Origin of the sequence: Psychrobacter sp. UBA3068, assembly GCF_002366815.1 — a bacterium.
GTDB lineage: Bacteria > Pseudomonadota > Gammaproteobacteria > Pseudomonadales > Moraxellaceae > Psychrobacter > Psychrobacter namhaensis.
Window position 1 is genome coordinate 58,045 of record NZ_DFBY01000027.1, and the last position, 115,343, is coordinate 173,387.

General features: G+C 45.2%; 102 protein-coding genes, 1 tRNA gene and 1 pseudogene (2 of these 104 only partly in view). 57 read left to right on the top strand and 47 right to left on the bottom strand.

The genetic code is table 11. The features are described 5' to 3' along the window. The 4 genes from B2P60_RS06970 to B2P60_RS06985 form a co-directional block, all read left to right on the top strand. Nucleotides 1–109, top strand: the 3' portion of a protein-coding gene (locus B2P60_RS06970; RefSeq protein WP_198333811.1) for a UPF0149 family protein. 449 nt of this gene lie to the left of the window's left edge; the window shows 109 of its 558 coding nt (coding positions 450–558); its start codon lies off the left edge, out of view; its stop codon occupies nt 107–109. A 106-nt stretch (nt 110–215) separates the two neighbouring features. Further along, a complete protein-coding gene (locus B2P60_RS06975; RefSeq protein WP_193006733.1) occupies nt 216–647 on the top strand; it encodes a YbjQ family protein in 432 nt (143 codons plus the stop codon). A gap of 48 nt (nt 648–695) precedes the next feature. Continuing rightward, nucleotides 696–1,202 (top strand): YbjQ family protein, encoded by a 507-nt coding sequence (locus tag B2P60_RS06980; protein ID WP_193006734.1) that lies wholly within the window; start codon nt 696–698, stop codon nt 1,200–1,202. Nucleotides 1,203–1,538: 336 nt separating this feature from the next. Next, nucleotides 1,539–2,462, top strand: coding sequence for a bile acid:sodium symporter family protein (locus B2P60_RS06985; protein WP_193006735.1), 924 nt, complete (start codon nt 1,539–1,541; stop codon nt 2,460–2,462). A 159-nt stretch (nt 2,463–2,621) separates the two neighbouring features. Here B2P60_RS06985 and B2P60_RS06990 read toward each other — a convergent pair whose 3' ends face one another. Further along, nucleotides 2,622–3,767 carry a formate/nitrite transporter family protein gene (locus tag B2P60_RS06990; protein ID WP_286740214.1) on the bottom strand — a complete coding sequence of 382 codons (1,146 nt, stop codon included), beginning with the start codon at nt 3,765–3,767 and terminating at the stop codon, nt 2,622–2,624. A gap of 278 nt (nt 3,768–4,045) precedes the next feature. Here B2P60_RS06990 and B2P60_RS06995 point away from each other — a divergent pair, with 278 nt between their 5' ends. The 4 genes from B2P60_RS06995 to B2P60_RS07010 all read left to right on the top strand — a co-directional run bounded on the left by B2P60_RS06995 (nt 4,046) and on the right by B2P60_RS07010 (nt 10,078). Beyond that, complete coding sequence (locus B2P60_RS06995; protein ID WP_286740215.1) at nt 4,046–7,006, top strand: valine--tRNA ligase; 2,961 nt, start codon at nt 4,046–4,048, stop codon at nt 7,004–7,006. 170 nt (nt 7,007–7,176) lie between these two features. Beyond that, nucleotides 7,177–8,871, top strand: a complete 1,695-nt coding sequence (locus B2P60_RS07000; protein ID WP_286740218.1) for a hypothetical protein — start codon at nt 7,177–7,179, stop codon at nt 8,869–8,871. A gap of 329 nt (nt 8,872–9,200) precedes the next feature. Beyond that, nucleotides 9,201–9,623, top strand: a complete 423-nt coding sequence (locus B2P60_RS07005; protein WP_286740219.1) for a YbaN family protein — start codon at nt 9,201–9,203, stop codon at nt 9,621–9,623. A gap of 245 nt (nt 9,624–9,868) precedes the next feature. Continuing rightward, a complete protein-coding gene (locus tag B2P60_RS07010; protein ID WP_010201661.1) occupies nt 9,869–10,078 on the top strand; it encodes a cold-shock protein in 210 nt (69 codons plus the stop codon). Nucleotides 10,079–10,262: 184 nt separating this feature from the next. On the opposite strand, the gene B2P60_RS07015 is transcribed toward B2P60_RS07010, so the two are convergent. After that, nucleotides 10,263–11,354 (bottom strand): YeiH family protein, encoded by a 1,092-nt coding sequence (locus tag B2P60_RS07015; protein WP_286740226.1) that lies wholly within the window; start codon nt 11,352–11,354, stop codon nt 10,263–10,265. A gap of 155 nt (nt 11,355–11,509) precedes the next feature. On the opposite strand from B2P60_RS07015, the gene B2P60_RS07020 reads away from it, so the two are divergent. Next, entirely contained in the window at nt 11,510–12,445 is a 936-nt protein-coding gene (locus tag B2P60_RS07020) for a LysR substrate-binding domain-containing protein (protein WP_198333818.1), read from the top strand. 206 nt (nt 12,446–12,651) lie between these two features. On the opposite strand, the gene B2P60_RS07025 is transcribed toward B2P60_RS07020, so the two are convergent. Then, entirely contained in the window at nt 12,652–13,113 is a 462-nt protein-coding gene (locus B2P60_RS07025) for a universal stress protein (protein WP_193005233.1), read from the bottom strand. A 445-nt stretch (nt 13,114–13,558) separates the two neighbouring features. On the opposite strand from B2P60_RS07025, the gene B2P60_RS07030 reads away from it, so the two are divergent. Next, a complete protein-coding gene (locus tag B2P60_RS07030) occupies nt 13,559–16,600 on the top strand; it encodes an insulinase family protein (RefSeq protein ID WP_286740228.1) in 3,042 nt (1,013 codons plus the stop codon). Between the two features lie 109 nt (nt 16,601–16,709). Here the strand turns inward: B2P60_RS07030 and B2P60_RS07035 are convergent, their stop codons facing one another. Together B2P60_RS07035 and B2P60_RS07040 are read right to left on the bottom strand one after the other, a co-directional pair. Further along, entirely contained in the window at nt 16,710–18,038 is a 1,329-nt protein-coding gene (locus tag B2P60_RS07035) for a serine hydrolase domain-containing protein (RefSeq protein WP_286740230.1), read from the bottom strand. A gap of 144 nt (nt 18,039–18,182) precedes the next feature. Continuing rightward, the gene (locus B2P60_RS07040; RefSeq protein ID WP_193005236.1) at nt 18,183–18,746 is read right to left on the bottom strand and encodes an NUDIX hydrolase; all 564 of its coding nucleotides are present in this window, start codon (nt 18,744–18,746) and stop codon (nt 18,183–18,185) included. 526 nt (nt 18,747–19,272) lie between these two features. Between B2P60_RS07040 and B2P60_RS07045 the strand changes: the two genes are divergently transcribed. Then, nucleotides 19,273–20,010 carry an NUDIX hydrolase gene (locus tag B2P60_RS07045; protein WP_198333821.1) on the top strand — a complete coding sequence of 246 codons (738 nt, stop codon included), beginning with the start codon at nt 19,273–19,275 and terminating at the stop codon, nt 20,008–20,010. Nucleotides 20,011–20,286: 276 nt separating this feature from the next. Here the strand turns inward: B2P60_RS07045 and B2P60_RS07050 are convergent, their stop codons facing one another. Together B2P60_RS07050 and nhaA are read right to left on the bottom strand one after the other, a co-directional pair. After that, a complete protein-coding gene (locus B2P60_RS07050; RefSeq protein ID WP_286740231.1) occupies nt 20,287–21,630 on the bottom strand; it encodes an oxygenase MpaB family protein in 1,344 nt (447 codons plus the stop codon). 120 nt (nt 21,631–21,750) lie between these two features. Further along, entirely contained in the window at nt 21,751–22,953 is a 1,203-nt protein-coding gene (gene nhaA / locus B2P60_RS07055) for a Na+/H+ antiporter NhaA (RefSeq protein WP_286740232.1), read from the bottom strand. Nucleotides 22,954–23,405: 452 nt separating this feature from the next. Here nhaA and B2P60_RS07060 point away from each other — a divergent pair, with 452 nt between their 5' ends. Beyond that, entirely contained in the window at nt 23,406–24,161 is a 756-nt protein-coding gene (locus B2P60_RS07060; RefSeq protein ID WP_286740233.1) for a TSUP family transporter, read from the top strand. A 93-nt stretch (nt 24,162–24,254) separates the two neighbouring features. Here the strand turns inward: B2P60_RS07060 and B2P60_RS07065 are convergent, their stop codons facing one another. From B2P60_RS07065 to radC, 3 genes are all read right to left on the bottom strand, one after another. Beyond that, nucleotides 24,255–25,631, bottom strand: coding sequence for a dicarboxylate/amino acid:cation symporter (locus B2P60_RS07065; protein WP_286740234.1), 1,377 nt, complete (start codon nt 25,629–25,631; stop codon nt 24,255–24,257). 424 nt (nt 25,632–26,055) lie between these two features. Further along, on the bottom strand, nt 26,056–28,995 hold the full coding sequence (locus B2P60_RS07070) for an acyl-CoA dehydrogenase (protein ID WP_286740235.1): 2,940 nt from the start codon (nt 28,993–28,995) through the stop codon (nt 26,056–26,058). Nucleotides 28,996–29,306: 311 nt separating this feature from the next. Further along, nucleotides 29,307–29,990, bottom strand: a complete 684-nt coding sequence (gene radC / locus B2P60_RS07075; protein WP_230710160.1) for a RadC family protein — start codon at nt 29,988–29,990, stop codon at nt 29,307–29,309. Between the two features lie 128 nt (nt 29,991–30,118). Between radC and coaBC the strand changes: the two genes are divergently transcribed. Together coaBC and B2P60_RS07085 are read left to right on the top strand one after the other, a co-directional pair. Beyond that, nucleotides 30,119–31,510 carry a bifunctional phosphopantothenoylcysteine decarboxylase/phosphopantothenate--cysteine ligase CoaBC gene (gene coaBC, locus B2P60_RS07080; protein ID WP_286740236.1) on the top strand — a complete coding sequence of 464 codons (1,392 nt, stop codon included), beginning with the start codon at nt 30,119–30,121 and terminating at the stop codon, nt 31,508–31,510. A gap of 48 nt (nt 31,511–31,558) precedes the next feature. Then, nucleotides 31,559–32,344, top strand: a complete 786-nt coding sequence (locus B2P60_RS07085; RefSeq protein WP_286740238.1) for a sulfite exporter TauE/SafE family protein — start codon at nt 31,559–31,561, stop codon at nt 32,342–32,344. A gap of 27 nt (nt 32,345–32,371) precedes the next feature. Here B2P60_RS07085 and B2P60_RS07090 read toward each other — a convergent pair whose 3' ends face one another. The 4 genes from B2P60_RS07090 to B2P60_RS07105 all read right to left on the bottom strand — a co-directional run bounded on the left by B2P60_RS07090 (nt 32,372) and on the right by B2P60_RS07105 (nt 35,635). Next, nucleotides 32,372–32,578 carry a DUF2905 domain-containing protein gene (locus B2P60_RS07090; protein WP_286740241.1) on the bottom strand — a complete coding sequence of 69 codons (207 nt, stop codon included), beginning with the start codon at nt 32,576–32,578 and terminating at the stop codon, nt 32,372–32,374. Nucleotides 32,579–32,632: 54 nt separating this feature from the next. Further along, nucleotides 32,633–33,550, bottom strand: coding sequence for a histone deacetylase family protein (locus B2P60_RS07095; RefSeq protein ID WP_286740242.1), 918 nt, complete (start codon nt 33,548–33,550; stop codon nt 32,633–32,635). A 115-nt stretch (nt 33,551–33,665) separates the two neighbouring features. Further along, nucleotides 33,666–34,481 (bottom strand): YbjN domain-containing protein, encoded by an 816-nt coding sequence (locus tag B2P60_RS07100; protein ID WP_286740243.1) that lies wholly within the window; start codon nt 34,479–34,481, stop codon nt 33,666–33,668. 56 nt (nt 34,482–34,537) lie between these two features. Beyond that, nucleotides 34,538–35,635 (bottom strand): hypothetical protein, encoded by a 1,098-nt coding sequence (locus B2P60_RS07105; RefSeq protein WP_286740244.1) that lies wholly within the window; start codon nt 35,633–35,635, stop codon nt 34,538–34,540. Between the two features lie 133 nt (nt 35,636–35,768). On the opposite strand from B2P60_RS07105, the gene ccmA reads away from it, so the two are divergent. The 5 genes from ccmA (at nt 35,769) to ccmE (ending at nt 39,165) form a co-directional block, all read left to right on the top strand. Continuing rightward, nucleotides 35,769–36,398 carry a heme ABC exporter ATP-binding protein CcmA gene (ccmA, locus tag B2P60_RS07110; RefSeq protein ID WP_286740245.1) on the top strand — a complete coding sequence of 210 codons (630 nt, stop codon included), beginning with the start codon at nt 35,769–35,771 and terminating at the stop codon, nt 36,396–36,398. A gap of 60 nt (nt 36,399–36,458) precedes the next feature. Beyond that, nucleotides 36,459–37,196 carry a heme exporter protein CcmB gene (locus tag B2P60_RS07115; RefSeq protein WP_286740247.1) on the top strand — a complete coding sequence of 246 codons (738 nt, stop codon included), beginning with the start codon at nt 36,459–36,461 and terminating at the stop codon, nt 37,194–37,196. Nucleotides 37,197–37,395: 199 nt separating this feature from the next. Beyond that, on the top strand, nt 37,396–38,184 hold the full coding sequence (ccmC, locus tag B2P60_RS07120) for a heme ABC transporter permease CcmC (protein ID WP_198333832.1): 789 nt from the start codon (nt 37,396–37,398) through the stop codon (nt 38,182–38,184). A gap of 16 nt (nt 38,185–38,200) precedes the next feature. Then, nucleotides 38,201–38,422, top strand: coding sequence for a heme exporter protein CcmD (ccmD, locus tag B2P60_RS07125; protein ID WP_193005252.1), 222 nt, complete (start codon nt 38,201–38,203; stop codon nt 38,420–38,422). A gap of 242 nt (nt 38,423–38,664) precedes the next feature. Beyond that, the gene (gene ccmE / locus B2P60_RS07130) at nt 38,665–39,165 is read left to right on the top strand and encodes a cytochrome c maturation protein CcmE (protein WP_193005253.1); all 501 of its coding nucleotides are present in this window, start codon (nt 38,665–38,667) and stop codon (nt 39,163–39,165) included. 81 nt (nt 39,166–39,246) lie between these two features. Here the strand turns inward: ccmE and B2P60_RS07135 are convergent, their stop codons facing one another. The 7 genes from B2P60_RS07135 to B2P60_RS07165 form a co-directional block, all read right to left on the bottom strand. Beyond that, on the bottom strand, nt 39,247–40,095 hold the full coding sequence (locus tag B2P60_RS07135; protein ID WP_286740253.1) for an aldo/keto reductase: 849 nt from the start codon (nt 40,093–40,095) through the stop codon (nt 39,247–39,249). Between the two features lie 481 nt (nt 40,096–40,576). After that, the gene (locus B2P60_RS07140) at nt 40,577–41,530 is read right to left on the bottom strand and encodes a MetQ/NlpA family ABC transporter substrate-binding protein (protein WP_193005255.1); all 954 of its coding nucleotides are present in this window, start codon (nt 41,528–41,530) and stop codon (nt 40,577–40,579) included. 230 nt (nt 41,531–41,760) lie between these two features. Further along, nucleotides 41,761–42,447, bottom strand: a complete 687-nt coding sequence (locus tag B2P60_RS07145; RefSeq protein ID WP_193005256.1) for a methionine ABC transporter permease — start codon at nt 42,445–42,447, stop codon at nt 41,761–41,763. A gap of 19 nt (nt 42,448–42,466) precedes the next feature. Beyond that, nucleotides 42,467–43,237, bottom strand: coding sequence for a methionine ABC transporter ATP-binding protein (locus B2P60_RS07150; RefSeq protein ID WP_286740258.1), 771 nt, complete (start codon nt 43,235–43,237; stop codon nt 42,467–42,469). Between the two features lie 363 nt (nt 43,238–43,600). Then, on the bottom strand, nt 43,601–45,799 hold the full coding sequence (locus B2P60_RS07155) for a sensor histidine kinase (protein ID WP_286740260.1): 2,199 nt from the start codon (nt 45,797–45,799) through the stop codon (nt 43,601–43,603). Nucleotides 45,800–45,876: 77 nt separating this feature from the next. Beyond that, nucleotides 45,877–46,599 carry a response regulator transcription factor gene (locus B2P60_RS07160; protein ID WP_058025471.1) on the bottom strand — a complete coding sequence of 241 codons (723 nt, stop codon included), beginning with the start codon at nt 46,597–46,599 and terminating at the stop codon, nt 45,877–45,879. A 299-nt stretch (nt 46,600–46,898) separates the two neighbouring features. Beyond that, the gene (locus B2P60_RS07165; RefSeq protein WP_286740261.1) at nt 46,899–48,188 is read right to left on the bottom strand and encodes an efflux RND transporter periplasmic adaptor subunit; all 1,290 of its coding nucleotides are present in this window, start codon (nt 48,186–48,188) and stop codon (nt 46,899–46,901) included. A gap of 675 nt (nt 48,189–48,863) precedes the next feature. On the opposite strand from B2P60_RS07165, the gene pilG reads away from it, so the two are divergent. From pilG to B2P60_RS07210, 9 genes and pseudogenes are all read left to right on the top strand, one after another. Then, nucleotides 48,864–49,241, top strand: coding sequence for a twitching motility response regulator PilG (pilG, locus tag B2P60_RS07170; RefSeq protein WP_045453505.1), 378 nt, complete (start codon nt 48,864–48,866; stop codon nt 49,239–49,241). A 247-nt stretch (nt 49,242–49,488) separates the two neighbouring features. Continuing rightward, nucleotides 49,489–49,851 (top strand): response regulator, encoded by a 363-nt coding sequence (locus B2P60_RS07175; protein WP_193005260.1) that lies wholly within the window; start codon nt 49,489–49,491, stop codon nt 49,849–49,851. Between the two features lie 3 nt (nt 49,852–49,854). After that, entirely contained in the window at nt 49,855–50,385 is a 531-nt protein-coding gene (locus tag B2P60_RS07180) for a chemotaxis protein CheW (protein WP_193005261.1), read from the top strand. A 519-nt stretch (nt 50,386–50,904) separates the two neighbouring features. After that, a pseudogene (locus B2P60_RS07185) lies at nt 50,905–51,978 on the top strand (methyl-accepting chemotaxis protein); the annotation flags it as partial. A gap of 113 nt (nt 51,979–52,091) precedes the next feature. Next, nucleotides 52,092–53,051 carry a CheR family methyltransferase gene (locus B2P60_RS07190; protein WP_286740264.1) on the top strand — a complete coding sequence of 320 codons (960 nt, stop codon included), beginning with the start codon at nt 52,092–52,094 and terminating at the stop codon, nt 53,049–53,051. A 30-nt stretch (nt 53,052–53,081) separates the two neighbouring features. After that, complete coding sequence (locus B2P60_RS07195; RefSeq protein ID WP_286740265.1) at nt 53,082–60,014, top strand: Hpt domain-containing protein; 6,933 nt, start codon at nt 53,082–53,084, stop codon at nt 60,012–60,014. Further along, entirely contained in the window at nt 60,004–61,008 is a 1,005-nt protein-coding gene (locus tag B2P60_RS07200; protein ID WP_286740267.1) for a chemotaxis protein CheB, read from the top strand. Before B2P60_RS07195 ends, B2P60_RS07200 begins: the two co-directional genes overlap by 11 nt. Nucleotides 61,009–61,025: 17 nt before the next feature. Continuing rightward, complete coding sequence (locus B2P60_RS07205; RefSeq protein WP_198333841.1) at nt 61,026–61,541, top strand: hypothetical protein; 516 nt, start codon at nt 61,026–61,028, stop codon at nt 61,539–61,541. A 127-nt stretch (nt 61,542–61,668) separates the two neighbouring features. Next, nucleotides 61,669–62,196, top strand: a complete 528-nt coding sequence (locus B2P60_RS07210) for a cytochrome b (protein WP_198333842.1) — start codon at nt 61,669–61,671, stop codon at nt 62,194–62,196. 107 nt (nt 62,197–62,303) lie between these two features. Here B2P60_RS07210 and minE read toward each other — a convergent pair whose 3' ends face one another. The 5 genes from minE to B2P60_RS07235 form a co-directional block, all read right to left on the bottom strand. Continuing rightward, nucleotides 62,304–62,594, bottom strand: coding sequence for a cell division topological specificity factor MinE (gene minE, locus B2P60_RS07215; RefSeq protein WP_193005267.1), 291 nt, complete (start codon nt 62,592–62,594; stop codon nt 62,304–62,306). A gap of 2 nt (nt 62,595–62,596) precedes the next feature. Next, entirely contained in the window at nt 62,597–63,409 is an 813-nt protein-coding gene (gene minD, locus B2P60_RS07220) for a septum site-determining protein MinD (RefSeq protein ID WP_193005268.1), read from the bottom strand. 405 nt (nt 63,410–63,814) lie between these two features. After that, entirely contained in the window at nt 63,815–64,639 is an 825-nt protein-coding gene (gene minC, locus B2P60_RS07225) for a septum site-determining protein MinC (protein ID WP_286740269.1), read from the bottom strand. A gap of 137 nt (nt 64,640–64,776) precedes the next feature. After that, the gene (locus tag B2P60_RS07230) at nt 64,777–65,871 is read right to left on the bottom strand and encodes a hypothetical protein (RefSeq protein WP_286740270.1); all 1,095 of its coding nucleotides are present in this window, start codon (nt 65,869–65,871) and stop codon (nt 64,777–64,779) included. A 202-nt stretch (nt 65,872–66,073) separates the two neighbouring features. Continuing rightward, complete coding sequence (locus tag B2P60_RS07235) at nt 66,074–67,027, bottom strand: acyltransferase (protein WP_286740272.1); 954 nt, start codon at nt 67,025–67,027, stop codon at nt 66,074–66,076. Nucleotides 67,028–67,552: 525 nt separating this feature from the next. Between B2P60_RS07235 and B2P60_RS07240 the strand changes: the two genes are divergently transcribed. From B2P60_RS07240 to B2P60_RS07270, 7 genes are all read left to right on the top strand, one after another. After that, a complete protein-coding gene (locus B2P60_RS07240; protein ID WP_286740273.1) occupies nt 67,553–68,209 on the top strand; it encodes an OmpA family protein in 657 nt (218 codons plus the stop codon). Between the two features lie 399 nt (nt 68,210–68,608). Further along, the gene (locus B2P60_RS07245; protein WP_286740274.1) at nt 68,609–70,069 is read left to right on the top strand and encodes an imelysin family protein; all 1,461 of its coding nucleotides are present in this window, start codon (nt 68,609–68,611) and stop codon (nt 70,067–70,069) included. A gap of 261 nt (nt 70,070–70,330) precedes the next feature. Continuing rightward, entirely contained in the window at nt 70,331–71,983 is a 1,653-nt protein-coding gene (locus B2P60_RS07250) for a di-heme oxidoredictase family protein (protein ID WP_286740275.1), read from the top strand. Between the two features lie 41 nt (nt 71,984–72,024). Continuing rightward, a complete protein-coding gene (locus tag B2P60_RS07255) occupies nt 72,025–73,176 on the top strand; it encodes an imelysin family protein (protein WP_286740276.1) in 1,152 nt (383 codons plus the stop codon). Between the two features lie 3 nt (nt 73,177–73,179). After that, nucleotides 73,180–74,730 (top strand): DUF1513 domain-containing protein, encoded by a 1,551-nt coding sequence (locus B2P60_RS07260; protein ID WP_286740277.1) that lies wholly within the window; start codon nt 73,180–73,182, stop codon nt 74,728–74,730. 2 nt (nt 74,731–74,732) lie between these two features. Further along, nucleotides 74,733–75,401 (top strand): M48 family metallopeptidase, encoded by a 669-nt coding sequence (locus B2P60_RS07265; RefSeq protein ID WP_286740279.1) that lies wholly within the window; start codon nt 74,733–74,735, stop codon nt 75,399–75,401. A 108-nt stretch (nt 75,402–75,509) separates the two neighbouring features. After that, the gene (locus tag B2P60_RS07270) at nt 75,510–76,115 is read left to right on the top strand and encodes a methyltransferase domain-containing protein (protein ID WP_286740281.1); all 606 of its coding nucleotides are present in this window, start codon (nt 75,510–75,512) and stop codon (nt 76,113–76,115) included. Here B2P60_RS07270 and B2P60_RS07275 read toward each other — a convergent pair. Together B2P60_RS07275 and B2P60_RS07280 are read right to left on the bottom strand one after the other, a co-directional pair. Beyond that, nucleotides 76,093–76,764 carry a hypothetical protein gene (locus B2P60_RS07275; RefSeq protein ID WP_286740283.1) on the bottom strand — a complete coding sequence of 224 codons (672 nt, stop codon included), beginning with the start codon at nt 76,762–76,764 and terminating at the stop codon, nt 76,093–76,095. The two genes, B2P60_RS07270 and B2P60_RS07275, sit on opposite strands and share 23 nt — an antisense overlap. Nucleotides 76,765–76,806: 42 nt before the next feature. Then, nucleotides 76,807–77,715, bottom strand: a complete 909-nt coding sequence (locus B2P60_RS07280; protein ID WP_286740285.1) for a hydrogen peroxide-inducible genes activator — start codon at nt 77,713–77,715, stop codon at nt 76,807–76,809. Nucleotides 77,716–78,018: 303 nt separating this feature from the next. Between B2P60_RS07280 and ahpC the strand changes: the two genes are divergently transcribed. After that, a complete protein-coding gene (gene ahpC / locus B2P60_RS07285) occupies nt 78,019–78,585 on the top strand; it encodes an alkyl hydroperoxide reductase subunit C (RefSeq protein WP_193005281.1) in 567 nt (188 codons plus the stop codon). A 504-nt stretch (nt 78,586–79,089) separates the two neighbouring features. Continuing rightward, the gene (locus B2P60_RS07290; RefSeq protein ID WP_286740288.1) at nt 79,090–79,959 is read left to right on the top strand and encodes a glucose 1-dehydrogenase; all 870 of its coding nucleotides are present in this window, start codon (nt 79,090–79,092) and stop codon (nt 79,957–79,959) included. 148 nt (nt 79,960–80,107) lie between these two features. Here the strand turns inward: B2P60_RS07290 and B2P60_RS07295 are convergent, their stop codons facing one another. Continuing rightward, a complete protein-coding gene (locus B2P60_RS07295; RefSeq protein WP_193005283.1) occupies nt 80,108–80,356 on the bottom strand; it encodes a YdcH family protein in 249 nt (82 codons plus the stop codon). Between the two features lie 478 nt (nt 80,357–80,834). On the opposite strand from B2P60_RS07295, the gene ahpF reads away from it, so the two are divergent. Further along, nucleotides 80,835–82,415 (top strand): alkyl hydroperoxide reductase subunit F, encoded by a 1,581-nt coding sequence (gene ahpF / locus B2P60_RS07300; protein WP_286740290.1) that lies wholly within the window; start codon nt 80,835–80,837, stop codon nt 82,413–82,415. 83 nt (nt 82,416–82,498) lie between these two features. Here ahpF and B2P60_RS07305 read toward each other — a convergent pair whose 3' ends face one another. The 5 genes from B2P60_RS07305 to B2P60_RS07325 form a co-directional block, all read right to left on the bottom strand. After that, a complete protein-coding gene (locus B2P60_RS07305) occupies nt 82,499–83,245 on the bottom strand; it encodes a glutathione S-transferase family protein (protein ID WP_193005285.1) in 747 nt (248 codons plus the stop codon). A 141-nt stretch (nt 83,246–83,386) separates the two neighbouring features. Continuing rightward, nucleotides 83,387–83,719 carry a TIGR01244 family sulfur transferase gene (locus tag B2P60_RS07310; RefSeq protein ID WP_193005286.1) on the bottom strand — a complete coding sequence of 111 codons (333 nt, stop codon included), beginning with the start codon at nt 83,717–83,719 and terminating at the stop codon, nt 83,387–83,389. Nucleotides 83,720–83,851: 132 nt separating this feature from the next. After that, entirely contained in the window at nt 83,852–84,178 is a 327-nt protein-coding gene (locus tag B2P60_RS07315; RefSeq protein WP_193005287.1) for a beta-lactamase hydrolase domain-containing protein, read from the bottom strand. Nucleotides 84,179–84,364: 186 nt separating this feature from the next. Next, nucleotides 84,365–86,074, bottom strand: a complete 1,710-nt coding sequence (locus tag B2P60_RS07320) for a SulP family inorganic anion transporter (protein ID WP_193005288.1) — start codon at nt 86,072–86,074, stop codon at nt 84,365–84,367. Between the two features lie 57 nt (nt 86,075–86,131). Further along, nucleotides 86,132–86,470: an ArsR/SmtB family transcription factor gene (locus B2P60_RS07325; protein ID WP_414706632.1), complete on the bottom strand. Its 339-nt coding sequence runs from the start codon at nt 86,468–86,470 to the stop codon at nt 86,132–86,134. 301 nt (nt 86,471–86,771) lie between these two features. On the opposite strand from B2P60_RS07325, the gene B2P60_RS07330 reads away from it, so the two are divergent. From B2P60_RS07330 to trxC, 4 genes are all read left to right on the top strand, one after another. Further along, a complete protein-coding gene (locus B2P60_RS07330) occupies nt 86,772–87,644 on the top strand; it encodes an MBL fold metallo-hydrolase (protein WP_286740295.1) in 873 nt (290 codons plus the stop codon). Between the two features lie 60 nt (nt 87,645–87,704). Beyond that, nucleotides 87,705–87,887, top strand: a complete 183-nt coding sequence (locus B2P60_RS07335; RefSeq protein ID WP_286740297.1) for a YgaP family membrane protein — start codon at nt 87,705–87,707, stop codon at nt 87,885–87,887. 24 nt (nt 87,888–87,911) lie between these two features. Continuing rightward, the gene (locus B2P60_RS07340) at nt 87,912–88,532 is read left to right on the top strand and encodes a class I SAM-dependent methyltransferase (RefSeq protein WP_286740298.1); all 621 of its coding nucleotides are present in this window, start codon (nt 87,912–87,914) and stop codon (nt 88,530–88,532) included. A gap of 132 nt (nt 88,533–88,664) precedes the next feature. After that, nucleotides 88,665–89,102, top strand: a complete 438-nt coding sequence (gene trxC, locus B2P60_RS07345; RefSeq protein ID WP_286740300.1) for a thioredoxin TrxC — start codon at nt 88,665–88,667, stop codon at nt 89,100–89,102. 111 nt (nt 89,103–89,213) lie between these two features. Here trxC and B2P60_RS07350 read toward each other — a convergent pair whose 3' ends face one another. The 4 genes from B2P60_RS07350 to B2P60_RS07365 form a co-directional block, all read right to left on the bottom strand. Next, on the bottom strand, nt 89,214–89,615 hold the full coding sequence (locus tag B2P60_RS07350; protein ID WP_286740301.1) for a hypothetical protein: 402 nt from the start codon (nt 89,613–89,615) through the stop codon (nt 89,214–89,216). A 135-nt stretch (nt 89,616–89,750) separates the two neighbouring features. Beyond that, the gene (locus tag B2P60_RS07355) at nt 89,751–90,110 is read right to left on the bottom strand and encodes a SirB2 family protein (protein WP_193005294.1); all 360 of its coding nucleotides are present in this window, start codon (nt 90,108–90,110) and stop codon (nt 89,751–89,753) included. Nucleotides 90,111–90,198: 88 nt separating this feature from the next. After that, entirely contained in the window at nt 90,199–90,522 is a 324-nt protein-coding gene (locus tag B2P60_RS07360) for a BolA family protein (protein WP_193005295.1), read from the bottom strand. Between the two features lie 227 nt (nt 90,523–90,749). Beyond that, a complete protein-coding gene (locus B2P60_RS07365) occupies nt 90,750–91,562 on the bottom strand; it encodes a M48 family metallopeptidase (RefSeq protein WP_193005296.1) in 813 nt (270 codons plus the stop codon). A 431-nt stretch (nt 91,563–91,993) separates the two neighbouring features. On the opposite strand from B2P60_RS07365, the gene B2P60_RS07370 reads away from it, so the two are divergent. Further along, nucleotides 91,994–92,068: transfer RNA gene (locus tag B2P60_RS07370), tRNA-Gly, on the top strand. Between the two features lie 94 nt (nt 92,069–92,162). Here the strand turns inward: B2P60_RS07370 and B2P60_RS07375 are convergent. The 3 genes from B2P60_RS07375 to B2P60_RS07385 form a co-directional block, all read right to left on the bottom strand. Continuing rightward, nucleotides 92,163–92,966 carry an SDR family NAD(P)-dependent oxidoreductase gene (locus tag B2P60_RS07375; RefSeq protein WP_198333861.1) on the bottom strand — a complete coding sequence of 268 codons (804 nt, stop codon included), beginning with the start codon at nt 92,964–92,966 and terminating at the stop codon, nt 92,163–92,165. Then, nucleotides 92,966–94,093 (bottom strand): hypothetical protein, encoded by a 1,128-nt coding sequence (locus B2P60_RS07380; RefSeq protein ID WP_286740303.1) that lies wholly within the window; start codon nt 94,091–94,093, stop codon nt 92,966–92,968. Before B2P60_RS07380 ends, B2P60_RS07375 begins: the two co-directional genes overlap by 1 nt. A 108-nt stretch (nt 94,094–94,201) precedes the next feature. After that, a complete protein-coding gene (locus tag B2P60_RS07385) occupies nt 94,202–95,107 on the bottom strand; it encodes a LysR family transcriptional regulator (protein WP_286740305.1) in 906 nt (301 codons plus the stop codon). A gap of 135 nt (nt 95,108–95,242) precedes the next feature. Between B2P60_RS07385 and B2P60_RS07390 the strand changes: the two genes are divergently transcribed. From B2P60_RS07390 to B2P60_RS07415, 6 genes are all read left to right on the top strand, one after another. Next, nucleotides 95,243–95,644 carry a DoxX family protein gene (locus tag B2P60_RS07390; RefSeq protein WP_286740307.1) on the top strand — a complete coding sequence of 134 codons (402 nt, stop codon included), beginning with the start codon at nt 95,243–95,245 and terminating at the stop codon, nt 95,642–95,644. Nucleotides 95,645–95,679: 35 nt separating this feature from the next. Then, nucleotides 95,680–96,234, top strand: a complete 555-nt coding sequence (locus B2P60_RS07395) for an NAD(P)H-dependent oxidoreductase (protein ID WP_286740309.1) — start codon at nt 95,680–95,682, stop codon at nt 96,232–96,234. After that, complete coding sequence (locus B2P60_RS07400; RefSeq protein ID WP_226949405.1) at nt 96,197–97,003, top strand: YoaK family protein; 807 nt, start codon at nt 96,197–96,199, stop codon at nt 97,001–97,003. Before B2P60_RS07395 ends, B2P60_RS07400 begins: the two co-directional genes overlap by 38 nt. A 230-nt stretch (nt 97,004–97,233) precedes the next feature. Then, the gene (locus B2P60_RS07405; protein ID WP_286740311.1) at nt 97,234–97,947 is read left to right on the top strand and encodes a pirin family protein; all 714 of its coding nucleotides are present in this window, start codon (nt 97,234–97,236) and stop codon (nt 97,945–97,947) included. Nucleotides 97,948–98,111: 164 nt separating this feature from the next. After that, nucleotides 98,112–99,050, top strand: coding sequence for a pirin family protein (locus tag B2P60_RS07410; RefSeq protein ID WP_286740313.1), 939 nt, complete (start codon nt 98,112–98,114; stop codon nt 99,048–99,050). A 207-nt stretch (nt 99,051–99,257) separates the two neighbouring features. Continuing rightward, a complete protein-coding gene (locus tag B2P60_RS07415; protein ID WP_193005303.1) occupies nt 99,258–99,869 on the top strand; it encodes a nitroreductase family protein in 612 nt (203 codons plus the stop codon). A 190-nt stretch (nt 99,870–100,059) separates the two neighbouring features. Here B2P60_RS07415 and B2P60_RS07420 read toward each other — a convergent pair whose 3' ends face one another. From B2P60_RS07420 to nadR, 3 genes are all read right to left on the bottom strand, one after another. Continuing rightward, on the bottom strand, nt 100,060–100,506 hold the full coding sequence (locus B2P60_RS07420; RefSeq protein ID WP_193005304.1) for a DUF962 domain-containing protein: 447 nt from the start codon (nt 100,504–100,506) through the stop codon (nt 100,060–100,062). 207 nt (nt 100,507–100,713) lie between these two features. Further along, nucleotides 100,714–101,445: a nicotinamide riboside transporter PnuC gene (pnuC, locus tag B2P60_RS07425; protein ID WP_193005305.1), complete on the bottom strand. Its 732-nt coding sequence runs from the start codon at nt 101,443–101,445 to the stop codon at nt 100,714–100,716. A 62-nt stretch (nt 101,446–101,507) separates the two neighbouring features. Continuing rightward, a complete protein-coding gene (nadR, locus tag B2P60_RS07430; protein WP_286740334.1) occupies nt 101,508–102,602 on the bottom strand; it encodes a multifunctional transcriptional regulator/nicotinamide-nucleotide adenylyltransferase/ribosylnicotinamide kinase NadR in 1,095 nt (364 codons plus the stop codon). A 539-nt stretch (nt 102,603–103,141) separates the two neighbouring features. Here nadR and B2P60_RS07435 point away from each other — a divergent pair. The 4 genes from B2P60_RS07435 to B2P60_RS07450 all read left to right on the top strand — a co-directional run bounded on the left by B2P60_RS07435 (nt 103,142) and on the right by B2P60_RS07450 (nt 107,356). Beyond that, nucleotides 103,142–103,354: a PspC domain-containing protein gene (locus B2P60_RS07435; protein WP_286740317.1), complete on the top strand. Its 213-nt coding sequence runs from the start codon at nt 103,142–103,144 to the stop codon at nt 103,352–103,354. Nucleotides 103,355–103,843: 489 nt separating this feature from the next. After that, nucleotides 103,844–104,845, top strand: coding sequence for a glycine--tRNA ligase subunit alpha (gene glyQ, locus B2P60_RS07440; RefSeq protein ID WP_286740336.1), 1,002 nt, complete (start codon nt 103,844–103,846; stop codon nt 104,843–104,845). A 9-nt stretch (nt 104,846–104,854) separates the two neighbouring features. Continuing rightward, a complete protein-coding gene (glyS, locus tag B2P60_RS07445) occupies nt 104,855–106,948 on the top strand; it encodes a glycine--tRNA ligase subunit beta (protein ID WP_286740319.1) in 2,094 nt (697 codons plus the stop codon). A gap of 111 nt (nt 106,949–107,059) precedes the next feature. Further along, nucleotides 107,060–107,356 carry a hypothetical protein gene (locus B2P60_RS07450; protein WP_404815009.1) on the top strand — a complete coding sequence of 99 codons (297 nt, stop codon included), beginning with the start codon at nt 107,060–107,062 and terminating at the stop codon, nt 107,354–107,356. Between the two features lie 135 nt (nt 107,357–107,491). Here the strand turns inward: B2P60_RS07450 and B2P60_RS07455 are convergent, their stop codons facing one another. Continuing rightward, on the bottom strand, nt 107,492–107,908 hold the full coding sequence (locus B2P60_RS07455; RefSeq protein ID WP_286740322.1) for a cell division protein ZapA: 417 nt from the start codon (nt 107,906–107,908) through the stop codon (nt 107,492–107,494). Between the two features lie 106 nt (nt 107,909–108,014). After that, nucleotides 108,015–108,455: a hypothetical protein gene (locus B2P60_RS07460; protein ID WP_193005310.1), complete on the bottom strand. Its 441-nt coding sequence runs from the start codon at nt 108,453–108,455 to the stop codon at nt 108,015–108,017. 212 nt (nt 108,456–108,667) lie between these two features. Here B2P60_RS07460 and B2P60_RS07465 point away from each other — a divergent pair, with 212 nt between their 5' ends. The 3 genes from B2P60_RS07465 to B2P60_RS07475 all read left to right on the top strand — a co-directional run bounded on the left by B2P60_RS07465 (nt 108,668) and on the right by B2P60_RS07475 (nt 111,420). Next, a complete protein-coding gene (locus B2P60_RS07465; RefSeq protein WP_193005311.1) occupies nt 108,668–109,321 on the top strand; it encodes a UPF0149 family protein in 654 nt (217 codons plus the stop codon). A gap of 64 nt (nt 109,322–109,385) precedes the next feature. Then, complete coding sequence (gene argE, locus B2P60_RS07470) at nt 109,386–110,606, top strand: acetylornithine deacetylase (protein WP_286740325.1); 1,221 nt, start codon at nt 109,386–109,388, stop codon at nt 110,604–110,606. 85 nt (nt 110,607–110,691) lie between these two features. Then, a complete protein-coding gene (locus B2P60_RS07475; RefSeq protein WP_193005313.1) occupies nt 110,692–111,420 on the top strand; it encodes a LysE family translocator in 729 nt (242 codons plus the stop codon). A gap of 160 nt (nt 111,421–111,580) precedes the next feature. On the opposite strand, the gene miaB is transcribed toward B2P60_RS07475, so the two are convergent. Next, entirely contained in the window at nt 111,581–113,077 is a 1,497-nt protein-coding gene (gene miaB, locus B2P60_RS07480) for a tRNA (N6-isopentenyl adenosine(37)-C2)-methylthiotransferase MiaB (protein WP_286740327.1), read from the bottom strand. A 347-nt stretch (nt 113,078–113,424) separates the two neighbouring features. On the opposite strand from miaB, the gene B2P60_RS07485 reads away from it, so the two are divergent. After that, nucleotides 113,425–115,343 carry the 5' portion of a lytic transglycosylase domain-containing protein gene (locus B2P60_RS07485; protein ID WP_286740329.1) on the top strand. 202 nt of this gene lie beyond the right edge of the window, so the window shows 1,919 of its 2,121 coding nt (coding positions 1–1,919); its start codon is at nt 113,425–113,427; its stop codon lies beyond the right edge, outside the window.

Consider the following 115,343-nt stretch of genomic DNA (forward strand, 5'->3'; position numbering starts at 1 on the left):
TCCAGAGCTGGCTGAGATGCGTCGCGATGAAGATAAACTGGTGCAAATGGCCAATAGTATCGAAGGCAACTTAACTGAGCTGTTTTTATTGTTCCATACCAATGATTAGTATCTTTTACAGTAGCACTGATTTCTAGTCGCTGTTTGGTTGACTATTGTCTATGCTGCTAGATACTCACTGAATAATCCTATTAAGTCACCGATAAGGTCGTACTATGACTGTGCAACTCTCTAACCTCGAGCACTTGCCTAACTATCAGATCACCGAGCGCCTCGATGTGGTGTACGGTAGTACCGTGCGCTCAAAGCATGTCGGCAAAGACTTGTTTGCTGGCTTAAAAAACATCGTCGGCGGTGAGTTGACGGCTTATACCGAGCTGTTAGAAGAGTCGCGCCAAGAGGCGATAGACCGTATGATTATTAAGGCCGAAGCGTTGGGTGCGGATGCCATCGTTGGTCTGCGTTTTTCGACATCTAGCATCGCTCAGGGTGCCTCTGAGTTGTTTGTCTACGGTACCGCTGTCAAAGCCGTGCCTATGTCACAGCAATCCTATCAAAATCCGCCAAATGATGGTCAACAGCCCACCATGCAAAATCCAGCACCTGTGCCGACGGATGATTTGCCACGTTTCAATCCTTTTGGTTAATGAACCGAGCTTCAAAGCATTGATGCTTTTTACGATAAGAGACGTGCCATGAATAACTCCCTCACTCAAATGCTCATCAACTATGCGCCGTTTATTTTATTGTTCGCCGCTGGTTGGTTTTTTGGGTCGCGTCATGAGCGTCAGCATTTAGCGCAGCTGCGTGTTGCAGAGCAAGCGCTTGGTGATATTGTGGTGTCAAGCGAGCGTTTTTATCGTCCCACACTTGCCGCTCATAGTGAGGGCGAGTTGGTACTGGGCAGCGTGGTCATCGGCCAAGATTACTTTAAAATGATTGTCGCGCGCGTGCTCAGTCTGTTTGGTAAAAACCTGACCACCTACGAGACGTTACTAGATCGTGCCCGCCGAGAGGCTATCGTACGTATGCGTACTGATGCCAAAGCCAAAGGTTATAACCATATTTATGGTTTACGCCTTGAGGTCACCAATGTCAATCAATTGGGCAGCATGGTAGAAGCCATTGCTTATGGGACGGCGGTTATCAGTAGCGACACAGCCAGTAGTACGACAACGGTCCCTCCTCATCTCACTACCTAGAACCCTGGCTATCTAAACTGCCTATCCCCGCTTATGTTATCCATTGTGAAAGATCCTTTCTTTATTTGACTGATGAGTAGTTGAATAAAGCAAATAATAGACTTTGACAGCGATATACTTACTTTTCTTGTACTCGTGTTTTTAGGATACGTATAGAGACGTCTCGTCTGAAAATAATACAGTATGAAAAACTCGATGGTATGAGAGACGAGTTGTACGAAAACGCTAATGACGTCGATGGCTTTTATCCAAACTATCAGCAGGATTGGCTGGTAGCCCATCACGGCATTGTCATAAACCGACCCAAAAGCGGGTCTTATCTACATGGATGTAGTTATGGAAGGTCTTGAGATAGTCACGTTAGTAAATTCAGTCGTCATTCCCATTTCTCTATTTTTTATCATGATGGGTATGGGGTTGAGTCTTGTTGTGAACGACTTCAAACGCGTTCTAAAGTTTCCCACAGCGGTTGGTATAGGTCTCACCAATCAGCTAATCATGTTACCGATCATTGGGTTTTTGTTAGCCAACATTATGCCGTTGTCGCCAGAGTATGCAGTAGGGGTGATGCTTCTTGTTCTGTGCCCAGGCGGCACAACCTCCAATTTGTTCACGTATTTGGCCAAAGGCGATGTTGCGCTGTCGGTTACCATGACGGCTATTGCTAGTGTCATTACGGTCTTTACGATTCCTGTGGTGCTCAGTTACTCCTTGATTCATTTTATGGGGGCAGGTAGTGAGTTTCAGTTACCAGTCGTAAAAACCATGCTTACCTTGATATTATTGACCATCGTGCCGATCTGTATTGGCATGATTATCAAGCGCTTTGCTCCTAAAGTCGCTGAAAAGTCACAAGTGTATGTGTCAAGATTTGGTGTGGTGTTTTTGGCGTTTTTGGTTTTGTTTTTAGTTTATGTCCAACGAGATATCATTGTTGGCTCCTTTATCGAGGTAGGGCCAGTATCCTTGTTACTAAATGTCTCAACCATGGCGCTGGGTTATTACACCAGTAAGTGGTTCGGATTGAATTTGGCACAAAGAACTTCTGTGACGCTAGAAGTGGGACTGCAAAACAGCACCTTGTCTATATTTATGGCGTTGACGCTATTGTCCAGCTACCCAATGTCGGTCACGCCTGCTATTTACACGTTAATCATGTTCCTGACGGCTGGCATTTTAGTCAGAGTGTTTAGTGCTAAATATAATAAGCGGAAGAGGTCTGAAGTAGAGAGTAGCGTTTTGGCCGCACGTCGACTTTAGATAAAGCTGGCATATACTTAGCGTAATTACCGCGATTGGTCGAGCCGTCATCTTGACCCGCCACATTGCCCCATAATAAGTTTATAACGTCTAAACTTGTTATGGGCGATAAGTGCTTCTATGGTCAGGGACTTTGGACGTCATAACCTCAATCAAACCCTAAGGCCGTCGGCCGTGTACGTGGGTTCTGGCGTCCGCTCTGTCATTGGCGGTTTGTTCTTTTACTTTTTCGACGTCAAATAAGAAGGTGCGGTTTTTGAGTACCGCGACAAACACCACGCCACCTATCGTATTACCGACCAATATCACTGCTAAAAACAGCAAATAGCGCCATAAGCTAACCGTGTTGCCATATAACAGGGCTGAAAATATCTCGATGTTACCAATGATACTGTGGTGCAGACCCAAAAACCCAATACTGCCAGTGATAACAGTGACTAAGACGATGCGGCTTAGGGTGTCGCGTGCTGAGGTCACAAGCCATGCGGTGACGCCCATCATCCAACCGGCCAATATGGCACTGCCAAATATGACCCACCATCGAAACCCCAAAATGTGCTCGGCATAAGCGTCAATATCACTCGCGCTAAACAGCTGCATATTTAAGCCCAAGCCAATCATCAAAGCGGCAAATAAACAACCGCCAACGACGTTACCCGCGATAACAATGCCCCAAAGACGTAGCAGCTTGTTTAAGGGTTCGATGCCATTGAGGACAGGTAGGCTCAAAAGAGAGGTTTGTTCGGTAAACAGTAGCGACTGACCAATCACCACAATGATAAAACCGATGGGATAAAGGAGCGAGGCAATCACAAGCGCGTAGTGATTGGGCAGCACGCCACTGAGTAGAGCAAAAGCGGATAAAATCATAAAAAAACTGATGCCAATCTCTAAGCCTGCGGTCAAGGCACTGGTAAATAGTGATCCCAGCGAGCGCCCAAAAGTTTTTTTGGCGTCCATTGCCTGCTCAACCAATATACTGGCATGGCTTTTTGCTTGACTCAAATTGTCATCGTGGGCGACCTTTTTGATGGTTTCTTTGTCTTCTTTGCTGATCTTTTCAGAGAAATCCTCATCTTCTAAATGCTCAGTGGCTTCGGTGTCTTCTAGAACGTCGGTATCATCTAGAGCACCAGCATCACTATCGCTTTTATCCCTGTCCTCTTTATCCCTATAATCGAAATCAGATTTATCTTGTGGTATCACGTCAGCGTTATACTCATGATTGCTAGCATCGTCAATGGCGTGCTTGTCGTCGACACTGTCAGTCTGAGAGTGGGTTTTATGCTCGGTATCTTGGGGCACGGTCAGCTCGCTGTTTATCAGATAATGCTGTTAGTAGAAAGACATCCACTATATTCTATAGCGTGACTCACATTTTATAGCATGGCGATGACTTATTTTGTTGAGCGTTCAGTCGATTGGGGTTGTTAATTGTTTAATGCCGCTTTGTCACGCTGATAAATTGCCATAGCATCTAACAAAATCTGGCTATCTGCGTTAAAATCACGGTATTAATTATTTCGCCTATTATGCAAATTTTTGTTTGACCCCATTCATTATTAACAAAAGACAATTTTACTATGAGCACTCCTAATACCAAGGCCAACCTGACCCAATCCATTCAAGCTGCCTTAAGCCAACTTGAGCACGCTTACAATCCTGCGGAGATCGAGGCCGGCATGTATCAAGGCTGGGAAGAAAGCGGTTATTTTAAGCCAAGCTTTGATAAAGACGAGTCGTTCTCTATCGCGCTGCCACCACCGAACGTCACAGGCTCGCTGCATATGGGTCATGGGTTCAATAATGCCATCATGGATGCGCTCACGCGTTATCACCGCATGGATGGCGACAATACCCTCTGGCAGCCGGGTACGGATCATGCGGGTATTGCCACGCAAATGGTCGTGGAGCGTCGCCTTGAAGCGCAAGGGTTAAAACGCCGTGATATGACACGCGAAGATTTCATCGATAAAGTGTGGGAGTGGAAAGAAGAGTCGGGCGGCAATATCACGAGCCAAATTCGTCGTTTGGGCAGCTCAGTTGATTGGTCGCGTGAGCGCTTTACCATGGATGATGGTCTGTCCAATGCGGTAAAAGAAGTGTTCGTACGTCTGTTCGATGATGGTTTGATTTATCGTGGTAAGCGCCTCGTGAACTGGGACCCAAAATTCCAAACAGCGCTGTCTGATCTAGAAGTCGAAAACCACGATGAAAAAGGCAACTTATGGCATTTCCGCTATCATTTCACGGATAAAGACATCACCACTCAAGATGGCAAAAACTATCTGGTGGTCGCGACCACGCGTCCTGAGACCTTGCTTGGTGATACGGCTGTGGCGGTCAATCCTAGCGATGAGCGATACGCACATTTGGTTGGCAAAACCATTACCTTGCCCATCACTGGTCGCGTCGTGCCTATCGTTGCCGATGATTATGTCGAAAAAGACTTTGGCACAGGCTGCGTCAAAATCACCCCAGCGCATGATTTTAACGATTATGAATTGGGTCGTCGTCATAATTTGCCGTTGATTAACATCCTCGATGAGCGCGCCAATATCTTAGCATCGATGGAAGTTTACCCTGATCTGCAAACGCGTGAGCCTAAGCTTGAGACCACACCTAGCGACCATTTAGGTAACAGCTATGCCGGGCTTGAGCGTTTTACGGCACGTAAATTTTTAGTGGCGCAAGCAGGCGAGCAGGGCTGGCTAGAGGACATCGAGGACTATGCCCTAAAAGCGCCGCGTGCAGAGCGTGGCGGCACCATCGTTGAGCCATGGCTGACCGATCAGTGGTATGTGGCAGTGAATAAACTGGCCCAGCCTGCGATTGATGCGGTAGAAGACGGCAGCATTGAGTTCGTCCCGGCCCAGTACAAAAACATGTATATGGCATGGATGACCGACTTACAAGACTGGTGTATCAGCCGTCAGCTATGGTGGGGTCATCGCATCCCTGCATGGTATGACGATGCGACGGGCGAGATCTATGTGGCGCGTGATGAAGCCGAGGTACGCACTAAGTACAATCTAAGCGACGACGTGACATTGCGTCAAGATGATGACGTACTCGATACATGGTTTAGCTCTGGCCTATGGACATTTAGTACGCTTGACTGGGCAGATGTGAACGCTGATCCGCGTGTGCTAGAGACCTTTCACCCAACCAGCGTGCTCGTGACAGGTTTTGATATTATCTTCTTTTGGGTTGCCCGCATGATCATGATGACCATGCACTTTGTGAAAAACGAAGATGGCACGCCGCAAGTACCGTTTAAGACCGTCTATGTGCATGGTCTGGTACGTGATAGTAATGGTCAAAAGATGTCAAAGTCAAAAGGCAATGTCTTAGATCCGATTGATTTGATTGACGGTATTGAGCTAGAAGCGCTGGTCGAAAAACGCACCAGCAATATGATGAATCCCAAAGACGCGGCTAAGATTGAAAAGCAAACGCGTAAAGAGTTCCCAGAAGGCATCCCCGCTTATGGCACCGATGCGCTGCGCTTTACCTTCACATCCTTAGCCAGTACCGGTCGCGATATCAACTTTGATCTAAAGCGTGTCGAGGGCTATCGTAACTTCTGTAATAAAATCTGGAACGCCAGCCGTTTTGTCCTCATGAACTGTGTCGATGGCGAAGGCAGTGCCAAGCCTATCGACCAGACTGCAAACCCTGACGTATGGGAATTACCAGAAAAATGGATCATGAGCCGTCTGAACTCTAGTATCAAAGACATCCATCAGCATTTCGCCCAGTATCGTCTCGATATGGTCAGCCAAGATATCTATGAGTTTATCTGGAATGAGTACTGTGACTGGTACGTTGAGCTTGCCAAAGCCAGCCTAAATGATGACTCGGTGTCGGACGCGCGCAAAGCGCAAATCCGCTATGTACTCCTGCATGTGCTCGAGACGGCGCTACGCTTCACGCATCCCATCATGCCGTATCTGACCGAGCAAATCTGGCAGACCATCGCGCCGCTACTCGGTCGTAAAAACACCGACAGCATCGTGGTCGCTGACTATCCACAAACCGATGACAGCCAAATCAGTGAGCAAGTAGAGGCGGATATGGCGTGGCTACAAGAGCTGATCGCGAGCGTCCGTAACATCCGGGGTGAGATGAAGCTGGGTAATGCCGTACGTCTGCCAGTGCTCCTACAAAACGTCTCGAGTGATGAAGAAGCGCGTCTATCACGTATCAAAAACCAGTTTAAAGCACTGGCTAAAGTCGAGAGCTTAGAGATCGTCAAAGAAGGCGATGAGGTGCCACTATCATCATCAAGTATGGTCGGTCAGCTACGGGTACTTGTACCGATGAAAGGTCTGATTGATCCAACGGCTGAGCTGGCACGTCTGGGCAAAGCGCATGAAAAGCTACAAAAGCAAGCCGACGGTATCGCGCGCAAGCTGGGTAATGAAGGCTTTGTCAGTAAAGCACCTGCGGAAGTGGTCGATGCAGAGAAGGCGAAACTGGCTGAGTTAGAAGGGCAGCTGTCCGCGATGACAGCGCAGATGGAACAGTTGAAGGCGTTGTAAAAAAAGCGTAAATATCTATAGTAATAAAAAACGCTGTCACACTTGTGATGGCGTTTTTTTATCTCTTAACTATTACTCAATATTTCAATTTTTATGATATAACTAATGGCTAGCGAAATTAGAATAGTTTACTAACTCACTAGTAGTAAATAATGAGAGAGTTTTAAGACATGACATGTGCTTTTCAAGGTTGTACGAATAATAAATTTGCGCCTCACGAAGAATGTGCTCTTCATTGTGTAAAAAACAACTATCAAAATGATAGGAGAAAAAGCGTTTTATCTGAGTTTTACAACTTATTGAGGATTTATATAGCAGACTTCCTTGCTAGAAACCCAGTTTCAAATTCTCACAATAATCAAGGCTTATTTAATTCTTCATCTAGCCCATATCAGAGAGATTTAGGTATAGACCTTTCTCAGATGTTCCGAAACTACGATTTAGATGATGAAAAAACTAGAGACTTGATTCGTAGGAACAATATACATGACTCGATAGTTTTATCTAATATTAATTTTCCTCATAGAAAGAGCAAAGACAGTTTTGATTATTTCAAACTATTGAAGCTTTGTAATGGAATTCACTTACTTGACTGTCATTTATATATAGGTGATTGGCAGCTAGAAGATGTAAGTTTTTTCTTTCAAGGTTGTATGCTTTATAATCAGTTTGATATAACTCCAGTTAGAATGTTGAGCAATGATACGAATTGCTTATTTTCTGAATGTGATTTTAAGGATAAGGTAAGAGTATCACCTACTGAAATGAATAGTATTTTTGAGGATAGTTTGTTCTCAGGTTGTTCGTTTGGAAATGACCTTGTCATAGAAAGGTTAATATTTCGGAAAGAAGTAATAATTTATACTGATAATACTCAATCAAAGTTATTTGCTATTGAGATTTCAAAATGTATTTTTGAAGATAAAGTTAAAATTAATAATATGAACTTAGCTTGCTTAAGCGTTGAGGATACAGAGTTTCAATCTAAATTAGAAGTTAAAGAGACTACAGCCCAAGTGTTTATTTTCAAAAACTCTAATGTCAGTAAAATTTTTGATTTATTTGGAAGTAATTTTATAAAGGCAGAGTTTAGTAAGAGTATTTTCAATGACTTTGCTGGATTCGAAGATGTACAGTTTGGTAGCGAACAAGAGAAAGGTAATAAAGAATTTCTGACTATTTTCAAGTATGTTACCTTTATGGATTTCTCTAGCTTCAGAAGCGCTCGATTCAATTCTGGTTTAGACTTCTCAAAAACTAACCTAAAAGATACACCTAACTTTCTTGATGTGCATATCAGTCCAGAAAATACAGATCGCGAAACATTTAGAATTGTAAAAAACTCATTTGATGATACGGGTAATAAAATTGAAGCGAACAGATTTTTTGTTAAGGAAATGAATGCCTATCAAAGAGAGTTGATAAACACAAGAGATAAAGAAGCTGGATATATTAAAAATTTGAAAAATAGCGGCAAAAATAATCAGGTAAGGCTATATAAAAGTAGCAAAGGCTATAAAAGCTCTAAAAGAGCTAGGTGGGTATTTAATATTAATAGTTTTATCTCTGAATTCGGTGGTAATTACATGAGACCGATTTCACTTCTAATTGTTTCAGCGATTGTATATACGACTATAACTTTATGGCATGAATGGTATTTTAAGAGCCACGAATATTTTATGTCATGGAAATGGTTTGATATCATCTCAAAACCTTTCAACGAGTTTGCAATCAACATACTTCCATTTAGAATATTTATCAAAGACAGAAGTGGAATAGAGTTTATAAGCCTGATCTTTTATGTCCTTTTTGCAATACTAATTTGGCAAATTATCGTAGCTGTCAAACGCCATACTCAACGTTAAGAAACACCATGAACCATCTTACCGTCGGACAACGCGCGCTTTTAAGCAACCTTGCTATTGACGATACCGCACCAATCACGCTCAAGTTCATCCGCTACAGCCCGATAGAGATGGACGTGTTCTAAAAGCCACTTACCCAACCACTAACCAAACACACCTATTTATAGCACAAACCTTGTAAAAGTCGTCTTGTAGTATCTGTGGTGATATAGCATGCTAAATGTCCTATATAGGGAGTTATCGCAGGCAGCATGTTAGCCGCTTAACCTCTATGTATTAATAGCCGCCATTTAACATCAGCCACTTAATACGATCCAATGACATCATTTATGAACCAAAACAAAAAAGTATTTTATTATCGCCCAAAGACCAATCAATCTACTAGTCCGACAGTACGTTGGACGTTTGTGACACTCGGTTGGATATTTTTTGTATTGGGGATCATAGGGGTGCTGTTGCCCGTGATGCCGACCGCGCCGTTTATACTGCTGGCAGCAGGGTGCTGGGCGCGTAGCTCTAAGCGCTTTCATTTTTGGCTGATCAATCATAAATACTTTGGTAAATTTATTCGTGATTGGGAGGATCGCCACGCCGTACCGCTGTATGCTAAGTGGCTGGCAACGATTATGATGACCCTATCAACCGCCATGTTATTTTATCAGCTGCCTGCTGACATGATATGGGTGGCATGGCTGGTAGCGACCGTCTGTAGTGGGGTAGCAGTGTATTTGTTCCGTTTACCAAATGCCTAAAATGGTTGCAATTAGGACCAAAAATAGCGAAAAATCGGCTTCAGTTACATGAAATATGAGATAAGGCTTGCGATAAGCGGCTGTTCCCCTTATAATACGCTCAAGCTTAAGAGCAGTTCTGCACCAAATCATTACCTCGTAGTATTAGTTATAATCCTTCGTTTTAATATTTATCGTTCAGTAGCTATTTGCAAGCGTTACCGGTCACTAGGCCATTAAATAAATTTAAAAGTAGGATTATCAATATGTCAGATACTCAAAAAGGTACAGTTAAGTGGTTCAACGAAGCTAAAGGCTTTGGTTTTATCGCTCCAGAAACTGGCGCAGACGTTTTTGCTCATTACAGCGAAATCACTGGTTCAGGTTTCAAAACTTTGGCTGAAGGCCAAGAAGTTGAGTTCACTGTAACTCAAGGCCAAAAAGGCCCACAAGCACATAACATCGTTGCTATCTAATTTGTCTTTTATAGATGAATAATTAGATATACAGATGTATAAAAAACGGACCTTCGGGTTCGTTTTTTTTCGTCTGCGATTTAGGGGTAGCAGCCCATAGAACTAACAATGCCTACGATCATCGCGATGGTTGTAGGCATTGTTAATGTTGAATCATAACAAATAGATCAGTGGTAATAATCTGCTAAATCAAGCTAACCGCAATATTGATCAAGCCTCCACCAAGGATCAGCCAAGCAAACATCATGGCACCCAAAATCAGCGGCTTAATGCCAGCTTGTTTGATGGCGCTTAAGTGGGTGGTCAGACCGAGCGCAAACATGGCCATCGTGAGCAGCACATCATCGAGCATGACCATGCTACGCACCAGTCCTGCATTCATCGGTACCCAAGTGTGTACTAGCACGACCGCAATAAAGATAAAGGCGAACCACGGGACTTTGACCTGTTGTATGCGCTTTATGAGTGAAGGCCGATTACCATCGTCAGTATTGTCGCTAGTGTCTGTGGTTAAGGCAAAAGACAGCACAAGCAAAAAAGGCGCCAGCATCATGACCCGTATCATCTTGGTGACAACCGCCGTGTCACCAACCTCGGTACTGATAGCGTTACCAGCCACCACCACTTGTGCTACTTCATGTATGGTCGAGCCAGTATAAATGCCGTATTGCTCGGCATTGAGCCAAGGTTGCATCCAGCCCAGATGGTATAAGAAGGGGTAGAGGAGCATAGCGATAGTACCAAAGACCACCACGGTTGCCACAGCGATAGTCACCTTATGCGCTTCTGCTTTGACGACTGGCTCTGCGGCTATCACCGCGGCAGCACCGCAAATACTGGCACCTGAGCCAATCAGTAAGGTTGTCTGTTTATCGACCTTTAGCCATCTTGTGCCCAGCCAATAAGTGAGTAAAAAGGTCGACGTCAATACTAGAGCATCCGTCATAATTGCAGGCATACCTACGCTTGAGACTTGTGTCAGTGTCAGCTTAAAACCATAAAACATGATGGCGAGACGCAATATCTGACCTTTTGCGAAGCCAACGCCCACATTTAAGCGATCAGCAAAACTAGGGTAGATGGTATTGCCCAATACCATACCCAGCAAAATTGCCAGCGTTAAAGAGGACAAGCCGACAACACGTCCGTCTGTCCAAACCTCTAGGCTCACATCCAGCCACAAACAAAACAAACTGCCGACAAGTACCACCATTAACCCAGCTAAATGGCGGTTACTTGGGCAATAATGGGTCACTGTTTGGGCTAAGGCGTGCATGACGGTCTGTCCTATTGTCTAAAATCTAAATAAGCATAAGCTTATGAATAGACAGTATAAGTCACCACGAACTATAATAAAAACAGATTAATAAGATAGAAACTATCGAATTTTTAGGTAAGCTCTGATAAAAACAACTGAAGGTCGGATAAAACATGAAGAAAGCGGTGCAAACCTTACCGAAAATTACGCTAAAGCAGTTATCTGTCTTTGTCAGTGTTTACCAGACAGGTAGTACCAGCCGCGCCAGTGAAGCGCTACACTTATCACAATCAGCGGTCAGTAGCGCCTTGACTGAGCTAGAGTCAAGGCTGCAAATGCCGTTGTTTGAGCGGGTCGGGCGCCGGCTCAATCAGCATCCCAATGCCCATCCTATTTATGTGCAGGCGCAAGCGATCTTAGGGCAAGCGCTGACGCTGGAGCACTATCATAAGTACCAAGCAGGGCAGATTCATATTGGCGCCAGCACCACTATTGGGAACTATGTGTTGCCGCCGCTGCTGGCTAAGCTATATAAAGCGCTACCAGATGCGAATGTCGATATGTATATTGCCAATACCCAAGAAGTGGTTAGTGAGGTTGAGCAATTAAATATTGATATCGCTTTAGTGGAAGGGATGCCGCGCCCGACAGACATGAAAGCCATTGAGCAACGAGCGTGGCGGACAGATACCTTGATGGTCTTTGCCAAACGCGATAGTCAGTGGTTGTCAGGATTGGCCGCGTATCATGCCGATGAGCACTGTTATGAGCTTAATATTGAACAGTTGGCACGGCTGCCACTATTGGTACGTGAAGCAGGATCGGGTACGCGGCAAATTATCGATGAGCAGTTGCTCAAGCATCTACCCCATGCGGAGGTCGTCAGGGCTATTCAACAGTCGGAGGCCATCAAGCACATGGTCAGTGCCGACATTGGTCTTGGCTGTCTGTCGCAGCATGTGATTGAGACAGAACTCGCGGCAGGAAAACTGATACAAGTAAAAGTGGCGGGTATCGATCTGTCACGGACATGGTGGCTGGTGTGGCACAAAGCCCGCCATCAAAGCCCCATTTGGCAGACGTTTATTGATATTTTGATAGCAGAGTGATGGTCAAAATCGCCTGTTAAAAAGCGTCCCATAGTCGGTGTCTATACGACGCTTTACACAGGTAAGCTTTGAGGACGCTTTACACAAGTAAGCTTTGAGAACGCTTCATAAAGGTAAGTTGTGATACAAGCAACTAGCTGAAGCGTTATGTCTTAAGAGATTTACATGTCAAGAGCTTTATATTTTAAGCTATTTTATACTTTAAGCTAATTGGAAACTGGTTTGTCCAATCTAACCACTAAGCTGTCACAAGGCACGTTTGGCAAGATATTATCCGCTGTGGCACCGCTCAGCCAGGCAACAATGCCATGGCGTTCATGACGACCAATCACCAATAAATCAACGTCGTGTTTGTGGCAGTAATTGACGATCCCCTCGCTATTCGAGATGGCGGTGGTCACTTCAGAATTGACGGCGTGTAACTGGTTGCGCTCCAAAAACTGCGCCAGTTTAGCCCGTGCTTCTTGGCAGCGCTCGTCATCAATTTCATCGTATAGGCTAGAAGCGGGAACCAATTCATAGCCAAAGCCAACCATGGTATCTTTGACAATATGCAGTACCGATAGCTTGGAACCGGGACGGTTTTCAACGATACGCTTGGCCTTTTGAGCGACGATATCGGCATCGGACATTAAATCGGTGACCAATAAAATATGCTGGTAACTCATGAGCGGCTCCTTGTAACAGATGATTCTAACTATAGCACTATGACAGAGCGCTGTTAAGTAACATCATTAAACTGAGACAAATGAATATATGTAGGTTGCAGGTGGCATCTTTTTAACAGTAGGCCTTTCTTGCTTATCTTTTAGGGCGTGCCTTGACTTATCAAACGCTCAGCCCCATCTAACACCGTTAGGCAAATTCCTATTGTTCGATGGAGCACTGCCACGAAATATGTAGCCATTAAATAAGAATATTACCCAAAAAGTTACTTAAAGATCTTTGTACATTGATGGATATCGATGACTGATCAAGTGACTTATTTTGTACTCACTATTTTTACGTTTTTATTCATTATTGGTTTTTAACCAAGTACACCGTACGATGTGCCACTTTTTATCCGCGTCACGTGAGTATTGGTTGGGTTAAAAACGCTTTATAAGGAACACTATGACTGACACGCTATTTACTGCTGACTTGACCCTGCATCCTGCTTTTGAGCTGATTGAGCATCGCCATATTGAGGCGCTTTCGATGGATGTGTTGATCAGTCAGCATGTTAAAACCGGAGCGATGCATTATCATTTGGCACACCCAAGTGATGAAAATGCTTTTTTGGTGGGCTTTCGTACCCAGCCTATGGACTCAAAAGGCGAAGCACATATTTTAGAACATGTGGCTTTGTGTGGGTCTGAGAAGTTCCCTGTCCGTGATCCGTTCTTTTCGATGATTAAGCGCTCGCTCAATACCTTTATGAATGCGATGACTGCTGCTGATTGGACCGCGTATCCGTATGCCACGCAAAACAAAAACGACTACTTTAACCTGCTGGCCGTGTATCTGGATGCGTCATTTTTCCCCAATATTCATCCGCTCGATTTTGCCCAAGAAGGCATCCGTGTTGAATTAGACAGCGAGGACAAACCGCACTTTAAAGGGATTGTGTTTAACGAGATGAAAGGCGCGATGAGCGGTGAGATTGATCAGCTATATCACGCGGTTGCCCACCATGTGTTTCCAACGACCACCTATCATTATAATTCGGGCGGTGATCCTGCGGATATTCCCGACTTGACGCACCCTGAGTTGGTAGCGTTTCATCAAAGCCATTATCATCCCTCAAACAGCGTGATTATGAGCTTTGGTAATATCCCCGTCGCTGAGACGCAGGCGAAGATTCATGAAGATGCTTTAATCCAGTTTGAAGCAGGCAAAAAACACGTGTCGCGTCCTGAAAAGCGTTTGTCTGCACCGATTAGCGCAACCGACACTTATACCGCTGACGAAGCCGGTCCCGATCAAACCCACCATGTCGTCGCTTGGCTGCTGCCGTCTATTACCGATCCCAAGCAGCGCTTAGCATTGCGCCTGTTAGAAGGCGTTTTGGTTGAACATGCTGGTTCACCGCTGCGTGCTTATCTTGACAGTCATCCGCTGGGTAAAGCGCCAAGTCCACTGCTAGGACTCGATGACAGTCATTATGAAATGGTTTTTTATACCGGCCTACGTGGCTCTAATCCTGAGCACGCCGAAGCGGTCGAGCAGGGCATCATAGACTTGCTTGCTGACGTTGCCAGCGCACCAATTGATGATGAAACGATTGAAACCATCTTGCATCAGATAGAGATTGATCAACGCCATATCGGCGGCGATAGTGTTCCTTATGGTCTAAATTTAATGCTAGAGGGCTTTAGTACGGCTATTCATGATGGCAATCCTATCGACGTCTGGGAAGTTGATGAGCATCTACAATGGTTGCGTGAGCAGGTCGTCGATCCGCAATGGCTGCCCAATTTAATCAAAACGCATTTGCTTGAAAACAACCACCGCGTCCGTGTCACATTGACACCAGACAGTGAAAAATCAGCGCGATTGGCCGCAGCAGAGCAGACTCGCCTTGATACCATCGCGATGGATTTGACCGCTGATGATAAAGATATCTTGCATAAGCAGGCTTTGGATTTGGCGGCGCGCCAAGCTGCCCCTGATGATCTAAGCTTGTTACCAAAAGTGGGTTTAGAAGATGTACCAACGGACATTAGCTTTAAACAAGGCTCGCAAAAAACGGTGCGCTTAAGTGGTCAAGACAGCACCTTGTTTGAGTATGAAGCAGGCACCAATGGTATCTACTATTATCAAGTCATCGTCCCATTGACCGATGCAATTGGTGAGGTTAACAACGATCAGTTACCAGTGAATGACGTCATTAATCACCCATTACTGCCCATTTATTTAAGCTTGTTGTCAGAGCTTGGTACCGACTCACTCAGCGCGCATGAAATGCAAGCCAAGCAAGCGGCGCACTCGTCAGGCGTGACAGCGCGTATCAGCCAACGTACCAATGTCGATGACAGCCAGTCTATTAGCAGCTATTTTGTGGTGGCAACGCGGGCGCTGAACCGCAAACCTGAAGCGATTGATCTGCTAAAAGAAGTCATGGAGCACAGTGTCTTTACTGAGCATGACCGTATTAAAGAGATTTTGCAGCAGCGCCAAGCGGGCTGGCAATCTAACCTTGCGGGCTCAGGGCATTCTTATGCCATGCAAACGGCCAGTCGCGGCATGAGTCGTCAAGCACAGTTAGAGTATGTACGTAGCGGACTTCCGGCACTCAATGCGTTGAAAGATTTCTTAACCCATGCCAGTACTGACGATGCACAATGGGATAAGCTTGCGACAGGCTTGATGGATCTGCATCAGCGTCTCATTAGTCTGCCGAAACACGCTGTGATTATCTGTGAGGCTGAGCAAAGCGAGCGTTTGAGTGACTTAATTGTGGAGAGCTGGCAAGACAGTCGTGCCCCAGCGCTGGCAGAGAAGTTAACCAACACTGATAATGCCATTGACGCAAATATACCAAGCGAGTTTGCAGACTTACACCTAAATGATGTTGAGGGTGAGTCAGTAGCGGTTGAAGATTTGGCATGGCTTGTGCCGACCAACGTTTACCATAACGCCAGCGCTTATACAGTGCCAGCGGCTGATCATCCTGATACCGCTGCCTTGATGGTATTAGCGCCTTATTTGCGCAATGGTTACTTACACAGTGCCATTCGTGAGCGCGGCGGTGCTTATGGTGGCGGCGCCGGTTACGATGCCAATGCTTGTGCCTTTAAATTCTTTAGCTACCGTGACCCACAGTGTGCTGAGACCTTTGCTCACTTCGATGCCAGTATTGAATGGTTGTTAAATGAGCCGCAAACGGATGAGCAGTTAGAAGAAGCTATCTTAGGTATTATTTCAGGTATGGATAAGCCTGGCTCTCCAGCGGGTGAGGCGATCAAAGCGTGCTTTGCCAACTTGCATCATCGCGGGGCAGACTGGCAGCGTAAAATGCGGGCAGCAATCTTGGCGGTGACCGTTGCTGATTTACAGCGTGTTGCCAAGCAATACTTACAAGGGCAAAAGCACGTGCGTGCGGTCTTAGCGCCATATGACAAAGAAGCTCAGGTAAAAGAGCTTGGCTTTAACGTGTGCAAAATTAAAAGCTAAAAATCCACGTTGATTTGTGTGGTATAAAAAACCGCCGCTTTCAAGATAAATAGTGAAAGCGGCGGTTTTTATTTTTCATCGTGATTTTTTATTGTTCACTTTTAAGCCGTTACTTTGTTATCAGATAATTTGCGACGGCTTGAAAGGCAGGTATTGATGTCGGATCATTTTTGCCATTGCTGGCGTCAGGATGCGAGGCAAAACGGACGATGACCATGTCGGCCGCTGGGTCCACATAAATCCTTTGGCCATGGACACCGCGAGCCGAATAGACGGGGGCGGGATTATCATATGACCACCACATGCTTTTATAACTGCCGTTTTTGAGCTGTTTATAGTCGGCTTTGGCAAAGGCAGCTTTGTCACCGCCAGCTGCGATTTTGTCTACCACCGCTGCTGGGAACAAGCGTTTGCCATTAATGACGCCTTTATTTAGCATGAGGCTACCAATGCGTGCCATATCGTGTAAGCCTGCACTGATACCACCGCCGGCAAATGGCGTACCTTTAGCATCAACGGTCATGTAGGCGCTTTGCTCTGCGCCGATTTTTTGCCAGATGCGCTCAGAGAGTAAGTCATCGACTGCTTTGCCAGTGGTACGCGCAATGATCCAGCCAAGCGTGTCGCTGTTGATGGTCTGATAACTAAAGGCGGCACCATGCTCGCCTTTTTTCTGAACCGTTTGTAGGTATTCAAAATAGCCATTAGGACCGGTATAGTCCTTAGGCTTTGGTAGCGGACTGGCGGCTTCTGAGTACTGCCAAATATCAGCATTGGGATCGGCGTAGTCCTCGCTATAGTCCAGCGCTGTCGTCATATCCATGACTTGGCGCACGGTTGCATCACCAAAGCCGCTGTTCGCCAGCTCAGGAATGATAGAGGCAACCAACATTTTATCGTCAAGCTTGCCTTCGGTTACGAGGATTTCTGCCAGTAAGCCCGTCATGGATTTGGTCATCGACATCGCTGCATGTTTCCCAAGCTCATTGAGGCAACCATTTTGGCGCTCATACACCACCTTGCCGTGATGCAGGATCATAATACCATCTGTATAGTTGGCATCTAATGATTGTCGCCATGTCATTGGGCGATTACTACCAGTGGGGATAAAGGGGATGGTATCGATGTTTTTATCCAGTTCATAGCTGAGCTTGGACGGCGCACCGATACCGCGACTGACTTCGGTGGTCGGCATCAGCTCACGGATATGACAGACTGTCCAGCGTAGCTTTGGAAAACTAAAAAAATCAGAGGATGGCTGCGCTATCAGCTTATCAGCTGGTGGCGGAAAGCCTTGCATCCACCCAAGCGTTTTTGGGTCTGACTCTTTGGCAGTGAGACGTGAGTCATCTGCATGGCTTATGGTACTGATACTGGTCAGTGTCACGGCGATGGTCAGCGGTAACAGCGGTAAGGCGCGTTGCAACAAAGTCAGCATGATATTCTCACAAGTCAGATTGAGCCGTTAACGTCAGGCAATAAAAAAACCATTCTAAGAGACAACACTAAGCATGTAGCATAATTCTTATGAATGGCTTTTACCAACGACTTTTGTAAGGTATTTTGTACTTATAGTACGATGTTAATAGCGTTTGATGCTTTGATCTTTGCCGATGTAGTCTTGATGAATGGGGAACTTATCTAAACTGTCGAACTGCTGACGGTCTTCAAAATAGCTTTTTAAGGTGCGGCGCACGGCTTCAAAGGCAATATTATCCCAAGGAATGTCTTCTTCTGTGAATAAAGCACAGTCCAGACTTTCAGAGCCAATACCGTAAGCCCCGTCTTTTAGCTCGGTTAGGTAGATACTATAGATTTGACCGATATCAGGAATGTCATACAGGCAGTAGAGGTGAGGATTGATAACGACCGCCTCTGCTTCTTCATAGCTCTCACGCGCTGCGCCTTCTGCCATGGTTTCACCATTCTCCATAAAACCGGCAGGCAGGGTCCATAAGCCGTATTGTGGCTCAATGGCACGCCGACACAGGAGCACACGGTTTTTATGGACGACAAGTGAGCCACAAATCACTTTTGGATTTTCATAATGGATGTAGTGGCAATTTGGACATACCAATCGCGGTATATTATCTGTGGCTGGTATTTTGCGTTCTGCTTCATGACCGCATTGTAGACAATAGCGCATATCAACTGCCTTATGTAATGAGAAAAAGTGATGTGGTTATTTTAAGCGTTATAATGCTTCTTCTATTTATATAAGTTCTATAAGAAGAGTGAGACGTTAGCTTATCAGGCTTTTATCTGACAAATAACTGGCTTTAAGCTTAAGATAACACAAATTCTCACCGTACTGACATGGATGACAAAAACAGCACATTTTTACGATATTAGTGTTTGGTATTTTTGTCAGATAAGGGCGCGTACAACAGGCAGAGCAACTCAGTCACAGAAAGTATATGCAGTCATCGCCGGTTTGCGCTAGGCTTGAGTAGGCGCAAATACTGATGACCAATAGCGAGGCAATCTTTGCGAGCAGTCATCGATTCTGCTCTGCATTTTATTGAATGAGAAAATGTTATCCACTAGCACTTCCTAAATAGTATTCAATAACCTTAACTACTTGACCATGATATGTTTTATTTTTGAGGTTTAGGTGATAGATAGTTTATCGTAACGAGGTTAAACACGGATAAAAATACAGGGCAATTATAATGCTACTCCCACCGCAATCTATAAGTTTTGATGAATTATCAGTCGCTGTGCCCACGTTTATTCGTTATCCTACGCTCAGAAAACTGGCTGAGCGAGTACAGCACGAGACGTTAAATGCCGTGACCAGCCCAGCGTTATATGACGCCCACCACACATCGCATAGTGCGCGCATCTTAGACAGCTTATATCAAACACCGATTGCAGACGCGTCGGTATTGGTGGCGATTACTCATGAACGCCACCCGAAGCTGCTCCTGACGCGCCGTGCTGCGCATATGAATAGCCATGCTGATGAGGTGTCTTGTGCAGGGGGTAAGTATGAGATAAGTGATGGTAATAATGTCATCACAGCGCTGCGCGAAGCCTGCGAAGAGACGGCGCTCCCACCCAACAAAGTCCAATTGCTTGGTCAATTGCCCATACAAACCTCCAAAAGTGGCATGAGTGTACGCCCAATTGTGGCACTCATTGCGCCAGATTTGATATTGGTGCCCGAACTAGGAGAAATCTCACGCATATTTTGGGCAGATTTTGAGTCTTTGCTCACTCAGCCTACGGTAGAGTATGCGGTAGAATACACGATGCAAGACCAGACTGCGACCCTGCTCACGCCCAGCTGGCAAGTGGATGGCGAGACGGTATGGGGTCTAACAGGACGAGTCATTGCAAGCTTATTAGAAACTGGCTTTGATCGGCAGCTTGAATGGTATTACCGTATACAAAATACCCGTCTTTAGAGAATATAGACTGATAGTCGATCATGCCAAGCCATGAACACGCCTGCCTAGTGTGGCGTTATGATAATGACTGTGGATGCTATGGATAATGCCTAAGAATACTCTATTTATTCATAATAATTTTCGGAGTGATAGTCCCTCCAAATGAAAGTAGGGACCAAAAAAGGCGTTCTGCTGGTATAAGTTTTCTTGTGTGCTGTGCCGTTGCCGACAGAAGCTTTAAAACATCATCCTACAGCACGGTACTCTTTTGCTTATACTCACAGCACTGTGCTTTTACTTATAATACTCATCGTTTTTCTTTAGCCACCAGTTCATATTGTCTTGGCGTTTGGCGCGAAACGCTTCTAATTTTTTATCAATACTTTGATTGTGCTGCCGGGCAGTATCAAGCGCAAACAAGATGGGCACGGAAGACAGTACGCCAAACCGTATCTTTGATTTTGGTAAATCCAAGCCATCACCAATGTCATCACCGACCAAAGTACGCGTCACGCTGGCATTGACCATCTCAACGAAGCGCCCTCGGCGATTGTCCTCGCCCATAAGCTGACGCGGTAAGTCATGCAAGGCTTTTGCCAGTGGTTGTCCCATCTTAAAGTCAAGCTGCTGAATGGATAGATACGTATATAGCCACTCCCAACATGCCGCTTCATTCTTTGGTAAGCGTTGTAGATCAACGCCCATCCAATAGCTAGCAAGATTCCACAAATGCAGAATACCTTCGGCTTCCTCCTTGCTAATGCGCGCACCCAGTAGTCGTAGGCCGCGCATGATCAGCAACGAAAACTGCAAATGGGTGGCAATCATATCAGTCTGGTTAATCGGTACACCCCAATAGGCCGTGTTCCAGCTGCCATCAGGATTGTGGTGCTGATCTGCCTCTGCTACGACGTCTTTGGCCGCATTGCCTTTCCCGTTGAGGAGGTTTTGACGCACTAAGGTGTGAATTTGCCGCACCTTGATAGACTGACGCCAGCCTTCAGAGCCAATGGCCAATACTTGCTCGATAGGTTTGCGTCCATGGCGCGTGCTCATATTTGATTGAGGGTGCTCAGAGACAGCTAAGATATAAGCATAAGTACGCATCAGGCGCGGCAAGGCATCATGCATCAAAGCGCCAGTTTGAATCAATGGCAGCGAGAGGGCAGGAATACTATACCCTGCCATCAGGGCGACGTTACGCAAGAGCCAAATCAGCATCAACGGATAGCGTCGATAGGCGACTGCGCCGATCTGGGCAAGCTTAGGATCGAACCAATCAGGATGACTGCCAAACTGCTCGGTTAACGCGCAAAAAGAGGGGGTGTTTTTGAGGTTGTGATTGGAGTCGTTGTTAATAATAATTTGTTGTAAGGGTTTTGCAAAACGAACGCCCTCAGCCGCCAAAGCATCTGCCAGCGGGTCGCCAATATCATAACCGGCGACCATCTCATTTAACAACTCTTGAGAGATGACAAAATCTTTTGGTAATAAATAACGTTTGATTCGCTTTAGCACTTGCAGGTCGCTATGGTCGTCAATAGCGGTGGTACGACCATGACGCTGATAGGCATCTATCGATTGATGGTGCTGATGATCAGGGTCGATACTTTTGGGCATGATGTTATTCTGATCCATGTTTATCAAGTAGCCATGTTTATCAAGTACTCTTATTTATCAAACAGCCTTTATCCTCTTGTATTATAAAACAAAGAGCTACTTAGCCATTGATACGCTGGCAAGTAGCTCATTGTACGCTTAGTGTGGACGAGTCAAATCGACTGACGTACCACTGATATTGTCTTTTAGGCTGACTTTAAGCATGAGGTAACCGGCGATACCAGAGACGATTGAACCCATGATAATACCTAAGCGCTCATCGAACAGTGTTGTGTCACCAGCAAATGCCAAACCGCCAATAAACAAGCTCATGGTAAAGCCGACGCCGCATAATAAGGCTGCACCATATATCTGTTTATAATTCATACCGCTGGGCATGGTTGAGATACCAAGCTTAAATATCAACCAGCACATGATCATAACGCCCAGCTGCTTACCGATAAACAGACCCGCGGCAATCCCAAGTGGTACCGAATGGAATAGCTCCGCCACACCTGCACCTTCGAGTGATATACCCGAGTTGGCAAACGCGAATATTGGCAATATACCAAATGCCACGGTGTTGTGTAGGTCGTGTTCCAACTCTTCAAGTGGCGAGTGCTCAGGATCCGTACGGTCAAACATCGGAATAAATAGCGCCAACACTACCCCTGCTAAGGTGGCGTGGATACCGGATTTGAGTACCGCAATCCACATGATGACACCAATGAGCAGATAAGGCGTGATGCTGGTAACGTTGCGGCGATTGAGAAGATATAAAAACGGCAGACACAGTCCCGCCACTGCTAATGACTCTAGTGATAACTCACTGGTATAAAACAAGGCAATGATCAAAATCGCGCCAATATCATCAAAAATAGCAATGGATACTAAGAATACTTTTAAGGAGTTGGGAACGCGGTTACCTAGTAGGCTCAAGATACCAAGTGCAAAGGCGATGTCAGTCGCTGCTGGAATGGCCCAACCCTTCCAAAACTCAGGCTCATTATAATTAAAGAGCAGGTAGACAATCGCTGGCATAATCATACCGCCCAACGCCGCGCCAGCTGGTAGTATTATTTGCTTGACGTTGGACAGCTCGCCGATTAGCACTTCACGCTTAAGCTCTAGTCCAACTAAGAAAAAGAAAACAGCCATCAGACCATCATTGATCCAGTGGTGAGCGTCTTTGGCAATGGCGAAGTTACCGATTTGAATGGCAACAGGTGCGTGGATAAAGCCTTCGTACCACACATTAAGAGGGGAGTTGGCAATGATCATTGCAGCAACGGCGGCCAGTGCTAAGACAATACCGCCTGCTGCCTCAAACTCAAAAAATGCCTTAATCCTTCGTATTGCCATATCATCCTCATTTGCTCATACAATTTATTAAATTAACTCAAATATCTACGCGGCTACTTATACTGATGTCGCAGATAGACAGGAACAGTTTCTCACACTCTTATTAATATAGACAACAAAATACATCAACCCAAGGTCACAAGCTCACCTTGTTATCTCAAGAATAGGACTATTATAAAAGTGCGACCGCAGGCAAAGCTGTTGTAAGTCGTTATTTTTTTGTTCAACAGTCGCTTAGGGCGCGTTTTAGCAAGCCATTAGACAAATCTAGCAGACTTTGTTACGTTTTTGGTTTTTTTTATGGTTTTATCTTTATAATGAGCGACGTTATATACCGCTCGGTTAGCTCTCTGGGCGTATCAGCCGTACTATTGCCTCATCAATAGTGACATTCTCAACCGAGTACTCTAGAGATTTTTCCTTATTTATCATAACTTTTGAAGGTCAGCGTCATGGACATATCCCTCTCTTTAGAGATCATCGTACTGCTTACCATGGTGGCAGCATTGGCAGGCTTTATCGATGCCATCGCTGGTGGTGGCGGCTTGTTGACCATACCTGCCATGCTGCTGGCCAACATTCCACCCGTGCTCACGCTTGGCACCAATAAGCTACAAGCGGCTTCAGGTGCACTAGCCGCGTCCATTACGATGATTAGAAAAGGTGTGATTAAGCCGCAGCGTATAAAGGTGGCTATTATTGGCGCTTTTATCGGTTCGGTTATCGGTACGATCGCCGTACAGATGTCACCGCCAGATCTCCTTGAAAAGCTGATACCATTTTTGATTGCGGCTATTGGTATCTATACGTTGTTTGCGCCTAAACTTGGTGAAGTAGAGGCCGCCCCGCGCATCTCAGAAGGCAAATGGCAAAAGGTGGTTGCGCCATTAATCGGCTTTTATGATGGTTACATTGGCCCAGGGACAGGGATGTTCTTTGCACTCGGCAATGTTGCGTTGCGCGGGCGTCAGATTATCGAAGCGACAGGTGCTGCTAAGGTGCTAAACCTATCTACTAACATTGGCTCGTTGATATTTTTTATCTTAGGGGGCAATGTCTTGTGGAAAGTGGGACTGGCGATGATGGTTGGGCAAACGATAGGGGCGTATTTTGGCTCACACATGGTCGTCAAAGGGGGAAGTAAGCTGATACGTCCGATGATTGTGCTGGTTTGCCTAGCGATGATTACCAAGTACGTGCTTGGCTAAATCAAACGTGTTTAGCTGATAGCTCAGACATAAAAAAACCTCAGTCAATCTGACTGAGGTTTTTTTAGGCCACTCTTTATTCAGTATGCATGACTAGCGATGGCGATCGACATCATCGTATTCACTACCCATGATGCCATCACTAAAGACGTTAGAGAACTCGCGCTCATTATCTTCATCGATATGGCCGTCAAATACGTCTTTGGCACCTGCATCAGGATCGTTATAAATCGCTGTATCCATTTTATTTTCTGATTTTGCCACAATGGCTGTCACTGCCGCATCACCACCAACGTTCACCGCGGTACGCAACATATCAAGGATACGATCCACGCCTAAGATCAGACCGATACCTTCGATAGGCAGACCGACTTGGGCAAACACCATAGACAACATAATCAGACCAACACCAGGGACACCAGCGGTACCGACAGAGGCCAGTACCGACATAAGGATAACGGTTAGATATTCGGTCACGCCCAAATCAACACCATAAATATTGGCAATGAAAATGGTCGCCGTCCCTTGCATGATGGCGGTACCATCCATGTTGATGGTCGCACCAAACGGAACGGTAAACGAAGCAACTGAGTTATTGACCCCCATACGCTTGGTGACAGTACGCAAGGTAATAGGAATCGTAGCGTTAGAGCTTGAAGTACTGAATGCAAAAATCTGCACTTCACGCATTTTTGCCAAAAACGTCTTGATGGACAAGCCTGAAAACAGCTTGAGGACAATCATCATGGTAATGAAAAAGTGGAAAGCCAGTGAGCCAATCAGCACTGCAACGTAACCAAGTAATGACCAAATAAGGTCTAAACCAAGCTCCGCCATTGCCTTGGTTAAGAGAGCAAAGACACCATATGGTGCTAAGTTCATAATGATGGTCACCATTTTTAGGATGACTTCATTAATAAGCTCTAAACTCTGTACCAACCCTTTGGCAGGCTTACCAACCATCAAAATACTGATACCGATTAAGATCGCAAAGAAAATAATCGATAGCATGTCACCATTCGCCATCGCGCTGATGGGATTAGATGGAATGATATTGGAGAAAACATCTAGTAGGGGCGGCGCAGACTTGGCTTCGAACGCAGCTTCCGTTTCGATATCCATACCTTTACCGATACCAAATAAAATACCAAGGCCAATCGCAGTGGCAATCGCCAACGCGGTTGTCATCATATAGATGAGAAAGGTCTTGGTACCAATACGCCCAAGCAAGCGAATATCACCAATACCGCAAACCCCGCAAATCAGCGAGATAAGTACTAACGGAACAACCAACATTTTTAGTGAGTTAACGAACAGTTTGCCAATAATCGCGAAAAACCCGTTCGTAATATAGGTACTAACAAAACCGCCTTCAGCGTTTAGTCCTGAATAGTTTATAAATAAACCCAGTATGATACCGAGTACCATGGCAACAATAATTTTGCCCGTCAGTCCCAAATTTTTCCACATAACTTCTATCCTTTTGTACGCAACGCCTAGTGTCAGGTCGGGTACGAGCTCAATACATCAATCATTGCGGGCTCTATACCTGATTTTGTTACGTCTGTAAATTTTTTGTCTGTCATTTTATGTCAATTTCTCGCACAATATAAAATAATTGTTAAGGAGACTGCAACGTTTTTTTATAATTTAGATGAAATGAGGTCACTAATTAAGCTGTTTGTGCGACATTTTTTAGTGGTAAAGAGCGGACAAATGGCACTAAATATTATTAGCATGGATCATTAAAAATGGTCGTTTATAAAAAAAGACCGCCCAAACTGGACAGTCTTTTTAAGCTGAATTATAAGAAGGTACTACATAAAATGTGTAGCGTGTTTAAAAGTCATCATTATCAGCATCTTATGTAAATCCTATTTTTCTCTATACTTTTTTATACCTTATCATTTTCATCACGACGTAGACCATCATGCCACTTGCTATCACTGGTAGAAGATCTTTCTACTGTGTCTTGAGTCACCTCTACGTTTTCAGGTCTTTCTGTATGGTCTAAGTGTTCAGGATTATCGGCGCTAGATCTATGTAGACTGTGGTTGTTACTCATGCGTTCATTTAAGTGTGACTCTGCGTCACGATGACGATGGTCAAGCGCTTCGGCATCAGGATTGGCGTCAACAAAGTCGGTCTGGGTGCGCACTTCTTGAGCCGTATCTTGCTCAGAGACCATTTCTACATCACCATCACTCTCATAACCGTGATTGGGGTTAGCGTCACCAGTCTCATCATTAGTGGCAGTGGCAGCCATGTTATCAGATGCGCTCCCATCAGTCGTCGCAATCCCGTTTCTGGCTTGCGCCTCATTTTTTAGCTGCGCATAGTCCGTCAGTTGTTGTACTGCGTTATCGAGGCTGTGTGGATTATCACGTTCTTGTGCTTGCGATAGATGCTTGTCGAACACATCGGTCAATAGAGAATCAAAGCGCAAAGCATTGTATTGAATGAGCACTTCCGCTTCTTCTTCGGTAATGTCACCGTTTTGGCTGGCATAGACCACGTGATCTTCAAACGTAAGGCCTTCAAAGCTGTCTTTATGCTCCGCTTTTTTAAACTTCTGCCATAAAGGTTCTATATCGAGCAGTGTTTGATAGGCATGCTCCATGCGCCCCGTGACATCGTCTGCTTCGGTATTGTAATAAACCATGGTTTTGAGATAGTCACGGAATGGGTTGGCCGCAAAATCATCCATGAAGGTATCACCCAGTTTGCGTTTTAGCTCATCGTCTGGCGGCGTAAAGATACGACCACTTGGGAAAGTCACAAAGCTGACCAAGCTGGCTGCCATGCGATTTGGGAAGTTGGCAAAGAGTGACAAAAAGGCTTCTTGAATCGTATAAAAGCTATTTTGTAGCGCCACTTCGGCATGCAAGCGCTCAGCGTCTGACTTAGTGCCATACTCATAAAACTGCAAAATAGCAGTGCTAATAAATAAATGACCATGAATGTCGGCTAAGCGACCAGAGAGCATCTCTTTACGTTTTAAATCACCGGCCAGTAACCCTAACGCCATATCGGCTGTCAAAGCAAAACTCGCACTTAAGCGATTGATATGCTTATAGTAGGGACGGGTAAAGCCATCCGCAAAACTCGGTGCGTGATTACTGCCACCGACATACCCTGCGACAAAGGCTTTTGCCCCGCGGTTAAAGGTATAGCCCAAATGTTTAAAAAAGAGCGTATCGAATTTCTTAGTGGCACTTGCTTTGTCGTCACTTTGTAGCAATTGCAGCTCATCAAATAGGTAAGGGTGGCAACGCATGGCCCCTTGTCCAAAGATCATCAGTGAGCGTGTCAAGATATTGGCGCCCTCAACGGTGATAGACACCGGAATGGCTTGATAAGGCGTCGCCAAGAAGTTACGTGGACCCATCTGTACAGCACGACCACCAACGACATCCATCCCATCATTGACCACACTGCGCATGGTTTCAGTCGCATAGTACTTAGCCATTGCGGTCATCACCGATGGCGTACCCCCTTGGTTTAGCCCGCAAGTAACCAGATGACGGAACGCTTCTAGCATATAAGTGTTACTGGCCATACGGCTGGTGGCATCCTGTACGCCTTCGAACTTACCAACCGAAATTTTAAACTGTTCGCGCACTTTAGCAAAAGCCCCGACAGACAAATACGTCATTTCACTGGCTGAGGTGGATAGCGCAGGTAAGGAGATACCACGGCCAACGCCTAGGCATTCCATCAGCATGCGCCAACCGCGACCTGCATTTTCAACGCCGCCGATGATGTAATCTAAGGGGATAAAGACGTCTTTACCATCGACGGTACCATTCATAAATGGTGAGCCGATAGGATTGTGACGTGGGCCTATAATAACGCCTTTGTGGCTGGCAGGAACCAGCGCACAGGTGATGCCATAGTCGCTCTTTTGAGGGTTACCCAGCAGACCTTCTGGATCGTGCATTTTAAAGGCCAGACCAACCACAGTGGCAATAGGTGCTAAGGTAATCCAACGCTTGGAGAAGTTCATACGTAGACCAAGCACTTGCTCGCCTTCATGCATGCCGTAGCAGACCACGCCTGTGTCAGGAATGGCGCCTGCATCAGAACCCGCTTCAGGGCCTGTCAAACCAAAGCAAGGAACTTCATCGCCTTTTGCCAAACCCGGCAACCAACGTTGTTTCTGCTCATCCGTACCATAGTGCATCAAAAGCTCACCAGGGCCGAGTGAGTTTGGTACCATACAAGTCACAGCGGCAGTCGGTGAGCGCGACGCGATCTTACTCATGACACGGCTTTGCGCATAAGAGCTAAATTCTAGGCCACCAAACTCTTTTGGGATGATTAAGCCCAAAAAGCCATTGCTTTTGATAAATTGCCACGCTTCAGGTGACAGCTCTTTATCTTTATGCTGGATCTTCCACTCATCGAGCATGGCACAGAGCGTTTCTACTTCGTTATCAATAAAGCTTTGCTCTTCTGCTGACAGTTCTGGATAAGGGTATTTGGCAAAGGTATCCCAGTTTGGGGCCCCCATAAACAGCTCTTTTTCCCACCAGCTGGTTCCAGCATCAAGCGCCTCACGCTCAGTGTCGCTCATACTAGGCATAGCGCCGCCTAGAGCCTTATAAACAGGCTTGGTAATTAAGGATTGGCGTAGAGGGGCGATGAGTAGAACCAAACAGAGTAGGGCGATGGGTATGCCTAAAATGAGTGACCAAGGACTGATGATCGCGGTTACGATGACGGTAATAAGGGCGACAATGCTGCCAGTGACGCGTGACAAGGACAACAAAAAGATGGCCAAGACCATGGCTAATTGAATGATGACTGCCAAAATAAATAAGCCAACTGCCATGACTATCTCCTTTATAACGCTGAACCAAAAGCGTAAACATGTATGAATAAAAAATTTTGGACAAATATAGTTGTTTTTTTTCTGACGTTTGAGTGTCTTATGACCAAGTTAAAACAGATATCGCTGTTAATGTTATAGCACTTTATACAACTGATTTTACAGGTTTACATTGCCTGCTACCGTTGTACTGATAAAGGGCGAATAAAAACCGGCTCCATAAAAGACAAAACTGGCTAATAATATGAAACAGTTGTCGGTGACTATCAAGAGCTAAAGTGCTACGCTGTGTCGACAATATGTATCAAGATGCCCTAATTAAAAGGTGCCAAGCCGCTTTCGGCATAAGACAACGTTTCATTACGTCCGACGATAATATGATCGATAAGCGTGATGTCTAATAAATTACAGGCCTTTTTTAGCTCGCCGGTCAATATATTGTCTGCAGTGGAGGGCTGAGCATCGGTGTGTGGGTGGTTGTGAGCGACAATTAGCTGGCTGGCTGCGTGACTCAAAGCGTGGCGTAGTACGTGCTTCACACAGACTGAGCACGATGAGATACCGCCTGTAAACAGTATCTCAAAGTTTAAAAGAGTGAGCGCGTTGTCCAAACAGAGCACAGCAAAGACCTCGCGATGCTCACCGCGCAGTTGCGTACTGATATAGTCTTTAACCACTTGTGAGCGTCCCAGTGCCTGACCGGTTTTGAGCTTACTGTCTAAATAGCGTGTCCCCATCTCAAGCGATGCTAATATCTGCGAGTATTTAGCAGGGCCGATACCATGACAAGACAGAACAATGTCCTGCGGGGCAGCCAAAAGCTCTGCCAAGCTGCCAAATTGCTCAATGAGATGACGAGCCAGCTCAATTGCTGATTGCGACTGGGTACCTGTGCGTAAAAATATCGCCAAAATTTCTGCATCGGTCAGATGGGCTGCCCCAAATCTCAGTAGTTTTTCACGTGGTCGGTCGTCTTCATGCCAGTCTTTAATGGCCATTGTCGCTCCTTGATTAGGAATTGCTGGCAAATACCGCCGTTAAATATAGAAAATCTTACCCAATTTATCTCATAATTGTTACTATAAGCGCAATTTTATCTTTCACCTTTTTTATTGATGCCATGCTTATGTCCAATATCGTGCTTGCTATCACTGGCGGTATCGCCGCTTATAAATCTGCTACTTTTGCCCGCTTGTTAATCAAGGCGGGCTTTGATGTGCGCGTCATTATGACCACAGGCGCCCAAGCATTTATCACCCCTTTGACGTTGCAAGCCTTGACTGGTAATGAGGTGCATATCTCACTACTCGATGAGCAAGCTGAAGCAGGAATGGGGCATATTGAACTGGCTAAATGGGCAGATTTAATCGTTATTGCGCCCGCATCCGCCAATACGCTCGCCCGACTCGCGATGGGGATGGCAGATGACTTATTGACCACCGTTTGCCTAGCCACGGCGGCCCCCGTTGTTATTGCACCCGCGATGAATCAGCAGATGTGGGCGCATCCAGCGGTGAATCTGAACGTCCAAACCTTGCGTGATATGAATTATCAGATTATCCAGCCTGCAAGTGGTGAGCAAGCCTGTGGTGATGTGGGCGCGGGGCGACTACCGGAGCCTGAGCAACTATTGGCCGAGATACTGTTATTTAATGCCATGCAAACCACGCCGCAACTGCTGGCAGGAAAAAGGGTCGTCATTACCGCAGGCGCGACAGTTGAAGCCATTGATCCCGTGCGCTATTTGTCCAATCACTCGACTGGAAAAATGGGCTTCGCGTTAGCGCGCGCTTGTGTGGCGGCAGGGGCAGAGGTTGTTTTAATTGCTGGCGGTAAAGTAACCCTACCTACACCACTTAATGTCACACGCATCGACGTGTTGTCTGCCAAAGAGATGTTGCTCGCGGCACAGCAATGCGTGGATGGCACACATAGCGCGCTATCGCTCTTGTCTGAAGAGGCGCACGATCATGCTCACGACCATGAACATCATCATGGTGACTGTGATTGCGGTGACAATCATTATGAGCAGCAAAACGATGAGCATAAAGAGCAACATAGACATCATGCAGCTGTCACCGATGATAACACGCGTGCCGCTGATATATTTATTGCGACGGCAGCCGTGGCTGACTATCGCACCGAAGAGGCAGCCCCCCAAAAAATCAAAAAAACGCAAGAGTCTATGACGCTCAGTTTGGTCAAAAACCCCGATATTTTGGCGACTATTTCGCTTGCTCATCCCGCCCTATTTGTCGTTGGATTTGCCGCAGAGACGCAAGACGTCGAGCACTATGCTCGTGGTAAACTTGCATCTAAAAACTTAGACTTGATTGCTTGTAATGACGTTTCGCGCAAAGACATTGGTTTTGCCAGTAATGACAACGCCATGCAAGTGTTTTTCTCTGAGCGTTACGAGCGTGAGGCGATCACACTGGAAAAAACCAGCAAGGATAAGATTGCTGAGCAATTGGCTAGCATCATTGGTGAGACAATCTGGCATCGTCAAAATGGCTAGTTGTGTCGTTATGGATATAGGCCGTCAGCCTAGAATGGTGCGAAAAACATGACCGACCTAGCCGGTAGCGATAGCACACAGACGTTATTGTTACTTGCGATCTTTGCGCTGGCGTCACTGCTGCATGGCATTAGCGGACTGGGTGTGACCTTGGTGACGACCACCGCGCTTGTCAGCATGTATCCGCTACCGCATGCCATTGTCTTAGTCATTTTTCCATCAATATTACTCAATGTGATGACATGGCTGGCGGGTGGCGGTCGCACGATTTGGCAAAACTTCACTTATTACGGCAGACGCTATTGGTTGCTTGCTTTAACCAGCTTACTCGGTAGTGTTTTGGGCGCCAAGCTATTGTTATGGGTAGATAGCGCTTATATCCTCTTGGTATTGGCTGCGGTCATTGGTTTTTATGTGATGAGCAGCTTACTGGGTAAGCAGATTCGCTTACCTGATACCAAACCTGTGCTAGTTATCGTTGGCTTTAGCGCGGGCGTCGTTGGCGGGGCGACCAATGCCATGTCGACCATACTGATGATGTACTTATTGTCTGCAAGTGATGATAAAAATACCATCGCCAAAGTCGGTAACCTGTGCTACTTTTTGGGCAAAGTCGCCCAAATCATCGTCTTACGTGAGCCTATCATGGCCCTGAGTCATGGCGAATGGCAACTGATTGCGCTACTGAGTATGCTGTCTATCGTCACTCTGTTAATCGGTATTCGTTTGCGCCGTTATTTACCGCAAGCACGCTTTCGTCAGCTTATTTTATTGATTTTAACCGTGCTTGGTATCCGTGTTGGCTGGCAAGGGATGGCGGCGATTTTGTCATAAGAAGACAGTTAACGATTAAAAGGACAGTTAACGATTAAATAAATTCAATATGATAGTCGCAACGACACTGATCACTATCATGGTGACCACAGGAAAGTAAATCCGCGTGTTGCCTGAAGTGTGTTTGATATCGCCTGGCAGGTTACCTAGCCACGAAAACGCACTTGGAAACCACAGCCAAATCACCCCGATAATAACCAGCACAATGCCCAATCCTATCAATATTTTTGCCATATAAATCTGCCTTATGACGTTATACATTCATTCGTCAGAGGTTAAGCCCCCGTACTAACCCGCCATCTCACCAAAATAAATCTGCTGTGCCAAACGAAACGTATTGCAATGCGCCTCTACCACATCTTCGATGTCTTCTGAGTAACCGCCTCCCATCACGATAGCGACAGGAATGTTGGCAGATTTCGCTTGACGCAACACGTACTCATCACGGGCTTTGCAACCGTCTAGGGTCAGTGCCAGTTTTCCCAATTTGTCCGTCGCGAGCACATCGACAGCGGATTGATAAAATATCATGTCTGGCCCAAATTCACTGATTAAGCGCGGTAGTGTGCCTGTCAAAATCTGTAAGTATTCCTTATCACCCGTCTCGTTATCTAACTCAATGTCTAAGTCTGATTTTTGCTTACGGAACGGGTAGTTTTTGCCACCATGCATACTAAAGACAAAAACGCGCGATTCATCCGCCATGATACTGGCGTTCCCATTGCCTTGATGGACATCCAAATCAATAATCAAAATCCTTTGCGCCTGTCCGCGATTTAGTAACAAATTGCTAGCGATGCACACATCATTGAAGACACAAAACCCTTCGCCATGGTCGGCAAAGGCATGGTGCGTACCGCCCGCGACATTCATTGCCACGCCATATTGCTGCGCATACAGCGCACATTCATAAGTTGCGTGGGCAATATAACGGCCGCGCTCTACCAGCGCTGGCGTCATCTCAAAGCCAATGGCTCGCGCTTCTTTTCTTGGTAGCGTTTGGGTTTTTAGTTGCTGCCAGTAGTCTGCCGTATGCGTGGACAAGATCTCCTCTTCACTTAGGCGGTCAGGGGCAAAAAAGTTATCGGTACTGATCGTACCTTCTGCCACTAGACGCTCAGGAATCATGGTGTACTTTTGCATAGGGAAGCGGTGTTTTTCAGGTACCGAGTAACGAAAAATGTCAGAGTAGGCAATTTTTAGCATAGTTTTACAAGACTTCTGTTTTAGAGGTGTTTGAGCGTTTGGACAATAAGAGACTGATGCGTCAGGGGTTGATAAGACAGTATAAAAGTGGCTGATACGTATTTTAAGCCAGACTTTATTGAACGAACTGAGTTGGCAAAAAGAACGTGCGCGAATCTACCTGTTGGCGTAGCTCCAACATCAGTGTTTGTAAATCTTCGGCAGGATCTTGATGATTCACCAAATTAAAAAATAACTCATGAGCGACCGTGGTCATGGCGATCACGCTTTGTAGTAAGTGTTCAATCGTGACGTCATTAATGCCGACTACTTCAACATCGATGGCATTTTTGTAGCGTATCTCGCCATCATTGACATCCATTTCTAGACTGCCGATCAGCATGTCGTAATTGATTTGCGTGATCAGTAGCATCGCGGCGTTTTGATGACTCTCTGGTATCAAAAACGGCAAGATCCCATAAACGGCTAACAGTTTGTTTTTCTCTTGAACGCGAAACAAGTAGCCGCAGTTTAGTTGTTTATGACGCATCCTTAATGATAAATGATGCGATTGCTGGTGGTCATTGGTTTTGGGTCGATAGTGAGTGTAGTGCCACTGTTTGCTGCTGAAGTACTGTTTTAGGGTATCGACGATGGGGGTGTCGCTGTGCTGGCGATGTTCCGTACGCTTAGAGCCGTCACTTTCAAAGGACTGGCTGTTATTTTTAGCATCAGTGGCAGAGCCAGTCCCGGCATTGCCGTCAAAGGTGCTTTTATTATCGCTACCTGTCTCACTATTTTTTTGGCCATCAGTGTCTGAGTGAGTCGTATCGGTGTTATTTGATGATAACTGTGGTGGCTTATCTCCACCATCAGCAACAGACGTCGGCGCTGAGGCAGTCAGTAACCGTTTGAGTTTTTGCCATAAGCTGAGTGTATTACGTTGGCTCATAATATTGTTCTGACAAATAAATAGTATTAAAGACTGATATACCTTAAAACGGTCAGTTACTCGCTATTAGTCATTAAACTCTCTTTGATAGCGGGCTGGTTATAAAACGCCTGTAGCATCTCACGAATATGTGCCGTAAACCACGAACTGTCAAGCATATCCTGTACTATAGGCAATAGCGCTGTACTAAGTTGCGTCATGGCCTGCTCATCAATGTGTAAGCTTGCGGCGATGGTAGCCATAGTATCTGCTTGATGATTACCATACCAAGTATCGATACTGGCTGCCACGAGGCTATGTAAGTAAGGCGACATGCGCAGGCGGTTATAGCTTTGCTGAATACTGGCTTCAATATGATGGATACTGCTGTTATCAGGGTCATCGCGCAAATAAGTTTGTAGATGGCTGATAGGCTGCTCTTTGATCCGCGCCCACCCCGTGACCAATAGTCGCGCGACCTCTTCATTTGATAAGTGTTCTTGCGCATTGGTTTCTGCTCTACGCGCTAAATCCTTAATATTGCGGTGCAAATACGCCTGCAACTTTTCATCAAGATTTCTGTTAGTGGCCTTTTCAAAAGAGCTGCGCCCAAGTTTCATTAGCTTACCAACGCCGCCTGCTTTATCGAGCGTGGTTTCCATAAAGTCATTGATGGCGTGGTACAGCGTTTGTGTCAGCAAGTCGGCAAAGGTTTCATTGCCGACCAGCGTATGGATTAAGACATTGCGCTGCTGCTCGTGGCTACCTACATAATTGGCAAGGGTTTCAACCTGCGTGTCATCGACCAACTCAGACAATGGCACGTTGTCATTGACGGGGTGATAAATAACGGTATGCAAAATATCGCGAATATCGGTGCGCACCACGTCACTGATTGGCTGATTCAGTAGCCAGTCATTCACCAAGTGTTTCAAATGGTCGCGGCTTACATATTTATTTAACGGCTGCTCGCCAAACCATTGCCAAGCCTCCACACTCAAAGGTTCCGCTTGCTTACGTAACCACTCCTGCATAAAAGCAACTTGGGCGTCGATCAAGCGGTCTATGGTTAAGCTTGTATCTGCTAAGCTTGCTTGAGAGTGGCTGTTTGCAAGGTCTGCCTTTTCAGTATCTACTTTGGGTATTTGGTTTTGGCTATCTTTTGAAGTCTGCATAGGTTTTGAGGTCATAGTAATCGACAATTTGTTATACTGTGTGTTTGTAGTAAGCATAAAGTATTATGCCATGAACAGCGTATGTGTTTGTGATGAATATTGACTGCCGCTTGATAAATAACGAGAGGTTTTGATGACGGCTTTGGCTACCCCCTTACTTGTGCTTGATGAGCTGACGGTTCAGCGTGGTGAAATCCCGCTGTGTGAAGCGGTCACGCTCCATTTGTCTGCTGGTAGCATTTGTCATCTGATCGGTGCAAATGGTACGGGTAAGACGACGCTACTGATGCAGCTGGCTGGACTACTGCCAGTACTGACAGGTGAGGTGGTTTACCAAGGAGCGGCAACCTTGCCCATTCAGCCGTTATATGTGTCGCATCAACTGGGCATTCACCCCAATCTCACTGTTGCACAAAATCTAACATTTTTGCTCAATTTATACGGTCTCGCACCAAGTGCTACTGACATTAATGAGGCGCTTACTTGGGTGGGGTTGCAAGGGTTTGAAACCCTCAGCTCAAGCCATTTATCTGCTGGCCAAACCCGCCGTATCACTCTGGCGCGGTTATATTTATTGACGCCTGATGTAACACCGTTATGGTTACTTGACGAGCCTTTTACCGCTCTTGATGTCGATATGGTGGCACGGATGGAAGATAGGCTACGCGACTTTGCCAATGCGGGTGGGGCGATACTAATGACCAGTCATCAAGCGGTCGGTGTGGCCAATCAAGTGCTCGATTTGTCGGATTACATGGTTTAGGCACGGTATTTTGTGTCGACTATAATATAAGTGCAATGAGCATAAGCGGAAAAATAAATAATGTCACAGACAGACAGTACGATACAAACGATGAATAAAAGCTCACACACTCTCGAAGTCACAGCGCGTGGTATTAGCTTTACGCAGTTATGGCGGCGCGAATGGCAAGTCAAGCAACAAGGGGCCGTGCAGTGGCTGTATCCTTTGGTCCTGTTTTTGGTGATTATTACTTTGTTTCCGTTAGCGGTTGGCAGTGAGCCTGCATTATTGCAGCGACTTGGGGTATCCGCTGTGTGGATCGCCGCTCTGCTATCGCTCGTGATGGGGGTCGATGGGTTGTTTAAGCCTGCCCTTGATAATGGCACACTGGCGCAATTGGTCGTCGCCAAAGCGTCACTACCGTTATGGGTATTGATTCGCTTAGCGATTCACTGGATATTTAGTAGTGGTATTGTGGCAGCATTAAGTTTGCTCGCCGTCCCTTTATTCCAACTCAGTTGGTTTGAGGCGTGGATACTGATGGCTTCTATCGTGACGGGTAGCCCAATGCTCTTGATGCTATCAGCGGTTGCTAGTAGTTTGACGTTGTCATTAAAAAATGGCGCGGTGCTGGTGCCTTTGATTGCGTTGCCTATGCAACTGCCCGTATTGATTTTTGCGACGGGTGCGGTTGATTTGTTCGCCACCGGTCTTAATGGTTTGCCTATATTGGCCTTGTTATTGGCAGGTAGTATTGTGTCAGTCTTGGTCATGCCGTGGGTGATTGCGTTGACCTTAAAAATGGCGTGGCTTAATTAAACCGTACGTCAGCTGTTTTATTAAACCCCTTTGTATTAACAGCATGGTGAAAACTGGCAATTTTGCTATAATAGCCAAGCAAATACATAAAACATCCCTTGTAGATTCTATCCAGTGTTTAACGCCAGCAGGTTAGCAGGTAGTAGTGTCCATGATGGGCCGCACCTGCCGCCATAAGCTGCGCAATAGGTTTATTCCCATGCCCAACCTGAATAATGTCTCATCTCCTAGCCTGTGGCAACGCATTTGGCAAGGCTTTTTGACCACTGTGGGTACCAAGCAGTTCTTTCGTATTTTTGCGCCTTGGGTGAAGTGGTTAGCGATACTAGCTGGTATGTGTCTGCTGCTCGGTAGTGTGTGGGGACTCGCTTTTGCGCCGCCTGATTACTTGCAGGGCAATAGCTATCGTATTATTTTTATCCACGTTCCAGCAGCCAGTCTTGCTATCTCTATCTATTTTGCGCTTGCCGTATTAGGCGTCATCTATTTAGTTTGGAAGATTAAGACGGCCAGCCTGGTCGCACAAGCACTGGCGCCGATGGGGTTTTTGCTGTGTGTCATCAGTTTGCTAACCGGCTCCATTTGGGCAAAACCAACTTGGGGTACTTATTGGGTATGGGATGCGCGTTTGACGTCCATGCTGATTTTGGCATTTTTATATGCGGGTGTCATGGCACTGTTTGCCGCTTTTGAACATACCGCCAATCGTGGTAAAGCAGCGGCCATTTTATCGATTGTTGGCGCGGTGAATCTCCCTATTATCAAGTACTCAGTAGAGTGGTGGAATACCTTGCATCAAGGCGCGACTTTTACTTTAACCGCTGCCCCAAAAATGTCGGCAGACATGTGGATGCCATTATTACTAATGATTATTGGCAGCTATTTACTGGTCGCGACATTGGCAATTTATCGTACCAATACCTTAATTTTGTCGCGTGACCAAGGTAAAGCGTGGGTGAAAGAGTACATCCGTGGTCAACATAAATAACGGCTAGGAAAATATTATGCAGCCCTATTTTTATAGCGTCTCTGAGTTTATCGCCATGGGTGAGCATGGGGTGTTTGTGTGGTCATGCTGGGCCATTACGGTTGGCATGATGCTGGCTTTTATTGTTTATAGCCGCAGACAGCGACAAGCGCTTATCAAACAGCTCACTATCCAGCAGGCGCGTCAAGCGCAGCGCACTGCTAAACCATCGACGCCTGTCACCAAGCGTTCTCGTTAGTAAAATTAACTCAATATCATAGATTTAGCACATAAAATTGCCTTGTCTTATTTGTAGCAGTGTCACCTCATAAATGGCTATGGGACTTATTGATTTGTCCGAAAAATGCTATCATATAGCCATTAGAAGAGTACGATTAGAAAGACATTCCTAAAAAGTTTTTCTAATGGTAGTTTCTTTAATATTTTCTATTTTGCAGATGAGTGATTTGTAAAATAGGGACTCATCAATGAGGTAGTGGTATGAACGCAGTTCGGCGCAAAAAACTGATGTGGGTTATGTTTACGCTTGCAGGCGCGGCGATAGCCGTGGTGTTGGTGATTTATGCCATTGGGCAACAAACCGACTACTACTTTGACGCTACGGCCATTGCGCAAGGCGAAGCGCCACAAGACAAGCGTATCCGTGCTGGTGGTATGGTCGTGGCAGGTAGTGTCCAGCGCGCAGCAGACAATCCTCTGAACGTTGAGTTTGCTATTACTGATTTTCAATCGACAGTACCCGTGACTTATCAAGGGATTTTGCCTGACTTGTTTGCTGAAAATTCAGGCGTCGTTGCCACGGGTAAAATGCAGGGTGATACCTTTGTCGCAGGAGAAGTATTGGCCAAGCATGATGAAAACTATATGCCACCTGAGGTCGCCAAATCAATGAAAGAAAACAATCGCAGTGGTGCAGTTCCCCCTTCTGAGCAATATAATCCCGCTGAAAAAATTCACGAGACTCAAACGCTGCAACAGTAGTATCAGATTGTTTATCTAAATACGAAAAGGCCACCGACTCATCGGTGGCCTTTTTTAATGGTATTATATCGCAGTTAGCTATTAGTCATCCCATACAGGGCTATAGTCAGGATGTTCAATCTTGCGGCCATCCGAGCGCGCCAACCCGCCAATTTTATCTAGCTCTTCTGCACTCAACTCAACATTAACAGCGTCAAGATTACCCTGCAGGTGATCAGGGTTAGAGGTTTTTGGAATAGCAACACGGTGTTTATCCGACAAAATCCACGCCAGTGATATCTGAGCTGGGGTTACTTTGTGTTTATCAGCAATCTCTTTGATGATGTCATTGTCAAACACGTCACCACGTGCCAGAGGTGAATACGCTTCTAATAAAATATGATGGTTGTTTAAGAAAGTTTGTAACGTATTTTGCTTAATGAAGGGATGAAATTCAACTTGGTTCACCACAATTGGCACGTCTGCATGTTTTTTTGCTTCGATAATATTGGCGATATTAAAATTAGAGACACCGATATGGCGCGTTAACCCTTGTTTTTGTAGCTCGCACAATGCAGGCATAGTTTCAGACAATGGCACGCGATCATCGGGCCAGTGTAATAGCAAAAGATCTACATAGTCGGTATCTAGGTTCTCTAGAGAACGCTTAGCCGCTGCCGCCAACTTCTCCGGTTGAAACTTCATATCATCAGGAAAAATCTTTGTGGTTAAAAAGAACTTGTCACGAGAGACCCCTGACTGTTTAATACCTTGGCCGACTTCTTTTTCATTGTCATACGCTTGGGCAGTGTCAATATGCTCGTAGCCCATCTCTAATGCTTTTTTAACGACATCAACGCAGTCCTGACCAGTCGACTGCCAAGTACCCAGCCCCAGTACGGGGATATTTGCTTGGCCAGCGGTACGAATATTATAAGTTTTAGTAGTCATATTATTATCCTTATGTTTTTATGATTTTGATTTCTTTTCGAATCAAAAACTGGTTTTAACTATCAGTGTAGTCAGTTCAGAATAAAAGTGGACCATCCGTTAATGGTGTTCTACTGATATAAATTTCCCTCGCTGGCTGTTCGCAAGCGTGACAGAGGCTTCATAAAATTCATACCAGTAGAACTGTCACATTTTTAAAGTGAACCGACTATAATAGTAGCCAGTCATAGTAGCGCTCAATTTGGCTGCGCTTCTATTTAGCTCATCCACTATAGGCCTAACTAAGACAAAGAGAAAGGGTGGTTGACGGTTTCCTACAAAGGACAAACAGGCTGTAACGTCATTTTTGGTAATGGAAAAATGATGAGACAGGCAGTTAACAGAAGCAGGAATACAAAATTTGGCCCCATAAAAAACGCCCATCACGTGAAGCAATGGACGTTTGTAACTATCATGAGATCAGTAAATTTGAACTAAAACCTTACTGAGCAGTGGCTTCTACAGGTGCAGTAGCGGCATCAGTGTTGGCGCTGTGATCTGTGCCCCAGATTTTTGGATATTTATACCCTGGGAAAGTCTCGTGAGCATATTTCTTAAAGGCTTCTGAGTTATAAGCGTTAGTCACATCTTCGACCCATTTTTTGCCTTGATCAGCAGACTTAATCGCTGACCAGTTAACGTAAGCAAAACTTGGCTCTTGGAATAGCGCTTCAGTCAGCTCGATACCCGCGTCTGTGGCATAGTTACCATTGATAACCGCGAAATCCACTTCATCACGAGCACGTGGTAGTTGCGCCGCTTCCAATTCAACGATGTCGATATCATATTTGCTGTTATCAGCGATGTCAGTTTTTGACGCAGTCAACGGGTCGATGTTGTCTTTTAGCGTAATCCAACCAAGATCATCCATCATCACAAGGGCGCGGGCAAAGTTACTTGGGTCGTTTGGTGCAGAGACGCTCATACCTTTATAGGCTTCGTCTAAGCTGCTCTTTTTGCCTGAGTAGATACCTAGGGGTGCGGTTGGCACTTGGAACACTTCGACTAGATCAAGGTTGTTTTCTTTTTTGAAGGTATCAAGGTAGGGCTTATGCTGGAAAATATTAATGTCTAAGTCGCCTTCAGCCAACGCAAGGTTAGGGCGAACGTAGTCTGTAAAGGCCACCAATTCAACTTCATAGCCCTGCGCTTCAAGCGAGCTTTTCACTTGGTTACGTACCATATCGGCAAAGTCACCTTCGGTAGTACCGATGACGATTTTTGTATGCTCAGGATCAATATCGCTAGCGGCAGTTTCTGCAGTTGTGCCATTGGTAACCGGTTCTTTGGTGGCTTCTGGTGCTGATGAGTTGTTGCAACCAACCAAAACCAAGCTTGATACGCCAACAGCAGCAAATGCAGTCGCTAACTGACGGCTGATATCTGTTAATTTCATGGAACTTCCTTAATAAGAGACAGAGAATAGAGGGGAGATATGACGATTAAAAAAGCAACATTATAGATAGTAATGCTGCTCAGTTAAGGGGTGTTAAGTTAGTAACAAAATTAAAGGGTCACAGTAACAAAGTCAAGCGTTTTACTTAGGATGAATCGGCATTAAACCCTAAGTATTATTCATAATAAGGACAGCTCAATGCCGCTTCTCACTTTGTACTGATAGGACTTTTAGCGTTTATCCAAGCGATTGGCCATCCAATTGCCAGTGGCTTGAATCGCAATGACCATTATTGACAGTACAATAACGATAAAAATCATTACCTCAGTTTGATAACGATAATAGCCGTAACGAATCGCCAAATCACCCAAACCACCACCGCCAATCATACCAGCCGCTGCTGAATAAGACAGCAGACTGATACACAGAATCGTCACTGATAATATCAGGCCTGAGCGTGCTTCATTCAGTAGAACTTTGATGATAGTAAAGGGACGCGCGCCCATAGACTCAGTCGCTTCGATAATACCACGTGGCACTTCACGCAAGTTTTGTTCCACTAAGCGGGCAAAATAAAATGAACCAGCGATTGCCAACACTAAAGAGGCTGCGATAGGCCCGATACCAGTGCCAACAATGGCTTTGGTAAAAGGACTCATGGCGATCATCAAAATGACAAAGGGGAAAGCACGCATAAAGTTGGTGATGCCACCCAGCACACCGTACAAGGTTTTATTTTGCAAAAACTGGCGGTCACTGGATAAAAATAAGAAGACGCCAAACAGGCCGCCAATGACAATAGCGACCGTCGTTGAGATGCCGAGCATGATGAACGTGTCAATAAACGCATTTGCAATCTCTTTGCGTAGTGCAAACAGCTTGTCTATCGAGGCGGATAATTCAGTACCAGTTAACATATCTATTTCTCCTGCCTCATTAGTCCTCAACGACTAGGCCTTTGCCAATCGGGGTGGTTGCTTGAATCAGACCGTCTCTTACCTCTGCCACTTCTAATAGCTGTCCTTGATGCAATAATGCTGCGCGATCACAGAGACGACGAATGACGCTCATCTCATGAGTCACAATCACAATGGTCACGCCAAGCTGTTCATTAATATCACGTAAGCAAGTCAACAAACTGCGGGTGGTCGCAGGATCAAGGGCGCTGGTTGGTTCATCGGCCAATAGTACTTTTGGACTCGGGGCAATCGCTCGAGCAATACCAACGCGCTGTTTTTGCCCGCCTGATAGCTGGGCAGGATAATGGCCAGCACGATCGGTTAAATCGACAATCTCAAGACAATCCATGACTCGTTTGTGAATATCGCGACTAGGATAGCCTGACACCGTTAAGTTAAAAGCCACATTGTCAAAGACAGTACGGTTCGACATCAGGTTAAACTGCTGAAAAATCATGCCGATATTGTGCCGAGCAATACGTAGCTCACTGGCAGACAAGGTGGTCAAATCGGTGCCATCGATAATGACTTGACCAGAATCTGGGCGCTCAAGCATATTAATCAGACGTAACAAAGTCGACTTACCAGCACCCGAATACCCCATTAGGCCAAAAATCTCGCCTTGTTGGATCGACAAAGACGTTGGCTCAACAGCGGTAAACCAATGCGGTTTGCCATTTTCGTTTTTGATTGATCGGTCGCTTAAAAAACTTTTGGTCACATCGTTTAAGACAATCATGTCATTCATGGAGGGCTCAAAATTCAATAATTTTTTTAATAGTTATGAGTGTGTTGTTATGCGTCTCTTAGCGTGTCAGAGGCGCATTAAAAAACCACAGTCAACAACCCTATAATAAGGGGCGCTAATATAGCATATTATCGAGCGCTTTGGATATGCGCATCCGTGACCCGCTTATGACTAATAGCAATTAGTGAAAGGGAGTTTAAAGAGTAGAGAAGGCAATGTCAGTATAAAAAGAAACGCTCATTGGGTGTGGTCGAATCTAAATAATCTTGATAAAGAAAGCAAACATGGATTATATACGCCGCACCTCAAGTGAGATGACGCTGTAGCGGATGCATAGAAGAGAGTTGACTTGTAGGTAGCTGATTAATCGTGCTGGGTATGGTGTGGGTCATGTTTGACTGGTATAACGACTAAAAATCTCGTATGACCATTTAGCGTATCGGTGATAATACGCCCTTGATGGGCGGTGACGATTTGCGAAACCAAGGACAAGCCGAGCCCCGAGCCTTTGTTTTTTTGCTGCAAGCGCACAAATGGGCTAAACACCTCTTCGCGCTTGTCTTCAGGAATACCAGTGCCTTCATCAATCACTGCCAGTACCGCATATTTTGGTAAAGGACGTACAGGTTCGGCTTTCGCTTTCTTCATGTGTTTGGCAAACAGTCCTTCTTTGCGGGGTGTACTCGTTGTTTCACTATCATTTTGCGCGGTGTCTTTGCTGTCCTTTTTAGCGCCAGTTGCAGAAACAGCTTCTTTATCTGCTTTTGGCGCTTCACCACTTTTTTGCGCCTTGACGCTCCTACTTATTATTCCCTCTGTAGACTTAGGCGCTTCCTCGCTATGAGCCGCATTTTCAGTATGGTTGGCAGCGGTAGAAGACAGGGCAGAGTCAGGAACCGCCTTCCAAATAACCTTTTTAATTCTGTCAGTCAAATCACTGGTAAAGCTGTGATGGGTAACCACCAATGATGAGTCACTATTGGGACGGGGGGAGTCACTCGTACTTGTGGCAGCAGTGCTTGAGGTGACAGCAGCGTTTAAGTCAGAGTGCTCATCGTGAGTACTAGGAGCATGGGTTTCTGTTAATCCCGTCCCATTCTCAAGGCTCTCGCTGTTAGCATCCGTATCTAGGCTAACCTCTGCATGAGTATCGCTATCAACAGCAACGCTTTCACCATTTTTATAAATAGGCGGAGCTGGCAGTGTGGCTATTGGTTCTGCTGCTTCAGATTTGACTTTATCTGTATGGGACGCGTCGTTTGAATTTTTCGGGCTTTGTGGCGCCTCTTCGTTGTTATCAAGTTGTTCAGTTTGCTCGTCATACGTTTCAAAGTCAGAGCTATTATAATCGACAAAGCTACTAGATAGCACCGTTTGCAATAGATAATCAGGAATGGTGCCGGCTTCCTCAGCCGTTTGCACACCGTATAGCAATACCGTGACTGGCGGTTTGCCATGGAGCATCGCATTGGTTAATAAATTGCGAATCAAATGGGTCAACATGGATGACTGACCATCAATGACAATATGTTCACCAATCAGGGTGGCTTCAGGGTAGTGCTGACGTTCTTGATTGACTAGATCATACAAGTCCAAGCGTTCAACTTGCTGCAACGCATGACCAGCATCTAAACGGCTCACCAGTAGGATACTCTCCACCAAGTCATTGAGTCCTGATAAGTCGCGATTAATTGCGTGGGCGCGCTTATCAAATTTCGCTTTAGTATCAGAAGGTAGAGCGCCCGCCAGCATATCCATCATCTCAATCTGTAAACGGATACGCGTAATGGGCGTACGCAGCTCATGAGAAGCGTGCGCTAGTAGTAAGTTATTGGCATCGATAAGATGTTCGATCTTTTGTGCTGCTTGGTTAAAACCGCGGGCTAATGAGGCGATTTCATCATTACCGCGGGCATTAACGCGTACCGTAAAATCACCATCGCCCAGTTGCGTCATCTGTTGGCTCATCTGATTGATGCGCCACGTGATGGTACGAGCAATCCACCACAGTACGCCTGCCATTATGAGTAGCAGCAGTAGCGTACCCGTGAATAAATTCAACGCAGCCGAGAGTACCGGCTTTTTAGGTGGTAAGCGTGATTCATACAACAGGGTATAGCCAGTGCTGCTATAGACTTGGACTTGCTTGGTAGGGGAGACATCAGAAAATGAGGGGAAAACGCGTGATAGCAGCGATGGGGGCGCTGGCAGCTCTAGCGGTAAATCGCTATTGTCTGTTTGCATCAGCAACCGGCCATCATTGTTGTATAAGCCCATCTTTGCTTGTAGAGACTCATCAAAGATATCAAAGCTTTTTTTGACCACAGCCAGCATAAAGCGTGACTGTAATCGATTGTCCTTACTAACAGAGACATTAAGCTCATGCAAAAATGGGTCAATTTGTCCCAAAATCTGTGTGGCCAGTATTTCTGAGCGTATGCCTGCATCTTTGTCATGCACCAGTTGAGTCAATAGCACCATCGCGACTGCAAATAAGATAAGTGCCAGCATGACACTGGCAAATAGCTTGGCAAATACGGAGCGAAATCCCAACTGCTGCATTAAATAGTCTCTGTTTTTAAGCGTTTACGTCGGCTCACAGGTTTGTCTCATACCACTGGGTTGGCTACTTTGTGGGATCAAACCTGATCGGTGGCAAACTGATACCCAACGCCGCGTACGGTAATAATACGTTTTGGCTGGCGTGGGTTGTCTTCAATCAACGCGCGCAGACGTGAAATATGCACGTCAATCGCGCGATCAATGTTGTCTGAGCTGTCATCATTGGGCATGGCTTGCCAAAGCTGCTCACGATTTAACACTTTACCAGAATGGGTAGCAAAGTAATGCAAAAGTTGGAACTGATGCGTCGTCAAACGTACTGGTTCATCGTCGATAGTGACTTCATGGCTGTCAGGGAAGACGCTCAAACGCCCAAACGTTAAGCTGTCTGACTGGCTGTCTGCTTGATTGGGCTGCTCGTGCCGACGAATAACCGCGCGAATACGAGCCAAAAGCTCACGTGGCTCAAAGGGCTTAGCAATATAATCATCAGCGCCCATCTCAAGACCGAGTACGCGATCCGTTGTATCCCCTTTCGCAGTCAACATGATAATCGGCACTTTATTGGTCATGTTGTTTTTATTGCCGCGAATTTTTTGACACACTTGCATGCCGTCCATATCAGGCAACATCAAATCAAGCACGACCAAATCAATGTCACGCTCTTTGGTGTCTAGTAAATCAAGCCCTTCTTGACCAAGTCCTGCATGATGGACATCATAATAATTCATTGTCAGGTAGTCACTGATCAACTCAGCCAAATCTGGATCATCTTCAATTAATAAAATCTGTTTGCTCATGGGTTGTCCTCTCGTTGTTGTTATAGTTTGCCAAAAGTCTTGTGCGCTTGATGTGTTAATCAGACAAGCACATCACTATATTAGCGGCTCAAGCATTGACATTATTTACTCATTTATACTCACTCTCGCAATCTGCAAACCTGTTTTCAGACTACTAAGACCGACAGTCATAAAGTACAAACGGTTCCAATACTCAGTATATGCTATATATCATACGGGCATAGTGCCTAATTACGCTGTTACAAAACAAGAGAGCCTTTGTTAATGTTTCTACACAATGTAACTGTCGATGTTTATCGCTATGAAACAATGACTTTTTTGCCTTCAGAATCAATGGGTAAGTCTGCCAAACAAATTAAGCTGTCATTACTGATACCCGCAATTAAATACTGGTTTGTCGTGGGATTATATTCAACCACTTCAATAGCTCGGCGCTTCAAGCGCTGATCTTGGCCAATAACCCAGACGTTCGCCGTCAAAGGTCTCAGCGGCTTGTAGGGCGGCTTTTGTAGTTCTGTTAAGTCGACATCATGAAGGGCGCGTTTGGGTACAATCGTACCCACATCTATTTGACCATAATTAACTCGCCCTGTGACCTTCATATTTGGTAACAGCTTGTCATGATTTTTCTGATTTTCAATCACATCGACGTAGACTAAGAGTTTTTTAGGCTGACTGGTCGCTGTCAGCTTACTGACCTGTCCCGTAAACTTGTCTGACACACCTTCAGCGGTAAAGTTGACCGTCTGACCAACCGAAAGCTGAGGTTCCGCTTGAATAGGTAGGGTAGCAATAAAGTACAATTTCGTCTCGTCGCTAAGCTGTAATAGAGGGGTGCCAGCGTCTATATTTTGTCCCGCCTTCACATATAATTCTTCTACACGCCCTGAAAAACTGGCCCGCACCGTGACCAATTTATAGTGAGAGGGTCTGCTCGTCGCACCTTTGCTACTATTTACCGTTCTATCGCTAGAGTCGACGTTTGCGTTATCGATGGTTGACGGCGCTTTTGATGGCTCACTGCCATCGGTCACGCTGTTTTTTATGCCTGTCTTATTATCATTGTCATCAGTAGTGGCTTGCTCAGGGCGGGAGTGGGCCTCTTTTTCTTGTTTGTCTGCCAGCTTTGCGCCTTTGGGACCGTCGATGTTATTAGCCAATGTATTTTCTTGAGGCGAGTTCTCGGTTTCTAGCGGTGCGTTGCCTGCTGTACGCTCTGAGTGCACTCCTGTGTTACCGCTCTCCAAACGTCGAACAATGAGCAAAGGCGTCTCTTTTTCTACCCATTGTCCCTCACTGATCAGTATTTCTTTGACGTTGATAGGGTGTGCGGCTGTAAACTTGGTTTGTTTGATGGGTTCGATACGACCTTGCAGTCCCACACTAGGCTGATAGCGTGACGGCTTAATACTCAATATGTGCTCTGGTGTCATGGTCACGCTATCATTAGTAATGACAATTGGCGTATCGACTGCGGCACTGTCTGTGGAAGTCACGGGTTCATCAGTAGGCGGCGATGGCTGACAGGCGGCAAGCAAGAAAGCACTGAGTAAATAGGTGCTGTTTTTTAAAAGTTTAGAAGCAGTCATAGCCGTCACCGTAAGAATCGTTATTTTATTATATAGTGAATTGTATCGAGGTGAAACAATTGCCCAATACTTACGATAATTACCAAGATTGAGGTTTTAATTACTAATAAATAGCCAAAATCATTGCGCTCGCGAGTAACAACCATTTTTATGTTACTGGCTAGTGTGAACATTTATTTGTTAATGACTGGAAAAGGGTCAATAACTGTGCTAAAACGAACATAACAAATTCTATTGATACACTTTTATTACAAAATAAAATTATCCAGCAATGTGATTATCGTTTCTATATAATGCAGAAATATCATGCGGTTGATGGTTTTAGAAATTGAGAGCGCTATCGATGACTTATGTATGACTGTTCTCTGAGCGCGCGTTACCAACACTGAGGTAATGGGCGCTCAAAAAAGCGAAATAGTTCGGGCAAAAAACGCCGAGTAGGGCTCAATTTAGCAAATTTATCAATCAGAAAGTGCGTATAGTAACCCATGTTGATGCCCTGTTTGACAGGCAGAGATTGACAGATGACAGATTCACTGTCATAACACATGGCAATACAAATTTAGACGGCCGTATCACGTGAAGAACACGTGATATGACGAGGTAAAAAAACCGTTAAAAGTTTGTATTGATCGGTAGCATTACGAATCAATAGTCGTTTATAGGACAGTGATAATGGAAAATAATTTTGATGGTTTAAAAGTGATGGTGATTGATGACTCAAAAACCATTCGCCGTACCGCAGAAACCCTATTGCAAAAAGCGGGTTGTGAAGTAGTGACCGCGATTGACGGTTTTGATGCGTTAGCAAAGATTGTTGATAACAACCCAGATATTATTTTTGTCGATATTATGATGCCGCGTTTAGATGGCTATCAGACTTGTGCGTTGATAAAAAACAACCCAGATTATGCCAGTAAGCCCGTGATTATGTTGTCGTCTAAAGATGGCTTGTTTGATAAAGCGCGGGGCCGTATCGTTGGTTCTGATGAGTATTTGACGAAGCCATTTAGTAAAGATGAGCTGTTTGAGGCAATTAACCAGTACCGCTAGGACAAATAAGTAAATGTGTGATTAAATTCAGGCTGAACAATCTGTGAGATTTCGGTAAACTTTACAGGTTAGGCGATATGGCCTAGGCATTTGGGTTTATGAGTATTTACAAATAATTGCTCAACGTTTCATCACAACCTTTAAGAAAGTCTCTTTGTCATTCATGTTTGACGAGTCATTTTACTTGGGTTGTTTCAATAATATAAAAATATATCCTCTGGGGTATTTTCGAAAAAAGGGAATTCTTATGACTACTGTTTTAGTCATTGACGACTCGCCATCTGAAATGGCGAAATTTCGCGACATGCTTGCTCGACATAATTTTACAGTATTAGAGGCGACAAATGGTGAGCAAGGCTGTCAGATGGCCGTGGATCATCTACCAGATGTCATCCTAATGGATGTGGTTATGCCAGAGATGAATGGTTTTCAGGCCACTCGTAAAATCACTCGTGGTGAAACCACAGCCCACATTCCTGTGATTATGATCAGTACCAAAAATCAAGAAACAGATAGGGTTTGGGGCAAGCGTCAAGGCGCTAAAGAGTACATGGCTAAGCCAGTTGATGAAAATGGATTGGTTAATATCATTCGCAAAGTAATGGAGTAGCTTGTGGCATCCAGGGGATTTATTGAGCTTCTGCGTTTAGCAGATTTGGCCCGCGCCCGTAAAAGTGGACGACGCGGTGGACAAGAGTATGACTGGCAAGGTGTGGTATTTGAGATTGGCGGACAGCGACTGGTTGCTCCGATGGGTCAGATATCAGAAGTGTTGGCCATGCCGGAGTACACAAGCTTGCCTTTAGTAAAACCCTGGATGTTAGGCATTGCCAATATTCGTGGACGCCTATTACCAATAACGGACTTGTCTCAGTTTTTACAGGTTCCTAGCCGCTTAACGCAAATGAGCCAACGAAAAGTCATTGTCATCGATCAGGACAATCTGTTTTCAGGACTGTTGGTCGATCAAGTCATTGGTATTGAGCAGTTTACTCGGGACCAGTACCGAGCAGAAGCGATTGAGCCTAGTTCGCCCTTTGCCCCCTATAATCATGGAAAGTTTGTTAAAAATGAGCAGGATTGGTATGTCTTTATGCCAAGCTTGCTCGCCCAAGATGTGCAGTACACCGATGCTGCAATATAGCTGTCGATAACAGAGTACGTAGCTGTTAGAACAATGACTAAATAATAGCGAATGACATGATACGGTTGGATGTCAGCATTCATACAGGCTTTGCTAATCACTGCTGCTTTTATAACAGTAAGATTGTCAAAGTCAGTCACGAGAAGACTTTGACGATTGTTTGAAAGGAAACGCACTATGAGTGATGTTATAAAAAAACCTGTCGCTGGTACGACCAAAAAAACAGCAGATGGCAAAGAGGCTAATAACACTTGGAAACTGTTATTAGGATTTTTTGTTCTAGTGAGTGTGGTCTGTTTGATTTGGCTGGTAAATTCGTTATCGTCAGTGAGCCAGTACTTAGCCGATTTTAACCAATCTGTTGTTTTACCGGCGGTTGTATTTGCCATCGGGGTGCTAGGGATTCTGTTTACTCTGTATCAGCTGCTTAAGCAGCGTGGTGGGTCCGAGCGATTACTGATTGAAAAAGAAACCCTACGCCGTCGTCAAGAAGCAGAGGCAGAGTCTGAGCGCGCCCGTCAGATTCAAGAAGAAAACGAGCGTAACCAGATAGCCATTCTACGTTTACTTGATGAATTGGGGGATTTGGCAGAAGGGGATCTAACGGTTAATGCCACGGTATCAGAAGATTTTACAGGGGCCATTGCTGACTCAGTGAACTTTGCGATTGATCAGTTGCGTCAGTTAGTACTGGTTATTAATAACACGGCTGCCCGCGTTTCGCAGTCCTCAGAGCAAACACAGATGAATGCGGTTGAACTGGCTGAAGCCTCTGAGCATCAAGCACAAGAAATTGCGGGTGTGTCAGCGGCTATTAATGAGATGACTGTCTCGATTGACCAAGTTTCAAACAACGCGTCAGAGTCTGCGACGGTTGCCCAGCGTTCAGTGGCTATCTCGCACAATGGGGCGGCGGTTGTACAGCGCTCTATTGAGGGCATGAACGTTATTCGTGATCAGATTCAAGAGACGTCCAAACGTATCAAGCGTCTTGGTGAGTCTTCGCAAGAAATTGGTGACATCGTTGGTTTGATTAATGACATTGCCGACCAGACCAACGTGCTGGCATTGAATGCTGCTATTCAGGCATCGATGGCGGGCGAAGCTGGTCGAGGCTTTGCGGTTGTTGCCGATGAGGTCCAACGCCTTGCTGAGCGCTCTGCTAATGCCACCAAACAGATTGAAACACTGGTAAAAACCATTCAGGCAGATACCAATGAAGCGGTTATGTCAATGGAGTCCACGACCTCTGAAGTCGTACGTGGGGCGCGTTTGGCGAAGGATGCTGGTGAAGCACTAGAAGAGGTACAGAGTGTTTCTAACACGTTGGCTGATTTGATTCAAAACATCTCAAATGCAGCCATGCAGCAGGCTGAATCTGCTGGACACATCTCGCACACTATGAATATTATCCAAGACATTACCTCACAAACCTCATCTGGGACGATGGCAACAGCGCGTTCTATTGGTGAGCTGAGCGAGATGGCGGCAGCGCTACAAGAGTCAGTGACAGGCTTTAAAGTAACGAATGACGATGAGTTGTTAGACAGTGACATGATAAGTACGGAAAATACGTTGTCAGAAAGCGCTTGATAATAACGCTCAGTGCTAAGTCAGTACTGAACGGTTTATCGTCTTTTATTAATATGTGCATTAAAACGCTGTACGAGCCGTGATGACGTGCAGCAAAAATCATAGCAGGTGATGTGAATAATTTTACTCAACCAGATGGCGATCCCATTCAGTCAGGCAAGAATCCTTTGGTCACAGACGTTAGGCAGGAAGACAGTCTTGATGTGCAGCAGTGGCAACGGTACATAGAGCAAGAAATTGGCTTTGTTCTACCAGATGTCCAGCTGCAGTGGTTGATAAATGCGATTGACCGTACGGCATTAACGCATGGACTGACAGCTAATAGTTTATGGCATCAACTGCCAAACAATACTATGTTACGTCAGCAGTTGTTAGATAAAGTGCTGATCCATGAAAGTCGTTTCTTTCGCCACATGCCGTCTATAGAATTTGTCACAAAGTATGCGCGGCAGCATCAATTGACGGCCTCCGACCGTAGTAGTGACAATGGCTCTAGTGAGTTATTTCGTATTTGGAGCGTTGGTTGTGCAAGTGGGCAGGAAACGTGGTCGCTCGCTATGAGCTTGGCAGCGGAGCCATTGAAAAACTATGTGATATTGGGTACTGATGTCAGCCAACAAGCCATTTTACAGGCACGACTGGGGCAGTATGATAAGCGGCAGCAGCTCTTAATTCCCGCCCGTTGCCAGCAGTTTGTTCAGCCATTGCGAGATAAGAGTGAGGCGCATCAGTCAAATTTTTATGGTTTATCTGCTGTAAAAAAAGCGACAAACAGTACGCACGCAGACTGGCAGATTGCGCCAATATTGCAACAGCGCGTTAGTTTCGCTTTACACAACATTATTGAGAAAAAACCACCCACGTCGCATCTTCAGCATGTGATCATCTGTCAAAATATGCTGCTATATTTTCGTAAGTTTGATCAGCGCGATATTCTAGCGAGACTATCAGAACAGTGTGCGTTAGGTGGATATATTATATTGGCTCCAGGTGAGGCGTTGTTTTGGCGTCCTTCGAATATGCGCCGTATTGCGCACCCACAGGTTAATGTGTGGCAAAAAATCCACGCCTAAATTAGTGCCTAAACGAGTTAGGATAAACCGATGAAAAACCAGCCCAATGACATAGTGACGCTTGAATGGTTGTTACCTCTGTTTAATCAGCAATTATCACAGATATCTGAGGGCTGGCAATTAGGCGCTGATCGCACTAATGCCGAGCAGATGGTACAGAACTACCATCAGGTTGGTGGGGCGCTGACCATGATCCGCCTGCCTTTATTGGCAAGTCTCGCCAATAAACTGAGTTTGCTGGCAGAAGCAAGCAATCGCACAAGTAGTCACAATAGTAACTCTACTCATCGTCGTATCGGCCAACTGTCTCATGAGTTGTTGCAGCGAGAATTGAATCAATACGCACATACGAGCAGTTACCGTACCGCCTTTGTTAGTAACGCTACTAACAAGCTTACGCAGGCGTTGGCAAAATTAGGGATAGAGACTGACTCACCTGCTAGTCTTATCGATCATCAAGGTGAGCATTCATACCCTAACGCTGTCGATGACCATGTTACTGACGACCGTTTTATTGACGACAGTGTTATCGATAATATTGAGGTGGTAGTACCGACTAGTAGAGCCGCTACGCAGTTGGCTGACCATCACTATCAACAGTTATTACTGGTTTGGCGACAGCAAGTACAAGAGTTACTGGTTACCAATACCAATCAGGCCTCTTTATTAACGGTATTAGCAAGGGTCAGTCAATACTTATGGCAGACCACTCAGGATGGTGACTTACAACGCCTGTGGTATGTAACAGACTTGTGGCTCAATGATCTGACTCATAACGACACACCGCTGCCTGAACAGTATGCACCCTTGTTAAGTCAGCTTGAGCAAATGATAGCGTCTTGTGTCCAGCAAACTCAGCTGTCATCGAGCACTATTAAACATTTAACTACCAGCGTGTATGCCGAGTTAAATAGCCTAGTCCAAAACAGTGAGCGCACGCAGTCTACGCTAAGCGGTGTGTCACGTAGCGCACCGACGCCTTCACGTTTTTTACCACGAATACTAAGTGAGCTTGAAACACTTATCTTCCATTTGGATAAGCCAGACACGCTTTTAACACCGTTGCAAAACATAAAAAGTCAGCTTAAGGGGCGAGGCTGGACATACTATGTGGCACAAGTCGACACGGTGCTTACAGATATAGAGCACGCTTTATCGTCAGAAACAGGCTTTGCCCAAGCGCAGGGGCAGATTGAGCGTAAGCTTCAAGAGCTGTACAGTGCTATTTATAATACCGAACAGACGATATCTCTTAAAATAGGAAACGCGGCCTCTTTTATTACGCGGTCTGATGTGGGCGAAAGTGTTGATACGCAAACGGCTGATAGTCAGGATTCAACTTCTGCTGGCGAAGGCTTGCGTGAGCTACGTATTGCGGTCGAAGACGTCAAGCAAAGCTTTAGTGCATATATACAGCGTCAAGATATCCATCTGTTGCCAACGGCTACAGACTTTACCCGTATTGGTGATGCTTTTGCTGACATGGGTTTACCCGCCATTCGCCAAACCATGAATGACATGGCCAGCATATTTACACAACTGGCAACTCACAAGATCGAAGCGCTCAGTTGGGATATGACCCAATCGCTAGCTGAGGGACTAACATCTATTGAGCTGCTGCTTGATTACCTTGCGCAGCAAGTTTTCAACCAGCAGTTACTAACACGGGCCAATGAGCACACTGCTAAAGCCGCACAGCTTCTAGATGTTTATATTGAAGCACCAGAGACGATCAACGACACTTTTCTGACGCAAAAGCCCGCCGCAACGAATGTACTTCGTTATGATGATAGTGGCGAGATTGCCCCTATTACTGATTCAGACATAGACAGTGAGAGTGTGGTAGAGCAAGCGACTACCGACGTTGGCAGTAACAGCGCTAATGACCAAAATAATAATAGTACCGAGAGTGCTGCATTGATGCGCGCTCGTGAGCAAGTCAAGCCTGATAACTTTGAGATAGATGAAGAGATTCGCGACATCTTTATCGAAGAGGCGACAGATGTCATCACTGACCTAGAAGACTTCTTACCTATCTGGCAGCAGGATGCACAGGACTTAACACCCTTAACGGAAGTACGCAGAGGCTTTCATACCTTAAAAGGCTCAGGGCGTATGGTCGGGGCTTTTAGTATCAGTGAGATGGCGTGGTCAATCGAAAACCTACTCAATCGCCTTTTAGATAAGACCTTACCTGTCACAGATGAGGTAGTCAGTCTTGTGATAGAGACGACCAAGCGTTTGCCAGCGTTGGTCACAGATTTTGCAGCGCAGCAATTACCAGGTTTTGACCCTGCTGTTACTATTTTACAAAGTCACAATTTAATGACGCAGCAATCTATCAATGCTGGGCTACCCACCTCTGAGCCTGCACTTACTGATACTGAGGTATCAAGTTTGACGGCGGACTATGCTGAGTTGTCAGATTCTCTCGATACCGTTTATGAATCTACCAAAGACAGGAATGATAGTGAAAGGAGCAGTAAACCTGCGTCCTTATCTACCCTAGCGATACCAGCGGTATTGGAGCCTTTTATGGCGGAGACGGATCAGTTGCCAGTAGATGCGAGCGATGCCGATCCTGATATTAAAGAGATATTTATAGAAGAAGCCAATGAAGTATTGGCAGACATCATACCTTTATGTGCAAATTGGCAATTGTCACCAACGGATTTAAGCGTGCTGGCGGATATCCGTCGCGGGTTCCACACCTTAAAAGGGTCGGGGCGTATGGTCGGGGCTAACTACACTGCGGAGCTGGCATGGGCGATAGAAAACATGCTGAATCGCCTCTTGGATCGTAGTATTACGGTCTCAGCAGATATGTGTCAGCTTATTGCAGATGTGTTAGCTGCCTATCCTAAGATGCTAACGGTGTTTGAAAATAACGGTCAAGAATACCCTACTATGGTGCCACTATGGATTGCATGCGCTAAGGCTTTTAGTAAACAGCAAGGGGATGAGTTCAGCTATTCTACCTTGACCGAGCAAGCATCGAATGAGTTTGAGCAAGAGCAAGCCAACCAAGATTGGGTCGTGCCAGCTGATGTAGATGAAGCCAATCTTATTGATGATGACAGTAGCGAAGAGATAGACATTACGCTACAGACGATTAACTCTGTCAACGAAATGATAGCAGAAGCACCCATTATCTTAGCGCCGCAAAGCGAAAAAGAAAAAGCATTCTTTGAGATTTTTATCGACGAAGCCGAAGGGTTGTTACACGATATTGATCAATTCGTTGATGAACATCAAAATCAGCCTTACGTTGAAGTGACCGATGCGATTGTACGGGCGTTTCACACGTTGAGAGGGGCGTCTGGCTCTAGTGCTTTAGCCGCTATCAGTGAAGTTAGTGCCACCATTGAGCATAGCTTGGAGTTGTTGCAGCAGCACGATACGGCCATGAATGCTCAGCATTTAGAAGCATTGGCTCAGTCTGCCACGTTGATGGATGGCTACTTGCACAATTACAAACAAAACATTCAGCCACAAGATGTGTCGATAGAAGGCGCGCAAAGTCAACAAGATATAGCCTCTTTACAAGCCATGCTGGGCGAGCCATATGGCGTTAGCGATGCTGAGGTTATATCGGATAATAAACCAACGATCGCGCAGCTTTTAGACAATCATATCGATGAATTATTGGATGCTGAATGGGAGTTAGATGCCGCACTGAGCCACTCTGAGACAGCACAAGTTCAGAGTTATATAGAGCAGCAAATTTCGCAAATACAGTATTTAGCCAATAAAGCCCAAGCGTTTCCAAAATTCACCTCAATCCTCAATGAGCTGGGTCATGCTTATACCTACTTGCAGGATAATCCTGACAAAGCAAGAGACAAAAATGTTCAAGCGGTATTACATGACGGCCATGCCCAATTAGTCGGTTTGTTTGATGCGTTAGCGGGTAGTATGTCACTGAAAATCGATCAGCAAGCTCTTGATGACCTGCAAAATATCTACCAAAATGATGATAGCAGTACTCATAATGAAAGCATCTTTACTGTGCAAACCGTCTCAGCGCCTGATCTACAGCTTGAGTCTATTGATACCGACGCTGAACTGTTAGAGATCTTCTTAGAAGAGGCGCAGGAGCTTGATACGGCGCTAGACGAGAGCTTTAATAAATGGCGTGCTGATATCACCAATGTTAATGCATTAAAAGTTTTGCAACGCCACCTGCACACTATCAAAGGTGGCGCGCGGATGGCAGGTATTCGTAGTATCGGCGATTTGACTCACGAAGCTGAAAGTATCTATGAAGCGTTTGTAGAGAACAGACGAGCACCAACAGCGCAATGGCTTGAGATTATGCAGGTGGTGCAGGACACGATGTCACTGCAATTGATGCACATCGTAAATTATAAAAAATCGTTTTTTGCCTCAGCGCTTATCGAGCAATTACAACAGTTTGAAAAAGCAAAAACGTTGCCAGAAACGGTAGAGCTCATCATACCAGCACCGAAGAGCCGTTTTGACTCTGAGACGGTAAGTACAGCTGACAGTAGTTATGATAGCGATGCGGCGTCTGATGCTTTAAGCCTAGACACTATGATTAAACAGTCATGGGCTCATGGTTTGCCTGATCCTGATATATTGGCGGTGTTTTTAGAAGAAGCAGAAGAGCTTACCAATCGTAATAAATATCTGCATTTATTCTTAAAAGATACAAGTAACACAACCGCGCTTCAAGCGCTTCAGCGTGATTTGCACACCATCAAAGGTGGGGCACGAATGGTTACTGCGGCTGGCATCGCTGATCTGGCTCATGAAATGGAGGCTGTTTATAAAGATTTTGTGAATAACCGCCGTCCTACTACCAAAAAAGTATTAGAGTTACTCGTTGCCAGTCATGACTGGCTTGCCGATGCGGTATCGATGCTTAGACAGCATGTCAATCCGCCAACGCCTGCATTGCTCATTGAAGCGTTACAGCAGTTTGGTAAAAATCCAGACAGTTTAAAACAAATACCCAAGGAGTCTCTACAGGCACAGCATGAAGCAATCTTCATAGCGAGAGAAAGGCAGGATTCACAGTATCTTGCGAAAGATATTAGTGACATGCCAGCGATGGTTAGCAGTACCAACGAGGAAGATCAGAGTGCTAACAATAATGAGATGATTCGTATTTCAGGAGGGTTGATCGAGCATATGATCAACTTGTCTGGCGAGTCAGCCATTAACCGTGCGCGTATCGATATGGGTATGAGCAGCTTGACCAACAGTATTGAAGATATGGGTATCACAGTACAGCGGCTAGCCGATCAGTTACGCCGGATGGAAATCGAGCTTGAGGCACAAATTTTATCGCAGATAGACGATGAGCTGATTGAGAATGAAGATTTTGACCCTCTAGAGATGGATCAGTACTCTTCTTTGAATCAATTATCAAAGTCCTTGACAGAATCGGCGTCGGATTTGGTTGATATTAACCACACCTTGTTAGAGAAAACACGTGATAGCGAAAGTCTTTTATTACAGCTGTCACGAACACAAACTGAGTTGCAAGATGGGCTTATGCATTCGCGTATGGTGCCATTTACGCGCTTGACCCCGCGTCTTGAGCGGGTCGTGCGTCAGACCGCTAACGAGCTTAACAAGTCTGTTGAGTTAACAATCATCAACGCTGATGACGAGATGGATAGAACCATCCTAGAGCGTATTACCTCGCCGCTTGAGCACATGCTGCGTAACGCGGTCGATCATGGTATCGAAAACACCTCGACGCGTCTAAAAGCAGGTAAAGAACGTAGCGGGCGTATCACTCTTGAAGTACAGCGTGAAGGGAGTGAGATTGTCATTCAGTTAGTAGATGATGGTCGCGGTATTGATGTAGACGCGGTACGTAATAAAGCGATCTCTCAAGGTCTTATTGACGCAGACGATAACAGCCTCACTGATCTTGATATCATGCAATATATTTTTAATGCTGGCCTAAGTACCAGTAAACAAGTGACGCAAATCTCTGGTCGCGGCGTTGGGATGGACGTGGTTATTAGTGAGATTCGTCAATTAGGTGGCGCCGTATCGGTCACCTCGGAGTTAGGTAAGGGATCACGCTTTACGATGCGTTTACCACTGACGGTAGCCGTGTCTGATGCGTTGGTGGTACGGGCCGCCGATCGATATTATGCGATACCATTGGTGCAGATTGAGCGTGTGGTTCGTATCAGTCCAGAAAAGCTTTACGACTATTATCAGTCAAATGATGCAACATTGAGCTTTGAGGACGGTGATTATCGGGTACGCTATTTAAATGAAATCTTATCAGGCAATAAGCTAAATGAGCTTGTCGTTAATACCAACACCAGTTTGCCGCTCATTCTTATTAAAAACCGCACAGGACACAACATTGCTTTACAAGTTGACCAAATCGCAGGGTCACGTATTGAGGTGGTGGTAAAACCATTAGGAAAACAGCTGTCAAACCTGCCTGGGATTTCAGCTGCTACTATTATGGGCGATGGCTCAGTAATGCTCATCTTAGATCTGATCGCGTTAATGCGTAATGCTCAGTTAAGTAAAAACGTCACGAAATCCGCTGATGCTAAACGAGGTCGTTTAGAGTCTAAGTCCACGGTCTTAGTCGTCGATGACTCAGTCACCGTACGTAAAGTAACGTCACGTTTCTTGGAGCGCCAAGGGTTTAATGTGGCGGTGGCAAAAGATGGTATCGATGCGATTGAGATATTACAAGACACGACCCCAGACATGATACTGCTAGACATTGAGATGCCGCGCATGGACGGTTTTGAGGTCGCTACCCAAGTCAGACACAATAAGCGCTTACAGCACATTCCTATCATTATGATTACCTCACGTACGGGTGAGAAGCACCGTGAGCGTGCCCTAGAGATTGGCGTGAATGACTACATGGGTAAGCCATTCCAAGAGCAAGAGCTGCTCAGTAAAATCCAGCAGATACTGGGTCAAAAGGTCAGCTTGACTCATGATGGATAATGCACGTGTTTTGGCACTGAGTAAAAAAAACAAAGATGATATCAAGGTGATGGTGGTAGCAGAAGACTACCATCAGCGTATGGCTTTTTCGGACACTGTACGCAGTTGCGGTTTTACCCTCGTTGGTTGTGTGTCACGACTGCAATTGCAAAAAAAAAGCGAGCTCACCGATATGGCCATCGATATTTGGCTGATAGACAGTGACTACGATGATAATGTACTTACCGTGACCACCGCCTCTAAACCCGCGGCCGTACTGGTCGGTTTTAGCCAAGCACCTTATCTGAATGAAGCGCAGCAGTATGCCAAATGGCAGCGTAAGTTAAAGCGTAAGCTTGCACACATATTTGCTTTGCCGCTCTTAGTAGATGCCCCTGTTCAAAGGAATGAAAGTCCTGAAATAGAGTGGCGCTATGTGGTTTTTTTGGGCGCTTCTATGGGAGGGCCTAATGCCATAAAAGAGTTTTTAGATAACGTGTCGCCCACGCTGCCGATTTGTATTTTACTGGCGCATCATTTTAACAGAACCATGATTGATACCTTGCCGCGCATACTCAACCGTCATAATAACTGGCGTTGTCAGGTCATTACCTCTTCACAGCGCTTACGAGCCGGTCAGTGCCTTATAGCACCTATCGATAAGCAGATTGTCTGTGATTCAACAGGTCGAGTAATACTGTTAGATCAAGCTTGGAGCGGGGAGTATAAACCTGCTATCGGTCAGATTCTCAAAAACACCAGCGACGTTTATGGTAGTGAGCTTATCAATATCATATTTTCAGGGATGGGCAACGATGGGTCCCAGTACTTGGATCTCATTCAACATAACAACAGTCAATTGTGGGCGCAAGACCCTAGTTTGAGCGCTTGCTCAAGTCAACCTCAGGCTATTATTGATTCAGGGTATTGTGGTTTTGTCGGTAGTCCAGCGGATTTGGCAAAAAGACTGACGGATTATATTGGTGAAAGGGCGGTGACAAGCTCTTCGCCTTAACTTATGGTGAGCGATGTATGAAACAAATTTTGAAACATTCGTTTGAGGCAGTAAGCTTGCTGACCACAAACAACGGTATGCTTGATGTTACTGTTATTCCAGCTGTTAACCAACCTGACTGGTTGATTCCAAGTAGCCTGATTTTGAGTGTGGAAAACTGTGCCGAGCGTACGTCAACCTATGACTGGCAGCAACAAGCGCTGATGGTATTTCATCTGTTACCACAGGAGCAGTCGCCAGAGACAATCGTGGTATTAGAGGGTAATACCTCAGATCACCGCTTGGCTTTGCAAACGGCAGGCGAGTTGCAACCACGCCAAGTGCGTATTTCTGAGGTGAAAGACATTGATGTCCCTGAGCAGTTCGATAACTCTGAGCCACTCAATAATATGGATACGGATGATAGGGGGTTACCCCTTAATGAAAACGTTGTGCTATCCTACCTTTTTCAAACCGTTATGATTGATGACAAAACTTACTTGGTGCCAGACTTAGATAAAATTGCGCACCAATTAATTGATTTAGACAGCTAACTTTTCATCTGTTGTTGAGTGGGTCTTTGCTTTCAAGGCGATCGTCCATGGTTAACTACTGAATCATAGCTGTTTTGTCTATCACATGCATGACAGCTAATTGATGACGAGGGTAATAGGGCAGCTCATGAGTAATGTAAATTCAAACGTATCAAAGTGGTCTGTCAGTAGCCGTATCTTTCATTGGATTAGTGCGATTTTGTTGCTAGTCACGTGGGTAATGATACTGCTGTATGACAATCTTGATAGCAACCTTTATATCGGATTGCATAAATCGTTTGGCATCAGCTTGCTGTTTTGGATGATAGCGCGGGTCATCAACCGTCTATTGACTAAAGCTCCGCCATCAGTCCCAATGCCAAAGTGGCAAGCCCTGCTGGCACACTTAACCCATTTCGGTTTGTATGCGTTATTAATCGCCATGCCAATGGCCGGCTTGTTAATGACGGTCTATGGTGGCCGACCAGTTGATATTTTTGGCTTGTTTCAGATTCCAGTGTTTGTCACCCCAGATCGCGGTTTGGCCCGCTCCTATAATGATTTGCACACTGATATTATCTGGCCTGCGATTATTGCGTTTACGCTTATCCATATTGGCGCAGCTTTGTATCATCAGTTTGTGAAAAAAGACAATTTGATAGCGCGCATGAAGTAGTCGTTTTTGTGTTACTTCTTATTAAAAAAGCCCTAAGTACGAGAATACTTAGGGCTTTTTTAGGTGCGGCATAAAGGCGTCAAGGCACAAAAGAGCGTTTGACGACGTTATTTTTTATGCTCAGGCAAACTGATATTCATCTCTAGTACATCTAAGCTGTCTTCAGAACGATGATTGATATTGACATCATCTATCTGTACGCCATTGACATACTTATTAACCACTTCTAGTATTTCACGTTTCATTTTTTCGATACGATCAACGGTTAAGCGATTATTTAAGCGATTTTCGCTAGCAACGATAACCTTAAGACGTTCAGTAGCTAAATTAGCGCTGCCTGCGCTACTACTGTCGTCAGTACCAAACAGGCTACTCCAAAATCCTTTTTTCTTAGTCATCATTAACCCCCAAACCAGCGCTGTAATAAACTTTTTTTCTTCACGTCAATATGACGTAGTGGACGTTCTTCGCCTAAGAAACGGGCGACAATGTCATCATAACACTGACCAGCAACAGAATCGGTATAATGAATAACGGGCTCACCGTGGTTAGATGCTTCGAGCACTGAATGGCTTTCAGGAACCACGCCAAGTAACGGCACTTTTAGGATATCATTCGAAATCGTATCGATATCCATCATCTCATTAGCAGCGGCACGTTCGGCATTGTAACGAGTGATAATCAAGTGCTCACGTACCGTACCTTGATTCTCTGCGACCTTTTTCGTTTGGCTTTGTAAAATACCAATAATACGATCTGAGTCACGCACTGATGAGATCTCAGGGTTGGTGACGATGATCGCTTCATCAGCATGATACATTGCTAACTGAGCCCCGCGCTCAATGCCAGCAGGCGAATCGCAGATAATATAGTCAAACTGTTTAGACAGCTCAGCCATAACCTCCGCCACACCTTCATTTGTCAACGCGTCTTTGTCACGGGTTTGACTGGCGGGAAGGATGTACAAGTTTTCGAGCTGTTTGTCTTTGACAAGGGCTTGCGACAAGCGCGCGTTACCGGTGATGACATCGACAAAATCGTAAACAATTCGGTTCTCACAACCCATGATCAAGTCTAGATTACGTAGACCCACATCAAAATCGATAACGACTGTCTTATAGCCACGCAACGCTAAACCAGCGGCAAAAGAGGCACTTGTCGTGGTTTTGCCCACACCGCCTTTACCTGAAGTGATTACAACTATCTTCGCCACAATGGCACACTCCTATGAATCAATGGGTTATCTTTATATAAATAGGGCAACGGCATGTTATTCACATACGATATATACACTACCTGCGAACCTAGCCTAGCATAAATAAACAAAAATTTATAGCAGGTCGAGACTAAAGCAGAAAAACAGTTTCTATATAGACCACACGGCCTCGTCACCTAAAATTTACCAGTTAATACCGCCTTTTTTATCTAGTAAAATAGGCATTTATGAAGAGGGTAAATAGTGGCAGAGCTAGCGATTCATCATAGAACAATTTTGTTAAATAAACTTACTATAATATTAAGTAAGCCATTTATAAGGCCGTTAAGAATCGATCAGCTTAGTCAGCCGACCCTTCTAAAAAGCGCCTAAAATACTGATGGGTGCAAATCAGTGGGTGTGTTAGGTTTCATCCATCACCGTAAACACCAGACCTTCACCTTCTATAAACCTGACTTGCACTGACTTATCAATCACGTGCTCGGGTAAGTTGTCCCGCAGGCAATAGGTGCCAGCCACCGAAACCAATGATGGATTGAAAACCTGACAAAAAATACGCGCATCTTTGTCACCAGTCGCGCCTGCAACCAGTCGACCTTGGGCACGGCCGTAGATGTGTAAGCTGTTATCAGTAATCGCTTCAGCACCGCTATTGACACTATTGGTCAAGATTAAGTCACCGCCGACGTGATTGAGGCTTTGCCCTGAGCGTAGCATTTGGTCATAAATGAGACTGGTAATTTGCTCCGTGCTCACTAGGGATTCTGCAGTGACATCAGATATCGTTGTCTCAGTGGCTGTGTCGTTGATTGCAGGGGTGTCTTTATTGTTGGCCAAATCGGCATTTTTATCCTCGGCTACTTTAGCGACCTGCGGCGCTACTTTTTTGCTCGGTAAAATACGCTCGATACGTTTGCCATCGGCGGGGAAGATTGCCAAGCGCTGTGCGCGTGCTTGTTCGTCCAGCTTGCCTGTCACTACGCCGATAGGTTGTAGACCCCATGACCATAACAGCTCTACCAATGCTGATAGGTCTTGCTCAACCTCACTATCGATGAGGATGGGGATGTTGCTCGTTTTATTGCTCAGCGTTTCAGCAAGCTGGGTTTCAATAGCGACCAGATCATCGGTACTAAACTGCAAACGTGAAAAGGTCAGCATCTTGCCATAAAAGGCCAACGCTGGTGCGGCACTCGAGGCCTGGTTATTTTTATCTAAAACTGTCATATATAAATCCTCAAGAGATAATCCTATCGCTGTACTCACGCTGCTATTTTATTATCGAACCATATTGTTTATTTACTACTGAGCCATACTTACTTTATTTATGACTAAGCCATACGCACTGTTGTTAGAAGTACAGGTTACAAATTAAGCATGTCTTGATGTTTCCACTGCTGTACTTTTACTTGAGCTTCAAACTCAGTCAGACTGTCATCAATGATACTCGAAATCAAGGTATCTAGTGCGGTATTATCAGTGTCTATATTCGCAATACCATTCGCAATCGCTACCATCAATGCGTCGAGACGCTCAGTGTCAAGCAGGCGTTTATTCAACGCGTAAACGACGTTTTCACCTATGTTATGCCCGACATGTTGTAGCTGCGATTCAATTAAACTACCAGCGATGGGTATCATGCGCAGGTAACGGCGTAACTCGGGGGTGTTGGCCAACCCTTCTTCAATAGCATGGCCCATCTCACTGGCTAACATATTGCCGCCGCCTGTTGATGCCGTCAATGCCTGTAATTTGGGTGCTAGCTCTGACCGTAGTACGGACAACAATGCGGCTTCAATTTCCGTGCGATTTCGCGCAATCGTGGATTCAATAAGTGATTTGTGCGTCTCAGGGTTGGTCAGTTGTTGCCGGAAGTTTTGGATAGCGGTTAGTATGACGCGATCAGACAGCTCTTCTAAGAGTAAGTCGATATAGAATGTAATGCGATTGATCCAGGGCTGCGGCAGTACTTGGTAGCCAAGCTGATATAAGCGCCTGCCGATGACCACTGCTCGAAACAAACGTAAGGCTCGTAGCTGCGGAAAACAACCCAGTACTTCGTACCAATGGACAAAAGGAAAAAAGAACCAGCGATAATAAACGTGTTGTTTCACTGCAATCGCCCAACGCAACAACAGCTCAAGAATTAAAAAGACGGTAAAAAAACCACCAACAGTACGCAAAGGGTCATGCAGAGTATTTTGATACCAGTTGAGCGCCTCGCTAATGCTCAGCCACCCTGCGACATTGTGACTAAAGTTACTCATCAAAATCGCATCCACACTAATCAGTAGCAGATCAATACTGATCGCAATGATCATCACGATATCATAAGTAAGTTTTAAGCGATTTGGCTTTGGGCGATTGGGTCGGGGCAGCTTATCATCTGATAAACGAGGCGACTGATTCGGCACGGGCGCTGAGTCTAGCGGTGGACTAGTAATAGGAGAGGCGGACACAGTCAAACCTTATAAGTAATCAATAGCATAAAAAATAAGCGACTCAGACAGCACATGGCCACCAAGTCAGTCATGGGAAAAAAGCCATAAGCTTATAACCATTCACATTATCAATGAATAAGGTTAAAAAACAACCCATCTTTTATTATAATTATGCACTGATTTTCTTTACGCACTCACGCTCTTAATCGTCATAAACGGCTTAAGTTTGCAGGTTTGCTTCAAACTCAGCCAGCATATCTGTAATCAGCTGGTCTTTTTCGCGCCATATTTGCTCAACCCACTCAAACATTTGCGCTTTTACGGCGGCATCGTTTTCATATCCACCATTTTGGATGCCAGTGAATAGGGCATCAGGTATCTTGATATGTCTGACATCCACACCCAAACGTTTAATATTTCCTTTCCAAAGGTCACTATAAGTCGGTACCCCATCCGGATAGACAATGGTCATATCTAACATGCCATCGATATCGTCACCTAACGCGTTAATGGCCAATGATAGACCGCCTGCGCGAGGCTTTAGGAGATGCGTATAAGGGGACTGCTGCTGTGTATGTTTGGCCTTGGTAAAGCGCGTACCCTCTAAATAATTTAATAACGTAAACGGCTTGTCTTTTAATAGGGCACAGGCACGCTTGGCTTCTTCAATGTCCTTACCTTTTAAGGCAGGATTTTTGGCGATGGCTTCTTTGGAGTATCGGCGCATCATTGGGAAATCTAAAAAGTAAAAGGCTTGGCCAACAATGGGAATGTAGATCAGTTCAAACTTGGTAAAGAATCGGGTTAACGGCAGGCGTTTTTCACTAATGTACTGCACGATACTGGTGTCGACCCAAGACTGATGGTTACTGATAAGCAAGTATTTACCATGCATATGAACGTCATCGGGTAAGTTGATGCGCCAATCTTTACGCGGCAGTATGTTGTCGATTAACGCATTGTTACTACCGATCCAGTGATTGGTGATTTTGATGACTGCTTTATCTGCAATCGGTGCGCCAGTAATCGTTTTACCGATGCCCATCAACCACAAAGGAATACTACCACCGAAGCTATTGGCTGCGATGACGCCAGTGGCTGTCGCAAGGGAAACGGCTTTGCCTAACTTTGGGGTGCGTTTGTGTATTTTTTGAATCGCAGATGTTAGTCGCATGCTAAATCCTTTTCGGTCGATCTTATGAGTATGTAGAGTATCCATTGCTGGAGATGCTTGTTTGACTACGCTCAAAGACATGTATATTTTTATGGGGTCAAAAAAGTAACATTATAAATTTTTGTCTGTAAATAAATCTATGATCAACTCAAGACGTTTTAGTCATGAGGCATCATGAGAAAACGCTAAGCATCGCTTCTAAAGACAGCCATCTATACCCGAGTGTTACTTAGCCCTTGCTATTGTTTAATTTTAGCAGAAAGGCCGCCCAGTGTACGCGTGTAAACGTGACTTGTGATACCAGTACTAAAAATCAAAAATTTGAGTATCAGAAATGTGCCCGTATAGCAATCTAGTAACGCACTCTGCACTTCTCATACACAGGTATGACAAAATATTACACATGGTTAGATGGGAGTTGCCATAATGACAACGAGTGTATATATACACCTAGAAAAAATTAATGGAAAATATTTATAAAAAGCACACTTTATCTATAACTTTTTAAGCTTAAGAGGAAATATTATGCGTAATAAATTAATGATTGCAGCAGTTGCATCAGGCCTAGCGCTTAGTGGTTGTACTACTGATCCAAACACAGGACAACAACGTCTAAATAAGACCGCACTTGGTACGCTAGTTGGCGCAGCTGGTGGTGCTACTATCTCAAAAGCAACTGGCGGCGACAAAACAGGTCGCGATGCTGCGATTGGGGCCGCTTTAGGTGCAGGTGTTGGTTATTATATGGAGCGTCAGGCTAAGCAGCTTGAGCAACAAATGGCTGGTACAGGCGTGACGGTTGAGCAAAACCCTAACACCGGTAACATCGATTTGGTTATGCCAGGTAACATCACCTTTGCCTTTGACGATGCGACTCTAAGCTCATCTTTCAAGCCAACACTGGATAAGCTGGCCTCTACCATGAACCAGTACAATAAGACCACTGTGAACATTGCTGGTCACACGGATAGCCGAGGTTCAGCGTCGTACAACATGGGTCTGTCACGTGATCGTGCTTACTCAGTGGCTAACTATCTGACGGCTCGCGGTGTCGCTTCTAATCGTATCAATGTAGTGGCTTATGGGGAATCGCGTCCAGTAGCTGATAACAGCACTGATTATGGTCGCCAGCAAAACCGCCGTGTTGAGCTAACCATTAACTCTCCACAAAGTGTTAACTAATCAATAGATTGTTAGAGATTTAACAGCTATCCCTATAGTGGTTAATTATCTTAGATAAAAGTGATCTTACTTAACACGTAAAAAAGACCAGCTTATTGCTGGTCTTTTTTTATGTTTGATTGAACCATTTTTTATTCCTGCTTAAAGGATAATTTAATAAAATCAAGAAGGAAGATGAAATTAAATATTGATAATGATTATCAATAACACTATAATTTGTAAAGTTTTCTTATTGCTGTAGTATGAAACGTCTTACTATGCATGATAACTTACTATGCATGATAAATAGTCAGTGTGGGTAGTTAAGATCTCTTGCGGTAATAGGATCTAAATGATTAATATAATGGATGCTCTTTAATCAAAACCAATTTTCTTTTGCTATATTTTTTGAGGATGTGTATGACGATTACCACAGTAACGAGCCGTAAGATTTTACCAACTACTTTAGCTGCTGCACTTGCAGGGCTGTTAATGGTATCGGGTTGCACCAAGAAAACTGCCGAAGACGCTGACACGAGCGCTGATACGCAAACAGAAGTGCAAAGTACAGAAGCGGCTGATGATACCCAGCTGTCAGCTGCCGATAAGGCTCACACTGATAGACTGATGATCAGCTATGCCAACATGGCGCATGCCGCTTATAAAGACTCGTTAGATACTGCCAAAGCGCTACAAACGGCGGTAGAAACGTACGTAGAAACGCCTACTCAAGCCAATCTTGATGCGGCAAAAGCTGCTTATAAAGCGGCACGTCAGCCTTATTCACAAACTGAGATTTTCCGTTTTGATGAAGGTTTTGTCACAGCCAATGACAAACGTGAAATTGGCAGCATCGATAGCTGGGAGGGGCAGGTAAATGCTTGGCCACTTGATGAGGCCCTGATTGATTATGTCAGTGACAGCTATGAAGGCGAGTACAGCAGTCAAGACAATATCATCAACAGTGATAGCATTACGGTTGGGAGCGTCAAGCAAGATACCAGCACCATTACCCCTGAGCTGTTAGCAGAAATGAATGAGATTGGTGGTAGTGAAGCCAATGTGACTACTGGCTATCACGCCATTGAGTTCATGCTATGGGGTCAAGACACGAATGGGGTCGGCGAAGGTGCAGGCAATCGTCCGGTAAGCGACTATGTAACTAAAGCTGGTGAATGTACCAGTGGTGATACGGTCAATGAAGATGCGAGCATATGTGAGCGCCGTGGTGAGTTTTTAAAAGCCGCCGCTCAGTTACTGGTGGATGACTTAACAGCGATGGAAGCTGAGTGGCAGCCTGAAAGTGAAAATACCTTACGCAGCGACCTTATGGCACGTAAATATGACAATGGTTTGCGTCAGATTATGTACCAGATGGGCAGCTTAGCACTTGGTGAGCTTGCGTCTGAGCGTATGCAGGTCGCATTTGTCACAGGCTCTACTGAAGATGAGCACGAGTGTTTTAGTGACTTGACGCATCTTAGCTATGCTAATAATGCTCGCGGGATTCAAAATGTCTTTAACGGTAGCTATAAGACAGTCGCTGGTAAAACAGTCGGGGGTTATGGCGTGAAAGACTACCTTATAGACACGGGTAACCAAGAAGCCGCTGATAAGTTGGCTACTGATTTCGCTAACGTAGAAGCTGCCTTTAACGTGCTTGTTGAAAAAGCGGAAAAAGAAGGCATCAAGGTTGATCAAATGATTGCTACCGCAGGTCAAGTTAGCGACCAAGGGATTTCAGCTGAAGAACAAAATGTCCGCCGCAGTTGGATTGAAAATAGCATTACCAGCTTACAAGAGCTGACGGCTGGTATCGAAAATGCGGCAAAAGCGGTGGGTATTGATAACTTAGATGCTGACGCAGGGTCGCAATTTTAAGTTAAGAGATATGTGCTTAAAACAGCCAACTGAATCTACTTATAATGCCTAAGCAGTCGTTATAAGTCAGTGAGGATGATTTGGCTAGAAAAATAATTTAGGTATAATACACACGTTGTCGACCGCTGTTGGCAACGTGTTTTTTATACCGTATTAAAATAGCCTGATAGGTCAGTGCGCAGCTGTGCCCTGTCGACTAGATGTTCGGCACTTTATAGCACGCGATTTTAATGGTTCTATACTAGAACTAAGGTACTCTCTATGAACACCAAAGATGTCTTAAAAGCCAAACAACCTGCCTTGTTCTACTCTTCTTTTATCAACAAAAGCGTGCCAGCAAAGCTGACACTTGGGGTGATTTTCACTCTGTTTCTCAGTGCCTGTCAGCCGACTGACGGAGTGTCTGACGATGCTGCTATTAATAAAGAGGGGGCAGTCGATCACCAAGCTTTAGCGCCTGAACGACGCCAAACCATCGAGGCGCTGGCTGGCGTACCACTACAGCAGTTGGTAAGCTTTGATCCGCAAGAGATTAAGCAAGGCGGCGATACAGGTATCAGTATCAGTAGTGCCGAGAGTTACTCCAAACCTTCATCAAATTTGACGGCTTCGCGTAAAGGGTCTTTTTTTATTGGGAATGCCTTCTTTCGGCAACCATGGGTGATCGCCCCTGCTAGCACGGATAGCCGAGATGGTCTGGGGGCTTTATTTAATGTCGCTGCTTGCCAGTCTTGTCACGTCAAAGACGGTCGGGGACATGCGCCTATGAGTATGGATGACGATGCTGACAGTTTGCTTATTCGTCTGGCGATGCCAGCAACCACGGATGAGCAGCGCCAGCAATTGCAGAACTCACTGATCGAAAAAGTCGCTCATCCTATGTATGGTGGACAGCTACAAGATCGTGGTATTCAAGGCGTACCTGCCGAAGCGAGAATTGCGGTACAGTGGACAGATAAAACGGTTACTTTTACCGACGGTCATGTCGAAACGTTGCGCGCACCTACTTTTAATTTGACCAAGCCAGGTTATGGCCCATTTGACGATGAATTGATGGTATCACCGCGTGTTGCCTTACCAATGATTGGTCTTGGGCTGCTCGAACAAATACCTGACGAAGACATTAAAAAACAAGCCATCGATAACAATAATAACAGCGATATCAGTGGAAAATTTAACTGGGTGATGGATCCGCAAACTGGCAAGCATGCGCTAGGACGCTTTGGCTGGAAAGCTGGGCAAACCAAATTGCTTACCCAAAACCAAAGCGCCTTTAATGAAGATATGGGTCTGACGTCAAATATCCGCCCGCACGAGTCATGTATGCCGACACAAACGGCTTGTGTGAAGGCGACGACTGGCGCGGATGAGCAAGGGGATGGTAGGCCGCCTGTTGAAGTCAATAATGAGGTGGCAAAATTTGTCGAATTTTATACACGCAATTTAGCCGTACCGCATCGCCGCAATGCTGATGACAAACTGGTGCTGGCTGGCAAAAAACGCTTTTATGATATGGGCTGTCAAAGTTGTCACACGCCAAGGTATCAACTGCCAAAAACCGATGACGACCATCTTGAGCAGCATGGACAAGTGATTTATCCTTATACGGACTTACTACTTCATGACATGGGGGATGATCTTGCTGATCGTACGATTGCTGGCAAACTGCCACCTAAAGATGCCCAAGTTGAATTCTTAGCCAACTCATACGAATGGCGTACGCCCGCTTTATGGGGCATTGGTCTTGCCCAAACCGTTGATCCACAAGCGACGTTTTTGCATGATGGCCGCGCTCGTACCCTCATGGAAGCAGTGTTATGGCATGGCGGAGAAGCACAAGAACAACAGAAAAAAGTACTTAACCTTGACAAACAAGGACGGGCTGAACTGAACGCGTTTTTAAAATCATTATAAAAACCATGTAAATAACTACCTATAAAATTACCGAGAAATTTATGAAAATAAACCATGCTTTAGCAATGGCGTTGTCTGCCTTGAGTGCTGGATTGCTGATCAGCTGTGTAAAACCGGCTGATGAGAGTAAAGCGCCAGACGTGGATAGCCAAAAGGTGGCACAAGATAGCGCTACCTCTGCCAGTGCAACAGAAGGTGCGGGAGGCACTATTGCTCAAATAACGGCAGTAGATATTAGCGCCGAAACTGAACAAACCTACCTGACCCACGTGGCAAATGATATTGTCATCCCAGCATATGCGGACGTGGCTAAGCAAAGTGATGCACTGCATGATTTGGCCCAAAAGCACTGTCAGAAGGCCCCTGTCAGCGGTGAAGAGCTACAAGCGCTGCGCGATCAATGGCTGGTGTTGGCACAAGCATGGGCACGTGCGGAGATGATTAATTTTGGTCCAGCAACCGCCAGTATGAGCAATCTGTACATCAATTATTATCCGGACGAGCGCGGACTGGTGCATAGCGGCGTGGCAGAGCTGATTGCGGCCAACCCAACACTCAGCCCTGAACAGCTCGCTAATGAGAGCGCTATCGTCCAAGGGGTGCCAGGTTTAGAAGAAGCGTTATATGCCAATGACAGTTTAGATGCGAGTCAGTGTGCTTATGTGATAAGCGCAAGCAGTGCCTTGAGCACACGTTTAAAAGACATTGAGAAAAACTGGCAGCAGAATTCTACCGAATTACTGGCGATTGATAAGACGGCTGAAAGTGACCAAGGGCTAAATCAATGGTTTAACTCTTTGCTATCCTTAGTTGAGACCATGAAATCTAATGCCATTGAACAGCCATTGGGCTTAACAGGAAAAGCCAAAGGCCATGTGCCAGCTGCTACTGCTGGACAAAGCCGTGCTATTATCAATGCTAAATTGGCCACTTTAAACACAGCGCTGACCGACCCCGTCTTAACCGCTATTTTGAGCAGTAACAACGAAAACAACGTGGCTGATAGTTTATCGACGGCGCTTGCCGAAACCACGACATTATTGGCACAGATGCCAGAAGACTTAACCACCGCTGATAAAGCCGCGCAGCAAAAGTTGCTGGATCATCTGACTACGATTACGCGCCTCATAAAGCGTCAATTGATTCCGACACTTGGGATTCGTGTGGGTTTTAATAGTACTGATGGCGATTAAACAATGCAGACTATCAGAGCCAAGCCCGCCGTAACAATGACTAAGCATTTCTATAAACCTGATGAGTTAGAAAACAGACCAGTAGATAAAAAGTTTGCTCATGAACTGCTGGCGACGTCAGTGTTGACAATAATTGGCACAGCAGGGCTGGTCGGTATACATCATCGCTCGCGCAAACAACGGCATCCTGACGCAAGTTTGCAAGATTATGTGACTGGCTTTCGTTCACAGTTATCCTTGCTACCGTCCGCCTTGAAGCCGCAGTTAACGCGCTTGCGCTATGCTTGCCAGCAGGCAACGAGAGCGTGGCAATGCGCTTATGATGCTGCCTCGTTAGTGGATAACGATAACGGCAATAGCTCGACCAACTTTAGCGCTGTACATACCACCACCATGCTAGCGCGTCCCGTTTGTTGGGTGAGCGGTGTGGCGTCCATGCCAAAAAATATCGCATCGATAAAAGATAAAAATGCCACCACCGATGCGCATGATTTTGGGGTAGTCGGTATCGATGCAGACAGGCAAATTGTCTGGCAAACCACCATGCCTGAACGTGTCCATGACATCGTCGTTCAGCCAGATTTTCATGAACAAAGTGAGTTTGACCATAAGCCTCAAAGCCGTGATGTGGTGGTGATGGGTCGCCGTCCCAGTGAAAAATTCTGGGTACTCGATACACAAACAGGACAGGTAAAGGCTGCCATCCAAGCTACGACCAATCGACATTTTTATGGTCATGCGTGCTATAGCTTAGATAGCAAATGGCTCTATGTGACTGAGAATGACACGGTACACTTGGACGGCAAAATTGGTGTCTATGATGCTTATCATGGTTACAGAAAAATAGCTGAATTCGACTCGCACGGCATCGGCCCACATGAGCTGATCATGCATCCTGATGGTGACACTTTGGTGATCGCCAATGGGGGTATTAAAACCGAACAGGCTTCTCGCGAAGAACTCAATTTAGACACCATGCGCCCGTCGCTGGTTTATTTAAACCGTCATAACGGTACATTGCTTGAACAAATCACACCTGAGCACAATCAGATGAGCGTGCGTCATCTCGCCATGCATGATAATGGCACTGTGATGATTGGTATTCAGTTTCAGGGAGAAAGGCACATTAATGTGCCACTTGTCCTGACGCACAAACGCGGAGATCCTAATTTTAGTCCCTTAGTCATGCCGAACAATCAATGGCAGCGCTTTCATCAATATATCGCCAGTGTGGCGGTGGATAGTGAGCGTAATCATTTGTGTGTGACCACACCGATTGGTGGCTGTGCGGCAATCTTTGATTTAACGACGCGTACTTTGATTGATGTTGTCAGTTTGCCAGACTGCGCTGGGGCAGCAATAATAGCTGGCAAGACAGGCAGTAATCGGGAAAAATTAGGATTTATCGTGAGTGATGGGCAAGGTCAATTAACCACGTTATGCGTGACTCATTTATCAACGACCGCATTAGAGACTAGTGACAATATTGAGCGTGTGCTGACAGATAGCCAACTCCAGAGGATGTCTTTTGACAACCATTTGCAGGCGCTTTGAGAATGAGTTTACTGCCAGAACAGAGTACCCCTTTATTAGAGAGTGCTATTCAGCGTTTGGCAAGGGCAGGGATTGAGCTATGCGTGACCAAAAAGCGCGTTAAAAACATCAATTTTCGACTAAAGCCACATTTATTGATGGTATCTGTACCAAAATTTATTAGTACGGTACAGATGGGGCAGGCTATTGCTAAGCGGGTGCCGTGGGCCATTGCTAACCACGCGCAAGTGTTGGAACAACATCAGCGCAAACAAAGCGCCGCACCCGAATTGTCAACTGCTGAGAGTCCGCTTCTGTTGTGGGGTATGGCGCAACCATTTACTTTAAACCACGATGAAAAATTGGCGTATTATCGGCGGCAACTTTCCACAGTAATGCCTACGTTATTTGAAAAGTGGCAGCCAATCGTTGGCGCTCAAGCCAATGAGATACGGTTAAAAAAAATGCATACACGTTGGGGCAGTTGCAACACGCGTGCGCGCCGAATCTGGCTCTCGGTTTATCTCCCTGCTTATCCCATTGAGTGCACCGAATATGTGATCGTCCATGAGCTATGCCACTTGCATCATGCCAATCACAGTCCTGCATTTTGGCAAACGGTGGCGACAGCGATGCCTGACTATCAGCGCTGGCATAACCTATTGGCTGGTAAAACGGGTCAGTTAGACTAGGCCTCTCACGTAAACCATGTAGACTGTTTTAGTAAGCCTGTTATGATAAGACATAATAGTAGTGGCAGTTTCATTTAAATAATACAGTTAGGCATACAAGGATGTCATATGGAACAGGTCAGTCAAGCCGAGTTTTGGCAGCAGCGTTATGAGCAAGACAGCACTGGTTGGGATATGGGTAAAATATCACCGCCACTCAAAGCCTATATTGATCAGCTACCTGAGAGTGCCAAAAATCAGGCCATTTTAGTACCAGGTGCAGGCAATGCTTACGAAGTTGGCTACTTACACGAGCAAGGTTTTACCAATGTGACATTGGTTGATTTCGCGCCTGCCCCAATTGAGGCGTTTGCAGCGCGTTATCCGCATTTTCCCTCTACGCATTTAATCTGTGCGGACTTTTTTAGTTTGTCAGATGCGCAATATCAATTTGACTGGATACTGGAGCAGACGTTTTTTTGTGCGATCAATCCAGCAAGACGTGATGAGTATGTGCAGCAGATGGCGGCGCTGCTTAAGTCTAACGGTAAACTGGTGGGATTACTATTCAACAAAGATTTTGGACAAGCAGAGCCACCATTCGGTGGCACGCAAGCGGAGTATCAGCAGCGTTTTGCCCCCTATTTTGATATTGAGATGATGGAGCCGAGCGATAACTCGCATCCAGCACGGCAGGGCAGTGAGCTGTTTATTAAGATGCGCGTAAAAGACTGATCTCACGCTCCATATTTTTTCGAGCTTGTTGCTCTAATCGCTCATAGTAGTGTGGGGTGAGATAGAGTTTGGGATGCGCTAATAATTTCTGTAACACCGTCACTCGACCGATTCGGTAATCGATGACGGAAATATGCGCGTACTCTTGGCGTACCGCGCGCGCATAACGTTCATACTCAGGCCAAGGCGTTCCTAAAACACTTAAGTCCATATCTAACAAATAGGACGCATCACTGCGTTTATCATCGTCTGTCAATTCGCTAAGTTGATGAGTGGCAGTCATTAAAATAAGCGCATAGATATATCGACATTGCTCATCATTCAGATATTCCTTTAACTTATCTACTGCGTGCTCAGCGCTTTTAAGCTCGTTGTCTGAGCGTATCGGATTATATATTACATCGTGGTAATACAGCGCCAAAGCGATGAGATGTGGCTTGTGGAGATGCGAGACAATCTGTTCGAACTGTTCAAACAGCTGCCGCACGTGACGTAAAGTGTGATAAGCGCGCTGGGTTTCGTTGTAATGAACAGCGATATCTCGCCACAGTGTTTTTGTCTCTGTTGGTAGGACATCACGGTTGATCGCAGATAAATGCTGAGCAAAACGATTGCCCAGTTCAGTATTTATTTGCGAAAACTCGTGCATATTTATCCTGTTTTTTATAGTGACGACGACTCATTAGGATTGTTAACTTTTATTGGCATCCTCTTCAAAAGCTTGTTTAAACACTTTACCGAGCAAATTGACATCATCGACACGGGCATAATTTAGACGGGTGACAAAAGCGATATGACGATGTGGTCCTTCCTCTGCTAGTGGCACTGCAACTGCGTTGCGGTTTTGCAGATGCAACTGATCCAGCGCCATCTCAGGTACCAACGTCGTACCCATATTGGCGAGTGCCATCTGAATTAAGGTATTAAGACTGGCATCAGAAAAACTGGATTTCATCTGCGCGCGGTCAAAGTGACAGACAGAGAGCGTTTGGTCAGTTAAGCAATGACCTTCACCCAATAACATAAGATTGGCAGTGGCCAGCTCATCAGCATCAATAGTGTCTAGCTTGGCGTGCGCATCATTTTTTGGAAAAACCGCAAAAAAGTCTTCACTCCAAAACTCAAAGCTATGCAGCCCATCTACGGCATAAGGGAGCGCAATGATCGCGGTATCAATATGACCATAACGTACTTGCTCGAGCAGGCGCTCTGTTTGTTGTTCAACGATGGTCATACGAAATTCTGGATAGTTTTTTCGTAGCGCAGGCAACACTTTTGGGAGCAAGTACGGGGCAATGGTGGGAATAATGCCAACCGTCATCGGGTACGCGAGCGGCGATTGATGGCTGTGCGCTCGTGTGGTTAAATCGTGTACCTCAGAAAAAACCCGCTGCGCCCGGGTCAGAATATCTTCACCGATAGGGGTGATTAAGACCTGTTTGTTATTGCGTTCAAAAATTTGAGTGTCCAGTTGTCTTTCTAACTCTGCGATCCCCAAGCTCAGCGCAGATTGTGAGATATTACAGTCTTCTGCCGCCCGTTTAAAATGACGGTGCTTAGCGACTGCTAAGGCAAATTCAAGTTGACGTAAAGTAATCATAAAACCTCTCTGTTAATGGGCTTTTATCGCAATTGATTCCGCTGTGTCATTCGATAGATGAGTACCCTATCATTTGTTTTGAGAATTTCTAATAAGTAGGTACTTACGTATAGTACACTGATGATGAAAAGCAGAGATAATAGTTTAACAAGTTTAATAAAACAAAACATCACATTAAAAACTTTTAACTGGATTAACGATAGAATTCGCGTATAGTTTGTCAGGTAGCCCAGAGCATTAAAGGCTTAATTGAAACAACCTTATAAATAAATTTCGTTTAACTTAACTATAAAGGAGCCAATCATGGCGTCTATTATCAATCAAGAAATCCCAGAATTTTCAGCAGAAGCCTATGTAAACGGTGAGTTTAAAACCATCACCTCAGAAGACGTTAAAGGCGGTTGGGCTATTTTCCTATTCTACCCAGCTGACTTTACCTTTGTTTGCCCAACTGAACTTGAAGACATGGCAAGCCACTATGAAGAGCTAAAAGGCTTAGGCGTAGAAGTTTACTCAGTATCAACAGATACCCACTTCACGCATAAAGCATGGCATGACTCTTCAGACGCAATCGGTAAAGTAAACTACCCAATGATCGGCGATCCTACTGGTAAAATCACTCGTGGCTTCAACGTCATGATTGAAGAAGCTGGTTTGGCTGAGCGCGGTACATTCTTAGTGGATCCTGATGGCTTAATTCAAGTCGCTGAAATCCATGCTGGTGGTATCGGCCGTAGTGCAAAAGATATGCTACGTAAAGTAAAAGCGGCACAATATGTTCGTGAAAATGATGGCGAAGTATGTCCAGCAGCTTGGGAACAAGGCGGCGATACGCTAAAACCAAGTCTTGATCTTGTTGGTAAAATCTAAGAACAAGGTTAGTCTAAAATTAGTTAGTCCAAAATTAAAAGTATCTTAGTATTTATCCCATAAAGATAACTATTAAAATATGACAAAGGCTCTATCGGCAATGGTCGATAGAGCCTTTTTTAGCACTGCCAAATTTTAGCACTGCCAAAAACGGGTTTGCCTCAGTAAGCCAATGCTTTATAAAACTCCTTTTATTTTTAACACAATTTACTATGCGTTAAGTTGGGATAGGTTGCTTACATCACCGTCACATACTGTCACGTAAGGCTGTTTGTCTTGTACGTCTGACTCGTTATGCTAGTCATAAATAAATGAGTAAGAAATATCCTTGAGCCTAAGTCTAATAATGGCTCGAAACCTAATGTGCAAAAACAGTGCATATAAATCGGGCGGAAAAAGAGCCGCATAAGCGCAAATATAAACAAAGCAAAGTAAGAAAAAAATTTGCCCATTACGACTTTATAAACTTATGAATAGTAAAAAAACATTAAAAAAGGAGTGATTATGAGTAACAACCAAACATCTGATAAAGAGTTCCCTAAACAGCAACAGTCATTACCTGGTTCACAGCAGGAGCAGACGCCAACCCCTGAGGTCTTACCGCGCGACTATCCAAACGGTAAACTTGCCGGAAAGGTGGCGGTGGTCACGGGCGCGGATAGTGGGATCGGCCAAGCAGTTGCGATACTGTTTGCCAAAGAAGGCGCAAATGTGGTGGTCAGCTATCTATGCGAAGAAGACGATGCCAACATTACCAAGCAGCATATCGAGTCCTACGACCAGCGCTGCCTTTTGGTCGCCTCTGATTTATCGCAAGAATCTAACTGTCAGGCGCTCATCGATGCCGCTATTTCTGAATTTGGCAAAATTGATATTTTAGTCAACAATGCAGGTATGCAGGTTGAGCAAGAGTCGCTCACTGACATCAGTAGTGAGCAGTTTGATAAAACCCTTCATACCAATTTTTATCCGCATTTTTGGTTGAGTAAGTTTGCGTTGCCGCACATGAAGGCTGGCAGTAGCATCATCAATACCACCTCCATTACTGCCTATCGTGGTAGTGACCGTTTAATTGATTATGCTTCCACCAAGGGCGCGATTTTATCTTTTACGCGGGCGTTGGCCAATAACTTAATGAGTGAGAAAAAAGGCATCCGCGTCAACGGAGTGGCACCAGGCCCTATTTGGACACCGCTTATCGTAGCGTCATTTAGTCCTGAAGAAGTAGAAAGTTTTGGACAAACCACGCCTATGGGACGTGCCGGTCAGCCCAATGAAGTAGCTCCTGCTTACTTATATTTAGCAAGTGACGAGGCAAGCTATGTTACTGGACAAGTCATGCACGTGAATGGCGGTGAGATTATTGGTGGGTAAGCATTGGTTAATGACAGGGTTAGAAAACCACCAATAAATCGTCCTAAATAATCAATAAAATAGCCGCCTATGTGTCAGTTAATTGTTTAACCATGCACATAAGCGGCTACTTACTCGCATAAAGCCATAACTACAAAACGTATGCAGGCTAGCTCAAGGATTGTAGTTTGTTTTTTTCAATGGCTTTATAAATTTCATCTTTCAGGTACAGCTTTCGTCGCTTCATGTGTTCTATTTCTTCGTCACGACTGGCATGTTGTACCACATCTTTTTCAAGTTGATTGATTTTCTCATCAAGCTGAGTATGCTCGTCGAAAATATTCGCAAAGTGGCTGTCTTTCTGCTTAAGTTCAGCAATGACTTCTCTATTGTCTTGCCTAGTATCAGTCTTTCTCATCGGGTCATCCTTGTTATAAAACGCAATATTGCAGTAAGCAAACGCGTATTTCGTTAAGATTTTATGATTGTGAGACTTGATTCTTACGGGGCTTTATCGCATTTAAACTAACCACGATAAGGCCCATACAAGCAGAAAGGGCTTTTAATAAGCACACGTAAAAGCTGATCTGCCGTAAGCTCAATAGGAATAATTCCTATCGACCTCTTTTGATTGTAGCGAAAAAAGTACCTTGTTGCTATGGGTATACTCTGCCTATGGTTTTATATTTAATTATTTATAACGTTTAATGATTGGTTTTATAAAACGTAAAGTTTGAGTTTCTCAGCTTGTCTAAACACTTGGAACCTATGATAATAGAGATATCAAAAGGCATAAGCCTATAGAGTATTAGACAAATTATTAGTAATACAAAATTCATATTTAAACGGGTGACACGCAGTTGCCGTTACATATACAGTAATAACGAGGAACAAACATGATAGATCAAAACTTATTAGATGCAGTCAAAAGCTATAGCGAAAATATGACCCGTCCGATTACCTTTGTGTTGGGTAGCGGCGAACATAGTAAGCGCGCTGAGTTGATTGATTTTTTGACTAAAATTGCAGGCACTACTGATAAGATTAATTTTGACGTAGAAGCAACTGATGAGAGCTTACCGAGTGCGATCAGTTTTAAAGTGGTCAGTCACCTTGATGGCGCATTGAGTGACACCGGTATTGTTTTTAGTGGTATCCCAGGTGGGCATGAATTTACGTCATTGATTTTGGCAATTTTGCAAGCGGGTGGCCACACCTTAAAGTTGGATGAAGGTATTCAGAAGCTTATCAAGCGTTTTAATAAGCCGCTCCAGTTCCAGACTTATGTGTCACTGTCTTGCCATAGCTGCCCTGAAGTGGTACAGGCGCTGAACCAATTTGCGCTCCTCAATGATGACATCAGCAACGAGATGATCGATGGCGCGTTGTTCCAAGAGCAGGTTGATGCCAACAATATCCAAGGCGTACCAGCTGTGTTTTTAAATGGTAAACCTTTTGCTAATGGCAAAATTGACACGGCTAAGTTAATTGAAAAGTTACAAGAGCAATATCCTGACCTGTTAGCTGATGCTAACGAAGAGGATACTGAACAGCTAGAGCAGCAAGACGTGACTATCATTGGCGCAGGCCCTGCAGGGGTTGCTGCCGCTATTTATACGGCGCGTAAAGGCTTAAAAGTGACCATGGTTGCTGACCGTATCGGTGGACAGGTTAAAGACACACAAGACATTGAGAATCTAATCTCTGTCCCTTTGATCACAGGTAGCGAGTTATCTGCAAATTTTGAAAAACATTTGCAAGAGTACAACATCACTCTCAAAGAGCACGTTAGGGTCAAAGAGATTGATGAAACCGAGGATGAAAACTATAGTATCCACCTAAATACGGGTGAGACATTTAAGACTCGCAGTATTATTCTAGCGACAGGTGCTCAATGGCGTAAGCTGGGTGTACCAGGCGAAGAAGAAAACATTGGTCAAGGCGTGGCGTTTTGTGCTCACTGTGATGGCCCGTTCTTTAAAGGTAAAGAAGTGGCGGTCGTTGGTGGCGGTAACTCGGGTATCGAAGCTGCGTTAGATCTGGCGGGTATCGTCAAGCATGTCACCGTGTTCGAGTTTGCCGATGAGCTAAAGGCTGACCAAGTATTGATCAATAAAGCCAAAGAAAAGGCCAATATTGATATTATTGTTAGTGCCGCTACTAAAGAGATCAAAGCGACCGACGGTAAAGTCAGCTCAATCGTCTATGAAGACCGTAACACGAGTGAGACCAAAGAGCTTGATCTGGCAGGGGTATTTGTACAGATCGGTCTAGTGCCTAATACGAATTTCATTAAAGGATTTGTCGATTTAAACCGCTTTGGTGAGATTGAGATTGATGAGCGCTGTCATACAGATCGCAAGGGTATCTTTGCTTGTGGTGATGTGACTACCGTACCATTTAAACAGATTAACATTGCGATGGGCGAGGGTAGTAAAGCGGCATTATCAGCATTTGAATATTTAGTTATGCAGTAGTTTTCCACTGATACTTTACTAAAAATTTGAACCCCTGAAGTCATAATAGGCTTCAGGGGTTTTTATTGAGTAACAAGGAAGCACTAATCAGCTAGTATGCCCGCCACCGACAGAATGGTCCCCGCTTCATCTTCTTTAATAATACGGGTTTCTTCTAAGGCGGCTTTTTGCCAAGCTTGTACATGTGGATGGTTTAGTAGCGTTTGGCAGTATTGTTTGGTGATTGGCTGTAGAGTAAGGTTGGATGCTCTAGCGTAGGTGTTTAAACGCAGAATCACGGGAGCAAAAAAGACATCCGCAGCCGTGAACTCACCGAATAAAAAACTGCCTTCTGCCCGTCCTTTTAAGCAATCTGCAAAAATATTTTCAACACGAGCTATGTCAGCTAAGCAAGCACTGCTCGGTTGTATTTTAGCGGTAGCTCTGATGTTCATTGGCATCTCACTACGAATGCCCATTAGTCCTGAGTGCATTTCAGCAATAATGCTTTGGCAGTAAGCGCTATTGATCCTATTTTGACTGTCAGTTTGCGCTTTGGTGTCAGACTTACTGATACCTGTCCAAATATTGATTTCCGTGAAATATTCATTAATATGCATGGCAATAGCTACTGTGTCCCAAACGGTTACTTTTTCATCACCTTCGCCATATACCAAAACAGGTACCATGCCCGTAGGAGAGTTTGCTGCAAGCGTGGGACGGGCTGAAGGATGAAATAATTCGATGAGCTGCTCATCAAAATCAACATCGAAGGCTTTGAGCAAGAGCCACGCCCGTAATGACCAAGAGGAGTAGTTTTTGTTACCGATGATAAGTAGCGGTTTTTGCATAATCAAATCCTATCAAGGTGTGTAGGTAAAATTTTATTATGTACTTAACGTTGCAGGTTGACCAGCTTGTAATGTTACCACTGCTTAAAAAAGAATGCNNGCATTCTTTTTTAAGCAGTGGTAAGTTTGTGTGGCTCACTATCAGTCGTCTAACAAATCCATTTGCTTGGCGGCTTCATAGATACCGTTTGAGCGGTTACCCGTACGGCAAAATATCAGCATAGGTTGTTCCGCTTGATTAAAGAAATCTGCAAACGCTTCGACGTGGTTTTGATTCAGCTCATTACCAGCAAAAGATATCTCTTTATAAGCAAGGCCGGCGTCTTTAGCAGCTGCTTCAATTTCTGCGCTGGTGGGTTGGTTTGGTTCTTCACCATCTGGACGGTTATTAATGATGGTTTTAAAGCCATTTTCGGCAATCATCGGTATTTGGTCAGGGGTGATTTGTCCAGTAAAGCTCACTTGATGGCTCATAAGAGCTCCTTTTTATTGTCTATGTAAAAAATGATCAGTTTGGGGTGGAAGTACAGAATCTAAGCCTAAGCTGAATGGGCAGTTTTCTAAAGATGAGGTGTGTAAACGTCATGACCGTTTTTATAGTCGTCTCTACAGCAGCCCTTGCATCAATGCACTTTGGTAAAGCAGTTTAGCACGGGCACCTGTCCCGCAAAACATGAGTATGGGTTTAGGCATAGCACGATAAAAGTCAGCAAATTGCTCGACAGTCGCTCGGCTCAACCGCTCCTCGTCAAAAGGCAGATGATGATAGGACAAGTTGGCTTTTGCCGTCGCGCGGGCAAAATCGACGCTGTTAGGCTGCGTCTCTGTTTCAGCGTCAGGACGAATATTGAGCACAGAACGATAACCAAGCTCAGCAATTTTTACGCATTGGCTCGGATAAATTTGCTTATAAATGGTTAAATTATCGGTCATAAGTCAGTTCGGCCATATATGTTAAAAGGCAGTAGATTTGAGCGCGTTAGGGTTAAGTGCCATGTTTGGCAGTGATGATCTCTAAAGACTAGAATAATTTAGCATAACACAGCTTTTAGTGTATCTACATTTTGTCACAGCCGAGATGACGATTATTGATTCAATAACGTGCGGTGTATAGTGCTATTAGACATCTTTTAATGCGTTTACCGCATCCATGGTGCTGAGATAAACGTGTCCTGACAGATGGGTGATAATTGGTGTATGCTCAATGATATCCATCACAGGTCCTTTAATAAAGCTAAAATTTAGGTGCTTGTTCTGGCCCAAAAGCTCTTGGTTGAGGCTAATAAGCATCTCTTGTCCCGTCAAATCAATGTGATTGACCGCTGACATAATAAGAATAATCTCACGAGCTTCTGGATACTGCTGGGTGGCTTGGACGACACGGCGATGGACGGATTCGCTATTACCAAAAAATATGCTTTCATCAATACGCAGCATCAACAGATTACTAAACGTCACCACGTCATGACGATTGATATTACGAAAGTGCCCCGTACCTGCCAATTGACCCACAATAGCAACGTGCGGCTTGCTTGATTGCCAAATCAAGCTAGCAAACGACACCATCAGACCAATGACCAAACCCGTATTTAATCCAAATATCAGCACACCCACAAAAGCTGCCATAAAGCTGGCCGCGTCTAAGCGGTCTCGCTGCCACGCGGATTTGAAGGTCGTCATATCAATGAGACCGATGATAGACGCCATGATGGTTGCGCCTAGTAAGGCATAGGGGAGAGGGGCGAGTAAGTTACCAAAAGCAATTAACGCGGCAATCATGACCAGCACTGTTGTCAAACTAGCGACCGGCGTTTTGGCACCTGAATCGACATTGATCGCGGTGCGCGAAAAGCCACCAGCGACCGTAAAGCTTTGAAAAAAACCACCTGCCATATTGGCAAGCCCCAAGCCCGTCAGCTCACGGTTGGCATCAAAGGATTCCCCGCGCAGGCGTGCATAATTGCTCGCGACTGAGCTGCTGGAAACAAAAATAATCAGCGCCATTAGCCCAGCGCTAGGTAACAAATCTAGCACTTCATCAAAGTTTGGCACATAGGGGATAGTAAAAGTTGGTAGCCCTTGCGGAATGCGACCAATCGTAGCCACGCCACTCGTTGTCCAATGCAAACTGACACTCAGGACGATGGCAATACCGAGTAGAATAAGCGGAAATAAGCGCTCTGCCCATTTGGCATAGGCGGATGACAACCAAGACTGCCATACCCATTTACTGCCGTAGCGATTGGCAACCAACAGGACAAAGGCTATCACCCCAATAAGCAGCGTCAGCGGCTGCAGCTGGTGAGCATACCTTTGCATACTGGACAGATAACCAATCAAACCGTTTCCTGCAATGGGAATACCCGTCAAATACTTAAGCTGACTGATAAAGATCAGTACGGCCGCCCCACTGATAAAGCCTGCCGATACGCCGCGACTGATAAACTGCATAATCCAGCCAAGCTTGAGCCGACCCGCCAACCATAGTAGGACGCCGACCATCAACGACAACAAACTTGCCATCAATACGTACTGCTGCGCGCCCTGCGATGCATAAGGGTGCAGACTACTGGCCGTCATAATTGCCGTGATAGCGACAGGTCCCACCGCTTGGACATTGCTTGAGCCTATCCAAGCATAAACCATGACGGGCACGATCGCGGCATACAGTCCGTAGACGGGTGGCAACCCTGCCAGCACCGCATAACCTAAGCTTTGTGGAATGACCAGCACACCGACGACCAGCCCAGCAATGACGTCAGTCGGCAAGGCAGACAGTTGATACTGACGTAACCAAGTAGGAAACAGTCGCGCGGCGATAGAAAGCATAGCAATACGTCATCACAATAAAGAAAATTAATTAAACATCAGAATTAAGCCAGTAAGCTAACGGTCGGTTTTTGCACAAAATCGTTGATAGAGCAGCTCCAATACCGCTAACGCGTCGTCACTTGCGATGCTATAGTAAATTTGCTTGCCTTCTCGGCGGGTTGAGACCAACTCATCCTTACGTAGAATACCCAACTGCTGCGATAAGCTTGGCTGTCCAACACCGACGAGATCTTCAAGCTCGCTGACGCAGTACTCACCTTGAGTCAGCTGACACAACAGCAATAAGCGATCAGGGTGGGACAGCGACTTTAATAATTGGCTGGCTTGCATCGAGGCCTGTTGCATTTGTTCAGCCAAGTCTTTGGGTGCGACCTCTGCGACGCGTGACGACATAGTATCATTATTAGGGTTGGTCGTAGATGTGCTCAATGCTGAAGTAGTCAGAGCGAGCTCCTTATATGAGACATAATTAAAAAGAGTAGAGATTATAAAAATACAGTTAATTATCAATGATCTCGCCAGCGATATCAAGTTATAGTTATTTACATTATATAAATTGATAAAATGTATAGTAGTTGCTATATTGATGGGCATCACTAATAAGCAGGTATAGGCAAGTATGATAAATGAGCACATATTATACTGAAGAATCTGTTGAAAAATAAAACATTCTGATAAAAGCAACGAGGTAGCCATGCAAGTTCATTCATTCTTACATAGCGACACAGAAACCTATACGCACGTACTGGCGGACGTTCAGCAGAAAGTATGTGCCATCATTGATCCAGTGCTGGACTTTGATGCCAAATCGGGCAGCACTGGCACCAGCAGCGTTGATGAAGTCATTGAGTTTGTAAATGAGCACGGTTGGAAGCTGCTCTATATTATCGAGACTCACGCGCATGCAGACCATTTGTCAGCTGCGATCCATGTAAAAGAAAATCTTGGTGGAAAGTTAGTCATAGGCCAACATATCACCGAAGTACAAAAAATCTTTAAGCAAATTTTTAACTTTGATATCAGCTTTCGTACCGATGCCAGTCAGTTTGATATTTTGACAGATGACGGTGAGACATTAGCGCTTGGTAGTATTACTATTACTGCGATGTACGTGCCGGGTCATACGCGCGCTGATATGGCTTATGTGGCTGCTGATAAAGAAAAAACAGTAGTGTTCGTGGGCGACACTTTGTTTGCTCCTGATGTGGGGACGGCGCGCTGCGACTTTCCAGGAGGGGACGCCAAAACGCTGTACCAGTCCATCCAAAAGCTGTTGGCACTCCCAGAAGACACCGTGATGTACCTGTGTCATGACTATCCCAGTAAGGGCCGCAAACACTGCCCAACGACTACTGTTGCTGCGCAAAAACTGGGTAATATCCACGTTAAAGACGGGATTAATGAAGCTGAGTTTGTGCAGATGCGCGAGCGCCGCGATGCGACTTTGGAGATGCCACGCCTGATCATTCCAGCAGTGCAAGTTAATATTGATGCCGGTCACTTTCCAAAGCCAGAAGACAATGGTATCCGTTATTTAAAAATACCGATCAATATGCTCGGTGAATAAACCCGACAGTGTAATGAGAGACAGTTGTTACCTAATAATTGAACTATAAAGGACACAACCATGAAGATGAATGTCGGAAGTACTGAACGGTTACTACGTATTATTGCTGGTGTCGTCATTATCGGCTTGGGTTTGTATTTCCAAAGCTGGTGGGGTGTAATTGGCTTAGTTCCTTTACTCACAGGACTGTTCCGCTTTTGTCCGCTGTACAGTATGCTTGGGATGAATACTTGCAAGCGCTAAGTGTGACAATAAAGGGGGAAGGCAGTGAATCCGTACGAGCGTTATGTGTTGCCAAAGCTGATAGATGTCGTCTGTAGTACGGGCAATGTGATGAAAGCGCGGTCTAAAATTGTCCCTCAGGCGCTCGGCGAGGTATTAGAGGTTGGGATTGGCAGTGGTCTGAATTTGCAATTTTATGATTCCAAAAAAGTCACTTCTATTATCGGTATCGACCCAGCTTCTCAGATGCAGACGCTGGCACGTAAACGAACAGCTGACATTAACATTCCAATTGAAGTGATAGCGGTGGATGTCCAAGGCATTCATGCTGATACCGATCGATTTGATACTATTGTGATGACCTTCACCTTATGTAGTATCGATGATCCAGTAGCCGCAATTAGAGAAATGGCACGCGTACTAAAACCTGACGGTCGCTTACTATTTTGCGAGCATGGCTTAGCGCCAGACCTTTCTATTAAGCGCTGGCAGTATCGTTTAACACCTTTTTGGAAACCGATGGCAGGCGGTTGTCATCTAGATCGTGATATTCCAGCGATGATTAGAGCAGGTGGTTTTGTCATCGACGAGTTGAGTGAGGAGTACTTGCCCGGTCCACGACCGATGAGCTACGTATATAGTGGCGTGGCACACCAAGTGCCATAGATAATGAGTATGAACAATCATGTTAAAATTTCTTGGGCAACAAACCTGTGTAGACAGCTTTCATTTGCAAATACCAATAGTGAATTTTTAAAAAAGCCAAACGATTAGAACAATTAAAATAGGAATCAAATTATGAGCGAGCAAAGTTTTCATCTAGTATGCCCACATTGCCAAGCGACCAACCGCGTTCCCGCAGCAAAAATAAATGCGGCACCAAATTGTGGTAAATGTAGCCAGCCGTTATTAACTGGCAGTCCTCACGAGTTAAACGCACAAACGCTCAATAAAGTCATTCAAAAAAATGACGTGCTGACTGTCGTTGATTTTTGGGCGAGTTGGTGTCAACCATGTCTTATGATGGCACCAGAGTTCAAAGCGGCTGCCAGTCAGTTGCCGCAAGTGGTTTTTGCGAAGATACAAACAGATAAGTATGAGCAGGCGGCAGCCCCTTATAATATTCGTAGTTTGCCAACCATGGTGGCGTTTAGAAACGGTAAAGAAATCGCCCGGCAGTCAGGCGCCCTACCTAGTGACCAAATTGTTCAGTGGGTACAAAGCCTGCAATCATAACCGTTAGACTGTAATCATGAATCAAAAAAGCCAACATGCTTAGCGCGTATTGGCTTTTTTTCGTTAATACTACTTTGAAACTGTCGATATGGCTTATTGATTTATTGCGTACTACTCACCATAAATTTTGACACCGTTTGCAAAGCTACAGCGCTGAATACGGGCAGATTGGACAATGGCGTCACGCTCGCCATACAGGCGCGATAATTTTGCATCGCGAGCTTTGGTATCGTTGCTCTTACCCACACCAAAACTGATGTTAGGTGAGATCCCCCAGCGTCCTGCAGACACCCCAACCCCGACCCCTGAGGCGGATAAGGTTGATTGCTCATTGCGCGCCGCTGCCACATAGCGATTGACACGGGCGTATTCTTGGCTGAGTGCTTGGCAATCATAGTTTTGATAAGTGCTGGGCGGTACATACTGCGGTGTGACAGTGCCAGTAGAGGCACAGCCTGAGAGACCGAAAATGCCCGCTGTTACCAGTAGTGACGCTGTAGTAAGAGTTTTCATAGTGGCTCCATTAGGCTAAGTTACTGTATGGTAAGTATTTAAGATAGCAAAAATCACGGGTTTAAGATATTGATTATTCAAGATTTTTAATCCTAACATGTTGACGATTTTTGCCGTTCTAATACGACATATTTATCAAAATAAATTTGCAGGTTTGGTGATCGCGAGTATGACGATACCAACATACGCCACAGCGGCAATGAGAATACCTGTTTTTCTTTGTCCAAGCGTCGCCTGATTATTAAAGGCTTTTATACTCGCACTAATGGCTGCCACTAATAAGATGATTTTGGCAAATACCCACTGTACAGGGGCGCTTGCGCTCATCAGCTGCATGAGCATGACGGCCCCTGATACGATAATTAGCGCATAAATTATGTGAGTGGCTATTTTGACCGCACGTGGCGCTTGTCTATTTGTACTTAACACCAAGTAGCTTTGGTACAAAAACAGCACAATGATTAGTACCGCCATTAGCATATGTAAATGTTTCATTAAATATTGCGTCCTCTAAAAATGCAGTTTTCAAGCGTGTTTATAGCATCTCATCATTGTATAAAAAAGGTTGGGACAAATGACTCTTCTAAACTTTGTTTTGTCCAGCACATAACGGGCTATCAGGGCTTTGACCTTGCCATTCTGTTGGGGTGTAGGCATGGATAGCCAAAGCATGTACTTGCCCACCTTGGGAAGTTAGGAGCGAGTTGACCTGTGCATAGACTAACTGGTGACGAGCGACCAATCTTTTGCCTTCAAAGGCGTCACTGACAATAGTCAATTTAAAGTGACTTTCTTTGCCTTCAAAATAGCCAGCATGATTCATTGACTCATTGACCAGTTCTAGATGTTGCGGTTGCAAAGCCTGTAGCTCAGCGACAAGCGCATCGGCGGTAGGTGTGTTACTCATAACAATCCTTGAATGTACGTGACTTAATAATACTTAGCAATCTGCGATGACAAATGCTGTTTATTATAGCAGAGGCTGTGAGTGGTATGGCATGCTATTAAACGAGATGTGTTGCTAAGATAAGCGGGTGGTTCAACAGTAAAAAAGCAGAGTACAGCTTAATAGTGTGGACTCTGCTTTTATAAGTTAGGCGTGCTGACTAAAAATACAACGTCTAACCATCCTGATTAACGACGCGCCTTTTGATACAGTGGCATGACTTTGGGCATCAATGCTTGTAGCTGCGCAATACGATTGCTGCTGGTTGGGTGAGTGCTTAGGAATTGTGGCGGCTCGCCTTGGCTGGCGCGCTGCATTTTTTGCCACAAGGTAATCGCGGCTTGTGGGTTGTAGCCTGCGCGTGCCATTAACTCCAAACCAATTTGATCGGCTTCAGCTTCTTGTGTGCGGCTGTGCGGACGGCTCAAACCCAAGTCACCTGCGACGTTCGCTAGCTCAGCCTGTCCTTGTGATAGGCCAAAGATGCTGGCAGCAACACCGATGCCGGTCTGTGTGGCGTACTGTCGTGATAGGCGCTCACGTGAGTGCTCACGGAGGGCGTGCGACATTTCATGACCCATAATCGCTGCAATCTCATCATCCGTGAGATTTAGGCGGTCAATGATACCTGAGTAAAACATGATCTTACCACCTGGCATAACAAAAGCATTCAACTCATTAGATTTAATCGTATGCACTTCCCATGGCCATTTTGCGGCATCTGGGCGATAGACGCCAACTTGACCCACTAAGCGATTAGCGATGTTTTTTAAGCGATTAAGCTGCGCTTGGTTGGTGTCCAGCACGCCGCGTGCTTTTGCTTCTTGCATGGTTTTAGCATAGCTTTGCGCTGATAACTGCAACACTTGCTCGCTTGAGACCAAAAGGAGCTGCTGGCGATCAACGCCAACGGCGCCAGTACTAGTTGTGCTCGAACAACCCGTCAAAGTCAGTGCCGACAATGAGGCGGCCATCACAGTGGTGGTCAGTAATTTTTTCATGCTAAACATCCTCGCTATAAATATTAAAAATAAGTGAGACAAAAAGGTGAGATGAGCAGTAGACGAAAAGGCAGCCTTTTATTGATGTTCTACCTGCTTTTACCAATCTACCGAAACAATAAAATTTTACCTCAACAGCCATTAGCCATAAGTATAATAATGTTAACAAGTCAAAACCAATGCAGGAATAGTAACAACGCAGCATAGGATTGTAAGTCACAGATGAGAAGTGAAATAATAGTGAAATTATTTGTCGGTAATATATATTATTAAATCAATAACTTATGCTGGATACTCGTATAAAATGGCAATTAAAATCACATTACTCCGAATTAATTTTAAAAAAAGTGTTGACACCCTCAAAATATTTGCTAAAATAGCCAGCCTATCGAGACGGAGTAGTTGTTAACAACGCTACGCATTGATATTAAGCGGGAATAGCTCAGTGGTAGAGCATAACCTTGCCAAGGTTGGGGTCGAGAGTTCGAATCTCTTTTCCCGCTCCAAATATGGCTTGAAAAAGCGCAAAAGCCTCACTTTATAGTGAGGCTTTTTTTATGGGTAAAATTTGAGCTAGGCTGATGATTAAGGATAATATAATTAACTTCTCATCGACCATGCCACAGTTTTGTTGCCTATCCAGTTGACCCAGCTAACGGGAAAAAAGCGCAACTGTAGTCTAATCAAATTGGCCATGACCCCTGGCACCACTAAAAACTCTCGGTTCTCTACGCCTTTCAACATAGATCTGACCGCCGCTTCAATCTTTAGTTCACCGGCGAGTTTTTTCATACCGATACCAGCTTGCGCCATCACGCCAACTTCAGATTGGGTAAGCGGGGTATCTATCGGCGGTGGCGCGAAGACGGTGATGTCGATACCGAGTGGCTTCCATTCAAAGCTTATTGACTGCATCATGCCCCAAACAGCAAATTTCGATGCACTGTACGAGCTATAACCGTAGCTGCCAGTGAAGGATGACATGGAAGCGGTGACCATGACTTGATCACCCCGTGATAAAAACGGACGTACGGCAGCCAGTACGTTGCGCGTACCAAACACATTGATATTCATCACACGCTCAAACTGCGCTTGAGTCATCTCATCAAAGGCCCAAGGCCCTGTCACGCCCACAAAGTGCATTAAAATATCTGGTGACAGTCGCTCAGCCGCCGCTGCGATTTGCTTGGCTGTCGTATCGGCATCCGTCACATCCAACGCATAAGTGGCAATCGAGGTGTTATATTTATTCAATCCCTTGAGTATGGCTAAAGCTGCATCAAGCGGTTGCACATCAAACAACACCAAGTTTGCGCCTTGATGGATCAGCTGTTTGGCCGTTTCGAAGCCGATGCCAGAAGCCGCGCCAGTGATATAAATATTTTTATCCGTAAAATATCCCATCAGACAGCATCCTTCTGCATTCGGTCGGTTGGTAAGGAGCGCTTTTGTAACGTTCCAAAGGTTGTCTCGCCCATTAAATGACTGACTTTATGACCAGGAATAAGCCAGTAGGGCGTGGCTTCACTACTTGGGGCACAGTTGGGAAAATCCTGATTGCTAGAGGGCCCAGCAATGGTCTTTTCGACGACCATCGAGATATATTGGTCGTTACTGCCTTCGAGGGTATTACCGTTTAGAATGACCTCCATCCCTGTGTTTTTGGCGTAGCGGCGAATGGCATTAACGTTTGAGTTCATTGGCGCATAAGCATCAGCGCCGACACCATTTTCTGAAGTGACCCGGATGCCATCTGGCACGCGCGCGACTAGAGAGTGATTGCCCTCGGTATGTCCGGGGGTATGCACCAGCGCCAAGCCTTCGCCTAATTGAATACTGCTAGTAAATGTAATCACTTTGTTAGGATCCACGCCCTCGATGCCGTTAGGGCAATACCACTCCGCTTGGACGGGCAGCAGCGCAGTGGTGCTCTGCCATTCTTGCTCATGTATCAATAGCCGAGCGTTAGGGAAATAGGCAGCTCTGTCGGTTGAGCCATCAGTGTTGGTAGTGCCTAGCCATCGGCGGATGTCTTGGGTGTGCAAGTGATCGTAGCTAATATAATCAACATCTTCTGGGGCTAAACCGATCTCAGCTAAAGCGCCAGCCACATCACGGATGATAGGCGCCACCACCTTTTCAAGTGGTGACCAATTTGGCATTTTTTCTGTTAATTGCTTAAAAAAGGGCGTTTCTCGATCGGCCTCGATATCAGAAGGAGAAAACAGCAGGGTCTTTACTTCACCCAAAAAATCATAATATTGAATGATAAAAATACGGTTTAGGATATGTAGGTAGGGGAACTTATAGGTGCTTTGGGTATAGACACCGCTATAGGCATACCACGTGGGATAGGGCACTCTGACCATGTCAGCGCTTTGATAAAACAGCACAGGCGCTTCCTCCATAAAGCGCTCTCTAAATACGACTGCTTGTCTGCGCGCCGCTTTTAGACGCTCTTGAGGCAATGGGCTTGCGCGAACATGATCGAATTCGCGGATGGCTTTCATGCCTAACGATGATAAATCCATATTGCATCTCCTTATGACTGATGGATATCTCTGCAGATTATAGTAGCAACATTGTTTTGGCCTTGGTAGCGTTTTTAGAATACGGTTAAGTTTGCGCAAACAGGCTTATCAGAAATCATCCCAGTAGGGATCATTACCGAAACGCTCGGCAATAAAGTCAATCAGATAACGACAACGCTGCGATAAAAATCGGTTTTTCGGGTAAACAGCATAGGCGTTGAGCGTGGGTAGCTGATACTGCTGAAGAGTGGGCACCAGCTCGCCACGTGCCAATCTTTGGTAAGCGATAAAGGTTGGGATAAAGGTAATACCATGACCCTTGACCGCCAGATCCACTAAGAACTCACCATTGGTGGCTTTGATTTTAGCATCGATTGTATGATGATGCTTTTTGCCTTCAGCATCCACCAGATCTATACTATTGGTTTGACCGAGACTATATTGCAAAAGCTCATGATCTTCTAAATCTTCTAGCGTCTCAGGCGTGCCCATCCTTGCTAGATAGTCAGGACTGGCGCAAATGACACAACGAATCAATGCCAGCTTTTTTGCTTGATAACTAGAATCTCGCAGCTCTCCAATTCGAATCGCCAGCTCATAGCCTTCTTCAATCAAATCGATACGCCGATCGGAAAAATCTAACTCAAAGTTGAGGTTAGGATGCTGGCTGGCATACTCATCAATCACATCATTCAGATGCATAAGGCCAAATGACAAAGGGGCTGTCATCTTTAGCGTGCCCTCAATGCGTGTGGGTGCGCCACTGGTTTGCTCGTTGAGGGCATCAACGGCACTTAAGATACTGTTTACTTGTTGATAATACTGCGCACCTGTCTGGGTCAAGTGCGATTGGCGTGTGGTTCGGCTAATAAGCTGGCTGCCCAAACGTGTCTCTAACTCTTTGAGACGGCGGCTCACGGCTGACTTGGCAATATTTAGCTGCTCAGCTGCTTTGGTAATGCTCCCTGCTTCGACGATACGTACAAACATCGCCATATCTTCTAACTGTCCCATTTTTATCGCCTCATAATTGTTCTAAAATCAAGAACTGACATTTGTTATTATTGCTGTTTATCCGTTTATGGTCAACATTTATACTGGTGCCATTCTTTGGTACAAAACGTATTTACACACATTTATTGGATAATCATGATGGACAAATTACAACAGCTTAGTGCCCCCATTGGTCGTTTGCTTTTATCAATGATTTTTGTTTTTTCAGGTGTCAACAAAATCATAGGATATGCGGCCACTCAAGGCTATATGGAGTCAATGGGTGTGCCAGGTATGCTATTGCCGTTAGTCATCGCGCTTGAGCTGTTTGGCGGTATTGCTATTTTGCTTGGGTTTAGGGCGCGCTTGATTGCTGCGTTGTTTGTTGGATTTAATACTGTCTCAGCGTTCATCTTCCATCAGTTTTGGCTTGATGCGTCACAAATGAACCCCTTTATGAAAAACATCGCAATAGCAGGTGGGTTTTTGATGATTTTTGCTCACGGTCCAGGTGCTTACTCGATTGATAATAGTCATACTCGCAAAAGCTCAGTATAGTAAATATCTTTGGTTATTATTAATAAGGAGTCACTATGAGCGCATCCATAAAGATTGCCCTAATAATCGGTAGCTTGCGAAAAGCGTCAATCAATCGCAAGTTTGCACAATACATCGTGTCGCAAATGCCCGAAAACGTCACAGTTGAAGAGGTGCGTATTGCAGATTTGCCACTTTATAATCAAGACTATGACGATACAACGATAGACAGCTACGAGCGAGTCCGTCAGCAGTTAACAGCGGCTGATGCAGTTTTGATTGTCACGCCAGAGCATAACCGTACTATGCCAGCGGCTCTAAAGAACGTGATAGATATTGCCTCCCGTCCATATAAAGAAAGTGTCTGGAGGCATAAAAAAGTCGCGTTGGTAACCGCATCGCCAAGCAACTATGGCGGCATCAATAGTGGGCTTGATGTACGCAAAAGTATGCAGATGCTCTCAGCACAAATGATGATTAGTCCTGAAGTGTATCTTAGCCAAGCGACTGACAGTTTACATGAAGACGGTCGCGTCACAGAGCGAACCCAGAACTACCTGCAAAAATTCATTGATGAATTGGTTGCTTTTGCAGCAGGTACAGATGCCTAACGCTATCTCTGACCAAACTCATAATTGCACCAGTAGCACTAATACTGGTCAGGATGGTGCTCACGGTAATGACCAGTTGCCACCGCCAAGCTTTTGGCAGCGCAACCGAGCGCCTGTGTTATTGACCATAGTAGGCGGGGCGATTGATACCATCGGTTTTATCGCCTTGTTTGGGTTTTTTACCGCCCATGTCACGGGCAACTTAGTGATGGCAGGGAGTGGGTTGGTCAAAGGTGAGAGTGGCCTATGGATTAAACTGGCTGCTTTGCCACTATTTGTGTTGACAGTGATGGTGACCAAGACTTTCATCGATAAGAGCAAAAAACAGACAGTGATATTGAGTCACTTATTCTTCGCCGAAGCGTTATTCTTAGCGGCCTTTATGGTCGCAGGCTTGTACTATCAGCCCTTTGTGGACGCGAGTGACATCACAGTGGCGATAACGGGCGGGCTGGGTTTGATTGCCCTTGCGATACGTAATACGGCAAGTAAGACACTGATCAAACACATGAGCCCGACCGTGCTGATGACGGGCAACACCACGCAGTTGGGTATCAATTTGACTGACTATGTGAACAATCGCACCACCGAAAATGCCAAAAAACTGGGTCATAGCGCAACGTTGGTTTTTAGCTTTTTGGTCGGAGCACTAGTCGGGGCGCTTTTATATCTCAAGCTGAGCTTTTGGGCGGTTGGGTTATTTGTACTGCCTGTCTTGTATTTGGCGGTTTTAGCACGTGATAAAGCATTTTTACGCGATATTGGTTAAAAAGATGCACCACTAGCCATCGCTAAAATTTTAGGACTTGCTAAGCGGTATTTACGTACTAAGCAGTATTTACTTAGAAAGGGACATTATTGTTCTATAAATAAGAATAGTTATTTGCAAAAAACTGAGTTTATCGATTTATACACAATAATTATAATAGACTCATTGTTCAAGTATGCTAATAAATAAAACCTTACATAAGTTTAAAATATGATAAATAAGGATATACCATGAACGCAATCTATCATGCCGCAGACTCGCGTGGCGATGCCAACCATGGTTGGCTCAAAAGTAAGCACACCTTTAGTTTTGCTAACTACCACAACCCTGAACGTATGGGTTTTGGCGCATTACGTGTCATCAACGATGATTTTGTGATCGGTGGTCAAGGCTTTGGCAAGCATTCACACCGTGATATGGAAATCATCAGTATTCCCTTGTCAGGTAAGCTCAGTCATGGTGATAACATCGGTAATGAAGGGGTGATTGAGACAGGTGAGATCCAAGTCATGTCAGCGGGGACAGGCATTACGCATAGCGAAATGAATGGTGATGCTAATGAGCCTGTGAGGTTTTTACAGATTTGGGTCATCCCTAATGTCATGAACGTGACGCCTCGCTATCAGCAAGTGCGCATGGATGACATCATGCAACCGAATGAGTTTAATCAAGTACTGTCACCAAACGTTGACGATGCTAGCGTGTGGATTCATCAAGATGCTTGGTTTAGCATGGGTGATTTTGACAAAGGGGTGACGCCAACTTATCAGTTAAAAGATCCTAACAACGGTGTTTATATTTTTGTGATTCGCGGTAAAGTCGTCGTAAACGGTCACACTTTGGACACTCGTGATGGCCTAGGCATTTGGGATACGAGCGATTTTACGATGGTGACAGAGGAAGATGCGAAGGTACTGGTCATGGAGGTGCCTATCACTCTTTAAATGCCTTTCATTAAGGCTTTATATGGGTGTTAACAAATTCATTTCTATTGTCCATCAGCCGTGCCCAGCTCCCTGTGTGGGAGTGCTCGCTGAGTAATTTATTAAGCTTAATGTGTGTTAGTGACATCATACGCTAAGCAGTCGCTGATAATAAGAGGTGCATAATGACCATTAAAACCCTAAAGCCAAGGTTGGCAGAGGTTGGTGGTATTCCAATCGCTCGATTGTTACCCAATAAAGGCCATCAACCGATTGGTGCTTGGTGTTTTTTGGACCATGCTGGCCCAGTTGAATTTGCTGAAGATGAGGCAGGCATGCAAGTTGGCCGTCATCCGCACACCAATTTGCAAACCTTTAGTTGGATGTTAGAGGGCGAAGTGCTACACAAAGACAGCTTGGGGAATGAACAAGTCATCACCCAAAACCAAGTCAATGTCATGACAGCAGGTACGGGTCTGACGCAAGGTATCAGTCATACGGAACAAAGCGTCTTTCCAGATACTGGCGGCTCACCAGATGCAGCTTATGGCCTGAGTATGGTACAGCTGTGGATTGCACTACCGACCGATCAGAAAATTGAGCGGAGCTTTCATCATTATCCAGCGCTACCCACTTGGCGCGAGCAAAACGCTGAAATGGTTCTCACGACAGGGAGTTATGTCAGTGTATCAGGCGAGCGTTATGATGCGCCGACCATACAATACTCAAAAATGGTCGGTATCGATGTGAATTTCTTAGAAGATGGAGAGGTTACGCTTCATTTAGAGTCAGGCTTTGAGTATGGTATCTTGGTGACAGAAGGGCAGATCGAGTCTGAGGGCAATATCTGCGAAAAAGATCAATTGTTTCGCTTCCATGATGCGGATATTGCTGGCCGCCATTATATCAAGCTGGTTGCAAAAAAAGGCACACGGATCATGTTCATCGGCGGTGAGCCTTTGAATAACCAAGTGCTGCTGTGGTGGAACTTTGTCGCAGACAATAAACAAGAAATCGAACAGTCCATCAGCGACTGGAACAATGGTCATGAGCGTTTTGGTGAGGTTGACTCAAATCTGGAGCGTCTGCCTGCCCCAAAACTGCCTTCAGGCTTTAAAGGCTAACCTAACCAGCGGTTACTTATTAAATTATCTTTCAGAAAATTATATATAGTTAAGTTTATTTACAAAAATGAACTAGGGTTTTGTTTGAATTATTTCCATAATGGCGCAAATTAACCATCCTGTTTTACACTCATTTGTTAACCATAGGGGTTGGCAAAGAATCTCAACTAGATTTGAATAACTTATACAATAATGTGGAGAAGCACTATGTCAGATTTACAAACACTACAGCAGTTAGCAGAGAAACGTCGTTCTATCTATGCGCTAAGCGATCAGTTGCCAGTCGCTAATGACGAAATTGTTCAGCTGGTTGAGCATGCTATCTTGCATACGCCTTCATCGTTTAACTCACAGTCAACGCGTATCGTGGTACTGTTTGGTGATGACCATAAAAAACTGTGGGATATGACCGAAGAGACGTTGCGTGTCATCGTTGGTGACGAAGAGGCGTTCAAATCTACCAAAGATAAAGTTGCTGGTTTTAGAGCGGGTGCTGGTACCGTGCTATTCTTTGAAGATCAAGCGGTCGTTAGAGGCATGCAAGAAGCGGCGCCTTTATATGCGGAAAACTTCCCAGTGTGGTCAACCCAAACCAATGCCATGCATCAGTACGTCATTTGGACGGCGCTCGCCAGTATCAATGTTGGGGCAAATTTACAGCATTATAATCCTATCATTGATGAAAGAGTGGCTCACGCTTGGAACATTGATGCAGACTGGGAGCTCAAAGCCCAAATGGTGTTTGGCGCTATTGAACAGCCAGCCGGTGATAAAGAATTTAAGCCAGTCGATGAGCGCCTAAAAGTGTTTGGTGCATAGTTCAAATGATGGGCCCACGCTAAACAACTTCTTAGAATATGGGTGTGGTTGATATACAAAAGAAGAAAGTAAAAAAGCGCGGCTCAACGAAAGGTTGGGCCGCGCTTTTTCTATCTAAAAGCGTCTAAATAAGGAAAGGTTTAATCTAACAACGCATTGATTTTCTTGGGGCCTAAAACCATAACCCGCCTTAATTCGGCTTGCGGCGCATCAGACTGTTGGCGACCCACGCTGGACCAATCAATAAGAACTGTAAGTCCTCAAAAAATGATGGTTTTTTCCCTTCGATTTTATGACCAATAAACTGCCCAATCCAAGCGACAATAAAAATACCTGCCCAGATTTTAAAGCCCCATGGTAACGCCGCCATCACTGACAGACAAATGAGAATAAACATGCCCATCGCCAAAAACAGTGGCGTGGATAGACGCATGTAAAACAACAATACCAAGGCGCTAAGTACCAAGGTAAACCAGACTGATAGCGACATACCCATGCCAAGCAAACTGACAAAAATAGTCGGGACACATAACCAATGGATTTTTTTGTTAATCAGGTTTTGGTGACTGACAGAATACTCACTGAGCCATTGCTCCAGTGTGCGTTTAGACATTCGTTTTTGACGATGATAAGACATACTAACCTCCTTGTTAGTAGTTGAAACCATAGACTGACATTTATTATCAATCTGGGTATTAATATAGCTCTTAGAGTCAGTTGTAGCACTAATGGCGCCAATCTACCAGATTATCTGATAGACGGCTCAGTCAAAATCGGCCGTACCATCCGCGATGGTGGTCAAAATCACTCGTATATTAAAAAGCTAGCTGACGATATAAAGCGATTAGCCTTGCTCGCTGCGATACCATTCATAAAGACCAACAAACGCATTGACTTGATACACCATGGTTTGAATGGCAAAGATAAAATTGCCTGACATCAGGTTAACGATAAGCCAGACAAAATTGACGATAATCCATAGCCACCAGTTAAATGAGTAGCGCAAAATCATCGCGGCTTGGGCAGTAATGGAAAGCACAAAAGCGATCACATTGATCCAAAAAAAGGAAATAAACCCTAAGAACTGACTGTTGTCGTCCTCTACCACCGCATAACCGTAGCTCGCTAATAAATCGTTTATCGTTGGGAAGAGAGCAAGGCCAATGACAATGAATGCGGCGGTAATGAACCAAACCGCTTTGCTAGCAGATTTGGGTATCATGTCGCCATCAGGATCCGTATGTTTGGACCAATAAAAAATACCATAGACGTGGGTAAAGAAGTTAAAAAGTGGTGCTAGCATTAAACCCACGGCACCTGAGGTCGCTTGCACAATCACTTCGCCAGCGGTTGCGCCCATACCGAAGCCATTGCCCATGACGTTTTTGCGAAAAGACAGCGATACAACACACACCAGACCAATAAACGAGACCGCCAAATAAAACCAATCAAGCATGGTATGGTCTGTGGTCAGCCAAAAGCCTGCGGATAAGGCAATGACGCCGCAAATAAACCAAATAACAATCCATTGCATCGCCCATTTCCCGGTGATGTTGTCCAATAGCTGAATACGCATAGTTTTTTTCCTAACATGATGACTGATTTTAATAAGGTGTTGCCTGAAACGCGCTGGCTGACTCAATGATTATTGTAAATATGTTGATCGATAAATAGTAATGCTTGCTGATAGCGTGCGTCATAGTCAGGCTTATCAATCAAGTATGGCTCGATATGGTGACGGGCAAAAATATCGATCAGCCGCTGCTCAAACCGTCCACGGGCTTCAGGCGTTCCTAAAGAGCGCATGCCGTCGTCGATCCACGGCGTGTTGTTATCCAGCATAATCGTATGATCTAAGCGAAACTCATCAATACAAGCGGCCACAAAAGGGTGAGGGCGCCCTTCATATTCTTCACAGAATGCCTGTGTGGTGACAAAATCCGTATCAACGATGGTGACAGGGGCGGTTGCCACCGCTGCCGCATCTCGTATCGCTTGCGCATGATTGAGCGAAATGGGACCATAGTCACTATACTGAAGCCCAACCTCTTTGCCGCCCAAGTCTGTCCCAACGTACAGGCGACCCATCTCAAGGGCAAAGCTGGCACCATAATGATTGGCAAGCTTATGTACCAATGTCGTTTTGCCTGAGCTTTCACCGCCGACGATCGCCACCGTCTTGGTATAATTTCCGCGCGCTTGCGGGTGAATCGCTGACCAATGCGCGACGGGGTCGCAAGCTATAGCATAAGAGTCAAACTCAGGCTGCAGCGGGGTGGTGACCACTTGCAGCAGTAGCTGATCTTGAACTGCACTCTGGGTCAGGGGGTGGTTATCAGCCACGAATAATACCGTCTGTGTTGGCAGCTCTAGTGCCGCCACCAAGCGTTGTAATTTCGCGTTACTCACAGTCACATCAATACTGACATCAGCGAAATGCTCATGGAGCGGCAGCTCAATCTCATGCGTGGTATGAATGTGAATGAATGGCATATCTGCACAGGCCATTTGTAGCCAGCGCGCTTTGTCTTGTAAGGTGATGGCAAAGTCTGGATGCGGTGATGGATGCGCCATAATAACGATGTGTAGTTTCTTTGCTTGTCCTGCTGCATACAATATGCTGCGCATCTGCCCCAGATGCAAAGGTTCAAAGTGTCCAATCATCAATCCCGTGTCGTATATAGCCATTCTTGTTTTAACCTTTTTTGTCTGATTATGGGTAGTTTTAACGATGACTCATCTAAACTTAAGTGATTTATCAGCATGGTATAAAGGTTTTTGGGGATTTGCAGGTAGGTTATTGTAAACGGGAGTGGTGCGCTGACTTCTTTAGAAACTACAGACCCTACTTTTCTAACAGTGACAGACGTGGTTTGTTATAAATCTAGCGCAGATTAGACAGTCAACTTTTCGTCCGTCTTTTTACACCGCTCATTTTATGAAGTTCAAATGCCGCTTATGTGCTTGATTATATGTGCAAATCACAGAATGCCAAACGCAAATTGGTAAGGTTTGAGCAATAAAACCAACTCTGAAACATTTTGAAATACTTATTTAAAATCAGCAAGTTAAGAGGCTTTATGACAGAATGTGGCAAGCTCAAGTAGCATAAACTCACAAAGTACGCCTACATTTTCAACAGATACATGCTTAATAGTTGATATAATTATTCACAAGTTAAGAAGATTGCTTTAGTTTAAAAACTAAAGACAAAAAATGAAGTAAAAAAACTAGAAAAAATAAACAAAATAATCGATAGAGAGGTAGTTGATTTGGCTAAATTAGCAAAGTTACATCGCTCACAGAACAATCGTATGATTGCAGGTGTGATGGGCGGAATTGCAGAGTATGCAGGCTGGTCACCCACTTGGGTCAGACTGTTATTTATTATTATTTCATCGCTAAGTGCTGCCGTCCCCGGTATCTTAATTTACATTGTTTTATGGGTAGTGATGCCAAAAGCGACCAATCAATCTTATCAATAAGACTGATGCAGTAGTAAAAATTTCTTTTAGAAAGAAAGTTTAGATAATAAAGCTTAAACAACACTGTTCCTCTTAAAGTATTATTTTTCTAAAAAGCAGTGTCCTTAAAAAGATAAGTTCCTTAAAAAACAAAAAGCCTGACCAATCAGGATGCCCGCGATATACTTTTCCTCCTGCCCAGATGCTAACGCGTTTGGGTATTTTTTTATTTGTGACTGTGGTCGTTTGCATCCTTAGCGTTTGGGAGCAAATAGGCGATACAACTGAGTATTTATGCACACAATGTAAATTTAGTTGTGGTAAATATGGATAAAATAGTCAATTTTTAGTAAGGTGAGCAGGCAAATAGAGTCGTTGCCAAATAGGTCATACGAGCGCTATCAGAGATTTATTTAATCATACTCATTCCACAGTGGCTTTACTATGAAAACCCAAACTATGACATCCGAAGCGACAACCCCGATGATACAAGATAGAGAACCCCAACCGATGACCTTTCAAGATTTAATCCTTACCCTACAAAATTATTGGGCCGATAAAGGCTGCGTGGTGTTGCAACCCTATGATATGGAGGTTGGCGCGGGTACTTTTCATACCGCGACGTTTTTGCGTTCATTAGGTCCTGAGCGTTGGAATGCCGCTTATGTACAGCCGTCACGCCGCCCAACTGATGGTCGCTATGGTGACAACCCAAACCGTTTACAGCACTATTATCAGTTTCAAGTGGTACTCAAGCCCAATCCGCCCAATATTCAAGAGTTGTATTTGGACTCACTACGCGCCATCGGTATCGATCCGTTGGTGCATGATGTCCGTTTTGTGGAAGACAACTGGGAGTCACCAACGCTTGGCGCGTGGGGGCTTGGTTGGGAGATTTGGCTAAACGGTATGGAAGTGACCCAGTTTACCTACTTCCAGCAAGTAGGCGGTATCGAGTGCTTCCCAGTCACGGGTGAGATCACTTATGGTCTTGAGCGTTTGGCCATGTATGTGCAGGGCGTCGATAGCGTTTATGATTTGGTGTGGGCAGATGGTGAGTTTGGCCGTGTCACTTATGGTGATGTTTTCCACCAAAACGAAGTTGAGCAGTCTACTTATAACTTTGAGCACGCTGATGTGCCGATGATGGGCGAGATGTTTGATTTTTATGAGCAGCAAGCAGACAAGTTGGTCGAAGCAGGACTGCCGTTGCCAGCTTATGAGATGGTACTAAAAGCATCCCACGCCTTTAATTTGCTCGATGCGCGCGGTGCTATTTCAGTCACGGAGCGTCAGCGTTTTATCTTACGCGTACGTACGCTTGCGCGTAAGGTCGCTTTTGGGTATGTCGAAGCACGTGCCAAACTGGGCTTCCCGTTAGCAGATGAAGCGCATCGCCAAGACGCGCTTGATAAGTATTTGCCAAAAGAAGACGTGGCAACAGAAGACTTAGAAATAGAAAAGACTGACAACAATCAGTCTACTAATAACCAATCTACTAACAAGAAATAGGAGCATCCCATGAGTACTATTCTATTTGAACTGGGGTGTGAAGAGCTACCTCCAAAAAGCCTAAAGCCGTTACGTGATGCGCTACAAGCAAGTGTCACTGAGCAATTAACGGACGCGGATATCAGCTTTGATAGCATCAAAGCCTTTGCAGCCCCGCGTCGTTTAGCGATTCAGATTCAGGGCATTAGCGACAAGCAGCCTGATCGCACTGAGCAAAAACGCGGACCAGCAATCAAAGCGGCGTTTGATGCCGATGGCAATCCAACACGTGCGGCGATGGGTTTTGCCAAAGGTTTGGGCATTGAAGCCAGCGAGCTGACAACCATAAACACCGATAAAGGTGACTATGTCGGCTATGAGCAAACCATTCATGGGCAAGCCACCACTGAGCTGCTGCCTGCTATTTTTCAAACCGCGCTTGATAATTTGCCCATTGCAAAGCGTATGCGTTCAGGCGCATCAAGAGATGAGTTTGTGCGTCCAGTACAGTGGGCGGTATTGATGCAGGATGATGCCATCATTGATGCCACTATCCAAGGACACCAGACGGGCACGCAAACCCGTGGTCACCGTTTCCACAGCCCTGACTATCACACTATTGCTCATGCGAATGATTATGAGCAGCTGCTCGATAGTTTAAAAGTCGTGGCAGATTTTGATAAGCGTCAAATGCTAATCAAAAACCAAGTCAAAGCGTTGGCAGATGAAGTCAACTCTGACGCCATCGTACCGCAAGATTTATTGGACGAAGTCACCGCATTGGTTGACTTCCCGATTGCGCTACGGGCAAGCTTTGAAGCACGTTTTTTACAAGTGCCACAAGAAGCGCTGATTTCTACCATGCAAGCGGATCAAAAATATTTCTGTCTAACGGATAAAGCAGGCAAGTTGCAGCCTTACTTTATTTTCATTACCAATATCGAGTCCAAAGATCCCAATCAGATCATTGAAGGCAACGAAAAAGTCGTGCGTCCGCGTTTGGCTGATGCCGAATTTTTCTTCTTACAAGATCAAAAACAGCCGTTATTTGCACTCACAGAGAGCCTCAAAACTCGTGTGTTCCAAGATAAACTAGGCACCATCTGGGAGAAATCTGAGCGTATCGCCAAGCTTGCCGCCTTTATTGCTACCTTAATGCAACAGCAAGGGCGTGAGATTAGCGTTGATGAGACAGTACGTGCTGCGATATTGTCCAAAGCAGATTTGGCAAGCTCACTCGTTGGTGAATACCCTGAACTGCAAGGAATTGCAGGTACTTATTATGCGCGTCTGAACGGAGAGCCTGAAGCGGTTGCGGCCAGCTTAGAAGAGCAATATCTGCCAAAGTTCAGTGGCGATGTCTTACCGCAGACACCGATTGGGATTTGTTTGGCGTTGGCGGATCGTTTGGATACGCTGGTTGGTATTTTTGCTATTGACCAAGCACCGACGGGTTCAAAAGACCCGTTTAGCTTACGCCGTTCGGCCATCGGTATCTTACGTATTTTAATCGAAAAGCAGCTACCCATTAACTTGGTTGCACTGGTTGAACAAGCGATTAAAAACTACAGTGATGCTAAAGGCAGTAAGATTGCTAAAATGGGTGATACCTTTACCCAGGTAATGGCATTCTTAAACTCACGCTATCGTGCGATGTACACCGAGCAAGGCGTTAGCGTTGATACGATTCAAGCGGTACAGGCAATCAATCCGCATATGCCGCTTGATTTTGACCAGCGTATTCGTGCGGTACAAGCGTTTAGTGAACTGTCACAAGCCTCCATGTTGGCCGACTCCAACAAGCGCGTGGCTAATATATTAGCCAAGTCAGAAATGAATGTCGCTGACACTGTTGATGAGGCGCTATTGGCTGAGCCTGCTGAGCAGAGCTTATACAGCAGCGTGCGTGAGGCGCAGACGGCAGTGACTCCGCTACTCGAAAAAGCGGACTATACGCAAGTGCTGCAAACGCTTGCCAGCTTAGATGAGCCATTGTCCCAGTTCTTTGATAATGTGATGGTCAATAGTGAAGATGATGCTTTGAAGAATAATCGCTTAGCATTGCTAAAGCAGGTTCGCGCCTTGTTTTTAACGGTGGCTGATATTAGTGAGTTACAGTTATAATCTGCTGAAAACCAATCACTGGTTTAATGGATTGGTTATACAAAAAACTGGCTTTGTATGGCCAGTTTTTTATCCCTTACCGCGCTAATTTATACCCGAAGGAGTACTGCCGTGTTTGGTGTTATTATTGTCATTCTTATGATTTGGGCGGTGATGTGGGCATTTTATAAGTTTATGTACCCGCGTCCACCCAAAAGCATGATGCCAAAAAAAGGCGATGTCACCACCCCGCGTACCTGTGATTTTTGCGGCAATAGCTTGGCAGAATATCGCGGTGTACTCGAGACCAATCCAGAGTTAGCCATAACGGATGAGAGCGGTATTGACAGTAAGAAGGAATTGTTCTTTTGCAATTACGAGCATCAGGCCGACTTTCATGCAGGCAAGGTCTATCAACCTCACGTGTAAGTAGATCGTTTGTCGCTTATAGTTGATCCACTTTAAAAAGGTCACCGTTCTGCTGGATTGACTATAGGTACAAAAAAGAAAAAGCGCTTAGCTTGATTGGCTAGGCGCTTATCTGTTTAAGAAATCACTATCAGCTTACAAAATCGACTGTGCGTCTTTCATGATTTTATTGAGTAGGGCTTCAGACTGTTTGTTTTGCTGTAAGCGATCTTCCTCACTTCTTTTATTTGCGTCGATTTTCTCATACAGATTTAAGCAGCACAGTACCAGTATGCTTTCTTGGCTGAGGCTAGGGGCGTCTCTTTTTAGTTCAAGGGTATAGTTATTGATATAAGAGACCGCTGAAAGCAGCTCCTCTTGTTCGTGTACGGGGCAAAAAATTGGATAGGTCACGCCCGCAATTGCAATGTCTACTTTTTTGATTTGGGGTTCAGGGTTTTTGGTCATTTTATTAGTCGGCTGCGATTGCAGTCCTGTACTTTGTGCTTGGTTGTCTTTGATTTGAGGGTTTTTGGGCTGTTTTTCTATAAGTTTGCTTTGGTCATCGGTCATGATAAATCCTACAATATTTAGTCAGTAAAGGGTGTGGTATAAGGTAGTAAAAATAGAGTGGCACCATTCGATAAAGGATAGGGTTTTTATCTATTTTGACGACTCATTAACCTTCTGCTTGGTCGATACGGGTTAAGCGTTTTAATACGACCTGTGTGCGCTCAGCGGCCAGTTGATTCTTTTTTTGTAGTTCACTATTTTGTTGTTTGATATCGTGATACTGCTGCTTTAACTCATTATTTTGCTGCTGCAGTTCGCTGTTTTGTTGTTGTAGTTGGCTGATCTGTTTTTGCAGCTTGTCTTGCTCTTCACCAATCATGTGATGCGCTTCTGCAAGGTTTTGGTAGCGTTTATCGAGATCGTTCAGTTGTTTTTTGGCACCGTCACGTTCTGTATGGCTGGTATTGAGCTTGGTTTTTAGGGCGGCAAGCTCTTGAGGATCAGTAACAGGGTTTTGTTTAAGACTGCTAAGTTCAGCACTGACAAGCTGATACTGTTTTTTGATGTCGAGTACCATTTTTTCTAATATTTTAAGTTGATCATACATAGTCAGTTTTTATCCTTAACAAGTAAGCGTGGATGAATTTTGTTTTCTGCGTTTAATAATGCCATAGGTGACCGCATAATATCTATATCAACAAAGTAATTACACGTATTAGGCTTGGTCTTTTTACGGTTACTAGCCGTGGTTTTGTCAGTGACATTGCACGGCGTCTACTTCTATTTTTTCAGCAATAATCAATCACTAGGACATCTATTATGAATGACAATATATCTGGCTGGAATACTTGGCTGACCGCTTTTGATGACTGGACTGATGTGTCTATCAGTGAGGTACACGGTTTGATGACAGGGCTGATGACGGCTTGTAATGCCCCTGACGAAAAGGTATGGGCGAAGGTGTTTGAGGAGTTGAGTTTTGCGCCATTACCAGAGCCTGCTTTGACCTTATTGGCTGAAGAAGCGGAAGATACCGTGTTTCAGCTTAAAGACAAAGATGATGCCTATTCTTATATGCCGCTGATACCTGATGATGAACACGATTTATACGAGCGCGTGATGGCATTGAAACAGTGGGCGAATGGTTTTATGACCGGCTTTGGCATTACCGACTGCCGTCTCACCAGTGAAGAAAATGAGATGCTCTCGGATTTGGCCAAAATTGGCGCGATACGCCTTGAAGACGATGAAGATTTTGAAGGTGGTGAAGAGTCCTATCTATATATCTATGAGTTTGCGCGTATGGTGCCAGTGAGCTTTGCCACTCGTAAGCGTAAGCCAGTCAAAGACATCGCCCTCATCTCTGGACTTGCTCTCGATGCCAAAACGACTCAAGAGCTACAAGCAGAAGGTAAGCTGCCAAAACCAATGCCACCAGTCGTTGATGCGATGAACCAAAATAATCCATCGTAGATGATGTGATTTGATAAGACAAAAAGACTCGCTTTTTTATCTTACATCGTGATAAGGATATTTCATGACTTCTCTCAACAAGAATCAGCTAAAAAATGTGTCTTACCCTAAACAAAGCATCGATTGGCTAACCCGTTTGATTGGCTTTGATACCGTCAGTCGGCACTCAAACTTAGACCTCATTGAAGATGTGCAAGGCTACTGTGAGCATTTGGGTCTAACGGTAGATTTGACCTTCAATGAGGCCAAAAATAAAGCCAATCTATTTGTGACCGTGCCAGCAGGAGAAAACGCGGATAAAGTGGACAATGGGCTGGTACTGTCAGGGCATACGGATGTGGTGCCAGTTGATGGTCAAGAGTGGTCATCAGATCCTTTTAACGCGGCGATCCGTGGTGACAAGCTATACGGGCGCGGCGCTTGTGATATGAAAGGCTTTATCGCTTGTGCGTTGACGCTACTGCCACAGGCTGTACAGTTATCAAACAGTGGTCAGCTACGTCGTCCATTGCACTTGGCGTTGTCATTTGATGAAGAGGTGGGCTGCTTAGGTGCACCCTTGATATTAGCTGATCTAAAAGCGCGCGGTATTACGCCTGATTATTGCATCGTGGGTGAGCCGACCAATATGGCGATGGTGGTCGCCCATAAAGGCATTGCTGTTTATCGTTGCCGTGTACATGGTAAGTCTGCGCATTCATCACTGACGGCGCAAGGGGTCAATGCCATCAGCTATGCCAGCCGTTTGATCGGATACGTCGATACTTTGGCAGAAGAGATAAGTTGTCGCGAAGACAATGATGCGCTGTTTGATGTGCCTTATTCGACCTTATCTGTCGGCACCATCCACGGTGGTACAGCGACCAACATTGTGCCCAATCTGTGTGAGTTTACTTTTGATTACCGCAATTTGCCGCATATGACGCAAGACGATATATTAGCACCGATCCAAGCAAAGGTGGCAGAGCTGAGCGCACAAATGCAAGCGCGTGCCCCAGAGACAGGGATTGAGCTGATGCAAGAAGAAAGCGTGCCGGCTATGACCGATAACGATAGCGCTGAGCTACAAGCGTTAATAGCGGCTCTAACGGGGGATGATGACCGTCACAAAGTGGCTTATGCGACGGAAGGTGGTCAGTTTACCAATGCAGGTATTCCAACGATTATTTGTGGCCCTGGTAGTATTGAACAAGCTCACAAGGCGGATGAGTATGTTGAGCTTAGCGAAGTGGCACGCTGTGATGAATTTTTACAGAAGTTGCTCACAAGCTGTACGCTCAAGTAATCTATAAAAAGCGCGCTGTCCATTTTTGATATTCGGTAGTCGATTGCTTAACATTTTTTATAAATAACGACGTAGGGGTTGGCTGATGTCTTGGCATCTGTTTGCGGTATTTTTTGCAAGTACATTTTTGATTTCAGCGACCCCAGGTCCGAACATGCTATTAGCGTTTCAATATGGGATGAATTATGGCGTGAAGCGTACGCTGTGGACGCTGGCGGGCTTGAGTCTTGGTTTGTTTATTTTACTGCTCTCAACTTTGCTAGGTTTGGATGTTATCAGTCGCCAATCGCCTTGGTTGCTGACGGTGATCAAAGCGGTAGGAGCGGCCTATTTGATTTATTTGGGGATCAGCTCGTGGCGTGATGCTGGTGGTAGCTTGATGAAGGATGCGCGCGAGATGAGCGAGGAAGTCGCCATTGACTACCTTGCCTATGACGAAGCTACAGCTGATACCCCCAAACCGCGCTCGCTCTCTAGTGCTGCGGTTACATTTGCCCCAAGTAATATGACGTTGTTTCGTACGGGTGTTTGGGTGTCTTTATCCAACCCAAAAGCCATCTTGTTCTTTGCTGCTTTCTTCCCCAAGTTTATCAATTTTAGCGCGCCGTTATGGCCACAATACATTTTATTGACCATCGGATTGTTTTTCAGTGAGACGATTTGGCAGATCGTTTACACCCTAGGCGGTAAGAAGCTGGCAAGCTGGCTGGATGTTGGCAGTCGCTTGGCTTGGCTTAACCGTGGTTGCGGTGTCATATTTATAGTGATTGCGGCTGCGCTATTGGCTGAAGTTATAAACAGTTTTATGGTTTAAAATATAGTCGATTCATTTTGAGAGCGACACAGGACGATTATGAGAGATTTTTACAGCTTTATGTGAGCGAGCACACTTCGAACTGGCGATAAAAAAGCCGTTCACTATATTTATAATAGTGAACGGCTTTTTTATTGATGCACACTCAGCTTTTAAACATTTAAGCCAATACCTCGATTAGCTCACCCTTCACCATATGCGGGCTGACAAAATCAGTAACGCGGACACTAACGATTTTACCGAGCAGCTCATTCATTTGCTCTTCATCGTACGGGAACATAACCGTACGTGTATTGTCTGCCGTACCGATTAAACAATCAGGGTGACGGTTGGCAATTTGTTCAACCAACACGCGAGTTGTGGTACCCACCATCTCATGCGTTTTAGCAAGTGTCGAGTCGATGATAACCTTTTGAAACTCAGCCAAGCGTGCTTTTTTGGTCGTGAAGCTGACATCATCTGGCAACTCTGCGGCTGGGGTTCCCGGACGCTTAGAATAAATAAAGCTATAAGAGTGATCGAAGTTTAATTCTTTTGCCAAGTTCAACGTTTCTTGGAAGTGTTCATCTGTCTCACCTGGGAAGCCAATGATAAAGTCGCTAGACAAGTGGATATCAGGACGAATGGCTTTTAGTTTATTAATTTGATTGATGTAGACATCAATGGTGTGGTTACGCTTCATAGCAGCCAGAATCGCATTGGAGCCACTTTGTACGGGCAGATGTAAGTGTGACACCAGCTCTGGCAGCTTGGCATAAGCGTCAATGATATCGTCGGTAAACTCGAGCGGGTGGCTGGTGGTATAACGTATACGCTCAACGCCATCGACATGCGACACATAGTGCAATAGCTCGGCGAAGCGGCAGACACTGCCATCGTCTTTTTCGCCACGATAGCCATTGACGTTTTGGCCCAACAAGTTGATCTCACGGATACCTTGCGCCGCTAAGCTGTCAATCTCAGCCAATACATCATCAAGTGGGCGCGACAACTCTTCACCGCGGGTATAAGGAACGACGCAGAATGAGCAATATTTTGAGCAACCTTCCATAATGGAGACAAAGGCTTTATAGCCTTCTACTCTTGGTTCTGGTAGGAAATCAAATTTTTCAATACTTGGGAAGGATACGTCAATGGTGCCGATACGGTTCTTAGGAGAGACATCGCGCTGCTCGTTCGATTGATCATATAGCTCTGGCAAACGGTGTAAGGTTTGCGGGCCGAACACCATATCGACGTATGGGGCGCGCTTTTGAATGTTATCGCCTTCTTGTGAGGCCACGCAGCCGCCAACCCCGATGACTAGGTCGGGACGTTTTTCTTTTAGTTTGCGCCAGCGACCCAGTTCTGAAAAGACTTTTTCTTGCGCTTTTTCACGAATAGAGCAGGTGTTCATCAGGAGTACATCGGCTTCATCGATATCGTGTGTCACTTCCATGCCGTGTGAGTCACCAAGTACGTCAAGCATCTTGCCTGAGTCATAGACGTTCATTTGACAGCCTTGAGTGGTGACAAAGACCTTTTTAGGAGGGGTACTGTGGACAGGCGATTGCGCTGAACTTGGTTCTTTGAGTGCAGTGACAGCAGGCGCGGCAGCAGTTGTTTTAGCAACAGCAGCGTCATTATTAATGCGGGGATTAAATACAGTAACACTCATAAGGATAAGTCCATGATTGACTAAAAATATAGCGGGGTAGCCGATTAACAGGTGGCGTATTTTATCACAACCCGCTCCCAATGTGAAAAATTAGCACGGGCAATTTAGGACCATTATCATAGATAATTCATAACAGTATCAAATGTTTACTGGGATTAGCAGCGCTTTTAGTAAAAACTACCCGCCACTATCACTTCTATGTTACACCGCGCTGTCCTATTTATTAACGAAAGGTAAAGGTGATGGTTGAAAGTGCAACGAGTATAGTATGATAAGCGCCATAGCCTTAGCGGTACTCGGCAATTCGTGGTTTATAAATGTGTAGTGATATAATAAAGAGAGACAATATGACAAAGTTGCGCGTTGCTCATAGCATCAAGGATAGAGAGTCGACTGATCAAAAGGATGGTGCAAAGCGCCTCAAAGCAAGTCGGCTAAGAGTGAGTGCGCTGAGCTTGGCGACGGCAGTCAGTGTGCTAGGATTGTCGCAAGTTGCTTGTGCCGAGCTGTGGGGCGATGATCAAGAGGGCTATCAGCAAGATCGCAGCTATCAACAAGATAGTGGTGCAAGCTCATTTACCGCGGCAGCCATTGCGGCAGAGCGCGGCGACATGAGTGCCCTTTACAGTTATGAGCAAGCCATGAGCGGCAGTCTGTTTGCCATGTATCCGACTTATTGGCGGATGAATTTAGACCTAAACTCGCAAAGTGCAGCTGCTGTGTCACAGTTTGTGCGCCAGTATCCCAATACCGTGATGGCAGAAAAGCTGGTGGCTGATTTTGCTGAAACCAAAGCGGGTTCTAATGAATACGCATCTGTCAGACAAGTGGCAAATCTCATTACCAATGCTGATGCAAGCGAGCGCTGTGCCGTGGCGCTTGGGTTTAATAACGGCGGTGATACCATGCGTGCCATGGCAGCAAAGTCAGATGTTTGGCTCACGACCATGAAACAGCCAGCCTTGTGTGAGCAGTTGGCGATGGAGATGAATAATAACGCGCTGATTAGCAATCAAGATAGGGCGGCTCGTCTTAAACGTATGCTACGTATCGGTAAGACGGGTGACATCATGGCATTGTCATCACGTCTTGGTACGCCGATTGCTTATTCAGCACTAAGTGACATTCAGCTGAATCCATCTTCGTTCTTTAGCCGTTTTGGCCGTGAGCCTGCCAGTCAAACCAACCAATATCTGTATTTATATGCGTTGGGACGTGTGGCTGATAAGTCTTATCGTGAAGCCGCGCTCCAGTTAGATTTTGATATCAAGCAAGACAACCAGCGCTCAATCAGATTGTTGAATGATGAGACCCGTCGTTATGCGTATCGCATATTGGGGGTGAAGCGCATGAACTATAACACTGATGATGGGTTTAGCGCTGAGGCGGTTGACTGGTTTCGTAACAGTTTAGACGATGACTTTAACTTTGAAGAAGCGGAAGATTACGCCATGGCGGCGATTCGCTTTGGCCGCTGGGATGATGTCGTTGAAGCTATCTCCAAGATGGATAGTGAAACCCAAAAAGACAATCAGTGGCAGTATTGGCTGGCACGCGCTTATGAGCAGTCAAGCAATGCCAATAAGCGCAGTATCGCTAAAAAAATGTATCAGAACCTAGCAAAAAGTAACGATTATTATGGACTGATGGCAAAAGATAAAATCGGTCAGCGTTTTGATGCCAGTCGTTTGGGTGGTCATCATTTACCAAATGTCAGTAATGCTGACCGTGCGCGTGTCATGCAAGATGCAAACTTCGCTCGTGCTTTTGCCTTATATAATGCGGATGTCAGCCGTGCCTATGCCAATCGTGAGTGGAACTGGGCGGTGAAGCAGGCGCGTGACAATCGTGATGATAATTTAATCGTAGCTGCGGCTCGTCAAGCCTATGATCTGGGCTGGCTCGACCGTGCGATTTATGCCATTGATAATACTGATAGAGTCGATAGCTTGGCCCTGTCGCATCCAATGCCGCACCAAGATGCTGTGGTACGTTATAGTCAATCGGCAGGTATTGATCCTGCATGGGCATATGGCATTATGCGTCAAGAAAGCCGTTTTGTGACCTCGGCGCGCTCAAATGTTGGCGCTAGTGGTCTGATGCAAATCATGCCGGACACTGCAAAATACGTTGCCCGTCATTTGGGCGAGACCTATAGTGCCAGCCGCGCCAACAGTGGCGATACCAATATCCGTTATGGTACTTGGTACATGGGTGATATTTTTAAAAGGTTGAACCAGCAACCTGCGGTAGCAACGGCTGGCTA

Bases quoted from the DNA above. Each gene is read 5' to 3' on its own strand.
- B2P60_RS07095 (WP_286740242.1), bottom strand. From the start codon at position 33,550: ATGCTAAAAATTGCCTACTCTGACATTTTTCGTTACTCGGTACCTGAA.
- B2P60_RS07360 (WP_193005295.1), bottom strand. From the start codon at position 90,522: ATGAGTAACACACCTACCGCCGATGCGCTTGTCGCTGAGCTACAGGCT.
- B2P60_RS07315 (WP_193005287.1), bottom strand. From the start codon at position 84,178: ATGACCGATAATTTAACCATTTATAAGCAAATTTATCCGAGCCAATGC.
- B2P60_RS06985 (WP_193006735.1), top strand. From the start codon at position 1,539: ATGGAAGGTCTTGAGATAGTCACGTTAGTAAATTCAGTCGTCATTCCC.
- B2P60_RS07335 (WP_286740297.1), top strand. From the start codon at position 87,705: ATGAAGATGAATGTCGGAAGTACTGAACGGTTACTACGTATTATTGCT.
- B2P60_RS07350 (WP_286740301.1), bottom strand. From the start codon at position 89,615: ATGAAAACTCTTACTACAGCGTCACTACTGGTAACAGCGGGCATTTTC.
- argE (WP_286740325.1), top strand. From the start codon at position 109,386: ATGACTTCTCTCAACAAGAATCAGCTAAAAAATGTGTCTTACCCTAAA.
- B2P60_RS07135 (WP_286740253.1), bottom strand. From the start codon at position 40,095: ATGACTACTAAAACTTATAATATTCGTACCGCTGGCCAAGCAAATATC.
- coaBC (WP_286740236.1), top strand. From the start codon at position 30,119: ATGTCCAATATCGTGCTTGCTATCACTGGCGGTATCGCCGCTTATAAA.
- B2P60_RS07070 (WP_286740235.1), bottom strand. From the start codon at position 28,995: ATGGCAGTTGGCTTATTTATTTTGGCAGTCATCATTCAATTAGCCATG.
- B2P60_RS07065 (WP_286740234.1), bottom strand. From the start codon at position 25,631: ATGTGGAAAAATTTGGGACTGACGGGCAAAATTATTGTTGCCATGGTA.
- B2P60_RS07035 (WP_286740230.1), bottom strand. From the start codon at position 18,038: ATGCTGACTTTGTTGCAACGCGCCTTACCGCTGTTACCGCTGACCATC.
- B2P60_RS07265 (WP_286740279.1), top strand. From the start codon at position 74,733: ATGAGTTTACTGCCAGAACAGAGTACCCCTTTATTAGAGAGTGCTATT.
- B2P60_RS07090 (WP_286740241.1), bottom strand. From the start codon at position 32,578: ATGGCAAAAATATTGATAGGATTGGGCATTGTGCTGGTTATTATCGGG.
- B2P60_RS07455 (WP_286740322.1), bottom strand. From the start codon at position 107,908: ATGACCGATGACCAAAGCAAACTTATAGAAAAACAGCCCAAAAACCCT.
- ccmC (WP_198333832.1), top strand. From the start codon at position 37,396: ATGCCCAACCTGAATAATGTCTCATCTCCTAGCCTGTGGCAACGCATT.
- B2P60_RS07260 (WP_286740277.1), top strand. From the start codon at position 73,180: ATGCAGACTATCAGAGCCAAGCCCGCCGTAACAATGACTAAGCATTTC.
- B2P60_RS07015 (WP_286740226.1), bottom strand. From the start codon at position 11,354: ATGCACGCCTTAGCCCAAACAGTGACCCATTATTGCCCAAGTAACCGC.
- B2P60_RS07200 (WP_286740267.1), top strand. From the start codon at position 60,004: ATGATGGATAATGCACGTGTTTTGGCACTGAGTAAAAAAAACAAAGAT.
- pnuC (WP_193005305.1), bottom strand. From the start codon at position 101,445: ATGCGTATTCAGCTATTGGACAACATCACCGGGAAATGGGCGATGCAA.
- B2P60_RS07000 (WP_286740218.1), top strand. From the start codon at position 7,177: ATGACATGTGCTTTTCAAGGTTGTACGAATAATAAATTTGCGCCTCAC.
- B2P60_RS07390 (WP_286740307.1), top strand. From the start codon at position 95,243: ATGATGGACAAATTACAACAGCTTAGTGCCCCCATTGGTCGTTTGCTT.
- B2P60_RS07235 (WP_286740272.1), bottom strand. From the start codon at position 67,027: ATGCGACTAACATCTGCGATTCAAAAAATACACAAACGCACCCCAAAG.
- B2P60_RS07475 (WP_193005313.1), top strand. From the start codon at position 110,692: ATGTCTTGGCATCTGTTTGCGGTATTTTTTGCAAGTACATTTTTGATT.
- B2P60_RS07395 (WP_286740309.1), top strand. From the start codon at position 95,680: ATGAGCGCATCCATAAAGATTGCCCTAATAATCGGTAGCTTGCGAAAA.
- B2P60_RS07365 (WP_193005296.1), bottom strand. From the start codon at position 91,562: ATGAAAAAATTACTGACCACCACTGTGATGGCCGCCTCATTGTCGGCA.
- B2P60_RS07040 (WP_193005236.1), bottom strand. From the start codon at position 18,746: ATGCGCTATTGTCTACAATGCGGTCATGAAGCAGAACGCAAAATACCA.
- B2P60_RS07025 (WP_193005233.1), bottom strand. From the start codon at position 13,113: ATGAGTTACCAGCATATTTTATTGGTCACCGATTTAATGTCCGATGCC.
- B2P60_RS07320 (WP_193005288.1), bottom strand. From the start codon at position 86,074: ATGCTTTCTATCGCCGCGCGACTGTTTCCTACTTGGTTACGTCAGTAT.
- B2P60_RS07165 (WP_286740261.1), bottom strand. From the start codon at position 48,188: ATGACTGCTTCTAAACTTTTAAAAAACAGCACCTATTTACTCAGTGCT.
- ahpF (WP_286740290.1), top strand. From the start codon at position 80,835: ATGATAGATCAAAACTTATTAGATGCAGTCAAAAGCTATAGCGAAAAT.
- trxC (WP_286740300.1), top strand. From the start codon at position 88,665: ATGAGCGAGCAAAGTTTTCATCTAGTATGCCCACATTGCCAAGCGACC.
- B2P60_RS07145 (WP_193005256.1), bottom strand. From the start codon at position 42,447: ATGTTAACTGGTACTGAATTATCCGCCTCGATAGACAAGCTGTTTGCA.
- glyS (WP_286740319.1), top strand. From the start codon at position 104,855: ATGAGTACTATTCTATTTGAACTGGGGTGTGAAGAGCTACCTCCAAAA.
- B2P60_RS07330 (WP_286740295.1), top strand. From the start codon at position 86,772: ATGCAAGTTCATTCATTCTTACATAGCGACACAGAAACCTATACGCAC.
- B2P60_RS07150 (WP_286740258.1), bottom strand. From the start codon at position 43,237: ATGAATGACATGATTGTCTTAAACGATGTGACCAAAAGTTTTTTAAGC.
- B2P60_RS07195 (WP_286740265.1), top strand. From the start codon at position 53,082: ATGAAAAACCAGCCCAATGACATAGTGACGCTTGAATGGTTGTTACCT.
- B2P60_RS07355 (WP_193005294.1), bottom strand. From the start codon at position 90,110: ATGAAACATTTACATATGCTAATGGCGGTACTAATCATTGTGCTGTTT.
- B2P60_RS07050 (WP_286740231.1), bottom strand. From the start codon at position 21,630: ATGGATCAGAATAACATCATGCCCAAAAGTATCGACCCTGATCATCAG.
- B2P60_RS07245 (WP_286740274.1), top strand. From the start codon at position 68,609: ATGACGATTACCACAGTAACGAGCCGTAAGATTTTACCAACTACTTTA.
- B2P60_RS07415 (WP_193005303.1), top strand. From the start codon at position 99,258: ATGTCAGATTTACAAACACTACAGCAGTTAGCAGAGAAACGTCGTTCT.
- minC (WP_286740269.1), bottom strand. From the start codon at position 64,639: ATGACAGTTTTAGATAAAAATAACCAGGCCTCGAGTGCCGCACCAGCG.
- B2P60_RS07030 (WP_286740228.1), top strand. From the start codon at position 13,559: ATGACTGACACGCTATTTACTGCTGACTTGACCCTGCATCCTGCTTTT.
- B2P60_RS07280 (WP_286740285.1), bottom strand. From the start codon at position 77,715: ATGATTACTTTACGTCAACTTGAATTTGCCTTAGCAGTCGCTAAGCAC.
- B2P60_RS07205 (WP_198333841.1), top strand. From the start codon at position 61,026: ATGAAACAAATTTTGAAACATTCGTTTGAGGCAGTAAGCTTGCTGACC.
- B2P60_RS07060 (WP_286740233.1), top strand. From the start codon at position 23,406: ATGGACATATCCCTCTCTTTAGAGATCATCGTACTGCTTACCATGGTG.
- B2P60_RS07460 (WP_193005310.1), bottom strand. From the start codon at position 108,455: ATGTATGATCAACTTAAAATATTAGAAAAAATGGTACTCGACATCAAA.
- B2P60_RS07275 (WP_286740283.1), bottom strand. From the start codon at position 76,764: ATGCACGAGTTTTCGCAAATAAATACTGAACTGGGCAATCGTTTTGCT.
- ccmE (WP_193005253.1), top strand. From the start codon at position 38,665: ATGAACGCAGTTCGGCGCAAAAAACTGATGTGGGTTATGTTTACGCTT.
- B2P60_RS07380 (WP_286740303.1), bottom strand. From the start codon at position 94,093: ATGGATTTATCATCGTTAGGCATGAAAGCCATCCGCGAATTCGATCAT.
- B2P60_RS07115 (WP_286740247.1), top strand. From the start codon at position 36,459: ATGTCACAGACAGACAGTACGATACAAACGATGAATAAAAGCTCACAC.
- B2P60_RS07105 (WP_286740244.1), bottom strand. From the start codon at position 35,635: ATGCAGACTTCAAAAGATAGCCAAAACCAAATACCCAAAGTAGATACT.
- B2P60_RS07005 (WP_286740219.1), top strand. From the start codon at position 9,201: ATGAACCAAAACAAAAAAGTATTTTATTATCGCCCAAAGACCAATCAA.
- B2P60_RS07400 (WP_226949405.1), top strand. From the start codon at position 96,197: ATGAATTGGTTGCTTTTGCAGCAGGTACAGATGCCTAACGCTATCTCT.
- B2P60_RS07290 (WP_286740288.1), top strand. From the start codon at position 79,090: ATGAGTAACAACCAAACATCTGATAAAGAGTTCCCTAAACAGCAACAG.
- ahpC (WP_193005281.1), top strand. From the start codon at position 78,019: ATGGCGTCTATTATCAATCAAGAAATCCCAGAATTTTCAGCAGAAGCC.
- glyQ (WP_286740336.1), top strand. From the start codon at position 103,844: ATGACCTTTCAAGATTTAATCCTTACCCTACAAAATTATTGGGCCGAT.
- B2P60_RS07295 (WP_193005283.1), bottom strand. From the start codon at position 80,356: ATGAGAAAGACTGATACTAGGCAAGACAATAGAGAAGTCATTGCTGAA.
- B2P60_RS07405 (WP_286740311.1), top strand. From the start codon at position 97,234: ATGAACGCAATCTATCATGCCGCAGACTCGCGTGGCGATGCCAACCAT.
- B2P60_RS07410 (WP_286740313.1), top strand. From the start codon at position 98,112: ATGACCATTAAAACCCTAAAGCCAAGGTTGGCAGAGGTTGGTGGTATT.
- B2P60_RS07160 (WP_058025471.1), bottom strand. From the start codon at position 46,599: ATGAGCAAACAGATTTTATTAATTGAAGATGATCCAGATTTGGCTGAG.
- B2P60_RS07325 (WP_414706632.1), bottom strand. From the start codon at position 86,470: ATGTCGTCACGCGTCGCAGAGGTCGCACCCAAAGACTTGGCTGAACAA.
- B2P60_RS07175 (WP_193005260.1), top strand. From the start codon at position 49,489: ATGACTACTGTTTTAGTCATTGACGACTCGCCATCTGAAATGGCGAAA.
- B2P60_RS07420 (WP_193005304.1), bottom strand. From the start codon at position 100,506: ATGTCTTATCATCGTCAAAAACGAATGTCTAAACGCACACTGGAGCAA.
- B2P60_RS06995 (WP_286740215.1), top strand. From the start codon at position 4,046: ATGAGCACTCCTAATACCAAGGCCAACCTGACCCAATCCATTCAAGCT.
- B2P60_RS06975 (WP_193006733.1), top strand. From the start codon at position 216: ATGACTGTGCAACTCTCTAACCTCGAGCACTTGCCTAACTATCAGATC.
- B2P60_RS07010 (WP_010201661.1), top strand. From the start codon at position 9,869: ATGTCAGATACTCAAAAAGGTACAGTTAAGTGGTTCAACGAAGCTAAA.
- B2P60_RS07250 (WP_286740275.1), top strand. From the start codon at position 70,331: ATGAACACCAAAGATGTCTTAAAAGCCAAACAACCTGCCTTGTTCTAC.
- minE (WP_193005267.1), bottom strand. From the start codon at position 62,594: ATGACTAAGAAAAAAGGATTTTGGAGTAGCCTGTTTGGTACTGACGAC.
- B2P60_RS07210 (WP_198333842.1), top strand. From the start codon at position 61,669: ATGAGTAATGTAAATTCAAACGTATCAAAGTGGTCTGTCAGTAGCCGT.
- B2P60_RS07240 (WP_286740273.1), top strand. From the start codon at position 67,553: ATGCGTAATAAATTAATGATTGCAGCAGTTGCATCAGGCCTAGCGCTT.
- B2P60_RS07140 (WP_193005255.1), bottom strand. From the start codon at position 41,530: ATGAAATTAACAGATATCAGCCGTCAGTTAGCGACTGCATTTGCTGCT.
- ccmD (WP_193005252.1), top strand. From the start codon at position 38,201: ATGCAGCCCTATTTTTATAGCGTCTCTGAGTTTATCGCCATGGGTGAG.
- B2P60_RS07465 (WP_193005311.1), top strand. From the start codon at position 108,668: ATGAATGACAATATATCTGGCTGGAATACTTGGCTGACCGCTTTTGAT.
- B2P60_RS07255 (WP_286740276.1), top strand. From the start codon at position 72,025: ATGAAAATAAACCATGCTTTAGCAATGGCGTTGTCTGCCTTGAGTGCT.
- radC (WP_230710160.1), bottom strand. From the start codon at position 29,990: ATGGCCATTAAAGACTGGCATGAAGACGACCGACCACGTGAAAAACTA.
- B2P60_RS07305 (WP_193005285.1), bottom strand. From the start codon at position 83,245: ATGCAAAAACCGCTACTTATCATCGGTAACAAAAACTACTCCTCTTGG.
- B2P60_RS07375 (WP_198333861.1), bottom strand. From the start codon at position 92,966: ATGGGATATTTTACGGATAAAAATATTTATATCACTGGCGCGGCTTCT.
- nhaA (WP_286740232.1), bottom strand. From the start codon at position 22,953: ATGGCAATACGAAGGATTAAGGCATTTTTTGAGTTTGAGGCAGCAGGC.
- B2P60_RS07020 (WP_198333818.1), top strand. From the start codon at position 11,510: ATGAAGAAAGCGGTGCAAACCTTACCGAAAATTACGCTAAAGCAGTTA.
- B2P60_RS06980 (WP_193006734.1), top strand. From the start codon at position 696: ATGAATAACTCCCTCACTCAAATGCTCATCAACTATGCGCCGTTTATT.
- B2P60_RS07085 (WP_286740238.1), top strand. From the start codon at position 31,559: ATGACCGACCTAGCCGGTAGCGATAGCACACAGACGTTATTGTTACTT.
- B2P60_RS07310 (WP_193005286.1), bottom strand. From the start codon at position 83,719: ATGAGCCATCAAGTGAGCTTTACTGGACAAATCACCCCTGACCAAATA.
- ccmA (WP_286740245.1), top strand. From the start codon at position 35,769: ATGACGGCTTTGGCTACCCCCTTACTTGTGCTTGATGAGCTGACGGTT.
- B2P60_RS07270 (WP_286740281.1), top strand. From the start codon at position 75,510: ATGGAACAGGTCAGTCAAGCCGAGTTTTGGCAGCAGCGTTATGAGCAA.
- miaB (WP_286740327.1), bottom strand. From the start codon at position 113,077: ATGAGTGTTACTGTATTTAATCCCCGCATTAATAATGACGCTGCTGTT.
- pilG (WP_045453505.1), top strand. From the start codon at position 48,864: ATGGAAAATAATTTTGATGGTTTAAAAGTGATGGTGATTGATGACTCA.
- B2P60_RS07155 (WP_286740260.1), bottom strand. From the start codon at position 45,799: ATGCAGCAGTTGGGATTTCGCTCCGTATTTGCCAAGCTATTTGCCAGT.
- B2P60_RS07045 (WP_198333821.1), top strand. From the start codon at position 19,273: ATGCTACTCCCACCGCAATCTATAAGTTTTGATGAATTATCAGTCGCT.
- B2P60_RS07100 (WP_286740243.1), bottom strand. From the start codon at position 34,481: ATGAGCCAACGTAATACACTCAGCTTATGGCAAAAACTCAAACGGTTA.
- B2P60_RS07385 (WP_286740305.1), bottom strand. From the start codon at position 95,107: ATGGGACAGTTAGAAGATATGGCGATGTTTGTACGTATCGTCGAAGCA.